This is a genomic window from Pontibacter vulgaris (assembly GCF_022758145.1).
GTDB classification, from domain to species: Bacteria; Bacteroidota; Bacteroidia; order Cytophagales; family Hymenobacteraceae; genus Pontibacter; species Pontibacter vulgaris.
Genome location: NZ_JAJVDH010000001.1, coordinates 57,672 through 173,014, shown reverse-complemented (window position 1 = coordinate 173,014; position 115,343 = coordinate 57,672). Strand labels below are relative to the sequence as shown.

At 45.3% G+C, this 115,343-nt stretch carries 90 protein-coding genes and 1 tRNA gene (2 of these 91 cut by a window edge); 48 read left to right on the top strand and 43 right to left on the bottom strand.

Annotation, left to right across the window (positions count from 1 at the left end; all coding sequences use genetic code 11):
• Together metH and metF are read left to right on the top strand one after the other, a co-directional pair.
• Window positions 1-952: the 3' portion of a methionine synthase gene (gene metH, locus LWP20_RS00705; RefSeq protein ID WP_242926187.1), read on the top strand. 2,762 nt of this gene lie to the left of the window's left edge; 952 of the gene's 3,714 nt are visible here — the last part of the coding sequence; the start codon falls outside the window, past its left edge; the stop codon is at window positions 950-952.
• A 231-nt stretch (window positions 953-1,183) separates the two neighbouring features.
• Window positions 1,184-2,140, top strand: a complete 957-nt coding sequence (gene metF / locus LWP20_RS00700; protein ID WP_242926186.1) for a methylenetetrahydrofolate reductase [NAD(P)H] — start codon at window positions 1,184-1,186, stop codon at window positions 2,138-2,140.
• 102 nt (window positions 2,141-2,242) lie between these two features.
• Here metF and LWP20_RS00695 read toward each other — a convergent pair whose 3' ends face one another.
• The 3 genes from LWP20_RS00695 to hemW all read right to left on the bottom strand — a co-directional run bounded on the left by LWP20_RS00695 (window position 2,243) and on the right by hemW (window position 4,720).
• Window positions 2,243-3,013, bottom strand: coding sequence for a cyclase family protein (locus LWP20_RS00695; protein WP_242926185.1), 771 nt, complete (start codon window positions 3,011-3,013; stop codon window positions 2,243-2,245).
• A 67-nt stretch (window positions 3,014-3,080) separates the two neighbouring features.
• Window positions 3,081-3,515, bottom strand: a complete 435-nt coding sequence (locus LWP20_RS00690) for a hypothetical protein (RefSeq protein WP_242926184.1) — start codon at window positions 3,513-3,515, stop codon at window positions 3,081-3,083.
• 77 nt (window positions 3,516-3,592) lie between these two features.
• Complete coding sequence (gene hemW, locus LWP20_RS00685; protein ID WP_242926183.1) at window positions 3,593-4,720, bottom strand: radical SAM family heme chaperone HemW; 1,128 nt, start codon at window positions 4,718-4,720, stop codon at window positions 3,593-3,595.
• A 158-nt stretch (window positions 4,721-4,878) separates the two neighbouring features.
• Between hemW and LWP20_RS00680 the strand changes: the two genes are divergently transcribed.
• The 11 genes from LWP20_RS00680 (at window position 4,879) to LWP20_RS00630 (ending at window position 30,254) form a co-directional block, all read left to right on the top strand.
• On the top strand, window positions 4,879-6,639 hold the full coding sequence (locus tag LWP20_RS00680) for a BamA/TamA family outer membrane protein (RefSeq protein WP_242926182.1): 1,761 nt from the start codon (window positions 4,879-4,881) through the stop codon (window positions 6,637-6,639).
• A 74-nt stretch (window positions 6,640-6,713) separates the two neighbouring features.
• A tRNA-Met gene (locus LWP20_RS00675) sits at window positions 6,714-6,786 on the top strand.
• A gap of 836 nt (window positions 6,787-7,622) precedes the next feature.
• On the top strand, window positions 7,623-8,315 hold the full coding sequence (locus LWP20_RS00670; protein ID WP_242926181.1) for a hypothetical protein: 693 nt from the start codon (window positions 7,623-7,625) through the stop codon (window positions 8,313-8,315).
• A 392-nt stretch (window positions 8,316-8,707) separates the two neighbouring features.
• Window positions 8,708-12,349 (top strand): endonuclease, encoded by a 3,642-nt coding sequence (locus tag LWP20_RS00665; protein ID WP_242926180.1) that lies wholly within the window; start codon window positions 8,708-8,710, stop codon window positions 12,347-12,349.
• A gap of 483 nt (window positions 12,350-12,832) precedes the next feature.
• Window positions 12,833-16,510 (top strand): DUF8696 domain-containing protein, encoded by a 3,678-nt coding sequence (locus LWP20_RS00660; protein ID WP_242926179.1) that lies wholly within the window; start codon window positions 12,833-12,835, stop codon window positions 16,508-16,510.
• A gap of 5 nt (window positions 16,511-16,515) precedes the next feature.
• Entirely contained in the window at window positions 16,516-17,475 is a 960-nt protein-coding gene (locus LWP20_RS00655) for a PorP/SprF family type IX secretion system membrane protein (RefSeq protein ID WP_242926178.1), read from the top strand.
• Window positions 17,476-18,423: 948 nt separating this feature from the next.
• Complete coding sequence (locus LWP20_RS00650; protein WP_242926177.1) at window positions 18,424-23,376, top strand: ice-binding family protein; 4,953 nt, start codon at window positions 18,424-18,426, stop codon at window positions 23,374-23,376.
• Window positions 23,377-23,400: 24 nt separating this feature from the next.
• Window positions 23,401-24,351: a PorP/SprF family type IX secretion system membrane protein gene (locus tag LWP20_RS00645; protein ID WP_242926176.1), complete on the top strand. Its 951-nt coding sequence runs from the start codon at window positions 23,401-23,403 to the stop codon at window positions 24,349-24,351.
• 13 nt (window positions 24,352-24,364) lie between these two features.
• Window positions 24,365-26,359, top strand: coding sequence for an OmpA family protein (locus tag LWP20_RS00640; RefSeq protein ID WP_242926175.1), 1,995 nt, complete (start codon window positions 24,365-24,367; stop codon window positions 26,357-26,359).
• A gap of 430 nt (window positions 26,360-26,789) precedes the next feature.
• On the top strand, window positions 26,790-29,228 hold the full coding sequence (locus LWP20_RS00635) for a PKD domain-containing protein (RefSeq protein WP_242926174.1): 2,439 nt from the start codon (window positions 26,790-26,792) through the stop codon (window positions 29,226-29,228).
• Window positions 29,229-29,234: 6 nt separating this feature from the next.
• A complete protein-coding gene (locus LWP20_RS00630) occupies window positions 29,235-30,254 on the top strand; it encodes a PorP/SprF family type IX secretion system membrane protein (protein WP_242926173.1) in 1,020 nt (339 codons plus the stop codon).
• Between the two features lie 6 nt (window positions 30,255-30,260).
• Here LWP20_RS00630 and LWP20_RS00625 read toward each other — a convergent pair whose 3' ends face one another.
• The 11 genes from LWP20_RS00625 to LWP20_RS00575 form a co-directional block, all read right to left on the bottom strand.
• On the bottom strand, window positions 30,261-32,072 hold the full coding sequence (locus LWP20_RS00625; RefSeq protein WP_242926172.1) for a hypothetical protein: 1,812 nt from the start codon (window positions 32,070-32,072) through the stop codon (window positions 30,261-30,263).
• 3 nt (window positions 32,073-32,075) lie between these two features.
• The gene (locus LWP20_RS00620; protein WP_242926171.1) at window positions 32,076-34,265 is read right to left on the bottom strand and encodes a DUF4175 family protein; all 2,190 of its coding nucleotides are present in this window, start codon (window positions 34,263-34,265) and stop codon (window positions 32,076-32,078) included.
• Window positions 34,265-35,782, bottom strand: a complete 1,518-nt coding sequence (locus tag LWP20_RS00615) for a BatA domain-containing protein (protein WP_242926170.1) — start codon at window positions 35,780-35,782, stop codon at window positions 34,265-34,267. Before LWP20_RS00615 ends, LWP20_RS00620 begins: the two co-directional genes overlap by 1 nt.
• A 160-nt stretch (window positions 35,783-35,942) precedes the next feature.
• The gene (locus tag LWP20_RS00610; protein WP_242926169.1) at window positions 35,943-36,836 is read right to left on the bottom strand and encodes a DUF58 domain-containing protein; all 894 of its coding nucleotides are present in this window, start codon (window positions 36,834-36,836) and stop codon (window positions 35,943-35,945) included.
• A 52-nt stretch (window positions 36,837-36,888) separates the two neighbouring features.
• On the bottom strand, window positions 36,889-37,287 hold the full coding sequence (locus LWP20_RS00605; RefSeq protein WP_242926168.1) for a DUF1801 domain-containing protein: 399 nt from the start codon (window positions 37,285-37,287) through the stop codon (window positions 36,889-36,891).
• 53 nt (window positions 37,288-37,340) lie between these two features.
• On the bottom strand, window positions 37,341-37,880 hold the full coding sequence (locus LWP20_RS00600) for a hypothetical protein (protein WP_242926167.1): 540 nt from the start codon (window positions 37,878-37,880) through the stop codon (window positions 37,341-37,343).
• A gap of 135 nt (window positions 37,881-38,015) precedes the next feature.
• On the bottom strand, window positions 38,016-39,011 hold the full coding sequence (locus LWP20_RS00595) for an AAA family ATPase (RefSeq protein ID WP_242926166.1): 996 nt from the start codon (window positions 39,009-39,011) through the stop codon (window positions 38,016-38,018).
• Window positions 39,012-39,249: 238 nt separating this feature from the next.
• On the bottom strand, window positions 39,250-39,867 hold the full coding sequence (locus LWP20_RS00590) for a DUF4159 domain-containing protein (RefSeq protein WP_242926165.1): 618 nt from the start codon (window positions 39,865-39,867) through the stop codon (window positions 39,250-39,252).
• A 124-nt stretch (window positions 39,868-39,991) separates the two neighbouring features.
• Entirely contained in the window at window positions 39,992-41,308 is a 1,317-nt protein-coding gene (locus tag LWP20_RS00585) for a TldD/PmbA family protein (protein ID WP_242926164.1), read from the bottom strand.
• 31 nt (window positions 41,309-41,339) lie between these two features.
• Window positions 41,340-42,986, bottom strand: a complete 1,647-nt coding sequence (locus LWP20_RS00580; RefSeq protein ID WP_242926163.1) for a TldD/PmbA family protein — start codon at window positions 42,984-42,986, stop codon at window positions 41,340-41,342.
• Window positions 42,987-43,208: 222 nt separating this feature from the next.
• On the bottom strand, window positions 43,209-43,865 hold the full coding sequence (locus tag LWP20_RS00575) for a septal ring lytic transglycosylase RlpA family protein (RefSeq protein ID WP_302467592.1): 657 nt from the start codon (window positions 43,863-43,865) through the stop codon (window positions 43,209-43,211).
• 363 nt (window positions 43,866-44,228) lie between these two features.
• Here LWP20_RS00575 and LWP20_RS00570 point away from each other — a divergent pair, with 363 nt between their 5' ends.
• Entirely contained in the window at window positions 44,229-45,143 is a 915-nt protein-coding gene (locus tag LWP20_RS00570) for a DUF72 domain-containing protein (RefSeq protein WP_242926162.1), read from the top strand.
• Window positions 45,144-45,842: 699 nt separating this feature from the next.
• Here LWP20_RS00570 and LWP20_RS00565 read toward each other — a convergent pair.
• The 3 genes from LWP20_RS00565 to dgt form a co-directional block, all read right to left on the bottom strand.
• The gene (locus tag LWP20_RS00565; protein ID WP_242926161.1) at window positions 45,843-47,927 is read right to left on the bottom strand and encodes an insulinase family protein; all 2,085 of its coding nucleotides are present in this window, start codon (window positions 47,925-47,927) and stop codon (window positions 45,843-45,845) included.
• 17 nt (window positions 47,928-47,944) lie between these two features.
• Window positions 47,945-49,282, bottom strand: coding sequence for a M16 family metallopeptidase (locus LWP20_RS00560; protein ID WP_242926160.1), 1,338 nt, complete (start codon window positions 49,280-49,282; stop codon window positions 47,945-47,947).
• A 353-nt stretch (window positions 49,283-49,635) separates the two neighbouring features.
• Window positions 49,636-51,003, bottom strand: coding sequence for a dGTP triphosphohydrolase (dgt, locus tag LWP20_RS00555; protein ID WP_242926159.1), 1,368 nt, complete (start codon window positions 51,001-51,003; stop codon window positions 49,636-49,638).
• Between the two features lie 736 nt (window positions 51,004-51,739).
• On the opposite strand from dgt, the gene LWP20_RS00550 reads away from it, so the two are divergent.
• Window positions 51,740-52,207, top strand: coding sequence for an Hsp20/alpha crystallin family protein (locus tag LWP20_RS00550; RefSeq protein ID WP_242926158.1), 468 nt, complete (start codon window positions 51,740-51,742; stop codon window positions 52,205-52,207).
• 74 nt (window positions 52,208-52,281) lie between these two features.
• Here the strand turns inward: LWP20_RS00550 and LWP20_RS00545 are convergent, their stop codons facing one another.
• The 6 genes from LWP20_RS00545 to LWP20_RS00520 form a co-directional block, all read right to left on the bottom strand.
• Complete coding sequence (locus LWP20_RS00545) at window positions 52,282-54,429, bottom strand: IPT/TIG domain-containing protein (protein ID WP_242926157.1); 2,148 nt, start codon at window positions 54,427-54,429, stop codon at window positions 52,282-52,284.
• A 214-nt stretch (window positions 54,430-54,643) separates the two neighbouring features.
• Window positions 54,644-56,761, bottom strand: coding sequence for a M56 family metallopeptidase (locus tag LWP20_RS00540; protein ID WP_242926156.1), 2,118 nt, complete (start codon window positions 56,759-56,761; stop codon window positions 54,644-54,646).
• Entirely contained in the window at window positions 56,758-57,147 is a 390-nt protein-coding gene (locus LWP20_RS00535) for a BlaI/MecI/CopY family transcriptional regulator (protein WP_242926155.1), read from the bottom strand. Before LWP20_RS00535 ends, LWP20_RS00540 begins: the two co-directional genes overlap by 4 nt.
• 184 nt (window positions 57,148-57,331) lie before the next feature.
• On the bottom strand, window positions 57,332-58,411 hold the full coding sequence (locus LWP20_RS00530) for a site-2 protease family protein (RefSeq protein WP_242926154.1): 1,080 nt from the start codon (window positions 58,409-58,411) through the stop codon (window positions 57,332-57,334).
• Between the two features lie 93 nt (window positions 58,412-58,504).
• A complete protein-coding gene (locus tag LWP20_RS00525; RefSeq protein ID WP_242926153.1) occupies window positions 58,505-59,470 on the bottom strand; it encodes a TIGR03885 family FMN-dependent LLM class oxidoreductase in 966 nt (321 codons plus the stop codon).
• 150 nt (window positions 59,471-59,620) lie between these two features.
• On the bottom strand, window positions 59,621-60,532 hold the full coding sequence (locus LWP20_RS00520) for an alpha/beta fold hydrolase (protein WP_242926152.1): 912 nt from the start codon (window positions 60,530-60,532) through the stop codon (window positions 59,621-59,623).
• A 168-nt stretch (window positions 60,533-60,700) separates the two neighbouring features.
• On the opposite strand from LWP20_RS00520, the gene arfB reads away from it, so the two are divergent.
• Window positions 60,701-61,114 carry an alternative ribosome rescue aminoacyl-tRNA hydrolase ArfB gene (arfB, locus tag LWP20_RS00515; RefSeq protein WP_242926151.1) on the top strand — a complete coding sequence of 138 codons (414 nt, stop codon included), beginning with the start codon at window positions 60,701-60,703 and terminating at the stop codon, window positions 61,112-61,114.
• Window positions 61,115-61,216: 102 nt separating this feature from the next.
• On the opposite strand, the gene LWP20_RS00510 is transcribed toward arfB, so the two are convergent.
• On the bottom strand, window positions 61,217-63,196 hold the full coding sequence (locus tag LWP20_RS00510) for a S9 family peptidase (protein ID WP_242926150.1): 1,980 nt from the start codon (window positions 63,194-63,196) through the stop codon (window positions 61,217-61,219).
• Window positions 63,197-63,375: 179 nt separating this feature from the next.
• Between LWP20_RS00510 and LWP20_RS00505 the strand changes: the two genes are divergently transcribed.
• The gene (locus LWP20_RS00505; protein ID WP_242926149.1) at window positions 63,376-63,963 is read left to right on the top strand and encodes a hypothetical protein; all 588 of its coding nucleotides are present in this window, start codon (window positions 63,376-63,378) and stop codon (window positions 63,961-63,963) included.
• 340 nt (window positions 63,964-64,303) lie between these two features.
• On the opposite strand, the gene LWP20_RS00500 is transcribed toward LWP20_RS00505, so the two are convergent.
• From LWP20_RS00500 to LWP20_RS00490, 3 genes are all read right to left on the bottom strand, one after another.
• The gene (locus tag LWP20_RS00500) at window positions 64,304-64,744 is read right to left on the bottom strand and encodes a hypothetical protein (protein ID WP_242926148.1); all 441 of its coding nucleotides are present in this window, start codon (window positions 64,742-64,744) and stop codon (window positions 64,304-64,306) included.
• 254 nt (window positions 64,745-64,998) lie between these two features.
• A complete protein-coding gene (locus LWP20_RS00495) occupies window positions 64,999-65,160 on the bottom strand; it encodes a hypothetical protein (protein ID WP_242926147.1) in 162 nt (53 codons plus the stop codon).
• A gap of 60 nt (window positions 65,161-65,220) precedes the next feature.
• Window positions 65,221-65,394: a hypothetical protein gene (locus LWP20_RS00490; protein WP_242926146.1), complete on the bottom strand. Its 174-nt coding sequence runs from the start codon at window positions 65,392-65,394 to the stop codon at window positions 65,221-65,223.
• A 518-nt stretch (window positions 65,395-65,912) separates the two neighbouring features.
• On the opposite strand from LWP20_RS00490, the gene LWP20_RS00485 reads away from it, so the two are divergent.
• Window positions 65,913-66,755, top strand: coding sequence for a cyanophycinase (locus tag LWP20_RS00485; RefSeq protein ID WP_242926145.1), 843 nt, complete (start codon window positions 65,913-65,915; stop codon window positions 66,753-66,755).
• A gap of 57 nt (window positions 66,756-66,812) precedes the next feature.
• Here LWP20_RS00485 and LWP20_RS00480 read toward each other — a convergent pair whose 3' ends face one another.
• The gene (locus tag LWP20_RS00480) at window positions 66,813-67,706 is read right to left on the bottom strand and encodes an NAD(P)/FAD-dependent oxidoreductase (protein ID WP_242926144.1); all 894 of its coding nucleotides are present in this window, start codon (window positions 67,704-67,706) and stop codon (window positions 66,813-66,815) included.
• Window positions 67,707-67,789: 83 nt separating this feature from the next.
• Here LWP20_RS00480 and LWP20_RS00475 point away from each other — a divergent pair, with 83 nt between their 5' ends.
• From LWP20_RS00475 to LWP20_RS00465, 3 genes are all read left to right on the top strand, one after another.
• On the top strand, window positions 67,790-67,954 hold the full coding sequence (locus LWP20_RS00475) for a hypothetical protein (RefSeq protein ID WP_242926143.1): 165 nt from the start codon (window positions 67,790-67,792) through the stop codon (window positions 67,952-67,954).
• Window positions 67,955-68,232: 278 nt separating this feature from the next.
• A complete protein-coding gene (locus tag LWP20_RS00470) occupies window positions 68,233-69,474 on the top strand; it encodes an OmpP1/FadL family transporter (protein ID WP_242926142.1) in 1,242 nt (413 codons plus the stop codon).
• 19 nt (window positions 69,475-69,493) lie between these two features.
• On the top strand, window positions 69,494-70,813 hold the full coding sequence (locus tag LWP20_RS00465) for an SGNH/GDSL hydrolase family protein (protein ID WP_242926141.1): 1,320 nt from the start codon (window positions 69,494-69,496) through the stop codon (window positions 70,811-70,813).
• A 166-nt stretch (window positions 70,814-70,979) separates the two neighbouring features.
• Here the strand turns inward: LWP20_RS00465 and polA are convergent, their stop codons facing one another.
• Window positions 70,980-73,820 (bottom strand): DNA polymerase I, encoded by a 2,841-nt coding sequence (polA, locus tag LWP20_RS00460; protein WP_242926140.1) that lies wholly within the window; start codon window positions 73,818-73,820, stop codon window positions 70,980-70,982.
• A gap of 319 nt (window positions 73,821-74,139) precedes the next feature.
• Between polA and LWP20_RS00455 the strand changes: the two genes are divergently transcribed.
• Both LWP20_RS00455 and LWP20_RS00450 read left to right on the top strand, forming a co-directional pair.
• The gene (locus LWP20_RS00455) at window positions 74,140-74,772 is read left to right on the top strand and encodes a hypothetical protein (RefSeq protein ID WP_242926139.1); all 633 of its coding nucleotides are present in this window, start codon (window positions 74,140-74,142) and stop codon (window positions 74,770-74,772) included.
• 185 nt (window positions 74,773-74,957) lie between these two features.
• Window positions 74,958-75,563, top strand: a complete 606-nt coding sequence (locus tag LWP20_RS00450) for a hypothetical protein (RefSeq protein WP_242926138.1) — start codon at window positions 74,958-74,960, stop codon at window positions 75,561-75,563.
• A gap of 111 nt (window positions 75,564-75,674) precedes the next feature.
• Here LWP20_RS00450 and LWP20_RS00445 read toward each other — a convergent pair whose 3' ends face one another.
• A complete protein-coding gene (locus LWP20_RS00445) occupies window positions 75,675-76,121 on the bottom strand; it encodes a hypothetical protein (protein WP_242926137.1) in 447 nt (148 codons plus the stop codon).
• Window positions 76,122-76,242: 121 nt separating this feature from the next.
• Between LWP20_RS00445 and LWP20_RS00440 the strand changes: the two genes are divergently transcribed.
• The gene (locus tag LWP20_RS00440) at window positions 76,243-76,923 is read left to right on the top strand and encodes an RNA polymerase sigma factor (protein ID WP_242926136.1); all 681 of its coding nucleotides are present in this window, start codon (window positions 76,243-76,245) and stop codon (window positions 76,921-76,923) included.
• 19 nt (window positions 76,924-76,942) lie between these two features.
• Here the strand turns inward: LWP20_RS00440 and LWP20_RS18215 are convergent, their stop codons facing one another.
• From LWP20_RS18215 to LWP20_RS00425, 3 genes are read right to left on the bottom strand one after another with little or no spacing between them, the layout of a single operon-like run.
• The gene (locus LWP20_RS18215) at window positions 76,943-77,731 is read right to left on the bottom strand and encodes a TPM domain-containing protein (protein WP_262914509.1); all 789 of its coding nucleotides are present in this window, start codon (window positions 77,729-77,731) and stop codon (window positions 76,943-76,945) included.
• Window positions 77,732-77,735: 4 nt separating this feature from the next.
• The gene (locus LWP20_RS00430) at window positions 77,736-78,173 is read right to left on the bottom strand and encodes a TPM domain-containing protein (RefSeq protein WP_242926135.1); all 438 of its coding nucleotides are present in this window, start codon (window positions 78,171-78,173) and stop codon (window positions 77,736-77,738) included.
• Between the two features lie 59 nt (window positions 78,174-78,232).
• Window positions 78,233-78,811: a LemA family protein gene (locus LWP20_RS00425; RefSeq protein WP_242926134.1), complete on the bottom strand. Its 579-nt coding sequence runs from the start codon at window positions 78,809-78,811 to the stop codon at window positions 78,233-78,235.
• Between the two features lie 377 nt (window positions 78,812-79,188).
• Between LWP20_RS00425 and LWP20_RS00420 the strand changes: the two genes are divergently transcribed.
• The 3 genes from LWP20_RS00420 to LWP20_RS00410 all read left to right on the top strand — a co-directional run bounded on the left by LWP20_RS00420 (window position 79,189) and on the right by LWP20_RS00410 (window position 82,882).
• Window positions 79,189-81,387, top strand: coding sequence for a prolyl oligopeptidase family serine peptidase (locus LWP20_RS00420; RefSeq protein ID WP_242926133.1), 2,199 nt, complete (start codon window positions 79,189-79,191; stop codon window positions 81,385-81,387).
• A 164-nt stretch (window positions 81,388-81,551) separates the two neighbouring features.
• Window positions 81,552-82,298 (top strand): acyl-[acyl-carrier-protein] thioesterase, encoded by a 747-nt coding sequence (locus tag LWP20_RS00415; RefSeq protein WP_242926132.1) that lies wholly within the window; start codon window positions 81,552-81,554, stop codon window positions 82,296-82,298.
• Window positions 82,299-82,411: 113 nt separating this feature from the next.
• Window positions 82,412-82,882, top strand: coding sequence for a GNAT family N-acetyltransferase (locus tag LWP20_RS00410; RefSeq protein ID WP_242926131.1), 471 nt, complete (start codon window positions 82,412-82,414; stop codon window positions 82,880-82,882).
• A 58-nt stretch (window positions 82,883-82,940) separates the two neighbouring features.
• On the opposite strand, the gene LWP20_RS00405 is transcribed toward LWP20_RS00410, so the two are convergent.
• Window positions 82,941-83,276 (bottom strand): DUF4286 family protein, encoded by a 336-nt coding sequence (locus LWP20_RS00405; protein ID WP_242926130.1) that lies wholly within the window; start codon window positions 83,274-83,276, stop codon window positions 82,941-82,943.
• Between the two features lie 153 nt (window positions 83,277-83,429).
• Between LWP20_RS00405 and LWP20_RS00400 the strand changes: the two genes are divergently transcribed.
• Window positions 83,430-83,930 carry a hypothetical protein gene (locus LWP20_RS00400; RefSeq protein WP_242926129.1) on the top strand — a complete coding sequence of 167 codons (501 nt, stop codon included), beginning with the start codon at window positions 83,430-83,432 and terminating at the stop codon, window positions 83,928-83,930.
• 80 nt (window positions 83,931-84,010) lie between these two features.
• Here the strand turns inward: LWP20_RS00400 and LWP20_RS00395 are convergent, their stop codons facing one another.
• Both LWP20_RS00395 and LWP20_RS00390 read right to left on the bottom strand, forming a co-directional pair.
• On the bottom strand, window positions 84,011-84,490 hold the full coding sequence (locus LWP20_RS00395; protein ID WP_242926128.1) for a hypothetical protein: 480 nt from the start codon (window positions 84,488-84,490) through the stop codon (window positions 84,011-84,013).
• 228 nt (window positions 84,491-84,718) lie between these two features.
• Window positions 84,719-85,960: an MFS transporter gene (locus LWP20_RS00390; RefSeq protein ID WP_242926127.1), complete on the bottom strand. Its 1,242-nt coding sequence runs from the start codon at window positions 85,958-85,960 to the stop codon at window positions 84,719-84,721.
• Between the two features lie 221 nt (window positions 85,961-86,181).
• Between LWP20_RS00390 and LWP20_RS00385 the strand changes: the two genes are divergently transcribed.
• Window positions 86,182-86,823, top strand: a complete 642-nt coding sequence (locus LWP20_RS00385; protein WP_242926126.1) for a YdeI/OmpD-associated family protein — start codon at window positions 86,182-86,184, stop codon at window positions 86,821-86,823.
• A 70-nt stretch (window positions 86,824-86,893) separates the two neighbouring features.
• On the opposite strand, the gene LWP20_RS00380 is transcribed toward LWP20_RS00385, so the two are convergent.
• From LWP20_RS00380 to LWP20_RS00370, 3 genes are all read right to left on the bottom strand, one after another.
• Entirely contained in the window at window positions 86,894-87,451 is a 558-nt protein-coding gene (locus LWP20_RS00380) for a hypothetical protein (RefSeq protein WP_242926125.1), read from the bottom strand.
• Window positions 87,452-87,505: 54 nt separating this feature from the next.
• The gene (locus tag LWP20_RS00375) at window positions 87,506-89,875 is read right to left on the bottom strand and encodes a TonB-dependent receptor (protein ID WP_242926124.1); all 2,370 of its coding nucleotides are present in this window, start codon (window positions 89,873-89,875) and stop codon (window positions 87,506-87,508) included.
• A 126-nt stretch (window positions 89,876-90,001) separates the two neighbouring features.
• Entirely contained in the window at window positions 90,002-90,325 is a 324-nt protein-coding gene (locus tag LWP20_RS00370) for a hypothetical protein (RefSeq protein WP_242926123.1), read from the bottom strand.
• A 254-nt stretch (window positions 90,326-90,579) separates the two neighbouring features.
• Here LWP20_RS00370 and htpG point away from each other — a divergent pair, with 254 nt between their 5' ends.
• Together htpG and LWP20_RS00360 are read left to right on the top strand one after the other, a co-directional pair.
• Entirely contained in the window at window positions 90,580-92,406 is a 1,827-nt protein-coding gene (gene htpG, locus LWP20_RS00365) for a molecular chaperone HtpG (protein WP_242926122.1), read from the top strand.
• 268 nt (window positions 92,407-92,674) lie between these two features.
• The gene (locus tag LWP20_RS00360) at window positions 92,675-93,589 is read left to right on the top strand and encodes a toxin-antitoxin system YwqK family antitoxin (RefSeq protein ID WP_242926121.1); all 915 of its coding nucleotides are present in this window, start codon (window positions 92,675-92,677) and stop codon (window positions 93,587-93,589) included.
• On the opposite strand, the gene LWP20_RS00355 is transcribed toward LWP20_RS00360, so the two are convergent.
• Window positions 93,586-93,948: a YraN family protein gene (locus LWP20_RS00355; protein ID WP_242926120.1), complete on the bottom strand. Its 363-nt coding sequence runs from the start codon at window positions 93,946-93,948 to the stop codon at window positions 93,586-93,588. The two genes, LWP20_RS00360 and LWP20_RS00355, sit on opposite strands and share 4 nt — an antisense overlap.
• A gap of 324 nt (window positions 93,949-94,272) precedes the next feature.
• On the opposite strand from LWP20_RS00355, the gene lipB reads away from it, so the two are divergent.
• From lipB to porN, 10 genes are all read left to right on the top strand, one after another.
• A complete protein-coding gene (gene lipB, locus LWP20_RS00350) occupies window positions 94,273-95,013 on the top strand; it encodes a lipoyl(octanoyl) transferase LipB (RefSeq protein ID WP_242926119.1) in 741 nt (246 codons plus the stop codon).
• Window positions 94,997-95,401, top strand: coding sequence for a hypothetical protein (locus LWP20_RS00345; RefSeq protein WP_242926118.1), 405 nt, complete (start codon window positions 94,997-94,999; stop codon window positions 95,399-95,401). Before lipB ends, LWP20_RS00345 begins: the two co-directional genes overlap by 17 nt.
• A 145-nt stretch (window positions 95,402-95,546) precedes the next feature.
• A complete protein-coding gene (locus LWP20_RS00340; RefSeq protein WP_242926117.1) occupies window positions 95,547-96,599 on the top strand; it encodes an MraY family glycosyltransferase in 1,053 nt (350 codons plus the stop codon).
• Entirely contained in the window at window positions 96,583-97,746 is a 1,164-nt protein-coding gene (locus LWP20_RS00335) for a DUF4271 domain-containing protein (RefSeq protein WP_242926116.1), read from the top strand. Before LWP20_RS00340 ends, LWP20_RS00335 begins: the two co-directional genes overlap by 17 nt.
• Window positions 97,747-97,811: 65 nt before the next feature.
• Window positions 97,812-98,615, top strand: a complete 804-nt coding sequence (locus LWP20_RS00330; RefSeq protein ID WP_242926115.1) for a uroporphyrinogen-III synthase — start codon at window positions 97,812-97,814, stop codon at window positions 98,613-98,615.
• Window positions 98,616-98,778: 163 nt separating this feature from the next.
• Complete coding sequence (locus tag LWP20_RS00325) at window positions 98,779-99,738, top strand: PorP/SprF family type IX secretion system membrane protein (protein WP_242926114.1); 960 nt, start codon at window positions 98,779-98,781, stop codon at window positions 99,736-99,738.
• 221 nt (window positions 99,739-99,959) lie between these two features.
• Window positions 99,960-100,979 carry a T9SS ring complex lipoprotein PorK/GldK gene (porK, locus tag LWP20_RS00320; RefSeq protein WP_242926113.1) on the top strand — a complete coding sequence of 340 codons (1,020 nt, stop codon included), beginning with the start codon at window positions 99,960-99,962 and terminating at the stop codon, window positions 100,977-100,979.
• A 61-nt stretch (window positions 100,980-101,040) separates the two neighbouring features.
• On the top strand, window positions 101,041-101,835 hold the full coding sequence (gene porL, locus LWP20_RS00315; RefSeq protein WP_242926112.1) for a type IX secretion system motor protein PorL/GldL: 795 nt from the start codon (window positions 101,041-101,043) through the stop codon (window positions 101,833-101,835).
• Window positions 101,836-101,881: 46 nt separating this feature from the next.
• Complete coding sequence (porM, locus tag LWP20_RS00310) at window positions 101,882-103,462, top strand: type IX secretion system motor protein PorM/GldM (RefSeq protein ID WP_242926111.1); 1,581 nt, start codon at window positions 101,882-101,884, stop codon at window positions 103,460-103,462.
• 21 nt (window positions 103,463-103,483) lie between these two features.
• Window positions 103,484-104,350 carry a type IX secretion system ring subunit PorN/GldN gene (porN, locus tag LWP20_RS00305; RefSeq protein ID WP_242926110.1) on the top strand — a complete coding sequence of 289 codons (867 nt, stop codon included), beginning with the start codon at window positions 103,484-103,486 and terminating at the stop codon, window positions 104,348-104,350.
• Between the two features lie 71 nt (window positions 104,351-104,421).
• Here porN and uvrC read toward each other — a convergent pair whose 3' ends face one another.
• Genes uvrC through porW form a run of 3 tightly spaced genes read right to left on the bottom strand, consistent with a single transcriptional unit; the run spans window position 104,422 to window position 111,408 of the window.
• Window positions 104,422-106,230 (bottom strand): excinuclease ABC subunit UvrC, encoded by a 1,809-nt coding sequence (gene uvrC / locus LWP20_RS00300; RefSeq protein WP_242926109.1) that lies wholly within the window; start codon window positions 106,228-106,230, stop codon window positions 104,422-104,424.
• 11 nt (window positions 106,231-106,241) lie between these two features.
• Window positions 106,242-108,554 carry a penicillin-binding protein 1A gene (locus LWP20_RS00295; RefSeq protein ID WP_242926108.1) on the bottom strand — a complete coding sequence of 771 codons (2,313 nt, stop codon included), beginning with the start codon at window positions 108,552-108,554 and terminating at the stop codon, window positions 106,242-106,244.
• Window position 108,555: 1 nt separating this feature from the next.
• Window positions 108,556-111,408 carry a type IX secretion system periplasmic lipoprotein PorW/SprE gene (gene porW, locus LWP20_RS00290; RefSeq protein ID WP_242926107.1) on the bottom strand — a complete coding sequence of 951 codons (2,853 nt, stop codon included), beginning with the start codon at window positions 111,406-111,408 and terminating at the stop codon, window positions 108,556-108,558.
• A gap of 328 nt (window positions 111,409-111,736) precedes the next feature.
• On the opposite strand from porW, the gene LWP20_RS00285 reads away from it, so the two are divergent.
• The 7 genes from LWP20_RS00285 to atpA all read left to right on the top strand — a co-directional run.
• Entirely contained in the window at window positions 111,737-111,976 is a 240-nt protein-coding gene (locus tag LWP20_RS00285) for an AtpZ/AtpI family protein (RefSeq protein WP_242926106.1), read from the top strand.
• A 4-nt stretch (window positions 111,977-111,980) separates the two neighbouring features.
• Entirely contained in the window at window positions 111,981-112,364 is a 384-nt protein-coding gene (locus tag LWP20_RS00280) for a hypothetical protein (protein WP_242926105.1), read from the top strand.
• A 44-nt stretch (window positions 112,365-112,408) separates the two neighbouring features.
• A complete protein-coding gene (gene atpB, locus LWP20_RS00275; RefSeq protein WP_242926104.1) occupies window positions 112,409-113,443 on the top strand; it encodes a F0F1 ATP synthase subunit A in 1,035 nt (344 codons plus the stop codon).
• Window positions 113,444-113,482: 39 nt separating this feature from the next.
• Complete coding sequence (gene atpE, locus LWP20_RS00270; RefSeq protein ID WP_242926103.1) at window positions 113,483-113,740, top strand: ATP synthase F0 subunit C; 258 nt, start codon at window positions 113,483-113,485, stop codon at window positions 113,738-113,740.
• A gap of 140 nt (window positions 113,741-113,880) precedes the next feature.
• Window positions 113,881-114,375, top strand: a complete 495-nt coding sequence (locus LWP20_RS00265) for a F0F1 ATP synthase subunit B (RefSeq protein WP_242926102.1) — start codon at window positions 113,881-113,883, stop codon at window positions 114,373-114,375.
• 56 nt (window positions 114,376-114,431) lie between these two features.
• On the top strand, window positions 114,432-114,989 hold the full coding sequence (gene atpH / locus LWP20_RS00260; RefSeq protein WP_242926101.1) for an ATP synthase F1 subunit delta: 558 nt from the start codon (window positions 114,432-114,434) through the stop codon (window positions 114,987-114,989).
• Window positions 114,990-114,991: 2 nt separating this feature from the next.
• Window positions 114,992-115,343, top strand: partial view of a F0F1 ATP synthase subunit alpha gene (atpA, locus tag LWP20_RS00255; protein ID WP_242926100.1) — the 5' portion only. Its footprint extends 1,229 nt past the window's final position; the window shows 352 of its 1,581 coding nt (coding positions 1-352); the start codon lies at window positions 114,992-114,994; its stop codon lies off the right edge, out of view.

The window sequence follows — 115,343 nt, the reverse complement described above, 5'->3', positions numbered from 1 at the left end:
TAAACCGGTTAAACCTAGCTTCCTGGGCAATAAAACATACACTAATTACCCGCTTTCGGAGATCGTGCCGTACATCGACTGGACGCCATTCTTCCACGCCTGGGAGCTTAAGCGCCAGTACCCGAAAATATTGACCGATCCGGAATTAGGCACAGAAGCAACCAAACTGTTTAACGATGCGCAGGCAATGCTGCAGGAAATCGTGGATAAGCAATTACTGGAAGCCCGCGCTGTAGTAGGTTTCTATCCTGCCAACGTGGAGGCAGATGATACCATCGAAGTATACGCCGATGATTCACGTGGAAATGTATTGACAGAGTTCCATACCTTGCGCCAGCAAGGCAAGAAGGGTGCAAACGTGCCTAACCTGGCTTTCTCCGATTTTGTAGCTCCGAAAGAAACAGGCGTGGCTGATTACATCGGCGGATTTGTGGTGTCAGCTGGTTTTGGCATTGAGAAGCTGCTGGAGAAGTATGAGGCCGAGCATGACGACTATAAATCCATCATGATAAAAGCCCTGGCAGACAGACTGGCGGAAGCTTTTGCCGAGCTGATGCATGCCAAAGTTCGCAAGGAACTATGGGGTTACGAGCCAGATGAGAACCTAACCAACGAAGACCTGATCAAGGAAAACTATAAAGGCATTAGACCGGCACCAGGTTACCCGGGCTGCCCTGACCATACCGAAAAGATCACGCTGTTTAATTTGCTGGATGCGGAGAGAACGTCTGGGGTTATACTTACTGAGAACCTGGCCATGTACCCAACCGCGGCTGTAAGCGGTTTATACTTCTCGCACCCGGAATCGAAATACTTTGGTTTAGGCAAGATAGGTGAAGACCAGGTGGCCGATATCGCGCAACGTAAAGGTATGGCTAAAGAGGAACTGGAACGCTGGTTATCGCCGAACCTGAACTATGAGCCGAAACCGGTAGCACAGCAGGCGGTGTAATCAAACCACCCCTAACCCCTCCTTGTCTAAGGAGGGGAGCCTGCTGTTGTTTTACTACACTTCAAGTTTTGAAGCTGAAGGCTACGAAATGCAATAGCGCAAACTATAAGCTACATAGGTTGAAGTAGTAGGTAAAACTCCCCTCCTTAGACAAGGAGGGGTTAGGGGTGGTTGGATCCGGCAGCGCAAACAACCATCTAACAATTAAACCATCTAACAATTTAACATAAATTGAAAGTAACAGACCACTTCAAAAATGCCAACGGGAAAACCCTGTTCACTTTTGAGATATTACCTCCGCTGAAAGGCGAGAATATGAAAATCCTGTTTAACCACATCGACCCGCTGATGGAGTTTAAGCCTCCGTTTATTGATGTGACCTATCACCGCGAGGAATATGTGTATAAACAGCGCGAAAATGGTCTTTTAGAGAAGATCACTACACGTAAGCGACCAGGCACAGTAGGTATTTGTGCGGCTATCCAGAACAACTATAAAGTGGACACAGTGCCGCACCTGATCTGCGGAGGCTTTAACAAAGAAGAAACCGAGAATGCCCTGATCGACCTTCACTTTCTAGGGATAGACAATGTACTGGTGCTGCGTGGCGATTGTGTAAAAAGCGAACAGCGATTTGTGCCAGAGCCGGGCGGACATCATTATGCGACCGAACTGATCGGGCAGGTGGTGGACATGAACTGCGGACGTTACCTGGATGAGGAGCAAGTTTACAACAGCGGAACAGATTTCTGTATTGGCGTGGCTGGCTACCCAGAGAAGCATTTTGAAGCACCTAATATGAAATCGGATCTGCGCTGGCTGAAGCGCAAAGTGGAGCTTGGGGCCGAGTACATTGTTACGCAGATGTTCTTCGATAACCAGAAGTATTTTGACTTTGTGAACCGCTGCCGTGAGGAAGGTATAAATGTGCCGATCATCCCGGGCCTGAAACCAATGACCACCAAAACACAGCTTAACTTACTGCCAAGCCTGTTCCATATCGAGATACCATGTGAGCTGGCTGATGCCATTGAAGCCTGCCCCGACAACAAGGCCGCCGCACAGGTTGGCGTGGAGTGGGCGATACAGCAATCAAAAGAACTGATGGAATTTGGCGTGCCGTGCCTGCACTACTACTCGATGGGCAAATCAGAATCTGTTAGAAAAGTAGCCGAAGCGCTATTTTAGAAACAACAACACTCCTTACAAACAACTAAACTACCTGAGGCTGGGGCTAACGCTCCAGCCTTTTTTCTGTAGGGAGGCATGCTGTTTTATAGTTATTGTAAACTATAGTTCTGGAAAAACAGGCGATAAAGTATAAAGTACAGGCTTGCTCGGGCTGGCATCGAGTTGCAAGCTGGCTATTTGCAGGTTCAGCAAGTATAAACCGTCCGTAATATGATCCGGCACATAAATTAGCTCGGTGATAGTTGCGCCGCAGCGGGTGTTTTTAGGATATTGCCAGAAGCCATGGTGGCATAGCAATTTTCCTTCGTCGAGTTCGCGGTCTACAGAGGGCAGGTCTAAAAGTAAATGCTGTATGCCTTTTTCGGCCAGGTGTTGCCCGATAGTATGCTCTAAGTAGGGCGGGTTGGTGCCGGAGTAGTGGCGGGTAAGTTTCTCATCCGAATTTGGTAAGGTGCGAAGTATAACGGCCTCACATTTTATACCTTCCAATTGCTCTCGCACATCTTCCAGCATTACCACTTCATCGCCGTTTTCCTGCTTTTGTGGTGTTATAGTTATGAGCTGGGCTACAAATAAAAAGCGCTTCAAGCAATTGTGAATGGTGGCGTTCTCATCGGCGGAGATGTGGCCGTAGCACTCGGTGTGGGTGCCGTTGCCGTGCGGCGTTACGTGCACGCGTTTATAGTTGGTACTGCCGCCTTCGGCCACGCTTCCTACAAAATCACCTACCCGTATCACATCAAACTGAACGGGCTCGGCCCAGAAACACTCCGGTTGCAGCTCTTTGTCGTGTAGCGGCATCGAAATGTCCAGTGGCTGCAACGGATTGAAAGTATAAACCTGGTCGTGGTAGGTGATGTTGGCTTCCATAGTTTCGGGCTTTTAGCAAGTATAAGCGAAAAATCGGAAACTATACTTTAAAGCGCTTAAAAGTATGTTATTCTTCAAGTAGCCAGCTGATAGCTTCATCTTCAGAGGCAAAGTCCCGGATAGTGTAAGAAATATCGCCGGCAGCATCTGCTCTTGCTACCACCGATGCCAGCGCCAGTTTCTTGAACAGGTTATCGGGCATAACGCGGGCCATCTTTCTGAGGGCAGTAGTAGAAAACAAACTATAGTAGGTGTTGGAGAGCCAGTCCTTGGTTTCGGGGCCAAGTATAGATGTCTGCTGCGAATTTACCAGTACCTTTTCTGCTTTTCTTTCTGCAATAACATGGTATGCCTGCATAGCTTCGGCCTGAAACTGCTCATCGGGTAAGGTGCGCAACCATTCTGTCCGGACCAGGCAAAGGCTGTCAGCAACTTCAATTTTTAGTCCATCCGATTCATAAACCGTTATCAGGGGCAATGTCTGCATGTATTCGGGAAGCATTTTGAGAACAGTTACCTTTACGGATACTTTCAACGAATGTATACTGCTAGAAGTAAGTTTGCCGGCTATTAAGGAAATTATTCAACAAACAGATCCAGCGTGATTTGGTCGGCGAGCAGTTTGCCTTTATCTGTCAGGTATAGCACATCGGCTTTTATACTTGCCAGTTCTTTTTGCTGCAGTTCCTGCAAGTATAGGTTATGGGTTGCCTGCACATCGTAGTTATACTTATCGCGCAATTGTGTAAGGTCGCAGCCCCAGATCGTGCGTAGCGTGGTAAGCAGGTAATCGTTAGCCTGGTCGGCTAGGGTAAGGTTTTCTATTTCAGCTGGGATGCTGTTTTGGCTTATGGCCTCGGTATACTTGCGGTTGTTGGCTACATTGTACTGCCTGCTGTTTCCGTTAAATGAATGCGCGCTCGGCCCTACGCCCAGGTAATGCACACCTCGCCAGTAATTACTGTTGTGTTTCGACTCGAAGCCCGGCTTACAGAAGTTTGAGATTTCGTATTGCACAAAGCCATGCTGCGCCATCTGCTCTAATAAAATCTCGAACTGTTGTGCCGTGAAATCATCTTCGGAAGGTATAAACTTGCCTTTTTTGCTCCAGCGGCCCAGCGCAGTATCAGGTTCTATCGTTAAGGCGTAGCACGATACATGCTGCACATTCAGTGAGAAAAGTGTTTTGAGGTCATTCAGCCAGATGCTGTGATCCGGCGCCGGAATGCCATAGATTAAATCGACAGTAATGTTATCAAACCCGGCAGCCTGCGCATCTTTCACGCATTGCAGACTTTCGGTAGCGTTGTGGGCGCGGTTCATCATGCGCAGGTGCGGCTCATGAAACGACTGCAATCCTATACTTAACCGGTTTATACCTGCAGCTTTCAATTCCTGTAGTTTCTCCGGCGAAAGATCGTCGGGGTTAGCCTCCAGTGTGATTTCTGCGTTATCAGCAACTATAAACAATGATCTTATAGTTTGCAGCAACAGCTCCAACTCAGGTTGGGTTAACAACGATGGTGTGCCGCCTCCGAAGTAAATGGTTTCAATCGTCTGGCCCTGCAGATACTCTTTCCGCAGTTCAAGCTCGCGGGCAATGGCATCTATAGTTGCCGACTTGTGACCCATACTTGTACTGAAATGGAAATCGCAGTAATGGCAAGCCTGTTTGCAGAAAGGGATATGAAGGTATATTCCGGCCAAGAGTTAATTGTTAAATTGTTGGATGGTTAAATTGTTGATGAACTATAAATCTGTAAAACATAACCCGTTACATTTGTAGGTATAGCAAGGTATAAAGGCCTAGTAGTCTAAAAGGTTAACAATTTAGCCGCTAAACAATTCAACAATCAATTACACAAATGTATAAAATAGCTGCCGTAGTATTGTGTTTGCTTTTGTGGCTGCCGCGTGTGCAGGCCCAATCGCAACCCGATGCTGTGCCACAGCCTAAACTTATACTTCGTGTACATACCACTCCTGAAGATGCCCCACGCCTGCGTGGTTATACTTACAAAACTACTCATCCCGATTCTGTAGAAGCTAGCAAAGAAGTAAAAGCTTTGGTGTACGAGATGCAGCAGGATGCTTATTTGCTCACTTCTGCCGATAGCCTGTACCTGCGCAACGATACGCTTCACGTGAAACTATACATTGGCCAGCGCTTTGAATTTGCCAGCCTGCGGAATGGGAACCTGAGCGAAGGCATCCTGATCGAGTCGGGTTTCAGGGAGAAGTTTTACCACAATGTACCTTTTAAGCCAGCCGAGTATGTAAAGCTGCAGCAGCGCATACTTGATTATGCCGAGCGCAACGGCTATCCCTTTGCCAGTGTATGGCTGGATAGTATAAGTATAAACGACAATAAAATTGAAGCTGCCCTGATGGTGGAAAAAGCTTTTGTTGTTACTTATGACTCGCTGGAAATTGAAGGAAAAACAAAGACGCAGCCTAAGTTCCTGATGCATTACCTGCAACTGCTGCCCGGCCAGATCTATAACCAGGACCAGATCAATGCGTCGCAACGCATGCTTACGCAACTGCCTTACATTAAATCAACAAGGCCGCCGCAGGTGCGTTTTGCCCGCGATAAAGCCAAAGTATACTATTTCCTGGAAGACCGTCAGGCTAACCAGATAGATGGGGTTGTAGGCTTTTTACCAGACCCAACACGCAAAGACAAACTGCTGATAACCGGCGAAGCCAACCTGAACATACGCAATATTCGTGGTACAGGTAAGCAACTGGGGCTGCAGTGGCGGCACGTAAACAAAGGTTCGGTTATACTTAACGGCGAGTACCTGCACCCTAATTTGCTGGGCACACCTTTCGAGCTGGGTACAAAGTTTAATTTGCTAAAACAGGATTCATCGTTTATTACCTTACAGCCACGCCTGCAGCTGGCATATTATACACTGAAGTATGGCAAATTCAGTGTGTTCACGGAGTGGCGCAACTCGCGTATACTTTCATCAGCCAATACACAAAGTCTGCAGAAATTAGACCTGGCTGATGCCAAAACAAATACCTATGGCTTTAATTACCTCTGGAATAATCTTGATGATTTTTACTTTCCGCGCCGTGGCCGTTTGGTAGAGTTGCAACTGGCGGCAGGTACAAAAAAACTGCTGCGTAACGCCGATCTCGAGAAAAGTTTTTATGACACCCTGGACCTGAAAACCACCCAGCTCAGCCTGGCGTTAAGGCTCGAAAATTTTCTGCGCTTAAGTACAAATAGCGCTTTGCTAACCCGCCTGCGTGGCGAGGCACTGCTCAACGACCAGGTTTTTCTGAACGACATGTACCGGATTGGCGGCCTTAATACCCTGCGCGGGTTTGACGAGTATTTCTTCTATGCATCGTCCTACGCTGTTGCCACGCTGGAGTACCGCCTGTTTACCGCCGCCGATTCTTATGTGTTGCTTTTCTATGACCAAGGCTATTACCGCAGCGATTTACAGGCTTCGCTGGCCCAGGATTACCCCTTAGGTGTTGGCGGCGGAATTAGTTTTAGTACAGGCGCAGGAATTTTTCAGTTGGTATATTCTCTGGGACGCTCTGAGCAACAGCCACTTTCGTTGAAATACTCCAAAATACACTTTGGTGTAACAAGTAAATTCTAACTTTTTTTGCCCTTTTCAGGTATAAAAGCTTGCAAAGTATAAATCAATATACTACTTTTGTCATACAATAACAGTGCGGGATGGAGCAGTTGGTAGCTCGTTGGGCTCATAACCCAAAGGTCACAGGTTCGAGTCCTGTTCCCGCTACCTAAAGAGAAGCCTGATTCAGAAATGAGTCAGGCTTCTTTGTTTTATAGTCATTTCAAATTCACTTCTCAGGCTTTTAACGGCACCTGCAAGCACGCTTTGTGTAACATAATTTTTTTTTCAGTTCTCCTTCCTGCTGCACCACCGCTAAATATTTTGCTTCTGTTCATTTTTATAGCGCTATAAACTTTAGGTTAAAGCCAGCTTATGTCAGTTTTATATGAACGTTTTTTCATGTGTGAACATGCTAGGTTGGCCATTATGCATTCATTTTGCTTCCTATAAATAGTTTTATGTTACCTAAACTACGTTTTCTCTATTTTTAAATTTGTAATCTGTAGTAAAAACATGTGGCTTGACTACTTGAATTCAAGCCCAAAAAAGGCAAATAAAAACGAGCTACTTAAAACGAATTATCAGGCTTAACCCATACATAGTGAAATTTGTATTAACAAAGAATGAATTGCAAATTTAAGGCTTGATGTATGTTAAGTCATAGATTACAAGTCTTCGTCATTTTGTAACTCTTTACATGTTGTACAATGCTTGAACTAGGGTTCTTTAAGCCATTTGAAAAGTCAACTTTTACAAATAATCAATGCTTCTTATGTGGGCTTGAATTAGATGTTGATACTAGAAGTGATGAGCATATATTTCCAAAATGGCTTCAAAGGAAGTACTCTTTGTGGAATCAGTCATTGCTAGTGCTTAATCAAACGCCAGTGCGTTACAGATACCTTACCGTTCCATGTTGCAAGGAGTGCAATGGGGTGCACTTGTCTAAAATGGAAATAAAATTTCAATTCCTCTTCGACCGCAGATTTGAGAACTTGACCATGGATGATGAGCAAGTGATTTTCCAGTGGACTAGTAAATTGCTTTATGGTACCATGTTTAAGGAATTGTCTTTGTTATATGATAGGAGCAACCCGCTGAAAGGAAATATTCTGCCTGTTGAATTCGTGGAAAGTTATGAAGCAATGCATTTGTTTCTGCAGTCAATAAGGATTCCAACAGAATTTGTAGACCCGAAGCCGTGGAGCATTTTTGTCTTTAATTATAAAGGACATGACTTTGATTACATGAATGATATTTCTGCCTTGGGTGTCAGTCTAAAATTTGGAGAAATAGGTGTGTCAATTGTGTTTCAAGACAATAATTGTGTCGAACTTTTTTTAAAGAAACTTAAGTATTTGCAAAGCTTTAGCCTCAACCATGTCCAGTTTCTGGAAGTTTCAGCCCGAATTTTTTATGGGAAGCACTTGGCTGAAAATACACCAAAGTATTTCCACATCTTCAACATGGAAGACAAGGTTTTGCGCGTAAACACTTTGAACAATTTGACCTTAAGAGAGTGGAATGATGAAGAATTTGCATTTTACCTTGAGCAAATAATTCGGAGGAATAAAATTGATATTGGGTTGCCTATCATGGACGAAAATAAATCATTCACCACCTACTTAGTTGACCAGGACGGTATTAAGTTCATTGACAAAATCAATAAGCTATTGTCAGAGCGTTCTGTCTAGTGATAGTCAAGCAACATTTCTAGAAAGGATATACTTCTGCTCTCTGTTAAGTATCAAAAAAGAACATATTTAAATAGAACAGACTTTAGGTTTATTCTGATGAGCGAAGTCGTATGACATGATCTAAACAGACGTTCAAGTTTCGTCCAAATTTACCTCACAGGCTTTTAGTTTTACCTGCTACCCCTGATGCTATACTTGCCAGTAGCACCAGAATACTAGACATAAAAACTTATTTAATGATCTGATTAATAGCTGGGTTTTTGGCTATTTCGATGAATATATGCAATAAATTTAATGAGTTGCGGTAACTTAATAGAAAGGTAACAGCAAAAGGTTTTTAGAAGAGATAGAGTCATTAACTTCGCCTATCTTTTCAACCCAACCTTTTCATGGCAAAAATTTTACATACCCTGTTCCTGCTGTTGCTTTTAACGCAATATGCCTGGGCACAATCTGTTCCGCCTTCTACCCTGTCAGGCGAATCTCTTAAAGTATGGCTCCGCGAAAACTGGTACAATGGTTACCATAAAACTTTAGGTTACGATGGCAGCCAGGGTGCGCGCGGGTACATGTATAGTTATGTCGATAACTATGACGGCAAAGTTACCTGTATTTATACAGGCTATCAGGAGCTAAAAGCTTTTAGCGCAACTGGCGGAAGTACAGCTATGACCAATATTAACTGCGAACATACTGTGCCGCAGTCATTTTTTGGTAAGTCTGACCCAATGGTTTCGGATATTCACCACCTCTTTCCAACACACTCAAAGCCAAACGGCACACGCAGCAACTATCCTTTTTCGGATATAAATGATGCCGTTACAACTACCTGGCACGTCGGCGACAGTAAAGGCTATTACACAACGGCAACTATTCCTACAGTTAACATAGATTCTTACAGCGAATCATACTCCAATACTTTTGAGCCGCGCGAAGATCATAAAGGAAATACTGCCAGAGCAATTTTCTATTTCTTTACGATGTACCCAACGCAGGCAGGAAGTATAACTAGTGTTGGTAATATAAACACCCTTTACCAGTGGCACCTGCAAGACCCTGTAGATGACCGCGAACGCGAGCGAAATAACCGCGTGCAGGCAGTGCAGGGTAACCGTAACCCTTATATAGATTATCCGGAACTGGTAGCAAAAGCGTGGGGGCTTGTGCCTGTTGTTTGTGAGCCAACTATACAGCTTAGCAACCTGGCTATTTCAGAAGTTACCACAACCACGTTTAAAGTTAGCTGGGCCAAAGGCAGCGGCGACAAGCGGTTGGTTGTTGTAAGAGAAAACGAAGCCGTTAATTTTACACCTACAGGAAGCTATACGGGTATTAACAGCAACTACAGCCTGGCCACAGACCAGGGGAGCGGGCACCGCATTGTTTATAGCAGCACTGGCGATAGCGTAGTTGTAAGAGGACTTTCTGCTAATAAAACCTATCATGTACAGGTTTTTGAGTTCTGCTCTTCCGGTAACAAGTATAATACCACAGCAGCCCCGTCCCTTGCAACTACCACATCAGATTATACTTGTTCTGGTATACCTTTGGCAATAACTGGGTTAAACAGTGCAAGTATAACTCAAACCGGTTTTACCCTGAACTGGGCCAATGGCTCCGGCGACGGCAGAATGGTAGTGCTTAAAAAAGATAACCCGGTTACATTTGTTCCGGCCAATGGCGAAGCTTTTACAGGCGCCAACGCAAACTATACTTTGGCAGCTGCACTTGCAGATGGAAGCAGGTTGGTTTACAACGGTAGCGGCAACAGTACGCAAATTATAGGTCTTATTGCCGGCTCTACCTATTACGCCCAGGTATTTGAGAGCTGCTCTAACGGTTATACTTACCAGATTACCAATGCACCGGTCCTGGAAATTAAAACGGCTGATGCGACACAGGTACCAACACCTGGCAACGGCAACCTGCTCGCGCTACAGGACTTTGATGGCACTGCATCTGATGGCTGGGTAGTAACCTCCGGATTTAGTAGTTCGGCTATAAATACTGGTTTGCCAAACGGGCAGCGCCTGCGCAGCGGCTCAAGTTTGCAAACTGCCAACGCAACCCGTGAGCTGATTTTCAGCGATGTGAATGTAGCTGGCAAACAGGATGTATACTTTGAGCTGTATAACTCATCTGTTTCGGTTACAACAGGCAATGGTTTTGATGCAGGAGATTACCTGGAAGTATATGTTGCGTTAGATGGTGCTAATTTTTCAGCAACTCCAGATATCAGGATTACTGCAAATGCCACTGATAATAACATTCGTTATGGCATGGATGGTACAGCAACTATAACAACCGCAGCAGGCACGCTGGTAGAGAAAATTTTTACAGAGAAATTATCTACTGGTAACATACTGTCTGCAGATAATGCACCATCTATACTTCGTGTAACCATACCAAATGGTACAACTACTGTAAAAGCAAAAGTTAGCATTAAAAATAACTCATCCAATGAAATCTGGAATGTGGAAGATGTGGCGCTGTTCGGAGTGAGCCCTGCAGTAGATTGCGATGCAGACCCACTGGAAGATTTCGCTGGAGCGGATAAAGTTGTCTGTAACGGGGCAAGTATAACTATTGGCGCACCAGCTGTAACAAGTTATACTTACCAATGGTCCACTGCTACCGGCTTATCAGGTGCTGCTCTTGCAAACCCGACTTTCACGGCTTCTACTCCTGGCACTTATACTTATACTGTAACGGCCACTAACGGAACCTGTACTTATTCAGACGATGTGGTTATAACGGTTAGTGCTGCTCCGCAGGCTCCTGTAGCAACTGCTGCTACTACCTGTGCAGGTGCAAGTGCTGTATTAGAGATAACAAACCCGGATGCATCATTAACTTATAACTGGTATGCATCAGAAACAGGCGAAACGTTGCTTGGAACCGGAGCTAATTTTACCACACCGCAGCTCACGGCCAATACAGCTTATTATGTAGGAGCCGCCACTGCTGCAGGTTGCCTGAGTGCTCTTACTAAAGTAACTGTAGATGTTAGCACCGCGCCAGATGCACCAACTATAAACGGGCCCTCAACTATTTGTGCTGGCGAAACAGTAATTTACTCCGCAACTATGCAGCCTGGTGTTATCGCTTATAATTGGAGCGTGCCTGCGAGCTGGGTAATTACATCTGGTGCCGGAACTCCGCAAATTGCAGTACAAGCTGGTAATGATGCCGGGGAAGTTAGCTTAGCTGTAGCAAACAATTGCGGTCCAAGTGCTGTAACTGTTCTGGCTGTTACAGTAACATTACCTGTTTCAAATAATACCATAAGTGCTGCGCAGGCAGTTTGTGCAGGCCAGGTGCCTGCAACTATAACGGGTACTATGCCAACAGGCGGAACAGGCTCTTATACATACTTATGGGAGACAAGCGCTGATGGTAACAGTTTTATACCTGCCGCCGGAGTGAACAATGCCAGAGACTATACTCCTGGGCAACTAAGCGCCACTACATTTATTCGCAGAAGTATAACTTCCGGTAATTGCGGCACTAGCATAAGCGAAGCGGTTAAAGTTACAGTAAACCCGGTTCCGGATAAGCCAGCTATTACGCAAACCACCAACCAGCTTACGGCAAGTATAGCCGGCGCCGCTTACGAATGGGCGAAAGACGGTATAACTATAACTGATGCGATATCACAAAGTATAACTATAACGGAATCTGGCAACTATACAGTGCGTGTCAGAAACGGGGAAGGTTGTTACTCTGCGTCTTCAGAGCCAATAGCGGCAGTGCTGCAACCAACCGGCATAGCCGATGCCATAGAAAAGTTAGGGCTTACTATTTATCCTAACCCAAGCCATGGCAAGGTGTTTATAGCTGCTAAACAACCCCTAATGCATGTAGAGGTGATCGTGGCAAATGCCGTAGGGCACATGGTGTATCGGCAGAAATTGCCTGTATTACAGGGTCAGCAGGAGCTTGATTTAACTCACCTGTCAACGGGTGTTTACCTGTTGCGCATTGTATCAGATAAGGGGCAGGCAAGCAGTAAGCTTTTTATAGTTGATTAAGTAAAGTATAAACCAGGCGTAATTTAGTATGCCATGCAAAGTTAAAAGCCCCTGTACTGCTAGCAGTATAGGGGCTTTTGTTTTGTAGCTGCTGATAACCATTCCGGATTCAAGATCTATACTTTAAAAGCAGCATTTAGCATGTGTAGTTCTCTTGCTTTAAGCGCTAAAAGTTTAAGTAAAATCGCCTATTGCTGTGCAAATCAGCTATTACATATTTATATCTTTCTTGTATTGCCTGCAACTGAAATCATACTTCACAAAGGCTTTTAGTTCTTTGCTATAGTTGCTGTAAGTAAAGGCTGCTATCTGAACTATCAGCTATAAATATAAAAACTTGAATAAATATGCTGCTGCAAGCCCTTAGCCTGAAACAGTTTAGGCCTTCTTTACGTGAAATATACTTGCGCTTGGCTTATTCATATTGCCTGAACTTATCTTCATAAAAGTACCATAGCGCAGTCACCCTTTAACCTTAGTCAGATGCGCTTACTTCTACCGAAGCTTTTCTACTCGGTGCTTTTTTTCCTGCTACTAGTTTCTGCTGGCCAGGCAATGGCACAGGCAAACTGCGCAGTAGGAATAAGTACACAAAGTAGTACGAACTTTTGCCAGGGCGGAAGTGCCTTGCTCGAAAGCACGAACAACTTTAATGCAACCAGCTGGCAATGGTTTCGGGATGGTGTTGCCATTTCAGACGGTACGGGTACTGCTGCTACTTATACTGCTACGCAATCCGGTATATATACCGTAGAGGCTAGCGGACCTAATTGCCAGCGCATTGTTTCGGCAGGGCGCATCGAGATAAACGTAACGCCAAAGCCAAACCTGCCTACTTTTGCCTTCGATCCGAACATCGCTGCCTGTGCAGGCACACCTATAAACTTCTTTATTACCAGTCCTGAAACTGATGTTAATTATACCTGGTTTTTTGGAGATGGTACCGTTGAGCAGGGTAACCCCAGATCCCATACGTATACTTCGGTGGGCACAGGTACTGTCACATTCAGGGTAAAGGTAATTGGCACACGCAATGGCTGCGACTCCGATACCGTTTCGCAAATTATATCAGTAAAGCAGGTGCCGGAAGTATCTTTCACTGAGAAAAATGATTTCCAGGTATGTATCCCTGATTCTGTGGAGCCCGGCGATACGGCCATTTTCGCAGAAATAACCAATACTACTCAAGCCCCTTTTAACACAAACATTGCTACCTATTTTGTTGACTGGGGCGATGGCAAAGGCGAAGTAACTTACCCGGGCCAGCCAAACCCATTTCCTCTTAAAAACCCAACTGCTTACGATACACTGGGTAATTACCCGATTCGGATAAGAGCGGTGAGTGCTAACGGCTGCGAAGCTATTTTTGAGCAAGTATTTAAATTCAGCCAGGAGCCTAAAGCCAACTTTTCACTGGATAAAAAGCGGGCCGAGCCAAATCAGAGTCCCGGGTGTATTCCTGTAATCGTTACGCCCACAGATAGTTCTTCAGGAGGCGACCTTAGTTACGAATGGTCGGTTCAACCCGATCAGGGGTATGAGTTAGAGTCAGGTTCACTTACGGGGCCTGATCCGGTTTTCAGGTTTACAGAATCGGGACTTTATACTATTCAGCTTATAGTTACAAACGGTTGTGCCAGCGATACCACTTCTCAGGGTATTGTAGTAGGCTACCCGCAGGTGCAGGTGCCTGCCGATGTTACAGAATGTGGCCCTACTACGGTAGATTATAGTGGCAGCGGAGGTACAGGAGGAGGCGGCCCCGGCGGAGGTACCGGCCTGTTTATAGATGAAAACCTGGGAACAATAAGCCGGGTAACCATTACAATTACAGGCCCTGTAAGCACAACGCAAACGTTCAGCACTTTTCCATACCAGTTCAACTATAATTTTACACAACCAGGTACCTATAAAGTATCAGTAGAGGCTGTAAACGAGTGTGGGAGTTCTAATTCCATTTATCAGGGACAGCCAGCACCGGCGCAAACAGTTATCATACTTCCGCTACCGGCAAAACCTACAATTCAAAATCCGGGCATAGTATGCGAAGGCGATACCGTGCGTTTGGCTCCAACAGGACCCGGCCCGGTATATGCCTGGTTCGATAGCCCTGAACCGGCCGCACTGCCTGTGGCCATTAGCCCGACTTTTACAACGCCGCCGCTTACCGGCAATGTTACTTATTATGTAGCAACCATAGATGTAAATAACTGCGGAAGCCCACGTACAGAAGTAGCTTTAACAGTACGCAGCCGTGTTACGAATAATAGTATAGAAGGAAATGAAATCGTAAGCCTGTGCAAAGGCGAAACACCTGCGGAATTAAAAGGAAGCCAGCCAGCCGGAGGCGATACCGGAACGCCTTATGCTTATACCTGGGAACGAAGCACTACCGGGCCAACATCTGATTTTACGGCAGCACCGGGTGTAAATAATACCATCAACTATAAACCGACAGAGCCTGTTACAACCACTACCTGGTTCAGGCGGCTTGTGTTTTCGGCAAGCTGCTCCGCAGATACAAGTAATGTTGTTGAGATTCAGGCAGTGGACCCAATACCAGCTAGCGCCAATACTATAAGCCCGGCGCAGGAGATTTGCGCCGGCGATACTCCGGAGCCGCTAATTGGTTCGCGGCCTACAGGTGGTGCAGGCGGCCCTTATACTTTCCTTTGGGAGGTAAGCACGCAAGGACCTGACCGTGGGTTTGTGCCGGCATCCGGCGCTAATAATGCTGAAAACTATACCATTGCAGGTGCACTTACACAACGGGAGAACTGGTTCAGACGCGCAGTTACATCCGGTGGCTGTACTTCATACTCAGAGCCTATAAAAATTACGGTGAACCCAGCGCTTGCTAATAACACGGTTGGCGATGCCCAAACAATTTGTACCGGAACTAGCCCGCAGCCACTTACAGGTTCTGCCCCTAGCGGCGGCACCGGCACTTATACTTATTTATGGCAAAGCAGTACAACAGGTGCCGCAGCAGGCTTTGGTCCGGCAGAGGGTACTAACAATGGGCAGAGCTATACTCCTGGCAACCTTACGCAAACTACCTGGTTCCGGCGTGTGGTAACCTCTGCAGCCTGTGCCGGCGATACCAGTGTTGCCGTACAGATCACCATTAATCAGGGTGTAACCAACAACAGTATCTCTGCAAATCAGACCATTTGCGAGGGCGAAACACCAGCTCCACTTACAGGCAGCACACCAACCGGAGGTACAGGCACTTATACTTACCTTTGGGAAAGCAGTATAAGCGGGCCAACTGCTGGTTTCTCGCCTGCGGCAGGTAATAACACAGGCCCCGGTTATACACCGGCAGCTATTACTCAAAAGACCTGGTATCGGCGCGTGGTAAGTTCGGCGGGCTGCTCCACTCCTTCCGAGGCAGTTGCAATTACAGTAAACCCTGCTCCGGCACCGCCTGTACTTACTGTGCGTAATGCTACAGCCTGTGCAGGCGGCTCAGCTACACTAACAATAGCAAACAGTAATGGCGGCACATACGAGTGGTTTACTGAAGCTTCAGGGGGTACCCCCATTTTCGTAGGAGCCACCTTCCAGACCCCGCCTTTAACGCAAACAACTACTTATTATGTGCAGGCTGTAAATACAAATGGCTGTGTTAGCACTACTCGTACAGCAGCAACAGTAACACTGGTAACACCAGAAGCCAGCGCCGGAGATGATGTTACCATTATTCAGGGTAAAACAGTGGAGTTGCGGGCTTCAGGAGGCACTACCTATAAATGGGAACCTACACAAGGGTTAAGCAGCGCCGATGTAGCTAACCCGGTAGCAAGCCCACAAGTTACTACAACCTATACTGTAACAGTAACCACTGCCGAAGGCTGTGTTGATATCGATGAAGTAACTGTAACAGTTATTCCGGCTATTGTGGCACCTAACGCTTTCACACCTAACCGCGATGGCGTGAACGAAGTATGGGAAATCGAAAATATAGAGAACTACCCGGATGTGCGGGTAGAGATATTTAACCGTTGGGGCAATCTTGTTTTCACCTCTAACGGTTACGGCACCCCGTGGGATGGTACCTACAATGGCTCAGACCTGCCAGTGGCTACTTATTACTACATCATTTACCTCAACAGCTCCGAGCGTCCTATCTCGGGTAACGTTACCATTATCAGATAATACCTATGAAGAAGCCGCTTTTATTATTGCTACTTTGGGTAAGCGTTGCCCTGCAGGCTTCGGCGCAGCAGCGCCCCCAATACAGCCAGTACATGGTCAATAACTTTCTCTTAAACCCTGCTATTACAGGCATAGAAGATTATGCTGATATAAGAATTAGCAACCGACGGCAGTGGGTTGGGCTGGAAGGCGCCCCGGTAACGTATTATGTTACCGCACATACTCCGCTCAACAAAGGCGCTGCCAGCACACGGTACCATAAAGCATTGGCACATCATGGCGTGGGTGTTATTTTCCATACAGATAAAACCGGTCCTTTGCGCCGTTCAGGCTTGTCTGGTACCTATGCTTATCACATGCCGCTTACCCGAAGTATAAATGCCTCGGCTGGCGTAGCCGCCGGGGTTATCCGTAATTCCCTTAATGCAAATGAGCTGCAGTTCACAAATCCGAACGATCCCCTGGTAGGAGGCGGTAATATAAACGAAAATATGATCGACCTGAGTCTGGGCTTCTGGTTATACTCGCGCGATTTTTCATTGGGTATAGCAGGGGCACAGTTGCTGGAGGATGCTGGTACTTTCCGGGCTGCCGAAGATGATAGAGCTGCTTTAAATCTGCAACGGCACTATTTTGTAACAGGTAGCTACCGTTTAAGCCCTACTCCTAAGCTAGATGTAATCCCATCTTTCATGTTAAAGCTGGCTGACCCGAGCCCGGCTGCTATAGATGCAAATGTGCGTGTACTATATGACGAGCGTTTTTGGGTAGGAGCCTCTTACCGGCATAAAGATGCCCTGGTAGGTATGGTTGGTGTATATGTTAATCCCTTGTTAGATATCTCTTACTCCTACGATGCTACAGTATCCAATATTAACAAAGTAAGCACAGGTACGCATGAAATAGTAGTTGGTTTTAAGTTGCTGAATAAGAGGCGCGTAATTTGCCCGCAATGGATCTGGTAGTGCTTTAAAATAACGATTACCTACATAAATATTACAGCTGATTAAATGAAAAGGAGTAAAAGATATGGTATATCTTTTACTCCTTTTCATTTAATGCATCCTGCGTACTCTAACATCCTATTACCTGTAAAGTTTGTTGACAAATAGGGTAGAAAAATCCTTTAGTCCTTCAGAGTCAGGACGCTACTTAATGCAAATTAAAATATCAAAATAAAGGCGCTATTTACTATCTCCTTGGCATTACAATTACAGAGGAGGGTCTTTAGTTAAGTACGGATCTCATCATCGTTTCAATCATCGCATCGCCTTCAGTGCAAACCTATAAATGCTCAGCAGTTACTGATTTAAACATATCTGGAATATTGCTGTAGCCTTAGATTTCTAAATACTTCTCTTTAGGTATAAAAATGTAGACACTTAATTTTCAGTCTTTTGGTTAACTGCTACCAACTTAAGGCTGCTTTATATGCAATTCTTTTTGAGATAATCACTTAAGCTGAACGATACAAATAAATTGCTGTAGTTTTGAGGATATTAATATGATTGTTTTTGATATATATGCTATTTAAAATAATTGTATAATTCAATTTTGCAGAGAATTGTCTTTAGGGATGTTCTTTATAAAATTTAAATATTTTCAAAACAGTATATTGCGTTTTTTCGATTTGTTTTTGCATTCATCCATAAATATTTTTTATTTTTTATATAAAATTTGTATTGCATTATAAATTATTAAAATTTAGATGTTTAAAAATTAAGCCCTGCAGTTTTTTTGCTTTATCAATGAAGGTATGTTGTTTTTCTTAGTGTCTGAATTGTATTAAAAAAATTGTAAATAAATAGTAATTCAAGTGTTAGCTTCTGATTGAGTACAAGACAAAAAGATAGCAAAGCTTGAGGTGTAGAACCTGAAAACAAATTAATATAGCGCATTTATACTAAAATTTAATGAGAAGCTTCTTTGAAAAAGTCATACTTTTTATAGTATGCTTTTGTGTATGCCCTCTTCTGGCATCTGCCCAGGGACCTATTTCTGTCGGCTCCTTTTATGAGTTCAGCATACTGGGTGCAACAAACGTAGTAAATACAGGTAGTACAGTTGTTAATGCCAGCCTGGGTGTAACAACAGGTACAATAACCGGTTTCCCTCCCGGCATCGTTGTTCGTGATACTCACGATAAAGATGCATTAGCCCTTCAGGCGAAACAAGATGCGCAAACTGCTTTTACAGAAGCAGCGGGCCGTACCAATACTAGTAGTTATACAAACTATAACCTGGGCGGCCGTACATTGTCGCCAGGGGTGTATGAGCTTAATGGTAGCAGCACCTTGCTTTCCGGAGAACTTGTCCTGGACGGAGAAAATAACCCGAATTCGGTTTTCATATTTAAAGTAAAGGGATTGCTGGATATTGCCAATAATGCATTGGTTACGTTGAAACGGGATGCAGCCAGCGCGCACGTTTACTGGATAATAGATGGCGACATGATAACGGGCAAAAGTGCTTCGTTAAAAGGTAACTTCTTAGCCCAACAGCATATCTCTTTAGGTGATGCCACCACTATTCAGGGCCGATTAGCCGCTTTGGGCGGTCAGGTTACTTTGATCAACAACCAGCTAAACATGCCGGCTGATCTCGAGATCACTCTGCAAAAGACTCCGGGAGTTAACGGTATCAACCGCTACGTTGTAGGCGAAACCATTACCTATACTATTAAGATAAAGAATAATGGGCCGGTTAATGAAGATAATGTTCAGGTAACCGACCTTCGTTTATCCGGGGTGGTAACAGGTTATAATTCAAGTATAGCAGGTACAACCTTAACCAAAAATGCAGATGATAGCTGGGTATGGAATGTAGGGCATATGGATTATAATACCGAAGCTACACTTACTATTACAGTGACCATAGATAAGCCCGGACCTGGTTTTATACGAGGGTTTGTAGGCGGAGCAAGTATAGATGAACTGCGCAATAACAACGCAGCAGATCTTAGCTTTTGTATAGTATTAGCAGATGCAGGTACTATTACAGGACCTACTAAATTGTGCGTGGGCAATACTGCAACTTATTCTATAGAACCTATTGAAGGAGTGAGCAAGTATACCTGGAATGTACCAATAGGTTGGACTTATACTTACAATGGTAACAGCATAACTGTAGTAGCCGGTGTTGGTGAAGGTGCTATTACAGTTACAGCAAATAATACCTGCGGCGAAAGCTTACCTAGCCGTTTGGCTGTTTCTACTTTCCCGGGGCCTCCTGCAAAACCAGGTGTTATATCCGGTAGCAAAGAGGTTTGCGTGGGCTCATCTGTAACTTACTCCATTGCTGATGTTGATTATGCGACATCTTATGAATGGATTTTACCGCAGGGCTGGACAAAGGTATCCGATTCGGGTACTTCTATTACTGTAATGCCAGGCGGTACTAACACCGTTAAAACCATTCAGGTCAAAGCCATCAACATGTGTGGTGCCAGCCAGGTAAGCACACTTGAAGTACAACCATTCCTGACAGTACCTGCGGCAACAGCGCCAATAACTGGTATAAATCCTGTCTGTTCATCCAGAGCCGCTGCTACATATAGTATTATATCACAGTCTGATGCTACCACTTATTTCTGGGAGGTACCATCTACCTGGGAGATTATAAGTGGCCAGGGTACCATAAGTATAACTGTGAAGCCTACTTCAGAAGCAGGTGCAGTTACTGTAAAAGCAGGTAACTCCTGCGGTTATGGTCCGGTTACATCTTTCAGTATCACGCCTGTAACGTCTGTGCCGCCAGCCCCAGGTGCTATTTTGGGATCGCCGGCAGCTTGTTTGGGCAGCAGCAATCAAAAATATTCTATTGAGCCTGTAAGTACAGCATCATCTTATATATGGTATGTACCTGCCGGCTGGACCATTACGGCGGGCCAGGGAACTAACGAGATCACAGTATCTTTATCAGCTACCGCCAGCCAGGGTAAAATTACAGTACAAGCCCAGAATGATTGCGGTGTTGGTGCCAGCAAAAGCCTCGATGTTTCTACCTTGCAAGCTGCACCTGCAACTCCGTTAGCAATAAAAGGTACGGCATATGGCTGCGCAAATAGCACCTTCACGTATGAAACAGATCCTGTAGCAACAGCGCAAAACTATACATGGGCTGTGCCTGATGACTGGCGCATACTAAGTGGTCAAGGTACTACTAAAGTACTGGTACTAATTGGCAGCAAGCCTGGTAACATAAGTGTTCGTGCATCTAATTCCTGCGGTGCAAGCGCCAATAAATCAATGATGGTGACCCCATTCATTAGCCCACCTATTCAGCCATATAGTATTGATGGTGCAGCAGATGTTTGTGTGGGCCAGCAAGGTGTAGTTTATACATTGAACCCGGTTGATAACACACTGGAGTATATCTGGGCAGTGCCAACTGGCTGGACCATTACTTCTGGACAGGGAACAACTACCATTACCGTTTCAGTAGGTACTTCAGAGGGATATATCACAGTAAGTGCTTCAAATGATTGTGGTGCCAGTACACCGGCATCCTTAAAAGTAACTCCTTCCAATACAGCGCCGCCTATGCCGACCAGCATAAGCGGAGAGCTCCGGGTATGTACAGGCCAGCAAGGGCTTACTTATTCTGTTGCCCCAGTGCCGGGTGCATCTGCTTACATATGGGAAGTGCCGGCAGGCTCAGGATGGAGAATTACTGCAGGGCAAGGTACCAGAACAATAACAGTATCAGCAGGAACTACAGCCATAACACTTAAAGTAATAGCTTTAAATGGTTGCGGTAAAGAAAGCCCTGCCCAAACAGCAGCTATTGTCTTCAAATTTGCCCCAATGAAACCAGCAATTATTGCAGGTGAAATAAAGCCATGCGTTGGTAAAGCTGTTACTTTCAACATAGCAGCAGTAATAGATGCTACAAGCTATACATGGGAGGTACCAACAGGTTGGGAAATAATAGGCGGTAAAAACGGAACCTCACTAACTGTTATACCAAATGCTACTGCAGGTAAAGTAAGAGTGATGGCATCAAACAACTGCGGTGTCAGCACCTTCCAGGAATTAGATGTAACACCTGCGACTGGAATCCCGGCAGCTCCGGCAGCCATTATTGGTAATCTGGATGCCTGCGTTGGCAGTATAGTTACTTATAAGGTAAATGCAGTAGCAGAAGCACGCTCTTACCAGTGGGAAGTGCCACAAGGCTGGACAATTGAAAGCGGCCAAGGAACAACAACAATTACGGCGAAAGTAGGAGCCGTAGGCGGTACTATTAAAGTAACTGCCGAAAACGCTTGTGGTATCGGATCATCAACTACCCAAGCCTTAACCACTTCTTCTTCTATACCTGCTAAACCGGGTATTATTACTGGCGCAATTGAATTCTGCGTAGGCACTACCCAGATATACTCTATCGAAGCAGTAAGCGGAGCAATTGCTTACCAGTGGAAATTTCCGGCAGACTATGAGATTGTATCGGGCCAGGGCACAACAACAGTTACAGTTAAAGCAGGTAAGACAGCAGGCCAGGTTACAGTAATAGCTTCCAACGGCTGTGGTATTAACACCAGCAATGCACTGACAGTAGTTCCTACAGATGGTGTGCCTCCTACCCCAGGCGCTATTACCAATAATAACGGGAAATTCTGCCAGAATACAGCCGGCCTGGTATTCAGTATTGCCAACGTAACTAGTGCTACATCCTATGTCTGGACTGTACCTCAAGGATGGGTAATTACAGACGGGCAAGGTACAACTCGAATAACAGTAACAGCCAGTACAACAAATGGCGAAGTAACAGTGGCCGCTTCCAACCTATGTGGTGTAGGAACAAGCACAACACTTGCTACCGGGCCACAGCAACCATTAGCAGCGCCAGGTAAAATTGAAGGTCCTGCTGCACCTTGTAACAGGAACTCGGAAGCAACATACTTTGTGCCGGCGATGGATGGTGTAGATAAGTATATCTGGACCTTACCAACCGGTTGGACAATCAAATCGGGAGATGGCACAAATAAGATTACAGTTATAGTAGTAGGAGAAGGCGGTGTGATTTCTGTAAAAGCAAACAACGTTTGTGGCGCAAGCCCGGAAAGTAGCAGAACAGTAACTACCGTTGGCAATGAGCCTGCTGCACCAATAAGTATAAACGGTACCACTAAACTTTGTGCTACTCATACTACTACTTATAATATTCAATCTTCTGCAACAGCTTCTTCTTATACATGGGTAATACCGCCAGGCTGGGAGATTGTAGAGGGCCAGGGAACAACTCAGCTCACAGTAAAAGTAGGTACTTCTTCTGGCGAGATAAGTGTAACAGCTGATAACGGCTGCGGCTCCAGTAGAGCCACCCTGTTAGTTGTAGCAACTGTTCCTGTTGCAACCATCAGCAGCATACGTGATCTCACTACTCCATGCAGAGGATTATCCTATGAGGTTAACCCTGCAGATAATGCCAGAATATATAACTGGACTGTACCGGAGGGTTGGGTTATTACATCAGGTCAGGGAACTACCACCATATCTGTAATTCCAGGACCTGGAAAAGGCCAGATAAAAGTATTCTCTAATAATGGAACATGCGATAGCGATGTAGCCTCTATCACACCAGACTTAGAGCTGCTAAAAAGTGTAGTGATTTTCCCGGATGTATTCTCGCCAAACAACGATGGTATCAACGATACATGGGAAGTGACCAACATTCTGAACTATACGGATAATGATATAACTATCCTGAACAGATGGGGCAGTGAAGTATACCGCAGCAAGTCTTACAAGAACGATTGGACTGGTGATAACTTAACAGAAGGTACTTATTACTATATCGCCCGTGTGAAGCTTTGCAATGGTACAGAAAAGGTGTTTAAGGGATTTGTGATGATAGTAAGGTAAGTATAACCTTTAAAGTATATCGAGATGAAAAAAATATGGGTGTTACTAGGGTTGCTATGGGCAAACGGCGTTTTGGCTCAGCAAGCCCCGCAATACACACAGTATATCTTTAATGAGATGATCATTAACCCTGCCTACACAGGTAGTAAGGAGGTGCTGAATATTAATGCAACCTACCGAAACCAGTGGACAGGTATAGAAGGTTCGCCTACGACGCAAACATTAAGTGTGGATGCTGCCTCCAGAAGCGCGAAGCTTGGATACGGCTTAAACATACTTAATGACAAACTAGGCGTGCAGCAGCAAATGGGAGCTTACGGCAACATAGCAGTGCGTTTACAGGTAGGTGCCAATTCTAAACTGGCAATGGGTTTTGCAGCAGGTGTGTCTCAGTATACCTTGGATGGCACCAGGCTGCACCCGGGTACCACTCAGCCGGATGTGGCAATACCACAAGGCCGGGAAACAGAATTGCTGCCTGATGCAAAAGCCGGTTTGTTCTTTAATACAGAGCTCTTTTATGCTGGTTTTTCAGTAGCTAACCTTATTCCCTTTAAAGGTGATGGTATGTATATAACTACACCACGACGTCATTACTTTTTATCGTCTGGTTATATTGTCAATATCAGCCCAAGCATAAAACTGAAGCCAAGCTTTTTGGTGAAGGAGGATTTTAAAGCTCCTACAAACGTGGATATGAATACTTTTATGCTATTTAAGGAGAGTATTTGGTTAGGAGCATCTTATCGCACTTCCGTGCCTCTGATGACCAAGCTGCCAAAAGAATACGGCCTGGAAAAGCGTAATGCCTGGGCTGTAATGACTCAGATATACATTATTCCAAAGTTTCGGGTTGGATACTCTTACGACATAAATCTGAACGGCATGCGAGAAAATGCAACCCATGAAGTATCACTTGGTTATTCCTTGTACAGAGATACTGATGCTCGTATGCTTACTCCACGCTACTTTTAATTTCCCGAAGGCAATGATTACGAAAAAGCTTTTATTTATTTTACTCCTAAGCACTTTTATACTTGGCTTGTCTTTTTCTTCTTTTGCACAGCAAGAGTTGAAGCAGGCAGATAAGCATTTCAAGCAGTTTGAGTATACACTGGCGCTGGAAGCCTACAAAAAAATACTGGAAGACACGCAGCCTGATGCGACTATTATACAGCGTATAGCAGACATATACCGCCTGATGAATAATAGCAAAGAAGCTGAGTTCTGGTATGCGCAGGCAACAGGCCTTAATGATGCAGATCCTTCAGCATTTTATTTTTATGCTGAGGCTGCCAAGCGGAATGGCAATTATGCCATGGCTAAGCAAATGTTTAACGAGTATGGCAAACGTGTACCAGACAAAATAGACCTTGCTAACCATATGGCTGCTTCCTGCGATTCAGCAATACTCTGGATAAAGCAGCCGCAGTCTTATGATATAAAAAAATCCTCTGCTATTAGTTCGGAGAGTGTTGATTTTAGCCCGACGCCAATGCCAGGCGGCGTGCTTTTTTCTTCTGACAAACCTGTTGTTAATGGCAGTAACAAAGAACAGTTACACCGTTTCCGCTGGACGGGTAATGGCTATGTGCAGTTATACTTTTCCTATATGGCTGCCGACAGTACGCTTGGAAATCCAGAACCACTTCCGCAATCGATCAATACCAGTTTCCATAATGGTGCTGCCTCTTTTCTGGAAAAAGAAAATACGCTATTCTTTACACGCACCAATCACGGTAAAAGAAGTGCCAAAACAGGTAACACGGATCCTACAAGCTGGGTTGGTTTAGGTTTAGGCAAAAACGTTACAATAAGGCTGGAAATTTTTATGGCCGAACTTAAAGGAGATAAATGGGTAAACATACGTCCGTTTAAGTATAACAAAGCATCTCAGTATTCTGTAGGCCACCCGGCTGTTACCCCAGATGGGCAACTCCTATACTTTGTTTCTGACATGGAAGGCGGTTTTGGCGAAACTGATATTTATTACTGCGAACGCCAGAAAGATGGTAGTTGGGGAAAACCTGTAAATGCTGGAAACACTATTAACACAAGTGGTCGCGAGAGCTTTCCTTCTATAGGTGCTGATGGCAATTTATACTTCTCGTCAGACAGACATACAGGCCTTGGAGGACTCGATATTTTCAAAGCAGAGGGAGATCGCAGTACATGGAAAAGCGTAGTAAATTTAAAATATCCGGTTAACTCGCCAAGCGATGATTTTGGTGCCATGGTTGATACGTCTGGAGTAAGGGGTATGCTATCATCTGGCCGTAACAGTGACAATGGCTCTGATAATATCTATACTTTTAAGAGGATTAGAGTACCCTGTTCACTTGTTGGTGTTACTATAGAGCGCATCACAGTAAAAGGTACTACTAAAAAGAAAATAGTGCCGGTAGAGCAGGTGTTTTTACAAATGTTTGAAGAAGAAAACGGCGTACTAAAAGAGATATTCTCAGACGCTCAGGGTAAGTTTAAATTCGAAGTAAAAGCTGGCCTGAATTATACCATCAGAGGTAGTAAGAAAGGTTACCTGACACAAACCGTAAATGTAGTACCACAGTGTATCTTTAATACAGATTCGGTAAAAGTGGAAATGGTCTTTAACCGCGATACGCCAAACAAGCCTATTGTGCTGGAGAATATTTTCTATGATCTTGATAAGCATGAAATACGGCCGGATGCGGCGCTTGAGCTAGACAAACTGGTACAAACGCTGAAAGATAACCCAACTATACGAATAGAGCTGAGTTCGCATACGGATAGCCGTAATACGCAACGCTATAACGATACGCTTTCAAGGTTGCGTGCACAAGCTGCCGTTGATTACCTTATTTCAAAAGGAATTGAACGGAACAGGTTAGTAGCCAAAGGTTATGGCGAGTCGCAGTTGCTAAACAAATGTGCCGATGGGGTAACTTGCTCAGAAGAACAGCATCAGTTAAACCGCCGTACCGAATTTAAGATCATTAAGTAAAGTATAACTAGGTTTTATTACGAAAGCCGTGGCGCCCTATAGTGCCACGGCTTTCGTATTTATAGCTAAACCATAACAACGCCAACTTGCCCAAGCCCAGTTAATATTTTTGTGTAGCTACTTTTGCACAATACTACAGGCAGTATTTTAAACATTGTTTAATTAATTAAATAGAACCTCTTTGTAACTCTGTTCGCCAAAGCAAAATGCTGGTTATAAGTAGGTATAGTTATTAAATGCTATAGCCATATCTGATTGTTTATAATTGTACTATTTTGCCTTTAAAAGAATGATTTTTTAAACAATTTTGATATAATTTATAGATTTACAATAAAAAATATAACTTAATTGTTAAACAAATTGCAAAATGCTGAGTAATAGAGAAATACTTCTATAGATTTTAGTATTCTTAATATTACACCGGCAAAGTATGAAGCACTTTTTACAGAACATCTATACAAGATGCCTTTTTCTGCTGCTAACTAGTCTGTTTATACTTGGTGGAGCAAAGGCAGGTGCAAAGGGCAGCCTTACTGACAAAAGTCTGAAATCATCGGTTGAGGATAAAATCTCATCAACAGGTAATGCTAGTAATATTGCTGTAGGAGGTATAAGCCCTATTGCTGAATTTCAATTTGTGCCCAATTGCGGCACCGATTCAACGGTTTTCACAGACGCATCTATGGCCACCGGTAGTGTAACATCCGGTAATGTAAACAAACTGGTGAGCTGGTATTGGGAGTTTGGCGATGGCAGCACCTCTGGTAAGCAGAATCCTAAGCATCTGTACGCTTCTCCGGGCACCTATACTGTAAAGCTGAAAGTTAAATCGGCTTTAGGCCTGAGCGATAAAATAACAAAACAGGTAAAGATCGGGATAGAGCCTGTGCCGGACTTCCAGGTGGCAGGCGGATGCAGCCGTTCAGTAATAACTTTTGCGGATAAATCTACAGTTGCTGAAGGCACCATAACAGGTTGTGAATGGGATTTTGGGGATGGCACACCACATGTAAAGGAAATGGGCCCAAGCCATACTTATGCCAAAGGCGGAACTTATGTAATAACGCTAAAAGTAAGTACGTCTGATGGTTGCACACGTTCCGTATCCAGATCGGTATTAGTCAATCATACGCCTAAACCACTTTTTAGCCTGCCTAATATTTGTTCAGAGGATGTAGCCTTTATAAAGAATCAAACAGGTATAGAAAACGAATCGGTTAAGTATAAATGGTATTTCGGAGATGGGGCTACAAGCACAGACAGCAACCCCAAACACAAGTATGCTACCTATGGCAACTATAAAGTAAAACTGGCAGTGGTTACAGCTAAGGGCTGTGCAGATAGCTTAGAAGTAAACTATACAGTAAACAGCTCAGACCCTAAAGCCAATTTTGAAGCTGTATATTTTTGCCAGAAAGATGGAGTAGAGTTTTCCGACAGGTCCAGCTTAACGTTTGGCAGAATCATAAAATGGGTCTGGGATTTTGGAGATGGTACTACGTCCAATCAGCAACACCCCACACATAAATATGCTAAACCCGGGAATTATAAGGTAAGGTTAAAGGCATATTCCGGCATTAGTTGCTACGATATTACCGAACAAACCATCACTATTATACCTAGCCCCGATGCCGGCTTTGCCACAGCAGACGTATGCTTCGGCGAAAAAACGATATTTACCAACAACTCCACATTTAGCAGCGGAAAAATAGTAAAACAGGTCTGGGACTTTGGTGATGGAAATGGGTCTTTAGCACATTCGCCTGCGCATACTTATGCGCAGGCAGGTACTTATAATGTAAAACTGACCGTTACCGCAGAGAATGGCTGCCAAGATAGCTTTAGCAAAAATGTGAATGTATTTGCAGTTCCGAAAGTAGCTTTCTCGCCTGTAGGGGTTTGCATTACTGGCCCGGCAACTTTTAAAAACGAGACTGTTTTAGCTAACGGAAGTATAAAAAGCTGGCACTGGACCTTTGGCGATGGAAGCAGCTCTGACGAGCAGAACCCGCAACACACTTACAGTAAAAAAGGGAAGTATAAAGTACGCCTGGTTGCAATAACAGCTAATGGTTGCACCAATACACTGGAGCAAATTGTAAACGTGGTAACACCGCCTGTAGCCAAGGCCGGCCCTGATCAGGTACCTTTGTGCGGGCCTGTTACAACAAAGCTGGCAGCCAATACACCAGAAATGCCAGCAACCGGCACTTGGACTATCGCTAGCGGAGCAGGGGGCAGTTTTTCGGATGCAACCGACCCGAAAGCAATTTTTTATGGGCAGGAAGGGCAGCTTTATACATTGCGCTGGACTGTTAAAAGTAGCCCATGTCTGGAAGCAGTAGATGAAGTAAAGGTAAAATTCAGTGCGATACCTGGAGTAAGTATAGGGCCAAATACAGAAATAGAAGTGCTGGAAGGCGGCAGTGTAACTATACCTGGCAGTGGCGATGGCCGTTTGCTCTGGTCTCCGGCTACCGGTTTAGATAACCCGGCAAGTGCAACCCCAACTGCTTCGCCCACAGAAACCACAGTTTATACTTTAACTGCTACAACCGAAGATGGCTGCACCAACTCAAAAACTGTGACTGTAAAAGTGCTCGATCATCTGAAAGTAACCACGGGCATTTCACCTAACGGCGATGGAATCAATGATTCTTGGGTACTGGAAGGGATAGAGTTTTACCCCGATATATCGGTTAGCATTTATAATAGGTGGGGCGAGATTGTGTATGCTTCCAAAGGATACCGAACTCCCTGGGATGCCACCCATAACGGCACCCCTGTTCCGGATGGCGCCTATTATTACATCATCGACACACACCGGGGCAGAAAGCCATTCAAAGGATCAATAACAGTGCTAAGGTAAAATGGGATGAAAAAGATTTTGATCGTGCTGCTGGCTGCCGTATGTAGCCTGGCACAAGCGCAGCAACTCCCGCATTTCAGCCAGTACATGCTGAATGGTTACCTCATAAATCCTGCCGTGGCTGGCTCAGAAAACTATGGCGAGGCAAAAGTAGGTTACCGCAACCAGTGGACCGGGCTGGAAGGAGCACCTAAATCGTATTACCTGACGCTGCAAATGCCCATAAGCAAAATAGACCGCAATACTACAGCCGCTACACTGCCCAGCCGCGACCGCAACAGCCGTAAATTCTTATACCGCAAATACATGCACGATGAGATCAGGATGGCAGAACCCCACCATGGTGTAGGACTTACTGCCATAGCAGATAAAGCAGGGGCATTGAGCCGCTCCGATATCGGCCTGACCTACGCTTATCACCTGCCCCTAAATACAACTATGAATATGTCGGTGGGTTTATCGGGAGGTGTTTCGGTATATAACATCGATCAGCGGTTGCTCTTGCTTTCAAACCCCAGCGACCCTGCTTTTACTGATGGCGGTTATAACCGTGTAAAGCCAAACATTACCGCAGGAGCTTTACTTTATTCAAAACGCTTTTATATTGGCGTTACTACGGCTCAGGTACTGCAAGATGAGCTAACACCCGGGCAAACCGACCTGGAGAAACAAAATCGTTCTTACATGCATAGCTACCTTACAGGGGGCTATAAGGTGGTATTGTCCAAAGACCTTTCGTTGCTGCCTTCTGTGTTGCTTAAATATGTGCGATCTTCTTCTGTTTCAGCAGATGCTAACCTGAAAGTGCTGTTTTCTGATAAAATCTGGGCTGGTTGCTCTTACAGGCATAACGATGCCGTTATACTATTAGGTGGTGTAAATGTAAACAACATGTTTCAACTGGGGTACGCCTACGATATGGCAAGCGGAAGAATCAGCAAATCGGGCTATGGCAGCCACGAAGTAGTGCTGGGCATTCTCTTGAATAATAAAGCCAGAATTTACAGCCCATCGGATTTCTGGTAAACCTATCTATAGCTTCTCTTCCAACCATAAAAACCCACTGCTCAATACAAAAAGTATAAAGAACCAGATAATGGGTACAGGCTCATTTGTGTAAGCAGTAGAGGCCATAGTAGTTGGTTTTATACTTTGCTGCTGCACAAACTGTTGTGTTGCCTGTTGCCTGGCAAGTATAGCTTGGTGTGGCCATGCTTTTACATCCTGCACAAAAAAATAAAAAGGTTTCACATCCTCCGATTCCACCACATGCCAGCCTGTTTGCTTAGGCCAAAAAATGCCGTTAAATACTTCCGGCTGATGAACGGTTTGCGCTAAAGCTATATTTACGCTGGTAGTATCATTTATACTTCGGATCGTAGCTTCGGGTGCTTCCTGCTGGGTTTCTAAAGTATAATCAGTCAGGGAAAGCATAACCGGCTTGTGTACCTGCGGCGCCTGTGGTTTGGCAAGCTGCCAGAATTTTTCCTGCTCTTCCTTTTTCGCCACTGCAGATAGCAGATGCGCCCAGTAAGTAGCATATGTGCTTTGCTTTCCTTCCAGTTGCCAGCTAAAAGTTTGAGGTATAACTGTTAGTGCTACAGTTCCCCAGCCAGCTTTCTTGCTTGCTGCCAGCAGGTAGTTCCCTTGTTCTCCTATCAATCCTGTTACGGTTTCAGTGCCGGTTAAAGTATAAGGCAGGGCTGGCACAGTGGTGGTTTGGTTTGCCCAGGTGGCGCGTGCATTGCGGGTTTCCTGTTGCGATAAACGCTTGCTTGGGAAACTGGTGAAGAAAGCTGTTGTTCGGTCTGAAGGCTGCTCTGAAGCGATTGTCAGTACACCCAATCCATTGTCGTTTACGGCACGTTGCAAAGCTGCTTTTTCGGAAGAATTAAACTCCTGCAAGGCCTGGGCTTCTGTTATCACGATATCAAACTGCTGCAACAACTTTGGTGTGATTCTGCCAAGATCGGTTTGCGGCATGTTGATCCACTCGTTTTGCGAAATACCTTTGCTGACCGTGCTGCGCAGGGCCACTTTATGCTGCAACTGGCCCAGATGGTTTTTCAGAAACTTAAACTCGAACAAAGGTGATGCTGAAAGCAGCAGTACCGCCAGCTTCTGCGGCGCCTGCACCTGCACAGGCACTTGCCCTACTGTATCTGACCGATCTTCGGATTTAGTGAACAAGGTATAAACAAAGCGCCCTTCCTGCCTGGGTATATAATTCAGACTAAAAGTATGATTGCCAGCTGCTTTGATTGTTACAGAGTCCTGGGCTTTGCCGGCTGCCTGTAAGTATAATTTCGTTTGTCGCCCTGATTTACTGTTAAATTTACCGGCTACCGTTACGGCCTCGCCAAGTTTAACAGAAGCCGGCCAGGTTACCGCATTAACGCCTGCCGGTAATGCTGACTGGTGCGCGATAAGGTTGAGCGAATCAAGCGCGTTGAGGTCCTGTTCATCCAACCCATAGCCTAAAACATGCACCGCCTGCACCTGCGGTTGGCGCTGCCGGAAAGTATACAGATCGGTTACAGGTTCTGCATTTTTTGCAGTTGTCTGGTAAGTATAAACCTGTGGCTTGGGTTGCAGCTTCTGCAGTAATGTATTTAGAGTATCGGAGTTATAGCCATCTGTTAGCAGTATAGCTGTAGCCGGGTTTATACTTTGTTGGTAAGTAGGCGGGAAAACTAACAGCATCAGGCTTATAACTGCCACCGCACTTGCTACTAACCGCCAGGCCAGTCGCTGCCGGTTAGGCCGTCGCCAGGCCAGCCACAAAAGCAGCAGTACCGCAACTATGGCAAGTATCCAGGGTAGGTATGGTACGTATGGTTGCACTGGTTATTTTTGTTTTTTTGATCCGGTTGTTTTTAGTTCCTGTAGGTATGCCCTGGCAAGTTTGCTTCTGGTAGTGCTCTGTTTCTGAGGTGTGAGGTCAGCGGGCGGCAGTAATTCATTCCAGGTTTGCTCTACGGTTTGCAGGCATTCTATACACAAAACTTTGCCGGAGTTTATGTCAGCTATCAGGGTGCGCAAATCCTGCAATGCGCGCAGGTAACGGCCTGGCCTCGTCAGTGCTGCCTGCGTCAGTTCACGGCCTGCACGTTCCAGCAATGCCGCATCCGCAGGTTTATACTTGCCGCCTTGCTTCTGGTGCTCCAGCCACTGCAATGCCTCGCGCGTATTTGGCAGCTTTGTTTCTGCTTTTATGCTTTGCTTTTCTGATGGTGCTTTTATTTTACTTAAATCTCCGGTCAGGCGCTTTTCAGGTTCTTTAAGCGGTGGCGCCTCGAAGCCGGTTTTAGCTGCATAAGCACGGGTACTTTGCTGCACCTCTTTTAGCATACGCAGGGCTTTGTACTCAAATGGCAGTGCTTCTTTTGGTTTATGTGTGCGCAGGCGCAACTCCGCTTCCCACATTTGCGCGAGTGCGCCTTTTAGCTTGGCTTTTACGGCAGGTTCAAAAATAGTGGCTTCGCCTTCCTGGTCGTGTTTGTGCATGTAAGGGTCCAGCAGCGCCTGTGCGTCGTTCGGGTTGGTAACCTGCGGATGATCATGACCATCTTCGGCATGGTGTTCCTCGCCTTCAGGAATTCCGCCACCGGGGCCAATACCGCTTTCAAATTCTTCGCCCAGGAATTTTCCGTAGCGCAGGCGCAGCAGTTTCTGGTCTACGCCCAGGTTATTGCTGCGCTCTTCAAAAACGGTACGGTTTATACTTTTTTGTTCTGCAATCAGTTTTTCGGTATCGATGATGATCTGGCGCTGACTCCTGAAATATTCTGGCACCGGGTTTACACCCATCGAAAGGTCGCTCATACTTTCTACCACAGCCGTATCCTCAATCTGCACAAAGTAGGTTTCGGAGCGGGTATAGCCACGGTGGTTGTCCCAGGCCTGCACATAAAAGTATAACTCATCGCCATAGGTCATACCCAGTTTTTTCAGGTCGATGGTTTTGCTGATGTTAAATTGGCGGGTTTGTTTGCCAAAGCCCAGGCTGATCTTTTCTTCCCGGAATTTCACGGCCTCGCCGGTTCCTTTGGCTACAGTGGCGATCATGTTAGCGTCGCGTAGGCCGTAGTCATCTGTTAGTTTTGCCTGAAGCGTAACGCGCTGCGCATCGCCAAAAAGTATTTCGGTATATTGTTCCGGTTTCGTAATCTGAAGCACAGGCGCTTCGTCAGGGATAATCTCTAAGGTATAATAAACCGACTTTTGCCCGTTCAGATTGAAGTGGTAAAGCGCTGGCTCCGTAAAGATTTTAGCTAAGGTATAGCTGCCATTTTTGCCATTCAGTTTAACCGGGTTGGTTTCGTTTAAAACCAATTGCAGTTGCTGAGCAGGCTTGTTTGTAGTGATGCGCCAGTTAACAGTAGCGCCCTGTTCTACGCGCAGATTCGGATTATCAGCCTGGTAAGCTTTTTTGCCGGTATAAGCCGGCGGCGTAATGGTTATTTCAATCTTCTGGATAACAACAGCAGTATCAGCTGCTTCTTTAGGTGCATCCGGGAAATTAATCTTAAGCTGTACTGGTGAAGCGGCGCCAGCCAGTGGTGCAGCCGGCAAGTATAAAATCCCGAGTGAGAGCAGCAAGGCTATACTTAGTGCCGCCAGACTATTGCTTTTTTTAAGATGAAACGTTTGCTGATGATCCGGGGAGATTGCCTGCAGCTGTGTGGTAATCTTCTGCCTTTGTAATTTTTCGAGCAAATTTAGATTGTCTTCCGGGCGAAGCAGGAGTTCTGTGCTATCTTCTAGTTGCGGGTAAACGCGATTAAGGTGGCGGGTAACCTGTAGCAAATCTGTTTTTAGAACGGAGCGCATTGCCCAGGCAAAGTATAAAACCGCACCTAAAATTAAGGTTGTAGCAAGTGTAGCCAGTATAGTTACTTCCGTTCCCCATTTGTAAAGTATAGCGCCGCCCAAAGCTGCTACAGCCAGCGCCTGCAAGGCATACAGCAGACCTTTCTGCCGAATGTAGTTCCGGCGGATGTGCTGAAGAATGTATAGGCTATCCTGTGCTGGCATTATAGGTTGGCTCGTTTACTGGTGGTTAGCAATCGTTCTGCTAAAAATAAGATAAAAGCGGCCAATACCAGCCAGGACATAAGGTTTTGCTGCTGCTCCTTCTGTTTTATACTTGCAAGTATGGGTTTTATACCTGGTTTCAGTTGCTTTTCAGAAATAGCGCGAACATCGTAAAAAGTAGCTTCAGGTTGAGGCAACAGCAAAGGCAAAAACAGTTCCGGCAATTGTGCACTTTGCCCCAGTTGGCTCCAGCCCGGGCTAAACCTGCTCCTGAAATGATACACATTGCCTTTGCCCATTGCCTGCACAACCAGTAATGGTTCGCCTCCGGATGTTTGCCAAAGCATAGTATAATTACCGGTAAGCGTATCTGTAGCAAGTTGCTTTACATTGATGTATCCTGCAGTTGCGGCAAAATGAGCTGTTGTAGTTGCTGGTTCTATACTTGGTTGCAGCCATACATTTGTTCCCTGCTTTTGTATTTGTTGTAGCCAGGTTTCAGGTAGTTTTCCGCTGCTGAGCCAGAAGAGCCAGTCTGTAGTTGCATCCGGTGCGGCGGCAGTTGCTATAGTTTGCGTTGCAACCGGAATGCCTGTATACTTGCTGATAGCCTGAATGGCAGCCTGCAGGTAGCGCACCTCCGGTTGCTGATCTTTATCATAAACTATACTTGCCCGCAACGGCGCTTTTCTTACGAACACCTTTTGCTCATTATCCTGCATTTGCGCCCACAAACTATCGCCCTGTTGCGTTAGATTGATTGCTTTACCATCAGCTAGTTTTATACTTTGGGCATTGCCTGAGAAAGCAGCGCGAATACGGTTATAGGTGGTGCCTTCTCTTGTACTGTGGCCAAGTATAAACTGAATACTATCTTGGCTGATGACGTTTGCAGTCTGCAGCCAGTTTGTGGAAGCCTCAAGTGCTATTGGTACCCAGTTAATATTCTCCTGCAAAGTTGTAGGGGTACCTCTGAAATGCCGCAGCTGATCAGAAGTAAAGAGCCAGGCACTATCTTGTTTGTGAGGGTGTAGCTGTGCCAGTGCCGGCAGCAGTGCCCAGTAATTGCCGTTCCTCACCAGCGAATCGGTTGGGCTTTGGCTGATTTTCTGCCATCTCCCCTGCATTATTTGTTTAAACCCCGGGGTATAGCTATGCAAGGTATAACCGCGCAGCAACAACGAATCTATAGTTGGTTTTATACCTTTGAGGGCTGAACTACACAACAACTCCGGGCTTACATAAATTGCCTTTTTACCGGGCTCCTTTTCAGGTGTTTTTTCTAAAACTGGTTTTGCCAGAGCTATAGCAAGCAGTATAAGTATAAAGCAGCGCAGCACCAGCAGCCAGAAATTGTTCAGCTTTATACTGCTCCAACGGTTACTCGCCGATGCCTCCAGCCAACGCAGACTACCCACCTTCACCGTCTTTCCCTGCCGTTTATTCCACAGGTGAATGGCGATAGGCACAAGTATAGCCGACGCTGCAAGTAGTAAATATGGTGCGAGTAAGGTCAAGTTTACAGATGCTGTTTATTAGTTATTAGTTTGTGGGGCGATTAACCCACCCCTGCCCCTCCCGAGAGGGGAATTTACTCGTCCAAAGTATTCCCCTCCTCGGAGGGGTTAGGGGTGGGTTCTTCATTTATCAGACAACAATCATCGATTAACAATTAAATCATCCGTACAGTAACCGTTTTTGAAGGAATGTCCTGAGGGCTTTATCCAGTGGCTCGTCGGTTACAAACCTGTCGTAGGCGATGTGGCGGTTGCGCATGTCTTTTTCTATATCCTGCAGCCATTCCTGTTGTTTGGCTAAGTATGCCTGCTTCTGTGAAGCGCTGCTTACCTGAAGTGTTTGCCCTGTTTCCAGATCCTCGAAGGTGAGGGTGCCGTTGTAGGCAAAGTCAAGTTCATTGCGGCTCATCAGGTGGGCCAGCAGCAACTCGTGGCCCTGTGCCCCCAGCTTGTACAGCAGGTCTTTTATCTCGTGCTCATGCTCATACAAATCCGACAGGAAAACAGTTAGCTCTTTCCGCCGCCTATCGGCAAACAGGTTGGCGGCTACTTCCATACCCGGAAACTTACCTTGCGGCTTTACTTCTGCCAACTGGTGCCAGAAACGCTGCAGGTGCATGTTGTCGGAGCGCGGCGTCAGGTTAATGAGTTGGTTCTCGTGCAGCACGTATAGGCCCACCGCATCGCCCTGCGTAGTTGCCAGGTAAGCCAGCGACGCCACCATAAACCGGGCGTAATCCATCTTGCTGATGCCGTTCACATCTTCGTGTGCCATCGAGGCGCTGCCATCAAGTATAAATCTTACTGTAATGTTGGTGTCTACTTCGGCCTCCCGGATGTAATAGCGGTCGGAGCGGGCAAACATCTTCCAGTCGAGTTGGCGCAGATCGTCGCCGGGTTGGTAACTGCGGTACTGGCTAAACTCCAGTCCTGCCCCACGCCGCAAACTTTGGTTCTGTCCCGCCAAAAAGCCCTCCACCACTGTTTTAGCCAGCAGCGGCAGGTCTTTTATGGTAGCCAATACCTTCGGATCGATGAATTTGTGGGTGCTCAAGGGTAGAATATGTAGCAGTAAGGTCTTAAATATAAAATATGTGGTTCAAGCGTTACACAACTACAGCCGTGGCCTCAAGCCAGTTATTTATGATTTTCTTGAATTCGGACGCTTTTAGCTCCAGCTCTTCGATAGTTATAAATGTTGAGACGGCCCTGTCATTCGTCACCCATTTTAAGATGCCTGTAGGATCGGCAATTAATCTTTCTGCGGGTTGCTTTTTAGACTTTGCTCCGGTATGAAATACAACCTGTATGTTTTTAGGCGGGAACAGCTTCATCGTTATCCTGTCTTCCCCATTGATAGCATAACTTGGGGCATTCCACTTAATATGCTCCTTTAAATTAGGATTAGACTTGATAATGGTACTCCGGACCTCTAATATGAGATCCTTTAGTGGATGCTCCAACTCCGATAAGAATTCGTTTACCCCCGTGCTCCTGTTTTCCATAGTCTGAAACATTACATTCTGATATATAACCACTATAAATATGGTCTTGAGCCTTAGACCAAGCTCTGCCGCAACTTCATATCCACCAACTCCGCTTCTATAGTAGCATCATCCAATATAATATCCACACCACCAACTAACTCCTCGCGCACTTTTAGCATATACTTTCGGGAGTCGGTGTAGAGCACGATGGCTGCGTCGTAGTAGATGGTTTCGTCGAATTCCTGGTGCCAGTCATGGTACACTTCTATCATCAGCACCTGTGACGACAGCACTTTTATCTCAGAGTACTGCCCCGACTGCAGCAGCTTTTCGCAGCGGAGCGGCATTTTGCTTTCTTCAATGGCAAACTCATAGTAGGTGGTAGACGAGCCAGACGTAAGTTTATAGTCGGCACTGATGTTGATGAAGGTCAGGTCGCCGCGGTTGGTTTTAAGGCCAAGCGCAAACTCCGGTGCCCAGTACAATACCCTATTGCCGGTTGCTTCTACTTTTACTCTATCGGTAAAGAAATAACAGATTCTCTCCCCCACGATCTTCTTCAGCAGCTGTGTGCCTGCGTCCGCCAGTTTTATAGTTGCTGTCTCTTCCATCTGTTTCTTTCTGTAATCATAGCGCGAGCGTCTTCGCTCGTGTTTATTATCGTGTGGCCTCTGGCCACTTTATGCAGAATGAACCGGGCCAGAGGCCCTTGCTATAGTTAGTCACGAGCGTGGACGCTCGCGCCACTATACCAACACCGCCTTCGGCAACTTTATACTTTGTAGTAACTCATCTACCACATTATCGGGTGTGATGCGCTCTGCTTCGGCGGCAAAATTTACCAGCACACGGTGGCGCAGTACCGGGTAGGCCATCGTTTTTATATCATCTATAGTTACAGCAAAACGGCCATGCAGCAGCGCTCTGGCCTTGGAGGTAAGTATAAGCGCCTGCCCGGCACGTGGGCCTGCTCCCCAGCGGCAGTAGTTCTTCACGAAATCTATAGTTGTGCTGTCGGGGCGGGTGGCGCGTACGACTTGATTTACAAAGCTTAGAAGGTCTTCGTTTATGCTTACCTCGCGTACCAGCTGGCGTAGCATCATTACTTCTTCGCCGCTAAGTATAGGCTGTACCTGTGCCTGGCGCGTGCCTGTTGTGTTGGAAAGTATGTTTAGTTCTTCCTGCTCAGTTGGGTATTTTATTTTAATGTAAAGCAGGAATCGGTCTAGCTGCGCCTCGGGTAGCGGGTACGTGCCGGCCTGCTCTATAGGGTTTTGAGTTGCCAGCAAAAAGAAGGGCTTCGGCAAAGTATACGTTTTACCGGCATAGGTTACTTCGTGCTCCTGCATGGCCTCTAGTAAAGCAGCCTGAGTTTTAGGTGGCGTACGGTTTATCTCATCGGCCAGCACAATGTTCGAGAAGATCGGCCCTTCGTTAAATTTAAAGAAGCGTTTGCCGGTAATATGATCTTCTTCCAGAACCTCGGTACCAAGTATGTCTGTCGGCATCAGGTCTGGGGTGAACTGTATCCTCCTGAAGCCTAAATCCATTGCATTGCTTAGCGTGCGAACCAGCAACGTTTTAGCAAGGCCTGGCACACCTTCCAGCAAACCGTGTCCGCCGGCCATCATGGTTATCAGTACCTCGTCGAGTACCTCTTCCTGGCCTACAATTACTTTCTGTATTTCCTGCTTTAGCTGTGGTAGTTTGCCTAACAGGTGGTTTATATCTTGTTCAGTCATTTTATATTTGACTTATACTTCGTTGTAGTGAAGTCTTTTATTATACTTTAACTGATTGGCTTCGAATTAGCTTCTCGCCTCGCCGGCTGGGCCTCACTTTTTTTCTTGACAAAAAAAGTAAGCAAAAAAGTCAAGACAATTTTGAACTCGCTGACCGCTCAAACAAAAAATCGTCATTTATGCACAAGGCTGAAGCCGATACTTTGTAGCATTAAGAGCTCTCATTTAAAATTATTCATTAACTGCTTAGCGCGTACATGATTATGTTGACGCCGAACTTAGTGTTGTCTTCTGCCAGCCAGCGTTTATTTCGGAAGTCGTAGTCCCACTCGCAGCCGTAGTCTTTGTTGCTGTATAGTACGCCAATTCTGCCGTTTATTTCAATCGCTTTCAGGTAGTCGTGCACCAGGTCGTCGCCCCAGCCGTTTAGCTCGAAACTTGTAGTTGGCGGTCCTTCATCAAATGTGAAAAAAGACTTATACAGCTTGTGGTTGTTCGGGATCTTCTTTAGCGCGCTCTGCCCGAAAATTTGCTTCATCTGCTCTTCAAAAGACCTTGCAAAAAGTCCGTCAATGTCGTGGTTGCAGTCGTCTACAAACACGAAGCCACCGTTACGCACATAGGTCTCAAAGTTCTTGCGCTCCTTTTGGTTAAACTGCACCAGCCTGTGGCCGCTCATGTAACAGAAGGGGTAGTTGAAGATCTCTGCATTTTCCAGCGCCACTACTTTCTCCTGTTCGGCTACCTTCACTGTAGTGTACTCAATTAATGAATGCAGCAGGTTGCTTGGCATACGCGGGTCGGTATCCCAGTTGCCGGAGCGGTACTGTAAGCGTACGAAGGTAAAAGGAGGCACTTTGGAATATTTAGTTTTAAACTAATTGTCATCTCGACAGCAGGAGAGATCTGAATTTAATATCTGAACCAGATCTCTCCTATCGTCGAGATGACAGGAAAATTAGAAGTATAAGCAACAGTTATTATACCGCGTCAGACAAGCTAGTGAAGGTAAAGTCACGGATCTTCATTGGCGGAATTAAGCTGCCGCTGATGCGCTGTGGTTTACCAAGAGCTTCCAGGTTGTTGAGCATGATAACCGGGCTTTCGTTGAAACGGAAGTTCTTTACCGGGTACATGATCTTACCGTTTTCGATGTAAAAAGTACCGTCGCGGGTAAGGCCGGTGTAAAGCAGTGTCTGAGGGTCTACAGCACGGATGTACCATAAGCGCGTAACCAATATACCACGTTTGGTGCTCTTGATCATATCTTCCAGCGACTGCGTGCCGCCTTCCATGATTACGTTGCCCGGAGCAGGTATCGATTTGCTGTTTGTTTTGCCAGCCCAGAAACGCGAGTTGTACAGGTTCTTCACCACACCTTTGTCTATCCAGGTAACTTTCTCCTGCGGACGGCCATCACCAGAAAACGGAGCAGATGGAACTTCGGCGTTTGTTGGGTCAGAATACACGGTAATGCGCTCATCTACCAGTTTTTCGCCTACTTTGGTTTTGCCACCGGCTTTGCTCAGGAAGCTGCGGCCTTCTTCTGCGTTGCGCTGGTCCATGTTAAAGAACATGTTCTGCAGCAGGTCTATTGAAGCGGCAGGCTCCAGGATAACGGTATACTTGCCGGGCTCCAGTGCTTTGGCATTACGCGAGTTTACAGCTTTGTCGGCAGCAATCTGCGAGGCTTTGCCTGTATCCAGTTTGCTGGCATCAGAGAAATCCTGTGTAACATAACCGGAGCCAGTACCATCTTCGGTACGCATGGTAACCGAGAAATCTATTACTGACGACGGATGATAAGCGAACAGGCCTTTAGAGTTCAGCTTTGCTACGAAGTTGGTATAGTGCTCCAGGAAGCCGGCAGCCGTTAAGCCTTTGGCAGCCGCAGCATTTATACTTTTAGCAGCCGCCTCGGCACGGTAAGCCGGGTCTATTTTGGCTGTTGAGTCGAAAAGCTCTTTTGTGGTAATGTACTTCTGAGGGCCAAGCATCTCTACATACTCCGGGCTTTCCGGGGCAATGCGTGCAATCTCTTCAGATCGACGTATCACTTTCTCAAGCGACTTATCATCGAACTCGTTTATAGTTGCCACACCAGAGCGCTTGCCAAAACGCGACTCCACCGACATCGACACGTTCTCTTCGGCGCCGCTCGTGGATACTTCATTTCGGGCATAGCGGATGTTGCCGCCAATGTTGCCGCTAAGTGTTACCTCACACTCATCAGCCTTCGAAAAACTCAAAGCCTTTTTCAGTATTGCCTGAGCTTCTTCTTTACTTAATATTGCCATTTTACTTAATGCTCAATTAAAGGTGAAAGACTTAGATTTTTCTGGCTGTGTTGATCACGTTTACGCCGTTGAAACGGGTGTGGGCAGAGCCGTGTGATACCGCACTTACCTGGCTTGGCTGGCCTTTTCCATCGAAGAACGAGCCGAATAAACGGTAATCACTTTCGTCGCACATGTCGGCGCAGGAGTTCCAGAATTCCTGGGTGTTGCTCTGGTAAGCTACGTCTTCTAACTGGCCTACAATTTTACCTCCTTTGATCTCGTAAAACACGGTGCCACCAAACTGGAAGTTATAACGCTGCTGGTCGATAGAATAAGAACCACGCCCTGCAATGTAAATGCCTTTGTCTACACCAGCGATCAGCTGATCAACGTTCTTTTTGGTTTTACCTGGCGCCAGCGATACGTTTGGCATGCGCTGGAACTGCACCGAGCTCCAGTTATCAGCGTAAGCGCAACCATGCGATTCTTTCTCGCCGATGATGTGTGCCTGGTCGCGGATGGCCTGGTAATTTACCAGCACACCGTTTTTGAGCAGGTCCCATTGCTTTGTTTTCACACCTTCATCATCCCAGCCTACCAGGCCAAGGGAGCCTTTCTGCGTTTTATCAGCAAAGATGTTTACCTTATCAGAGCCATACTTGAAGTTTTTGGCCTTCCATTTTTCTAAGGTGGCGAAAGATGTACCAGCGTAGTTGGCTTCGTAGCCCAGCACGCGGTCTAGCTCCAGTGGGTGGCCCACCGATTCGTGTATGGTTAAGCCCAGGTGGTTCGGGTCAAGTATAAGATCATACTTGCCGGCCGCTACTGATTTAGCAGTTAGTTTTGCGCGGGCCTGCTTGGCTGCCAGGGCGGCATCTTCCAGCATGTCGTACGCATAACGGTAGCCGGTTAAGCCAGTGCCTTCTGGGCCTTTTATTTTTTCAGATGCTTTCGGGATCATGTACTCATAGCCCATGCCCATTGGCGCGCTCAGCGCCTCACGCGTACGGAATTTACCAGAAGCTTTATCAACAGCAGTAACGGTAAAGTTTGGCCAGATGCGGTGGATATCCTGATCAATGTAAGAACCGTCTGTAGAAGCAAAATATTTTTGCTCGTTTACCTGGAACAAGGCCGAGTTTACGAAATTAGCGCCGTTCTCCATTGCTTTGGCATTGGCAGCCAGTAACAGATCAGCTTTCTCGCCAACCGGTACTTCAAAAGCGTTTTTCTCGATAGGTGTTTTCCAGCTTACTTCGCCGTAGCCTTTTACAGGAGCCAGTTGTACCGGTTCTTTCTGCAGTTTTGCATTGGCTTTGGCAATGGCTACAGCCTGCTCAGCCGCTTTTGCAATGCCTTTATCCGATACATCAGAAGTAGCGGCAAAGCCCCAGGTTCCGTTAGCTAGTACACGCACACCTACGCCATAAGACTCCGCGTTCACAATGTTCTGCACCTGTTTTTCGCGGGTAAAAACATACTGCTGCAGGTAACGGCCTATGCGCACATCGGCATAAGAAGCACCTTTAGATTTTGCGGAGTTCAGGGCTACATCGGCCAGGCGCTTTTTCAGAGCCGGGTCAACGGTCTCCAGCAAGCGCTCCGGCGAAATAATATCGCCGAACACAGGTATGCTTGGCATCATCAGTCCGCCAAAGCCCAGCGCCGTCAGTTCAAGAAAATTTCGTCGTTTCAAGGTATTAACAGGGTTAGTTTAGTTTGAAAAAGTTCGGTTTAGGTAACTAAGTATAGTCATTTCCTTTTTCTTTTCAAACTGCAGGCACCCGATAAACAGGCAAAACGACTTTATTTATAGATGAACATAAATATAGTTTCTGCAAACAGCAGGCTTATAAAAGCAGAAGCGCAAGGCTTTTGGACCTTGCGCTTCTGTATAGCACTATTGGGTAATCTCGTTTTAAGCTTCTTTTACTTCGCCGGCTAAACCTTCTTCTTCAAGCAATTCATTAAAGGCTTCAGCCTCTTGCTTGTTTTCGAAGTGCCCTACTTTAATACGGTGTATTTTTTTACCGTTTATACTTTCTTCAGTCAGTTTAACAGGTACACTTTTGTCAAACGACTTTAGCTGTTGCCTTAATTTAGAGGCATACTCATAATCTGTGTAAGAACCTTTCTGGATAGTATAGAAATCAGGTTCAGATTTGGTGTTGGAGGCAACCAGCTGCGTTTCAGAGTTACCAAGAACTTCTACTTTAACACGGCTCAGGCCAGCGCCCCGGAAACTGAGTTGGCGTGCTGCCGCTTCCGAAACATCAATAATGCGCTCTCCCTTAAAAGGGCCCCTGTCGTTAATGCGAACAATAACAGATTTGTTGTTGGTCAGGTTGGTTACCTTAACTTTGGTACCGAAAGGGAGGCCGTTGTGAGCCGCTGTCATTTCATTTTTGTTGTAGCGCTCGCCGCTACTGGTTTTCCTGCCGTGGTATTTAGTGCCGTACCAGGAGGCAGTTCCGGTTTGTGTTTTGTCAGTGTTCTGAGCTAAAACCGGTTGGCCGAAGCCGATAAACAGGATGAATAAAAACGATAAAAAGAAGCACTTTCTATTAATGTTCATATCAGTTAATAGTTGGTGAAGCAGCAAAGTTAAGAAAAAATATTTAAAATGAGCCCTTTTACGGCGATATTGGCTCATGGATTGGGAGGGATACGCCGTAAAGTATAAAATTGCTATAACGCATCTAATGCAAAAAATGGCTTTTTTAGCTAGTATAGCTATTTTTATATATAAAAGCCATATAGGGAAAATCTAATTAAAATTTTTCCGGAAAAGTATATAAACCAGCCAATTAAGTTATTTTGGAGCTGCTGCGTTAACTTCCAAAACCTACTTATGCTGTTATAAATAAGTGCCAGTAGCGCGTATCGTTTTTACTGATTAAAAAACTTCGCGTATACTTTTAACAAAGCCTGAAAAACTATGGACTTCGGAAAGCTTTCTGACATTAGCCGGGTTGATTTTACCCTCCCGCCCGACCATCCGGATACCCGCCCCCTGCTGGAGCGCCACAAACTAAACGCAGCTTTAAAGCCAAAAGTATATATAGGCCTGCCGGTATGGGTGAACAAGCCTTGGGTAGGTACCTATTATCCGGCAACCATGCGCGAGAAAGATTCTCTGCTTTGGTACAGCAAACAGTTCAATACCATAGAGCTGAACAGCACGCATTATCATATTCCAAGTCCTGATACCATTGATCGCTGGCGCCAAACTGTGCCACAGAATTTTACTTTTTGCCCCAAGTTTCCGCAACTCATCAGCCACGAAACCCAGTTAAGTAAAGCTCTTGACCTGACTGCAACTTTTTGTGAAACTATAGCCGGCCTGGAAGAAAACTTAGGAGATGCTTTTTTACAGTTGCCACCATACTTTGCCCCACGCCAGCTTCCCGATCTGGAGACGTTTGTAAAGTTTGTACCTGAAAGCGTACCACTGGCAGTAGAGCTTCGCCACCCCGATTGGTTTGTAGATAATGTGGCAAGTATGGAGCTTTTTGATGTGTTGGAGAAATATAGAGCCGGTACTGTGCTAACAGATGTGGCCGGCAGAAGAGATGTGCTGCACATGCGCCTGACTACCCCGACTGCCATGGTGCGTTTTGTAGGCAACGGCCTGCACCCTACAGACTATAGCCGCATTAATGCCTGGGTAGAACGCCTGAAGGAATGGTTTGATGCTGGTTTGCAGAAGTTATACTTCTTTGTGCATGAACCCGATAATGTAACTTCACCCGAACTGGCTACCTATTTAATAGAGCAACTGAATAAAGTATGCTGCCTGGATCTTCAGCCTCCCAAGAAGTTTGTGCAGCATGTGCAGGGTGAGTTGTTTTAATAGTAGATGGTGTTTTGAAAGTGACTTTGTCCAACCACTCCCAACCCCTCCTTGGCTAAGGCGGGGAGCTTAACAATGTTTTGCTAACTGTTTCTCAAACATTTATTGTGTTGCTTTGAACTAGCTTTTCGCCTCGCCGGCTGGGCCTCACTTTTCTCCTTGATGAGAAAGTCTAAAAGGGGGCCCTGCACCCCTGTAAGCAAAAGAATCAAGACAATTCGTTTATCGAGGGCCCCTACCCCCACTCGCTGAACGCTCAAACATCGAATCGTCTTTGGTGCACTTGGTAAAGCTATTGCTTTGTAGTTCAATTATAAGTATCCCCTATAATCCCCTAAAGAGGACGCTTGATTCCAGTTGCAAAGCCGCCAGCTAAACAGTATCCTTTCCAGTCCTTGGGTTGAGCGCCTTGTGAGATCCGGTGCCCGTTTAGGGCAGCCGCAGCGCAGCGGAGGCAGGAGGGAACACAGCGTGATGCCCGAGGACGAGCCCTCGCGGGCTTGGAGCGAGCCAAAGCAACTATAAAACTAGTAGGCAAGTAAAGCTCCCAGGATAACAGGTAACTATAAAAGGATGGCTCGGTTCAATTAAGTAAGAACTTCAAGTATGAAACTATAACATAAAATATACTTGTAAACAACAAAAAAGCGGCTGACCAATTAAGGCTAGCCGCTTTTACAAATTATAAATGAGTTATACTTACAACTTAAACAACTCGTCTTTCAGGCCTTTGTTAACTTCAATAGTCTGAACCTCAGCTTTAATTACTTGCGCACCAACGGTGGTTTCAACTATATAAGGAAACTTCACACCGTTTACCTCTTTATAGTTGCTGTAGTTTTTAGTTTGTGTAATTACACCTTGAGGGCCCTGCAGGTTATTGATCTCTTTTAAACGTAAACCACTTTCTTTATCGAAGTAGTGAGTCGCTTTCTGGCCGTTAGGTAATGTAACTTCTACAGTGTAAGCATCCTTGCCATCCACTTTTTCCATACCTGTCAGGTTGGTTTTGATGCCAAGCTTTTCGTATTGCAAAACCGGGAACAGGCTGGCTTCCAGTTTCTGGGTTGCCAGCTGGTCTTTCGGGATCTCCTGGTTAACACCCTGCATTGGGGCTTCCATTTTACCTCTGTCGCCGTTAATGATGACACGCTGCATCGGGCTGTTATTCATAAGCACCTGCATGGCTAATTTATCGTTGCCTTTTTGCTGCTGCTGGAACACAAGTGTCATGCCTTGCATAGTTGCATTGCTGGTGATGGTAACATCTTTCAACTTATCAATATTGGCCTTTCCTCCGACTGCTTTAATGTAGTTAGCCAGTACAGTTTCAGTAGTTACACCTGCTGGTATGGCAGCTGCTTTGCGCTCCGCTTTTTCGCCGGTTGGGGTGTAGTAAGTAATTGCTTTGTCGTCCTGGTCGAAGCGCTGCAGTTTATCGGCTACCTCGCTGGCATTGCCCACTGCAACTATATACATCTTATCCGGGTTCACATATTTCTGCGCTACACGCTGCACATCCTCTGCCTTTACAGCTTCTACTTTCTTCAGGTAGTTTGCATAGTAATCTTTCGGCAAACCATAACGGGCTGTATTAATGGCGTAGTAAGCTACAGTAGCCGGATTCTCCAGGCCACGGGCAAAGTTACCCGTCATATACGCTTTGGCATTGTTAAGCTCGGCATCGGTTACTTTCTCATTCCGAATGTTATTCAGTTCGGTCAGAAACTGTATGGTAGCACTGTCAGTAACGGCGTTGCGCACGTTGGCATAAGCGTTAAATCGACCCAGAATTTCATCGGTAGTTACAGAAGAGTAAGCTCCGTAAGTATAACCATGTTTCTCGCGCAGGTTTTTAAACAAACGTGCATCCATGCCACCACCAAGTATAATATTCATCAGTTGGGCCGGAACAGCATCTTCAGCACCTGGTTTCAGGTCGGCTGGGTTTGTAAAAGAAAGCACGCTTTGCACCGAGCTTGGGCGGTCTACCATTACTACCTGTGTTTGTGCAGGCTGCTTTGGCAGGTCATACTTCATCTCTTTTACTTCGCCTTTCTTCCAGCTGCCGAATGATTTCTTCAGCAGTTTCTTCATTTCTTTTGGCGTTACATCACCCACAACAGCCAGGTAGCCAATATTTGGTTTGTAGTAAGAATTGTAGTAGTTCTGAACATCCTGCAGTGTAATGCTTTCAACCGATTTTTCTGTCATAAGCTCGCCGTACGGGTGGTTTTTGCCATACAACAGCATACTGCGGGTTTTGCTGGCTATAGCTTCCGGGTTATCTTTCTGCTGTGCAAGGCTGGCCAGCATTTGCTTTTTTGCCTTGTCCAGTTCTTCCTGGCTGAATTTCGGGTTAAGCAAAGCGTCGGCAGTTAGATTTAGCAGCGTTGGCAGGTGTTTTTTAAGGGCAGATGCATCAAAGCCTGTTGCGCTGAACGATAGCGAAGCTCCGATAAAGTCTACCTGCTCATCCAGTTGGTCTTTAGTTCGGTTCTTGGTGCCGGTGCGCATTAACTGGCCTGCAGCCTGCACGTATCCGGCTTTATCTCCTTCCAGAATCGGGTCGCGGTCCAGTACCAGCGACATGTTTACCACCGGTAGTTTATGGTTTTCAACTACGTATACTTTCAGGCCATTTTTAAGTGTGAAGTGCTCATACTTGCCCAATTCTATTTTAGGAGCCGGCCCTGGCGGCGGTGGAGATTGTTTTGTTTGTGCCGGTGCCACGTAAGTTAGTGCCAGCAGCAATAAGGCGGTACTATATATTTTCTTCATCATTTCTGTAGAATGTCTTGTTATTGTTTAGGCTGGGCAGATTTTGGCAGGTAGTGCAGCACTACGCGGTTCTCTTTTGCCAGGTACTGGTTTGCTACACGCTTAATGTCGGCTTTCGTAACTTTCATATAGCGCTCCAGCTCGGTATTGATCAGGTTGGCATCGCCATAGTATACATGGTAGTTGGCAAGGCTCTCGGCGCGGCTGGCTACTGTGCGGTTGTCCTGGATAAACTGGCTTTCTACCTGGTTGCGCAGCTTCTGGAACTCGTTATCGCTCAGGTCTTCTGTTTTAACACGGTCAATCTCGGTGTTCATGGCTTTCTCCAGGTCGTTTACATCTACGCCCATATTGGCAATGGCTAAGGTCAGGAACAGGCCCGGGTCTTCGGTAGGGAAAGGTATAGATTGTGCGGCAACGGCTTTTTGCTGCTTATCTACCAGTGCTTTTGGCAATCGGGCACTTTCGCCGCCGGAAAGCAGTGTAGTCAGCATAGATAGCGCATAGTAATCTTCGGTGCCTTGCGCCGGTATGTGGTAAGCCTGGATAACGGCCGGTAACTGTATGTTGTCATAAACAGTTTTGCGGCGCTCCTCGGTCTGTTTTGGCTCTGTTACATTTGGTCTAGGTACTGCCTTGGTGCCCTTCGGGATGCTGGCGAAATACTGTTCTATCAGCTTTTTGGTCTCATCTATGTTAATGTCGCCGGCAATGGAAAGCGTGGCGTTGTTAGGCACATAGAAGGTTTTATAGAAATCACGGAACTCCTCAATCTTAGCACTGTTCAGGTCTTTAAAAGAACCAATCGGCATGTTTTTATAAGGGTGCTTCGTGTATGCTAAAGAAAACACGTTCTCGCCGATTGTGCCATAAGGCTGGTTGTCGATGCGTTCGCGCTTTTCTTCCTGTACTACTTTGCGCTGTGTTTCCACACCAACTTCGTCTATTTTGGCGTGGCGCATGCGTTCTGCCTCCATCCACAGGCCCAGGTTGAGTTGGTTTGATGGTAATAACTCGTAGTAATAAGTGCGGTCGAATGAAGTGTTGGCATTAAGTGCGCCACCAGCGTTCTGCACAATCGACATATACTTACCACGATCGATGTTTTCTGTGCCTTCAAACATTAGGTGCTCAAAAAAGTGTGCAAAACCTGTGCGGCCTTCCTGCTCGTTTTTAGAACCTACATGGTAAAGCACCGATACTGCCACATTGGGTGTAGACTTATCCTGGTGCAAAATCACGTGCAGCCCGTTGTCGAGGGTATATTCCGTGAATTCAATCTTGTTGCTTTTGGTCTGGGCAAACGCGGCAAGGCCGGAAGCACACCACAGCATGCAGATCATCAACTTGCGTTTCATGTAAAGTATAATTTAAAAGTTAAGCGGCCGCTGGTGCCACTATCAGATTTAGCTTGTTGTAAGAAGTATAAATTTAGCTCAAACAGGTGTGTTGTGCCAATTGTAGCGTCGTTAAGTATAACGCTAATATACTAACACAGGACAAACAAGGATGAGAGCAGGAATTTTGTAGATGAAATGCGTGCTGCTACTTCTAGTTGATTTGGTGATTTCTGAGCCAGTTCTAACTGAGGGAAGGCGGCTTTGGCCTGCAGAAATGCCTGTCATCCCGACTACAGGGAGAGTGATTTGAAGCAGATACTCCATGATCAGATTTCTCCTGGCATCGAAAAGGCAATTTGCAGGCGTTTAAATCAATACATCTTTGGAAGCTCTATACCTTTGATCTTGCGGTATAAACTTAAGGCGGCCTGGTCGGTGAGGCTGGCTACAAAATCTGTGATGTGGATGATGCGCTCGTAGTCTGTAGCAGTTTCCGGTAACGTAATGTAATGCGGCGGAACCAGGGCAGCCAGCTTGCGGTGGTGCTTCGATTCGGGTTTAAAAACAGCTTTCATGCAGGCATCCAGCAATCCGCCAAGCACTTCAAAACCGGCCGCTTCAATTTCCAGCACCGGTCGGTTCTGGTAAATCAATCTGATAGAAAGATCTTTAATCTCATCCAGTGTAGGTTTGCAGCCAAGCAGGTTAATTAGCGGCGTATCGAATGTACCGGCAAGTATGGCTTCTTCGTGCTGCAGAAATATCTGAGCAGTTTCGTCTATCAGTTTGCCGATAATGCGTGCGCGCAGGTATCCTATTTCCTCTTTCCAATCATAAAAAGTAAGGCTGGAAATGCGGTTCGGGTTATCGTTCAGGATCTGGCGGAGCAGGTCCAGCCCTTTTTCCTGTGGCACCAGGCCAAGTCGCAGGCCATCTTCAAAGTCAATGATGCGGTAACAGATATCGTCGGCGGCTTCGACCAGGAAAGCAAGTGGGTGGCGATGATAGAATACTTCGTCAGAGGCTCCTTTCTTTAACAAGCCCAGTTCATTGGCAATGTTCCGGAACCACAGGCGCTCGGTCTGAAAAAAGCCATACTTCTTTTCGCTCGTGTTTTTTGTCTTAGGAATGATTGGCAATGACTCCTTCGGGTATTTGGTAAAGGTAGCCAGTGTAGTATAAGTAAGGCTAAGGCCGCCGGGCAGGTTGCAATGCGCCGGGTAAGTATAAGTTAGTATCCGGAAGCCGGCTGCATTGCCCTCGAAACTATAAAGGTCGGTGCGCTGGGCTTGGGTTAAATTTATTAAAAATGGCTGCGCTTCTTCGCTCTGAAAGTATGCCGAGATGGCGTCTTCGCCGGAGTGCCCAAAAGGCGGGTTACCAATGTCGTGGGCCAGGCAGGCAGCGGCAACTACATCACCAAAATCAGCTTCCTGTATGTTTTTCTCAAGGGCCAGTTGCGGGTAGCGCTCCAGTATACTTTTGCCAACTATGCGGCCAAGCGAGCGGCCCACTACTGATGCCTCCAAGCTATGTGTAAGGCGTGTGTGCACAAAATCGCTTTCGGGCATAGGCATTACCTGGGTTTTGTTCTGCAACCTCCTGAAAGCCGATGAAAACACAATGCGGTCGTAGTCGCGCTGAAACTCGCCTCTTACAGATTCGTCAGTGTTATACTTCTTATCAGTAGTTTCAAAGCGTTTTTTTGATATCAGTTTGTCCCAGGTAGTGGTTTGCATAAAAGAAAAAGTAATCGAACAAGTATAAATTAAGCCATTAACATACTTACAACCAGGGTGCGCCTCCTGAAAATAAACAGCCTTAGCCTATACTTCAGATCCTGCTTTTGCTGGTATACTTGCGCAGGTGTTTTGCCTGCGTAAATGGTAAGCCATTTTCGTGCTTTTCAGATCAAATATAGGGTTATCTTAATAATAAAACTATGGTTTATGTATGCAGCGGTTGCGGACATATAAGCTAAATAATTTAAGTAATATTAAAATCTAGCTATGTTACGAGCAGCGCTTTTTTTAAGTATATTTTAATTTAAAAATAGGCGCAGAGAGGCTTTTTGACGTTTTTGGTGTGATAAAGTATAAAATTATGCGTGTTACTTTTGGCTGTAAAAATACCTTGAAAAGCAGGCATTTTGGAAGCTCTTTTGTAAACATATTATAAGCGCCTTTCCAAGCTATCAAACTTAATTAGTGCACAAACCTGGCAAGGTTGTTTGTAAGCCGGAATAAAAACCGGTTGGCAAAACTTCCTTTATAAGCCTGCAAAAGACAAGCAACGCGGCATAGAAGCCGTAAAGTGCTTGTCTTTTGTTATTTTAAGGCTATTAGAACTGATCAAAATCATTTTTAAAGCTATAACCCTCTGAATTTAATGGCGTAAAAAAAGTATAGAATTAATTGGTATAGTTCTATGATTGGAATTTAAAGTGCTTGTTAAACTAAAAAGAGGAGTTAAATCATGGCAAATGTGATGAGAAGAAATGGAGGTGCTACTTCGCCAGCCCATTCTATTTTTACAGATTTTTTTTCAGATGTAGACCGCTTTTTCGACAAAGACATGTTCTTGATGCCAATGCAATGGCGCAAGCAGATGGAGTCGAATGTTCCTGCCGTTAATATCCGTGAAAATGATAAGGAATACCTGATAGAGGTGGCTGCGCCAGGTATGAAGAAAGAAGATTTCGACATAGATATGGATGAGCGCACACTAACCATTAGCTGCCAGAAAGAAGAAGACAAAACCGAAGAAAAGGAAAATTTTAAGCGCCGGGAGTATAATTACAGCTCTTTCAGCCGCTCATTCAGCCTGCCGGAAACAGTGAAGCCAGAAGACATAAAAGCGCATTATGAAAATGGCGTTCTGAGCCTGAATGTACCAAAAACAAAAGAAACTGACCGCCCTAAAAAGCGAATTAAAATTGATTAGGACTGATAAAGTATAAAAACAGAAAGAGCAACCAAACCGGTTGCTCTTTCTGTTTTTATACTTTAGAATTAAGGCTATAGCTTCACTATTTTAAACTCGCCGCTGTTAATGCCTTCCTGCCATTTCATGATGTACATGCCCGCTGACAGATCGCTTACGTTTAGCTCAACGGGTACGTTCACATCGCTAAAAGTAACTTCGAAGCTTTTTACCAGCTTGCCGGTATAATCGTAAAGCTTAATTTCCATTTTAGTAGAAGCCTGCACAATATACTCCAGCTGTATACTTTCGGTAGCTGGTGAAATCGGGTTAGGGAATGCAACAAACTTCTTTATATCAGATGGATTTATTAACCGTACTCTCGGTGAGAATAATGGCTCTCCGGTAAGGTATACTACTCTCAGGCGGTAATAGCTTACACGGGGCAGTGGGTTATTATCTGTGTAAGTATAGCTTTGAGAACTTCCTGCATCAACTGTGGCTATATCCTCCCAATCTACTCCGTTTGCGCTGCGTTGCACCACATAAAAGTCTACGGCCTGCTGGTTATTGGTGGTCCATTTTACGTTTACAACGGCATTGTTTGTGCCACTGAAACTAGCCTCAAAGGTACGTACTTCTTCTGCCAGCTTACAGTCGCCCTGCAGCGGTACCATAGGGTCGCGCTCGCAAATATTTGGCTTTACGCTATTAGACATCACCAGCCTGGCACCTGTAATATCTGCTGTATTCAAATCCCGGATAAGCATAGCAGACTCAACAGCATAATGCATAATAGCTCTCGGAAGTATAACGTGGCCTAACTGGTGGGCATGGCCAAGCTCGTGCAGCATTACAGTTTCAAAATCGAACTGATTGCCGGTAGCGTCGCCGGGGCCATACTGCCAGGTAATGTTGTTATTTATTTCCATATCAAACTCGCTTACCCAGAACAAGGTGTCGTTATCGCAGCGGTAGCCTTCCCAGCGGCTGATGGTACGTGCCAGCACGCCCGCACCGGTTTCGGAGCCCGGGGCAAAACGGATTACGGATTGATTATCTTCGGATACTTTTTCGGTGGTTACAGGTGCGCCAATTTTCCAGTTCACGTTAGTAGCGCAGATCCAGTTATTCATAGCTCTTTTAAAACCTTCCTGGGCTGCTGCGCGGCTTTGCATGCTGGGAGCAAACCGGATGGTATAGCCTCCGGCCTTATCTATATCCAATAACAAGGGTTCAAAAGCGCGGGTAGTGTTGCCATCAAGTATAACATTGGAGTAAGCAAATTCTATGGTTACTTTCTGGGCGCTTGCTATAGAGGTGCCGTCGGCAGCTGTAACGCGCACTTCGCCGGAACCAGCCGCTCCGCCAGATGGGCTACGTGACGGTATGCGTACTTTTATCTGGGTGTTTGTCCAGGAAATGTAATCCTTATTAAGTGGCTGGATAAATGTTTTACCGCCATCATCGGCGTTGCGGAACTCAACAAAGCCAGTGCCGCGTGTGTTGCCAAAATTAGAACCGTTAATAGTAAGTACAGCTCCGGTACCCGAACTGGTAGTTAAAGGCGAAATACTGCTGATGATAGGTGCAAGTAAAGTGCCTTGTGTCTGGTTTTGAGTCTGAGTCTGGCGCAGGTCCAAAGCTTTACGCAGGCGCTCGTTTTGTTGCAGGGTGCGGTAGTTGCGGCCGGTTTTTTCAGTTACGGCTTTGTATACTTCCTGCACTGTCTTGTAATCTTCGAAAACACCTGTTGCCGATGCGCCACTTTCAAGGTTATACTTTACAAAGCCCTGCTGGCTGCCATAGGCGCGTGTGCTAAGGCCACGGTTGCCCGGCGATGTGCGGATCTCTTTCTCTGTGTTCAGGAAGAAGATACCCTGCTGGCCACGGTACAGCTCCAGTGCCGAGGAGAAGACATGCTTTTTCAGACCAATGTTACCGCCTTCGGTTATTAGTTCCAGTTGATGCTCCTGCACAGTGCCTTTAAATACCTTGTATATTTTTATGGTGTTGGAAGTATAAATATTGTTGTGGCCCGCATCCCAAAAAGATTGTTTGGCTATAACCTCACCTTCCACAATATAATCGGCTTCGCGCACGCGTTCAGAGAGTGGTAGCGGCACCATGTGAAGTCCCTGCGAGGCATAGGCAACAGAAGAGAACAATAGCGCTAAAAACACCAGGCAAGCTCCGGCTTTCCGGGTTAAAGCGCTAATAGACGGCATATAAAAATTGGTCATAGATGAAGTGAGGTTTTACAACAATACCAAATATAGCACGGATTATACAAAGGTACAGCAATGCCACTATACTTACGGAAAAGAACAACCACAGGGATATATAGTTTTGTACTTGTTGCAGGTTTAGCAAGGCCGTAAATAAACAAGTCGCCTGCCCGTTATAGTTTAAATAACAGGCAGGCGACATTGCCGGAGCTTGGATGGTGGAGTTATCTTAATCGTTAATCATAATCTGTTGATTCTGACTATCTTTTTTAATAGTAAAGTCAAGGGTTTTGCCTTCTTTGTTTTTCATCATGCCCCGGTACTTTTCATACAGTTGCTGCGATTGCTTTTTGCCATTTATAAACAGGCCTGTCTTATCAAGTTTAACATCAACCTCTTTGGCTTTTTCTTTTACCAGGCCATCTTTTATCATTTCCTTTTGCACGTTCTCAAGTAAGGTTATCTGCTCGTCATGCTTTTTCATGCCCTCTTCATGGCGCTTCATACCTTCTGCGTGTCGCTTCATGCTTTGCTCGTGCAGGCGCATGTTCTCCCGTTGTATGCGTATTTCCTCTTCGCGGCGGCGCATATCGGGTGCAGGTCTGCCAGAGTTGTCTCTTTGTATTCTGCGTTCAGTGCGTACTTCAAGGTTCATTTTTTTCAGCTCTTCTCCATACTTTTCCATTTCCTGCTCATAGCGCTTCATTTCTTTTTTGTATCGCTCCTGCTCTTTAGCACGCTCTTTCTGTGCTGCTTTGCTGTCTTCACCAAAAATATAGGGTGTTGGCGGCGCAGGAGGGGCCGGTGGCGGAGGAACCATTGGCATAGGTGGCATTGGTGGAACTGGCGGTACAGGAGGTATTGCTACATCGAAGTCCATGCTATCGAGGTGGGAGAAGTTGAAATTATAGTTATAATTCCTTCGGTTGCGTTGTACTTCGCTCAGGGCTCTACGGGTTGCGTCAAGTGTTTCTCTGCGCTCTTTAGCACTCATGCGGGGCGCACGGCGGGTTTGTTCCAGGCGTTGGTCAATCAGTTTCTGAAATTCAGGAATATCCTTTTTAGGAATGCGGCGGCCATTTACATACAGCTCAGAAATCTCACCTTTCTTGTTTTTGATGATGATCAGGTCGGATGTTTTGCCGGTTGTATCCTGTATGGTTAACGTAGATGCCAGTAAAGCCTCGGCTTCGGGAGAGGTAAACTCTGTGACAGCTATACTTGCCTTTTCCGGCGCTTTAAGTATGATTTCTTTCTGCAGATTATGTACAAGTGCAAGCTCTTCCGGTTGCTTCTCTTTCAGGCCGGCCCAGGCACCATAAGATAATAACATGCATCCAACCACTACTACCAACGCTGCTACAAAACCCTCCTGAAAAGATGGCCGCAGATCGGGGGCATTTACCAAGCGCTTAATACGGCCCAGCAGCGAACCTTTTTTGCCTGTAAGTGCCAGTGCGTACATAGGGCCAGCCGGCATGCGCAGTTCCTCTAGCTGGGCTAGTGCGCGCGCATAGGTAACAGTATCGCCGCAGGCTGTTACAGCCAGGTCATCGCAGCAATGCTCACGCTCGGCGCGGGCCATGTTGCTCATCCACCACACCGCCGGATGAAAGAAAAAGATCGTTTCGGCTAGTTGCTGCAACAGGTTAAGGAAGTAGTCGTGGCGTTTTATGTGGGCAAGCTCGTGGGCAAGTATAGCTTCCAGTTGTCGCTGGCTCAGGCCTGTAACCGCCCCTACAGGCAGCAGAATTACTGGTTTCAGGTAGCCAATGGCCACCGGCACCTGTACCAAGGCAGACTCGGCCAGTTTTACCGCACGGCTAACGCCCATACGTTGCTGCAGTGTTGCCAGTGTTTCCTGCCAGTGCATGCCCAGTGTCTGCGTTTTATAGTTGCGGAGCCGCTGCACATAAGCCATACTTCCTAAAAAGCGTAGCACCATAACCAGCAAGCCCATCAGCCACAGGCTAACCAGCAAAGGCAGGTGTTGTGCAAAGTATAACTTGCCTGATGCCAGGGCCTGTTCCCAGGCCGTGGCATCACCAGCCGGCGAAGCACTTATACTCTGCAGCTGTATCATACTTAGCTCCTGAGGCGATGAGGCATTAGCCGGGCCAGGCACGGAAGTATAATAATGTATGAAGGTAACTATAAACAAAACCAGCACAGTAGCCATGCCAAGCAGCGACACCATGTACCTTACTTTTGCCGAATGGCGGTTTAGCACAATCAGCAACAGGGCCACAATAATGGCTGCCAGGGCACCTTGCCACAGCGAGTGCAGCAGCGCCCATCCCAGGGCATGCGTCAACTCTTTGGTTAAAAAATTCAGGCTGAAGTTCATTTTTTACCTCCTTCCAGTTTATCTAATAAGTTTCTGATTTCATCTAGTTCTTCGGGTGAAGTCTGGTGGTTGCCCAATGCCTGCATTACCAGTTTCATGGCAGATCCCCGGAAAGTAGTATCCAGGAACCGGTCGAGGAGTTTGCGTTGGGTAGCCTCTTCGGTAAGCAATGGGCGGTATACATGCGAGCGGCTGCTTTTATCAGGTTCTACCATGCCTTTTTCAGCCATAATCTGCATGATCTTAAGCGTAGTGGTATAGCCTGCCTCTTTGGTTTTGCTAAGCTCTTCGTGCACAAACCTAACCGTTGAAGGACCGTTTTGCCACAGAACCTGCAGAATTTCCAGTTCGGATTCGGTGGGCTTTTGTGGGTGTTCTGTACTCATAGTTTAAAAGATGATTATAGGTAGAAAGAAGTTGCACTACTAAGATATACGAAGAGTTTCGTAAAAAGAAATTTTATCTACGATTTTTTTCGTATTTAAAATAAAATGTTGGTGTGCGAGGTGCTTGGTATGGTAAAAGCTTTATTTGTGGGGGTAAGTTTATACTAGAATACGGGGCTGCTTTTTAATGTATCAGCGCCGATTTTACAAGTATAAACTCATTGATATTATCGGAATTGATAACACCGGCTAATCTACCGTTCTCGAGTACGGGGTAAAATGCGCCGGGCGATTTCTGAATTTCAGTATATGCTTCAGAAAGTTTGTCCTTGGCATTAAAGCTCCTGAATTCATGCGACATAATTTCGGCTACAGGAACATGGATCTGTTCGTTTTTAACGGCTTGTATCAGTTGCATGCGTGAGAGGGTGCCAACTACCTGCCCACCGTCTTCTATAATAAAATCGTGCTCTGATGTAGATAACAGTTTGTCTAGGGCATTGCGCACTGTTTCAGTGGGGGCTAGTTTTACAAAGCTGGTCATCATGCCTTCACGCACGCTGTGGCCGCGCAAAAAATCCAGGTGCTGTACCATCATATTCTCTGTAAAAGCCCCGAAAAACACGAATATGCCTATCAGTATAAGAAAAGGATTAGAGAAGAAACCGATAAAAATAAAAAAGACAGCCAGCATCTGGCCCAGGTTTGCTGCTATCTGGGTGGCCCGCACACGGCCCAGTTTAAAGGCAAGCAAAGCCCGCAGCACCCGGCCGCCATCCATCGGAAAGGCAGGTATGGCATTGAAAATTACCAGCATCAGGTTTACGAAAAAGAGCATGTAGAAGAAATTGGCAGGCGTTATGCGTGCAAAAAACTCCTCATTGGGTAGGCTGGTAAGTGGCGGCAGCACCAACCATAGAATAAAAGCGATCACTACGTTTACAGCAGGGCCGGCTACAGCTATCAGCAGTTCCTGTTTCGGGCTTTCGGGCATACGCTCCAGGCTGGCAACGCCACCAATAGGAAGCAGTGTTATAGATTTAGTGTTGATGCCATATTTTTGAGCCGTTAATGCGTGCCCCAGCTCATGCAGCACCACACACAGGAAAATAGTAAGTATAAAACCCACAGAAAGCAACGTGGTAGCCATGTCGCTGCCGCGGCCCATCTCAGTAAAAACAATCCACCCGATCAGGAAAAGGAATGTCCAGTGCACCAGAATTTTGATGCCTGCAATCCGCCCCAGGTTTAATGCCCATTTCATACTTACAGAAGTAAAGCTTACTACATCTGAAACGAATAAAAAAGGCTATTGTTTATACTTACTGTGTTGTATAAGCTGTTTTGCACCAGTTGGTTATTGTTTTAATAATGCTGGTACTACCTTTTCGCCGAACACATTTATAAAGCGCTCCTGTTGCAGGTTTACGTTGTGCAGTATAAGCTGTGAAAATCCCAGCTCCAGATCCTGTTGCAGCCATTCCAGGTGTTGCTCAGGCTCATGAGAGATACGCACGTGCTTCCGCATAACTTCTTTCGGGATATCTTCGGTAGCAAGTTGTAGTTGTTTGGCAGTACGAAGCTCGGTAAGTACGCTGCTGGCAAAAATATTGGTGCGCCATTGTTCGTAAGCTCCATTCAGGGCGTCGTTGTCGGTGGTGGCGTAAGAAAGCTGCACTTTCAGGTACATGGGTTTGCCCTCGCCTCCACCTCTGCGAAAAGCTTCAACCATTTTCTTAAGTTCCTCAGGCGGGCGCGAAGTAGTGATCAGGCCATCGGCCCAACTGCCAACCCATTCAGCTGTTTCGGGGGTAACGGCAGCGCCGATAATCTGCGGTGGCGTTTCGGCACGGGTATATAATTTAGCATCTTCTACTACCACATGGCCATGGTGTGTTACAGTTTCGCCCTGCCACAGCGCACGCATTATATCTACACACTCTTTCAGGCGCTCGTTACGGATATGTTTTACCGGCCAGTGCTCTCCGGTAATATGTTCGTTTATGTATTGCCCGCTTCCTGCAGCAATCCAGAAGCGCTCCGGAAACATCTCAGCGAGGGTAGCAGCTGCTTGCGCAATAATAGCCGGATGATAACGCTGACCGGGAGCATTTACAATACCAAAAGTTAGTGAAGTGGCTTGCATGGCGGCCCCAAGCCACGACCAGGCAAAGCCGCTTTCGCCCTGGTCCGGGCTCCATGGGAAAAAATGGTCTGATGAAAGTGAGGCATTAAAACCTGCCTGTTCGGCCTGCTGCACATACTTTAATAGAGCGCTTGGTTTAAACTGCTCATGCGAGGCATGATATCCTATCTTCAGCATAATTTCTTCTGTTTATACTTTTATCATGAAAGCCGAAGTATAAAGTACGGGGCGCTGAAGCTCAGGGTGGCAGCCCTTTGGTAAAGGACAGAAATTAAAAAAGGCAGCTGCGTGGTGCAGCTGCCTTGTAGGTCATAGTTGGCTTGATAATTAATCTAACCGCGCGATAAAGCTTTTTACATACTTTCGGAATTCCTCTGGTTTTTCCTGGTAAGGGCAGTGGCCTGTATCCATGGTTTTATACTTAGCGTTCGGGAATTTAAATAGCTTGTAATGCTCCGGGCCAACAGCATAATCATACTTGCCGGCAAAGGCCAGTACAGGCACTTTTATAGACGCAGATTTCTTTGTAAAATCTTGCTCATACTCTGGTAAGCCCCATACTTTGCTTCCGAAATGCCAGTTAAGGGTGGTATCCATTACGGCGTTCATTTGAGCAAACATTTCTTTGTTAGGGTACATCATTTTATACATGAGGCCTTTCTCGTTCAGTTTGGTAACTACCTGCCCTAGTGTCTGGCCTACCGGTGCGCCAGGCTGTCGGAAATCAGACTCTGGCTGGCCCAATACGCGCGCGCCTTCTTTTACATAGCTCTCCAGCGACGATTGCATGTGCAGCGTAGTAGCAACAAGTACAAGTCCGTTTATACTTGCCGGGTGCTGGTAAGCATATTCGGTAGCTTCTATTCCTCCAAAAGAATGCGCCATAACAAACCATTTTTTATACTTCAGGTGGTTGCGCAGCTCTTCAAAATCCTTCACCATTCTGTTGAGTGAATAATCGGTGTTAGCATCGCCGCCAGATCTTCCGGAGCCGCGTTGGTCCAGGTAAATCATGGTCATGTCTTTCTCGGTAATGTCGCCGCCTAAAGCGTAGTAAATTTTGGGCCAGGAGCCCGGGCCGCCATGCACAAACAAACACGGCTTGCCTTCGCCGGCTATGCGCACATAAAGCTTTACACTGTCGGAAGTAGTAAAGTAAAATGATTTCTGAAGCGCTTGCGCAACCTGTGGCAGGCTGAACAATACCAGTAAAAGGCAGCAAAGAAGAAATTTTTTCATAGTAGGTTAAGTAAGCAATTAATAGTTTTGAACACCAAAGTTGCGAATAATTTTAATGATGACGCTAAAGAGCATGAAAAGACGCAACCTAAAGTATGAACTTAGCTTGCTGGTGCAATAATCCGTAAAGAAGCCCGGAGAAATTAAGATGCAGTTCGCTAAAAATTTATGATTGATTTAAAAGAACGAGGCTTAGAACAGGAGCTAACATTTCAGGCATCAAGGAGCGGTGGTGCCGGTGGCCAGAACGTAAACAAAGTTTCCAGTAAGGTGGAGCTACGGTTTCATGTGGAAAGCTCGGAATTGCTATCAGACGAAGAAAAAGCCCTGATTCAGGAAAAGCTGGCAAACCGCATTAACAGCGAAGGATATCTACAAGTGGTAAGCCAGACCGAGCGCGGCCAGTTACAGAACAAAGAGCAAAGTATAGCCCGGTTTTACGAATTGCTGCGCCAGGCACTAACCCGTCAGAAAAAACGCAAGGCTACCAAGCCCACACACTCATCGGTTAAACAACGCCTCGAAAGCAAGAAGCGGCAGGCGCAGAAAAAAGCCAGCAGAGGTTATAGGGGAGAAGCTTGAAGTAGTTGGTAAGTTTCAGGACCGTTATAAAAAGAAAACCCAACGTATAGTTTACAGCCAATGTGTGCATCAACTATAAACTATACGTCAGGTTTTTCAGGATTATTGCCCCGAAGTTCTGGTTTGTTCAGCGGGCGCTTTCTTCAGATATGTATCCAGGAAATCAAGTATGGCACTATAGCCTTTTATCTCGTTTTCCTTTTTCACAAAGCCGTGGCCTTCATCCGGGAACACCATATACTCTACCGGCACATTATTCTTTTTCACAGCTGCTACAATCTCATCCGATTCCACTTTAAGCACACGCGGGTCGTTGGCGCCCTGCAATACCATCAACGGTTTCTTTATCTGGTTAGCAAAGAACAGCGGGGATTTATTATATAGAGCAGCAGAGTCTGTTTTCGGGTTGCCCATTTCTTTGTAAAGCGCCTCTCTGAACGACTCCCACCACGGCGGTATACTTTGCAAGGTGCGCAACCAGTTAGCTACTCCAAAAATATCAACTCCCACAGCAAATTCGTCTGGCGCGAAAGCTAGACCTGCCAATACCATATAACCTCCGTAACTGCCACCAATAATGCCTATCTTATCTTCAGCAACAAAGCCGGTACTGTTAAGGTAATCTTTGGCCGCAATGCAGTCTTTCAGGTCGGCGTCGCCATGTTTCTGGTCATCGGCAGCAAAAAAGGTTTTACCATAACCCGAGCTGCCACGGTTGTTTACTGCCAGCAGCACATAGCCATGGTTTACCAAGTACTGCATCAGCGGTGAGTAGTTCAGGCGTGTCTGGCCGCCGGGGCCACCGTGTATCCAAAGTAACGCAGGTCGCTTTTCGCCTTCCGCAATGCCTTTAGGAGTATAAAGCAATGCCGGGATTTCCATGCCATCAAATGATTTATACCTGACCACCTTGCCTTCTACCAGATCGTCTTCCGATATCTTAGGGTTCATGGTATTGGTTAGCTTACGCGGTTGCTGCCCATCAAATGAATACACATACAGGTTGTTGGGAGATTTGGAACTGTTCACATAAAACGACATCAGCTTTTCGTCGTCAGAGATGCGCACTGCGGTAATGTCGCCGGAAGGCATGGCTGGTAAACTTATGGGCTGGCCAGTAGCTGTTTCGTAAATTTTTACTTCGGTGCGGGCATCGTTATTTATACCAGTTACCCTATACTTGCCGTTACGAGAGAAGTAAGAATACATAATGTCCCAGGGAGCTTTCTCAACTATAGCGGTTTTTCCGGTGGCAAGGTCGTAGCTTTTCAGGTAGGTATATTCCTGGCCTTCATCTGTCAGAAAGTATAGTTGCTTGTCGTCTGGGGTAAACGTTTCGGGGCGATACTGTATGTCGCCGGTATGCTTGCTCAGGTGCTTTAGTTGCTTTGTTTTAGTGTCGTACAAGTATAGGTCAGAGTTGTTGGTGGTTATACTTTTTGTAAAAGCCAGGTAACGCTTGTTTCGCGAAATGGCACCCAGGTCCAACGCTTTGTCGTTGCGGAACACGAGCTTTGGTGTAAAGCTGGCCACATCCATTTCGTAGAGGTCGAAGAATTTAGGATCGCGCTTGTTGGAAATATAAAAGAAGCTTTTCTTGTCGTGGCTCCATTCGGCAAATTCAGATTTGGCTTTAGCATCGGGTGTCAGGTCCCGCGAAGTTCCATCGGGGTTGTGTAAATAGATATGTGTAATTTCGTTGCCTCCTTTGTCGCTGGCATAAAGTATACGCTTGTTGTCGGGCAGGTACGAGATCACAAATACAGAATTGTCGGTAGAGGATGTTACCTGTTTTGGCTCGCCGCCTGTAACCGGAACCTCGAAAGCATTGTAAATGCCTGTCTGGTTACTGGAGTAAAGCACCTTACTATTGTCAGTTGCTATGGCATTACCCCTGATGGAAGTAGTCGCCATAAATTCTTCGATAGTATAGGTTTTGGTAGCCGGAGCAGTGGCTTGGGCCTGTGGAGCACTTTCGGTGGCGGGTGCAGCAGGCTGCGATGTAGTAGCTTGTTGCTGGCAACTGCTTATAAAAGCTGTAAACGCAATAAAGCCTACGGCAAACATACTTGTGTTTCTCATAATTGCTGGGTTAAAAACTGACACAGTTATATCGTACGGAATGAATTTAAATAAGGATAAATTTAACTATACAAATACAATAGTTTGCTAATGAGCTCTAAACCAGATGCATTTGCAAAAGGCTTTTTTCAGGTAAGATATTTGCAAAGGCAACTGGCAGGCTCATCTTAAAATTAAATATGAAGAAGATCATACTTATACTTTGTTTACTTACTGGTATTGCCACAATAAGCCAGGCACAGGTGTACCGTACTGCAGCCGGGGTTCGCCTCGATAGTGACCGCTTTGGCGTAACACTGCAACAGAAACTGCACGAACGTGGAACTATAGAAGGCATTTTTACAGTAGGATCGCGCGAGTACAGCGGTACTGCCCTGTACGAGTGGCACTTTCCGATACTGGGAAGGCGGTTTAATTATTACCTGGGCGCTGGTGGCCACGTGGGCAACCTGAAAGACTCTGGCGTTTTTACCGGGGCAGATGCTATACTTGGAGTAGAGTATAAAGTAAATGGTTTGCCTTTTTTGCTTTCTGCTGATGTTAAACCTGCCGTGCACATTAACCACGAAGACTGGGTAGACCTGAGCACAGGCATTTCTATCAGGTATGTTATTCTGAAGGAAAAGAAGAAAAAGAAAAGCCTGTGGCCATTTGGCAACCGCGATGATGAAGAAGATAGCAGACGCGACAGGAAGCGCAAGAACCAGGATGACGAAGAGAAGATCGATATCCTGAAGATCTTTAAAAGGCAGCAGGACAACAGGTAAAATGTAAGCGCATGCTCTGCTGCAGTGCTATACTTTAAACAGGCAAGTCATACTTTCTTGCAATTGATCTTTTATATAGCCTGTGTTACAGCATTGTTTTTTATACTTACAGCTGCAAAAAGAAAGCCCGGCTTATACCGGGCTTCTGTTGTAATGGAAAGGCGGGCTATACCTTAGTGTCTGTTTTCTTACTTTATTAGTTTAATCTGTTTCCTGTTAAGATTTGTTTCATACCGTACACCACGTAGGGGTATGTAGTGTTGTAAGTGCTGAAAAGAGTAATAAATCAGATACCTTGGTATATTTGTTGGTATCAGGGTTTATACTTGCCCGCCTTTCTTTATCTTAAATAATTAATGCCTTGTTCTGTTATCCTGATGTACATTCTGGATGCCCTGAACCGGATATCTACCAGTCCTGCTGCAGCCAGGTGTTCGCCAAGATCAAAAACCTGTTTTCTGCTTTCGTTACCAAGCTCAAGCAATTTCATCAGGTCATGGTACATTTCTGTTTTAGCAGCACACGCGCTTAAAATCTGCTGCGTCAGGTAACCGGGTGTTGCCTTCTTAGGGGCTCCGGGTGTAAGTATACTATTTTTTTCCTGCAAGTGCAGCGGTGTGCTATACTTCTTTTCTGGAGTAATAGTAGCCAGCTCTATTGCAAATAACCTTGATACCAGGTTCGGAATAAGATAAGAATTGTTGAATGACTGGGCAGTTGTAACCTGCTGTCTCCCTATCCAACGCCATATGCCTATCCCGGACAAATATTTGATTATCATTGCTTAAGCTGCCAATGTGCTATACTATGGGGTAAAATTAATAAGAGTAAAGTAATATAAAAAGGAATTTTGGAAGGCCGTTGTAACATCAGCTTTATGCCTGTGTAAATGCCGGTAGTGTTCGATAATGCAACATAAAGCAATTTTGTGAAGGCTTATTTTGCGAAATACCAGGTGGTTTGTAACATAAAGGTGGCTGAGTAATTTAGTAAACGGCTAATTTAAGTGGGCGAAAACTTTAGGAGCATCCCAGGCTATACAGCTGCAATAACCTGGGGATGCAAAGTTTGGTGGTTGTTCAGAGGCATAACTTCGGAACTGGTGCGCTTGGCAATAAGCTCGCGAGAGTCGAAGGTTTCTTTGCAGGCCAGGCCAAAGCCCAGCAACATGGCAAAAAGCAGGATTATAATTTTCATAGGTTTATTAAGAATAATGGCGTTTTATAGGTAGCGGTCGGCGTCAGGGTTTACCGGGTATTAAGCCCGTGGCATGCGGTGGGCAACTATCTCTACTTCTGGTAATAAGTTTGGATAGTTTTTGTAAGCGTTGATTTCGGTTCTTTGGCTGATTTCTTTTAAATCTGAGGCAGATCTTTTAATTGTGGCGCCAAAACCAAGAACCAGAGCGAAAAGAAGGATTATGAGTTTCATAGTAGTAAAATTTATGGTTTCTGTTTAATTTTCTATCTAATAGATGGCAGTCAGTTGCGAAAGGTTGCTTGCCATGTTATAAATTTTTTTATTTCTAATTGGCTTATTGCATTTTGTGTGCCAATCTATTTAACATGCTGACAATCAGGTATTTATATTAATAAGTCAGCGTTTTGCCGTAGTATAAAGTGTTCGGTGGCGAACACTTTATTGTTCACAAGCGAACATCTTTTAAAAGCTAGTATGAAAAGTTGAAGCTATTGGTGTTTATCGGAGCCACCAATATGGCTCTTTCTTTATTCAATAGTGTAGCATCAGCGGGGCTATTCTTCTAAAGCATCGTGTACTTTATTGGAATGTATAGTATAGGTTACAGCATCTGAAATAGGATGAACAAATGTTCTTTTTAGCCTGTTAAATAGTAGTTTTTTGGGCTTTATAGTTGCAGGCGGGTCTGTTTTAAACTTAAAGTAACAGGCAAAGTATAAAGTATAAATTTTAGTTAAGGATAGCTGAATATGAGTAAAATAAAAGGAAAGTTAATTGCGTTGGGTGGCGGCGATGACGATGGCCTGATCAAGCTGATTCGTTCCGAAATATGTAATATCCATTCGAACATAGAAGTAATTGCTACAGCTACAAAACTGCCTGAAGAGTCTGGCAATGCTTATAAAGAGGCTTTTGAGGAACTGGGGTGCAGCAGCGTACAGTTTATGCACATAGATGAAGATAACGAAGCTGATAAACCTGAATATCTGGAACGCATCAGTAAGGCCGATGTAATTTTTTTTACCGGCGGAGACCAGGTACGCCTTGCTCAGTTTCTGGGCCATACCGAGCTGCTTAAGATCATGCTTCGCCGCTATCACGAAGAAGACATTATTATTTCGGGTACAAGTGCCGGTGCAGCCGTTATGTCTGATTATATGATCTACGATGGTTACGGGCACTACTCGCTAATTAAAGGCGAAATGAAAACTACCAGCGGATTCGGTTTTATCAAAAATGTATACATCGATACGCACTTTGCCGAACGTGGGCGCTTTGGCCGTTTAGCGCATGCCGTGGCGCACAATCCGGATTATACCGGTGTAGGCTTAAGCGAAGAAACAGGCATAATTATCAAAGACGGCGACCAGATAGAGGTATTTGGGCCAGGTGTGGTAACAATTATAGACGGCAGCAATATCCGGTATTCTAACACCAGGCTGGTAAAGGAAAATGAGCCTATTGCGGTAGAAAACCTGGCAATGCACTTGTTGGTGGAAGATTACAGGTATTGCCTGAAAGAGCACCTCTTCCAGCCTATAAGTATGAACGTAGAAGATTCTAAAAGCGGGCAACTGTCGCAGGCCGGTTAAGCAGGTAAAGCAAAAACAAAAAGGGCAGAGCCAACTAAATGGTTCTGCCCTTTTTGTTTATTTTCTGTCTTCCAGCTGCAGCTCCATGTTTATGGCCACGGCTGCCCTGGCACCTTCGGCTGCCGCCACAATTACCAGTTGCATATCGCGGGCGGCATCGCCGGCTACATATAAGCCCGGTATGTTGGATTTTTGAAGGCGCCGGGTTTTTATTACACCTTTGTTGGTGAACTCGCAGCCTAACTGGTTGCCCAGGTCGGATTGCTGTTTGGTACCTGTTGCAAAAAACATAGCCTGTTGCTGGCGTACTGTTCCGTTTTTAAGTACAATGCGCTGCAGCTGTGTGCCTTCTCCCTCCAGTCTTGCTATTGCGTCTGTGCATACTTCCACACCATTACGGTGCAAAAGATCACGGTCTACCTGGCGTAGTTTGTCTGTGCCGTCGGTGAAGAGGGTTACGCTATCGCTCCAGGTTTTAAGGCCCAATGCCGTGCCAATGCCGTTGCGGTCTTTGCCATACACAGCTATATCCTTATCCCTCGATTCCCAGCCATCACAGTAAGGGCAGTGGTGCACACTTTTGCCGTAAAAGGGCTCGATACCTTCTAATTCGGGCAGGGTATCTTTCAGGCCGGTAGCAAGCAATAGCTTACGCGAGCGGTATACTTTTAAATCATCGGAGTTAACTATAAACTCGCCTTTAGAGTAAGTGGCACTTATTACAACCTTCTCTACTATTTTTACATTATACTTTTTAAGCTCTTCGCGGCCTTTCTTTAAAAAATCCTGCGGTTTCACGCCGTCGCTCGACAAGAAACCATTCATACTATCAGACCAACGGTTTCGGGGTTCGCCGCTGTCAAACACAAGCACTTTACGTCTCGATCTGCCAAGGATCATGGCGGCATTTAATCCTGCCGGCCCTCCGCCAACTATAATTACATCGTACATCTCTTAAATCTTTTCGAAAGTATCTTAACGGATAAGGGCAAAAGAAGTATAGTATAAGGTTTTGATTTATTTTATACTTCCCAATGCTAACTTATACTTCCGGCCATACTTTACTATCCATTGTGCTTGCCAATAATTCCTTCGTGAGCCTGGTACAGTCTAACAGAAAGTATAAAACAGCAGTGGTAAAAGAACCTTTTAAAGGGATGTTATACCCGTCTGATTCAGATTTCCATTATCCCCTCTAATTCATTGAGAGGGGATAAATAATGCATCTATACTTAGTTAAACAAGAAGTTTGGTTACCTAAACCATAGTAACTCAAAAGCTAGAAGCTATGTTGTGGATCCAGTGTAATTAACTGATGCTTATATGGTTGTGTTTTTTGCAAATGTGGTTTTGAGTATTTTTTCGACTGAATCTAAAAAATATTTGAAAAAAGGCGACTTGGTAGGTATTGCAAGTATGAATAATAACTATATTTGTTTAGACCTATTATCACCCTACAATTAAAAAATTGCGTTTTATGAAAAGCAAAATCTTAGCCTTATTAGGTGGTACACTACTTTCGGGCGTTGCAATGGCCGGAGGTTACCAAGTAAACCTGGCAGGCCAGCGACAGATAGGCATGGGCCATACAGGCACTGGCCTGGCATTAGATAACGCCAGCATCTTCTTTAACCCGGGTGCCATGAGCCACCTGCGCGAGAACGGTGTAACAATAGGCGGAAGTGCTATATTCTCTAAAATAGCTTACCGTGCACTTGAGCCAGGCAATACCGAAGCCAGAACCGATAACCCTGCAGGTACTCCTTTTCAGGTATATGGGGTTTATGGTATAACTGATAAGCTGAAAGCAGGTATTGGTGTATATACGCCTTTTGGTAGCACTGTAAAGTGGGGTAATGAGTGGAGTGGTCGTTTTGGGTTAGAGCAACTAAAACTTTCTGCAGTTTATATACAGCCTACACTTAGCTATAAAATAACTGAAAAATTAGGCGTTGGTGCCGGCCTAACTTATGTGCTGGGTAGTGTGAACCTGCAACGCAGCATTCCGGTGCAAGACCAGCAGGGTAACTATGGCCATGCAGAACTGGATGGCGATGCAACCGGCGTAGGCTACAATGTGGGTGTATACTTTGCACCAACCGAAAAAATATCTCTTGGCCTTAGCTACCGCTCGCAAGTAGATGTGAATGTAGAAGAAGGCGACGCCACTTTTACAGTACCAGCTTCACTTGATGCGCGTTTCCCGGATACTAAATTTGAGGCTACTTTGCCGTTGCCTGCCACCCTTACACTGGGTATAGGTATAAAACCAACCGATAAGTTAACGCTTGCAATTGATGTAAACCGTGTAGAATGGAGTGCTTATAAAAGCCTGCGTTTCGATTATGAAGAACCGGTTAGCCGCCCTGCACCAGAAGGTCTAGTTTCTGAGAATGCCCGTAACTACGAAGATAGCTACATTTACCGTATAGGTGCTGAGTATAAGGCTACTGATGCGCTGGCCTTACGTGCAGGTGCTTATTATGATAGCTCTCCGGTACAGGATGGTTACCTGACACCAGAAACACCGGATGCTGATGCGCGTGGCGTTTCGGTTGGTTTAGGTTATAACCTGTCTGAAAAATTAAGCCTTGACGCTTCGTTCCTGTACATCAACAAAAAAGAACGCACCGACCTTTCTGATAAATCCGGTGGTATTGGCGGTACTTATAAAGCGGTTGCTTACATACCTGGTATCGGCCTTAACTACAAGTTCTAATTCTTAATTTAAGCTGAACATGAAAAACTTTATCTATAAATCAGGTATGCTGGCTCTTTTTGCCGCTACCGTATTAACAAGCTGCGATCCGGAAATAGATGGTGCTTCTCCATCGAAAGGCGAGGCTGATTTTACAAAGTATGTAGCAGTTGGTAACTCGCTTACTGCCGGCTACAGCGATGGCGGTTTATACCGCGAAGGCCAATTAAACTCTTACCCATCTATACTTGCTGAGCAGTTTAAACTGGCAGGCGGTGGCGAATTTACCCAGCCGCTTTTCACTGAAGCTCAGAAAAACGGATCAGGATACTTGTCTTTAACAGGTTTTGATGCATCAGGTTTACCCATTTTAAAGCCTGTTACAACTGAGCTTGCCGTACGTGGCATGGGGGCTGATAATAAAACACTACTTTATACCGAATACCTGGAGCCGGTAAATAACCTAGGCGTACCTGGTATTAAGATGATAGATGTATCTACTGCTGGTTACGGTTATAATAACCCGATTGCCTTTAACCCTTATTATGAGCGCTTATTGCCAAATGATGTAACGCCATCAGGAGCTTTAAGACCATATGTAGCTACTGCTGCTGCTACGCAACCAACCTTCTTTACTATGTGGTTAGGTAACAACGACGTGCTTAGTTATGCTACTTCGGGTGGTATAGCAGCTATTTCGGACCTGGATAAGTTTAAGACAAACCTGGATGCCATGGTTAATGCGCTGGTAGGTGCAAACAATGCTAAAGGTGCTATCATTAACATCCCGGATGTAACTGGTGTGCCATTCTTTACTACCAAAGCTACTGCCACTTTAATTCAGATGGCTGCAGCTGCTAACACCAAGCTTTATATAGTAGGTAGCGATAACGTTACAAGAGTAGCCACTACTGCTGACTATGTGTTGCTGACTTCTACTGTAGGTACGCCGGAGCAAACTCCTGTAGGTACAATACCTCACGGTTTCAGCCCGTATAACCCGCTTAGAAATAACGAGGTGCTTGATAATACAGAGGTTGCTACTGCGCAGGCTGCTACAGCTAACTTTAACAATGCACTTGCAGCTGCTGCTCAGGCAAAAGGATTAGCGCTTGTAAACATGAATACTTTCTTCAACTCTGTAAAGATGAAGGATAACAAGCCACAGCTAACCATTAACAACATTGCTTATTCTCCTGCATTTATCTCTGGTAACTTATTCTCACTGGATGGTGTGCATTTAACACCACGAGGCAATGCAATTGTGGCAAATGAGATCATTCGTAACATCAACGCTACGTACAAAGCCAACATCCCGACTGTGGATGAGACGAAGTACCGTGCAGTACTGTTCCCGTAAGCTGTTACAGTAAAGTATAAACCATAATAAAGGCGCCTCTCTTTCGGGAGGCGCCTTTTCTTTTTCTCAGGAAGTATAGTTAGTGTATACCTTATACTTGCTTTTACCGATGAAATATTGGCAAGCTATACTTCAGTAGCCTTGCCTATACTTATAGGTTTATACTTTAATGAGCCTCCAGCCAGTTCTGGCCAACACCTAAGCCAACCTCCATAGGCACGCTCAGCGGCAGGGCATTGGTCATCAGCTCCACAATTTTTGGGGTTACAATTTCTACCTCCTCTTTCGGAGCGTCAAATAAAAGTTCATCATGTACCTGTAGTATCATGCGGGTCTGTAGTTTTTCCTGCTGCAGGTACTCGCGTATGTTTATCATGGCAATCTTGATGATATCAGCTGCAGTGCCTTGTATAGGTGCGTTAATGGCGTTACGCTCAGCAAAGCCACGCATGTTCTGATTGCGTGAGTTTATATCGCGGAGGTAACGGCGACGGCCCAGCAGTGTTTCTACATACTCCTGCTCGCGTGCCTTGTTTATAGCCTCATCCATATACTCTTTCACTGCCGGGAACTCGGTAAAGTATGCTTCAATAATATCAGCTGCTTCGCGGCGCGGTATGCTCAGGCGCTCGGCCAGGCCAAAAGCCGAAATACCGTAAATAATGCCGAAGTTGATGGTCTTGGCTTTGCGGCGCATGTCGGCATCTACCTGCTCTAAAGGCACATGGAACACCTTGCTGGCCGTGGATGCGTGAATATCAAGTCCGTTCCGGAAGGCCTCCTTCATGGTAGGGTCGCCGCTGAAATCAGCCATAATGCGCAACTCTATCTGAGAATAGTCGGCAGAGATGAGCAGGTGCTTGCTGTCGCGGGCAACAAAGGCTTTACGGATTTCCCGGCCACGCTCGGTGCGTATTGGGATGTTCTGCAGGTTAGGGTTGGTAGAGCTTAAGCGGCCAGTGGCAGTTACAGCCTGGTTAAAGGAAGTATGCACACGGCCATCCAGCGCGCAAACCAGTTGCGGCAGGGCATCTACGTAAGTTGATTTTAACTTGGTAAGCTGGCGATGGTCAAGTATAAGCCTTACCACTTCGTGCTCGCCAGCCAGTTTAGAAAGAATTTCTTCACCGGTAGCGTGCTGACCAGTTTTGGTTTTCTTTACCTTACTCTTGCCCTGCAGCTCCATTCTGTCAAACAATACCTCGCCTAATTGCTTTGGTGAGCCAATATTAAACTCTTCGCCGGCCAGGTCAAAAATACGCTCTTCAATGTTTCGTATCTCGCCTTCCAGCTGAATCGAGAAATCAGCCAGCGCATTGGAATCTATGGTAATGCCTTCTTTTTCTACATCAGCCAGCACCTGCACCAGCGGATTCTCTACTTCGTTAAAAAGCTTCATGAGGCCCTGCTCCTGCAGCAATGGCTCGAAGTATAACTTTAAGCGAAGCGTAATATCGGCATCCTCGCAGGCATAGTCTTTAATCTGCTCCGGTTTCAGGTCGGCCATGGTAAGCTGGTTTTTACCTTTCGGGCCAATAAGAGCCGTTATCGGAACCGGGCTATAGTTGAGGTAGGTCTCAGCCAGTACATCCATGTTATGGCGCATTTCGGGCTCAAGCAGGTAATGGGCCAGCATGGTATCGAAGATTGGGCCTTGTACGGCTACATTATAGTTCTTCAGCACCAGGATATCATACTTTATATTCTGGCCTATTTTAGCGATGTTCTGGTTTTCCAGCACTGGCTTAAACTCGGCAACTATACTTTCTGCCGTAGCCTGGTCGTCGTGCGGAACGGGTACATAATACGCCTCGCCGGGCAGGTAGCTGAACGACATGCCCACAAGTTTAGCAGTAATGGCATCGATGCTTGTAGTTTCGGTATCGAAAGAGATCTCATCCTGCAGCAACAGGTACTTTATAAGGCTCTGGCGCAGTTCCGGTGTATCGATAAGGTGATAATCGTGCAGGGTGTTATCTATAGTTCGCATGGGCTGCAAAGCCGATTGCGGAATATCGGCTTCGATAACTGCAGCCGGTGCGGCTGCCATATCAAAGAGCGAGGTCTGGCCCTGGCCGGATGTTGTTGTTTTACGGGCTGCAGGTTTGGCCGGGGCGGCCGCAATAGGCTGGCCCAATACACGTTGCGCCAGCTGCCTGAATTCCAGTTCTGCAAACAGCTCGCTCAGTTGCTCTTCATTCGGGCTATCCAGGCGCAGGGCATCTTCGTTAAAGGGTAGTGGTACATCACAGTGTATAGTAGCCAGCTCTTTCGACATCAGGCCCTGGTCGGCAAAGTTCTGTACGTTCTCCTTTTGCTTGCCTTTCAGCTCGTCTACGTGTGCGATCAGGTTTTCTACAGAGCCATACTTTTGGATCAGCGATTTAGCCGTTTTCTCACCTATGCCCGGTATGCCCGGAATATTATCCACGGCATCGCCCTGCAGGCCAAGTATATCAATGACCTGTTCTACACGCTCAATTTCCCATTTCTCCAGTACTTTCTGCACATCCCATACTTCTACGGCGTTGCCTAAAAAGGCAGGCTTATACAGGAAAACATGGTCTGTAACCAGCTGGCAATAATCTTTGTCGGGCGTCATCATGTACACATCAAAACCGGCCTTTTCGGCGCGGCAGGCAAGTGTGCCAATAATGTCGTCGGCTTCGTAACCGTCCAGTATAAGTACCGGTATGTTAAAGGCTTCTACAATTTTTTTGCAGTAAGGTATGGCTACAGAAATATCTTCAGGTTGCGCCTGCCGGTTGGCTTTATATTCGGCAAAGTTATCGTGGCGGAAGGTCTTGGCAGCTGAGTCGAAGGCTACACCAATGTGCGTTGGCTTTTCTTTCTGAAGTACCTCTACCAGTGTGTTGGTAAAGCCCAGGGCAGCGCCTGTATTTATACCTTTAGAGTTAATGCGCGGGTTTTTGCTGAAGGCAAAGTGTGCCCGGTAAATAAGTGCCAGTGCATCCAGCAGGAATAATTTCTTTCGTGGTTCGCTCATGCGTTAAAGTTAGTCAATTATCCAGAACTATAGCCTAAGTTACAGCACCTGTAAGAGCAGGCCGTGCTAAACATTATATGTGAATTAGAAGACGATGGTTGTTGCAGGTATTGTGTCTGATCATTACTAAGTATACCTGATCTGTTAGTTGCATAGTCTATACCTGGTGCGGGAAATGAAGTATGATTGGCTGAAGATATTAAATATGGAATCTTAAATAATTGATTTATAGGAAATTAATATGAATATATCGTGGTGAATTGCTATCTGCGTATGATTAGCTTATTTCTTTCGTTTAGCAATCTAATAACTGATAAGTATGAAGAAGGTAACAGTATTTGCAGCGGCATTCGCGATTTTAGGAACAGTAGCACTGGATGCTAACGCACAAACTACCCAGCAGAAGCAGCAAACACAGAAACAGAAACAAACACAAACCACGCAAAAGACGCAGGACGATGGGCGCGTGAAAATAACCCAGGCGGAACTGCCTCCAACAATTCTGAATACACTTAAAGCAGATGCATTTAAGGCCTGGACGATAGATGAAATTTACAAAGTGCCGGCTACTGCACAAGCCAGTGCAACTGGCGCCGCAGCCGCTACAACCGGAACCACAAGCGGAGCAACTACAGGTACGACTACTACCGGCACTACAACCGGGGCTACCACCATGGGTACAACCACCGGCGCAACTACAGTAGGCTCAACTGCCGGTACTACCACATCCGGTACAACAACAGGTACCACTTCCGGAACTACAACCACTGGAACTACAAGCGGAACCACAGTAGGTGCAACTACTACGGCTGCTACGGCAACAACTACAGGCACACAACCGGCAATAGCAGGTTATACTTATGAGATCACATTTAAAAATGCCGAAGGAAAAGGTGCGATTGCCCGCTTTAATGAAGATGGCACTATGATCAGAGCAAAAGATCAGCAATAATAAATTACACATAGGAAAGGGTGCCCGCTTTTATTGCCGGCACCCTTTTTTGTTTAGGCCCGATCATACTTAAGTTAAAGCAAGGACTTTTTAAAAAGCATATTACACATCTAAAAATATAAATATTCGTTTACATCTATTGTTGAGGCCCAAGCCATCAAACGGTAAAAACTTCGGGAACGAATATGAAAACAAGTATAAAACAGGTAGTAATGTTTTGCCTGCTAATTTTAAGTTTACCTGTTGCAGGCCAGGATATCATCATTAAAAAAAATGGAGATGAAGTGGTAGGCAAACTACTGGCCGTAAGCAATGACTCTGTGTGTTACAGGATGTTTGCAGACAGTAATGGGCCAAAATTATACTTGCCTAAATCCGAAATTGCACATCTGAAAATGGCATCTTCAGCGGAAGTTCAGCAACTTGCTCCTGCCACAACAGCTTATGTTGATGAGGCCAAAGACCTGAATGCTATTGCCGGGCTGCGCCTGAAAGGTAAACAAGATGCTATGTTGTATTATAAAGGGAGAGGTGCTTTCTGGAGTTCTTTAGGCGCTACGCTGGTATACCCACCAGCTGGTTTGCTAACAAGTGCTGTAGTTGCGACAGTGCCACCAGGTATACAAAATGATGCAAACCCCAATGCCCACCTCCTTAAAGACGAAACCTACCGCAAAGCCTACATGCAGCAAGCCCGTAAAAAGAAAATGGGCCTGGCCGCTGCTGGCCTGGGGACTGGAGCCGCCGTGCTTAGTGCTGTGTATATGGCAGTTGTAATGAGCGTTTTATAAATTTTATACTTTATTGATTAAGCTGCGTGCGGCTCTTCTTCTTACCAACAAAGCTGTTTTTTACTGAAGAGCACACATGCATCAGCTTCAAATTTATACTTTGCGCAGCACCTATTTTACCAGCGCATGCTCGCCAAAAGAGCCCGATAAATTATCTGCAACAGTTTTTCGGTTATCAAGCTCTGAAAGTTTAGCAAAAGCATAAGCGCCAATCGCCATTACTAAATCCCGTACGGCCACGTCTAGATACTTGCCGCTGGCAATCAGCGTCAGGGCAATGCCAATCAACCAGATCATTACTACATAAGCGCCAATTCTTGGCTTAACCAGCACAAGCATACCGGCTATTATCTCAATTACACCAACTATAAGCATAAAAGTATGCGGGCTGAAAGGAAGCGCATTAGCTAGCGCTGGATGCAGATACTGTTCCCAATCGGTGAGGATGTTGGTAAACTTATCCAGGCCTGCTACGATAGGCACCAGGCCGTAAGTATACTTTAAAAGTGCCTGCACCTGGTGCAGGACGGTGTTGGTAGTGGCTGTTGCTGTGTTCATGGTTTAGATCCTCCTATTCGTTAATTTATTCGTTTTATACATTAGATGAAGAAGTAGCGAAACAGTTACAGAAAAATGTAACTTCCTGGGTTATGGTGCATCTAATGTATAAAGCCAAAATATGAGAGATGTGAGCAGCCTGTTAGTGAAAGAACATAGCATACCTGATGCCGAGGTGGTAGAAAGGGTGTTGGCCGGAGAAAAAGAGCTTTATGAGCTGCTGATGCGGCGCCATAACCAGAAACTGTATCGGGTAATCAGAAGCTACCTGAAAGACGAGGCCGAGATAGAGGATGCCATGCAGAATGCCTACCTGAAAGCATACGAAAAGTTATACCAGTTTAAAGCTGAGGCACAGTTTTCTACCTGGCTGGTACGGATAGGTATAAACGAAGCGTTGGGCAGGTTAAGAGAAAAAGGAAAATACACATCTATACTTAGCCCGGAGCTTGGCCACCTTGCGCTGGATGTGCTGCAATTACCAGATGCTATAAGTATGAATCCTGAAAATAAAGCAATTCAGAAAGAAGTGAAGCTGTTGCTGGAAAAGGCAATAGATAACCTGCCCGCCAAGTATAAAACAATTTACATGCTGCGCGAAATTGAAGAAATGAGCAACACAGAGGTAGCCGCTTGCCTTAACCTATCAGAAAGTAATGTAAAAGTGCGCCACCACCGCGCTAAGGCATTGCTCAAAGAAAGCCTTTATGCGCTATCTGTTAACAAAGATGTATTTGCGTTTGGTTACAGGCGTTGCGATGCTCTGGTGGCAAAAGTTATGGCTGTATTACCTGAACGGTAAGTATAATTTACAACTATACTTACCAGTTGCTGCTGGCGCCACCTCCGCCAAACGAGCCACCGCCAAAACCTCCGAAGCCACCGCCTCCTCCGCCGCCAAAGCCACCACCGCCACCTCCGAAAATACCGCCACCGGTACGGAAGGTGCCAAATGCGCCCGGCCCCAGAAACGGACCACCAAGTGTTCGCATGCCACGGCCACCGCGTCCGCCGCCCTTACCCATTCTGGAAAGGATAACAGCAACAAGTATAATAATGATAATGATCATGAGAAGCGATGGGCCTTCCTCTTCGCCTCCCTGGGCTGTTGGGTCTGCCTGGTACTCGCCGCTGGCTACACTAATAATAAAGCTGGTTGCTTCATTGAGGCCTTTATAATATTCGCCCTCTTTAAAGTTTGGTTTGATAGTGTACTCGGTAATGCGTTTGGCAATGGCATCAGGTATAATATGCTCCATACCGTAGCCGGTTTGCAACGATACCTGCCGCTCGTTTTTAGCAACAAGTATGATAACGCCGTTGTCGTTTTTCTTACCGCCCACACCCCACAGCTCGCCAAGTTCAGATGCATACTGGTTCACATCGTAGTCGCCTATAGACGTGATGGTAACTATGGCTATCTGGGTAGAAGTGGTATCGTTGTAGTTTACTAATTTTTGCTCCAGAGCAGCTTCCTCTTCCGGGCTCAGCATATCGGCCAGATCGTTAACAAGACGAGGCGGCGTAGGGCGCGGCGGGAAATCGCTCTTTTGGGCAAACGTAAGTATACTTACAAAGAAAAAGTATAAGAAAAAGATCGGTTGTTTCATGGTCTTATATCCCGAACGAAATGTCGTCGCTCAGTTCGTTACGGTCTGTATGAGCATTGTATGGGAAGTGCGCCTTTAGCTGCTCGCCTGCCATCAGAATACCTTTAGAAAGGCCGGTGGCGTAATGCTTATGCTTAAAATGCTGAATTACCTCGGCCGTAATATCTTCCCAGAAATGGTCGGGTACAATAGCGTTGATGCCGGCATCGCCAAGCACAGCAAACTGGTGGTCTTTAATGGCGATATAAAATAACACACCGTTGCGCTCTTTAGTAAGATGCATGTGTAGTTGGGCAAAAACTTCGGTTGCACGGTCCAGTACATCGCCTTCGCAATTGTTTTCTATGTGCACCCGGATTTCGCCTGACGTATTTTTTTCTGCTTCTGCTATCGCATCCAGAATCAGCTTTTCGTCTTCAGCAGTTATCGTGTCTTTGGGCATAGGTATAATGTTGGTGGCCGGTAGCTACCAGCATACAGCAGGTAGCTACCGGCAAATGTTTAAAACTGCACGTTTGGAGCTTGTTGTGCACCTGCTTCGGCCTGGAAATGGCCTTTGCGCTCAAACCCGAAAATGCCAGCCATAATGTTGTTGGGGAACGATCGAACTGTTGTATTATAGTCCTGGACGCTTTCGTTGAATTTGCGGCGCTCTACAGCAATGCGGTTTTCTGTTCCCTCCAGTTGGGCCTGCAGCTCAAGAAAGTTCTGGTTAGCCTTCAATTCGGGGTAGGCCTCTGCCGTTGCCAGCAGTCTGGACAAAGCGCCACTTAACTGGCCCTGTGCCTCCTGGAAGCGCTGGATATTTTCAGGTGTAAGCTGGTCGGCGTTAAGCTGTATGCTGGTAGCTTTAGAACGGGCTTCTATTACCTGCGTCAGGGTTTCTTTTTCGAAGTTGGCAGCCCCTTTTACAGTATTTACAAGATTAGGGATCAGATCGGCGCGGCGCTGATACGCATTCTGCACATTAGCCCAGGATGCTTCTACCGTTTCGTCTTTCTGTACCATGGTATTATAGCCGCACGATGACTGGGAGGCTAAGATTACAAATCCGATCAGGTAAAAAAATAGTTTTTTCATGAGTTTAAAGTATGGTTGTTATACGTTTTGCAGCACAGATCTCGGCGATATGAGTACGAAATTAACACGCCTTCGTTATGCTGCTGCTGGCAAATATGAAGAAATTAACAGATTAATATGTATAAATATAAAATTGATTAGCATAATAATGCCTTGTATGAGTGCCCAGCTGTCAATATTATTCTGAATGTACTTTTGAAAGCAAATGGAGTACAAACTGGTTAAAGCACCGATGGCAAGTATAAAATGCCTGTATCCTGGCCCTTGGTGCTGCGCTGATTATATTAATTAGTATAGTTTTCTGAAATGGCTGTTTTCAGGATAATTACCTATCTTAGCTTTTCACGTATCACAACCTTAACTACACGGAAATTAATATGAAAAAATCTACTGTGTTACTACTTGCCGGCGGCCTTACGGCTATGTCGGCATGCAAATCTTCCCAAACTGAAACAACAAGTGTGAATACCGAAACCACTACTGAAGCCGCAGTTGCAACGGCTGAACCCGCATTAACTTACCCAAATACCAAAAAAGTAGACCACATTGAAAACTACCACGGCAAGCAGATTCCTGACCCGTATCGCTGGCTTGAAACGCATAACGATGAAGTAGACCAGTGGATAAAAGCGCAGAACGAAGTAACGCAGGAATACCTGGGTGACATCGACTTCAGAGATAACATTAAAGCACGCCTGACCGAGATCTGGAACTACCCGAAATATGGCGCTCCGTTTAAAGAAGGCGGAAAATATTATTTCTATAAGAATGATGGCTTGCAGAACCAGAGCGTGCTTTACGTGCAGGAAACCCTGGAGTCTGAGCCAAAAGTATTCTTCGACCCTAACAAATTGTCTTCTGACGGAACAGTGGCACTATCAGCCTTTGCTTTCTCTAAAGATGGCAAACATGTAGCTGTTGGTACATCAAGCGGCGGCTCTGACTGGAACACGTACCAGGTAATGGATGTGGCTACCGGCAAAATGCTGAACGATAAACTAGAGTGGGTTAAGTTCTCTGGTCCGAGCTGGTACAAAGATGGCTTCTTCTATAGCCGCTACGATGCCCCAACCGAAGGCAACAAGCTGGCTAATAAGAACGAATTCCACAAAGTATACTACCACAAAATTGGTACACCGCAGAGCCAGGACAAGCTGGTTTACGAAGATAAAGCACATGCCCTGCGCAACTTCTACGGCCAGACTACAGACGATGAGCGCTTCCTGATTTTGAACGCATCGGAAGGTGCCAGCGGAGCCAATGCGTTATACTACAAAGATCTTGCTGACCCGAAATCAACTATAAAACCGATTGTAGATAACTTCGAGAGCGAGTACAATGTGATCGATAACTTCGGTGACAAGCTGCTGGTGATGACGAACAAGAACGCGCCGCGTTACCGCCTGGTGATGATCGATCCGAAGAAGCCACAGGAAGCCAACTGGAAAGTTATAGTTCCGGAATCGGCTAACGTAATGCAGAGTGTGTCTACAGTGGGTGGCCGCATTATTGCCAGCTACATGAAAGACGCTACCAGCCAGGTTATAGTTTACGACCAGAATGGCAAGCAACTGAACAATGTAGAATTGCCAACACTGGGTACAGTTAGCGGCTTCGGTGGCGACCAGAAAGACAAGGAGACTTTCTTCACGTTCACGTCGTTTACTTACCCGCCAACCATTTACCGTTACGATGTTGCCAACAACAAAGTAAGCCTGTTCCGCAAAACTGAAGTAAACGTAGATACCGAAGCTTTCGAAACGAAGCAGGTGTTTTATACTTCGAAGGACGGTACCAAAGTGCCGATGTTTATTGTGCACAAAAAAGGCCTGAAGCTGGACGGCACCAACCCGACTTACCTGTACGCTTACGGCGGCTTTAACATCTCTATGACGCCAAGCTTCAGCATTGCCAACATGCTATGGCTGGAGAACGGTGGTGTGTATGCCATGCCAAACCTGCGCGGTGGCGGCGAATACGGCGAAGACTGGCACAAAGCCGGCATGACGCCAAACAAACAAAACGTGTTCGATGACTTTATCGGTGCTGCCGAGTACCTGATCAACCAGAAATATACTTCATCTGAAAGACTGGCTGTAGCTGGTGGCTCAAACGGTGGTTTGCTGGTTGGTGCCTTTATGACACAGCGCCCTGAGCTGGCTAAAGTTGCCCTGCCTGCAGTAGGTGTAATGGACATGCTACGCTTCCATAAGTTTACAATTGGTTGGGCGTGGGTACCAGAGTATGGCTCGTCAGATGATGCCGCTCAGTTCGAGAACCTGTATAAATTCTCACCGCTGCACAACATTAAAGAAGGCGTAAAATACCCTGCTACCTTGGTTAAAACCGCTGACCACGACGACCGCGTTGTACCTGCTCACTCGTTCAAGTTCATCTCTGAACTACAGGCCAAAGGTGCTCCGGGCAATCCATATTTAATCAGAGTGGATGTACGTGCTGGCCACGGTGCCGGTAAGCCAACCTCGCTAGTTATCCAGGAGTATGCTGATACCTATGCGTTCATTTACAAGAACATGGGCGTAAACCCTTACGAAGGCGAAGCTCAAAACAGATAACACAAATATAGATCTGCCATTTATACTTCAGCCGCGCTGCCTGCCTCAGGTAGCGCGGCTTTTTTGTGCTCTCATCTATTATGCCTTCGCTCGCGGGACGCGACCGAAGGCATAAACTATAAATCTTCCGTACCTTAGCAACTATAAACCCAAACCCTACAGCTATGAAATCGTACCCCGGCAAAAGCCAGTTTATAGTTCGCTCCAGCGAGATTGATTACCACGGCAAAGCCACCATACCGGCGCTGGTAAGTTACATGCAGGAAGCGGCCTGGGAGAACACCCGCGACTTAGGTATTTCGATGTACGATTTGCTGGAACGTGGGCTTACGTGGGTGTTGCTGCGCATGCGCGTGGAGATGTTCCGGTATCCAAAACACGGCGAAAGTATAGTTGTGGAAACCTGGGCATCGGGGCGTGAGCGCGTTTTCCTGCACCGCGATTTCAGGATTTATACTTCCGATAACGAACTTCTGGGGCAGGCAACAAGTGTGTGGCTGGTAATGGATGTGGTGAAACGCCAGATGGTATCGGTGCCTGATTTTATAATGGATGTGGAAGTGGTGCCGGGTCAGGAGCCATTGCCTTTTGCAAAAGGTAAATTGGCGCAACTGCAGGAAGTGCAGTATACGCAGCAAATGCCCGTCCGCTGGCATGACATAGACCTGAACCGCCACGTAACCAACACCCGCTTCCTGCAATGGATTCTGGATACGTTGCCAACTAATATCCTGGAAAAACAACTCCGTGAAGTGGATATCATCTATAAAGCGGAAAGTATACTTGGCGATACAGTTATATCAAAAGTTGGTAAAGGTGAAACAGAAACTATACTTTTGCACAAACTTACCAGTCAGGAAACAGGCAAAGAATTGGTGCAGGCCAGGACAGTTTGGGAAGTTTTGAGTTAGAGAGTTTAGGAAGTTAGAAGGTGAGCAAGTTTTAAAATCCTGCTAATCCATTATAATCCTGAAAATCCTGATTCAGACAAACAACAATCAGCAATAAACAATATACAATACAAGTGATACAAGTTAGAAAAGGAACTATAGATGACCTGCCGCAGGTGCGTGACCTGGTAATGGAACTGGCCATTTTTGAGCGTGCCCCCAACGAGGTAACCAACACCCTGGAAGACATGCAGCGCGATGGCTTTGGCGAGCACCCGATATTCGAGTTTTTTGTGGCAGAATCAGAAGAAGGTATAGTTGGCTTGTCGTTATACTATACGGCTTACTCAACCTGGAAGGGAAAGACGATTTACTTAGAAGACCTGGTAGTAACAGAGCGCCTGCGTCGTAGCGGAATAGGTAAAAAACTGTTTGATGCAGTAGCCGAAGAAGCAAAACGAGTAGGTGCCAAGCGTTTCAGATGGCAGGTACTGGAGTGGAACGAGCCGGCCATTGAATTCTATAAAAAGATAGGCGCTGAGCTGGATGGCGAGTGGATAAACTGCACCATGACGGAACAACAGATTCAGGAGTATAAAGGTTAAGCTTATACTTTTAAAGTATAAAAGGCAGTTGCATTTTTTGTTGCAACTGCCTTTTTTATTATTCTGCGTTTCCGGTTCGCTCTACATCTGTTGCCACTATTTCAAGCACCGATCGGAAGGCAAGTGCTTTTTCTCCATAGCGATTAGCTGTTTTTTCCTGTAAAGCCGGAGCGTGATCGCGCTGGTACTCTTCCAGGTCATCTATATTGCGGCAGAAATACTGCACGGCATACGTTGTACCTCCGTTTTCCACTTCGGTCATTAAGCGGCAAATCTGGTTGCTCAGGAAAAAGCCGGTGCCCATTACTTCAGGAATGTGTACTTCCTTCATCCACTGCAGCCATTCGTCGGCCACTGTGTTTTCTACACTTACAGTTACATTGTATAAAATCATATTCAAAATTACGAATTAGGTACTACTTAGTATTTACTTGCTGGGTAAATTATGCAATGTGCTTTGCATAACGGGGCTTATACTTACATTTATTGGCGTTCTGGTACTTAAACTGCCGCCTGCCGTATAACTATTTCATAACAATTAATTGCCATGAAAAAATTCTTTATCATAAGTATCCTGAGTGCCGGGATGGGCTTAGGGCTACAACAGCAAACTGCCATTGCAGCAGATGTTCCATTGGTGGCCACATCCGGCGCTGTTGTGGGCACACATCCAACTGAGGAAAAGTATGATAAGATCATGACGGTTTATGCCAACAACCTGAAAGCAGCCTTTGCTCAGAAAGATGATGCCAAAACCATTGCCATGATAAATAAAACAACCGATGCGTTTATCGCCGATATGGCAAAACTGAAGCCTGAGCTGGAGAGCTGGGTTAAAGGTATGTCGGAGCAGGATAAAGAAGACCTGAAGGTTCGTTCAGAAAAAAAGCCTTACATAAAATCAATGATGGAAATTATGTTTGATATGAACATAGCCAAACGCATAGAGGCCAACCCGGAACTGCAAAAAGCCATGGAAGACTCTAATAAGCGTATGGAAGCATTGGGTTTTGAAGGGGAAGGTAGTACAGAAGACAGCGGAATGTAATTGGAGAAAATATAAAGTATAAAAAGAGCCGCCTGCATAACTGGTATGCAGGCGGCTCTTTTAAGTTTAAACGGTTAGTGTTACTGGCAACGCCATTTACCTGCCATGCCTTCGGTTTGTTCAGTATCGGCCCATGGCTGAAAAGCCATTACCACCGGTTTGGAGCCTGAGGTAGGCATAAGCTGCAATTGGCCTTCGCCTAACTGCACATAGATATTGCCATCTGCATCGCTTACGGCATTTAGTGTGCCTGCACTGTTCTGTAAAGTATACGTTTTATTGGTGCTTAAGCCGGTGGCAGTAAGATCTTTTACCTGGTATACTTTCTGGTCTGGAGAGTCTCCTGTATTGCTTTCTGCCTGTACGACAGTTTCTACTTTACCGCCTATCCATAGGTTCTCGCCCAGGCAGTCGGTTGTTTCGGCAATCAGGTCAAAATACGCTTCTTCGGTTTGGGTTTGGGTCTGCGACGCCATTACCGTAACAGCTGTTTGCTCTTTTGTTTCGTCTGTAGCACTGGCTTGCGGCTCAACATCCATACGCGCTGAGCATGCTGCCAAAAATAACATTAAAAGAAGAGCGGGTAAGCGTAAATTAATTTTTTGAGTAAAGTTTATTTTCATAAGCCTGTATAATTTTAAAGTTGCATATACTGCTTTATACTGGCTGTTAGAATATTAAGTTGATGTTTAAGTTTGTGATTATATGAATATTTATATACTTTGTTTTTAATCTTATATGGGTGCTATTTAGGACGATAGATATAAATTTTCCTATATATTAAAATGCTAGATTGGCTCCATGTAATCGAGGTCTTTGGCATAGGTTTCTTCCAGCGTAAGAATAGAAGCGACAGCAAGTATAAGGCATACAATACCTAATAGTATAGCCCCTGGCACTAAACCTACAGAGTCTTTTAAAGCACTGAAAGCAAGCGTAAGTAGCACCACTGCACCACGCACAAAATTAGGAACAGTAGTAGTAACTGTAGCCCTGATGTTCGTTCCAAACTGCTCGGCAGCAATAGTAACAAACACCGCCCAGTAACCACCGGCAAAGCCAAGTGCCACACACAATGTATAAAAAGTGCTTAAACTAAAACCTCGGCCCAGCAGATAAGCAGCAATAGCTAAGGCTGCGAGCAATAAAAATGCAAGTACAATATAGCGGCGGCTCCTGAAACGCTGGCTTAGGTAACCACTGGCAAAATCACCGAAGGTAAGCCCCAGGTAACAGAACGAAATTGCTTTTGCAGCCGATACAGGTGCTGTTATACCCAGGGCTTTGCCAAACTCGGGTGAGAAAGTTATCAGTATGCCCACCACAAACCATATCGGAATTCCGATCAGGATGCATTTGATGTATTTTTTGAACCGGGCTGCATTGGTAAATAAACTCAGGAAATTTCCACGTGTAACGCCGGTGCCTTTCAGGTTATTAAACATTCCCGATTCAAAAACACCAATCCTTAAGAAAAGCAGCAACAAACCCAGGCCACCCCCAATAAAATAAGCCGTGCGCCAGCCAGCATATTCGCCTACAAAACCTGCCAGTATAGCCCCTGAAATGCCTATAGTTGCCACTACCATGGTGCCGTAACCGCGCTTCTCTTTTGGTAATACTTCAGATACCAGCGTAATGCCAGCGCCTAATTCGCCGGCCAGGCCTACGCCTGCTATAAAACGGAGGGCCGCATACATCGGAATTGTAGTTACAAACCCATTCAGGATGTTGGCCACAGAGTATAAAAAGATAGAACCGAACAAAACCGACAGCCTTCCGCGTTTATCGCCCAGCATACCCCAGGCCACACCACCTACCAGCATCCCGGCCATCTGCATGTTAAGAAGCAGCACGCCCTGCTCTAATAGATCGGCCTGGCTGGCAACACCCAACGCTTGCAAACTGGGTATGCGCACGATGCTAAACAACACCAGGTCGTAGATATCCACGAAGTAGCCGAGGGCGGCCACTATAACGGAGGCATTAAACAGATAATGTTTCTGAGGCGAGGTTGTGATTTTCGGCATATATAGTTCTGTATCTATACTTTAAATTTATCTTTTTGCGCTGATAACACAAGTGCCTGTGCTATATTGAATAAAAAATATTCCGGGATTATACTTTAGAAGAGTGCCTGCTGCCTGGTTTAAACTGTGTAGCCAACGCAATTGAAGTATAGCTGCCGTTTGACCTTTCTGCTAATTATGATACTTTAGGGGTTGTACTCGCACTTTATATTTTAAAACCTATGCCGGAAATCGGAAAGAAACTGCAGTTAAAGCCAGATTATACTTTACTTTTAATTAATGCACCCCAGGAGGTTGCGCAGCAATTCTTGGATGAGGGCTATACTTTTACTGCTGCCAGTGTGGCGCCTGCAACGGGTGCGTTTGATGCTGTGCTGCTTTTCGTAAAAACTAAAACTGAATTGGATGGGCTGGCGCCTCAGGTAGTGGCTGTGCTTAAACCGGAGGGCATGTTGTGGGTCGCTTATCCTAAAAAATCATCCGGCATAAAATCAGATCTTACCCGCAACGAAGGCTGGAAAACGATAACTGAGCTGGATTACCAGGCCGTGCGGCAGGTAGCTATTGATGATACCTGGTCTGCGTTGAGGTTTAAGCATGCCTCGGAGCGTAAAGCGCCTTCTATGTTCGGAGTTGATAAACCAGGTATAGACAGAGTAGCGCGTACCGTAACCGTGCCCGATGATCTGAAAGAGGCCCTGGACTCTATGGGGTTTCTGGAGGTGTTTGAGAAACTATCGTTTACGCAGCGCAAAGAAGCCGTATTGGGTGTAACAGAAGCCAAACGCCCGGAAACCAGAGCGAACCGGATAGGTAAAATTGTAGAGCAGATGCTGGGGTTGGCCCAGAAGTATAAACTATAACAACACGCTAAGTATAAAACAAGAAGAGCGGCCTTTGCAGGTCGCTCTTCTTGTTTTATAAGTATAAATATTATAGCTGCACAGAAATCGGGAAGGTAACTTCTATGTCTGTTTCGCCTGTAGCCTGGTTACCGTTTTTAATGCCAGGCTGGTGCTTCAGAACTACTTGCAAAGTGCCTGGCGTTGTGCCGGTTGTTGTAGTTTGTGCCGTAAACTCAAGGCCAATTGTCCGGCCGTTAGTATCTTTATCAGTTTTAGTGATGGTAACGTTGGCGCCTGTTACATTAAAGAAAAGCTCGTGGTCTACGCCTTCGTTTTTAATCTCTGTTGTCAGGTCTGCAGCCGGAGTTTTGCTCTCATCCAGCAGTTTTACAGTGCCGGTATAGGTGATATTTGGCTTCAGTACGATAGAAGTTATAGTTGGGGCTTGTCCGCCAGCACCGTCAGTATCTTTCCAGGTTGCCGTTACATTGTTTCCTTTAGTTGGAACCATGCTTAACTCTACAGTCGTGATCTGCTCGTTCTCTTCAATCGGATTCGGGTTATCATCATCGCCGCAGGCTGAAGTGGCAATCGCGAAAGAGCCCATCAGGAAAAGGGCAAGGTACTGTCTGAATATTTTTTTCATAATGCTAATTTAGATAAAGCAACTTTACAAATATAGTGTTTTAGCTTTAAAAGCTTAAGCCTTAATGATGTTAAGTGGGATTTTTAACCTAAACATAATAATGCGTCCCATTTCATCAGCAAAATACCGGAACCGGTTTAGGTAATCGCGGTAGGCTGTGTTAAGCAGGTTATTACCGGTTATACCTATTTCTACAGGCTGTTTGCCAAAGTATACCGTGGTGCCTGCCTCAGCGTTCAGCAGGAAATAAGCAGCTGGCGCCGGTGCAAAATCCTGGTCAGATTTTTCCGGGGTGCGTGTCTGCTTTGCTACGTACAACCCGCCTAAGCCAATATAAGTATCGGCCAGGTTATGGTTGCCAAGCTTATCAAACTCATAGGTAAGTTTATTGTCAAACCTATCGGAAGGTATACTTACCAGGTGATCATCAGTATCAAGGTTACGCGCCCGGACTATAGATGATTTAGATACCCAGGTTAGTTGTGACAAGAGCTTAAAATCAAACGTAAGGTCTACGCCCCGGAACGAAGCATCTGCCTGTTTATAAGCATACGCCGGAAAAGCTCCTTTTAAAGTTAACACAGGGTTTGGTAACGGCGCCGCGTAAATATAGTTACTGATGTAATTGTTGTAAATACTCAGCGTGCCGTTAAAGCGTTGGTTACCATAGTATTCTGCCGATAGCTCAAAATTATAAGCCTGCTCCGGATCAAGGTTTGGATTACCAACTTCGTAAGCCACAGAACTATGGTGCACACCTTCGCTGAAAAGTTCGTTCGCTCCCGGTGCTCGCCATGCGGAGGTAGCACTTAGCCCGAATGTAAGGTGGTAACCCACATCGTATAAAGCGCCCAGCGTACCTGATAAATTGTTAAAAGTGTATTCCGGCTGGATAAGCGTTTCGTTATTCTTCAGCTTTTTTACCTGCAAATAGGTGTAATCGTAGCGCAAACCGGCTTCCAACTGTAATTTGTTTCTCTGCCAATGTTCGGCTGCAAAAGCGCCTGCTGTTATACTTGTGTAAAAAGGCAAAAAATCGTCGTACTCATACGTGTTATGTTTGTATACAGTGCTGGCCCCAACCGATCCGGAGAAATTGCCGATAGGCTTGTGTTCCCAAACAGCCTCGGTGGTATGTGTGGTCAGGTTTAGCTGTAGAGCAGGGTTAGTGTCGCCGCCGTGTACATCAAATTCTTTGCGTGTGTTCTGCTGTAAACCGTAAATAAACTCCAGCTTACCTATCTCGCCGGTGTTGGCAAAAGCTTTGGCCTTAAACAGGTTATGGGTAACGTCCTGGTATGGCCTGCCTATAGTATAGGTAAAATCTGCCGTATCTGCATTTTCCGGTCTGCCGCGTGCAATGGCGTTATTAAGATCTGTCAGATTGCCGATATGCGATTCTCTAAGTATGCCTAACTCTGTATGAAACTGGCTGAAAAATAGCTCAGCGCCATAGTTCTGTTTAGTATAGCCCAGTGCAGCCGAAAAGTTACGCTCTTCAAAGCCGGTGTTGTTCAGGTAATAATCAGGGGCTTTGGCGTTACCTGCTTTTTTGAAAGTACCCTGCAGGCGCCAGCTCAGAGGCGGTAGTTTGGCTGAGTTTCCGTCTATCATAGCAGAAATACCCTCCTGCCGGTTGTTGGTGCTGCCCAGCAAATTCAGCTCAGCTCCTATTCCTATCGAATCACGTAATGGCCTTGGGTCTACAATAACAACTCCGCCAACGGCATCGGCTCCGTAGCGTACCCCGGCTGCGCCTTTTACAATGTGCATTTCTGTTGTTACAAACGGGTCAATCTCCGGGGCGTGTTCCGAGCCCCATTGCTGGCCTTCCTGCCGTACACCGTTGTTCAGAAGCAGAATACGGCTGCTGTGCAAACCATGTATAACAGGCTTCGAAATGGTAGGCCCTGTTTGCAAAGTTGTTACGCCGGCTATAGTTTTAAGCGATTCGCTGAAAGATAAGCCACGGGTTTTGTCCAGATCGCGGCCATTTATAGTTTCTGAAGATTGTGCCTGGGTTTTTACATGGCTTCCGATAATCTCTACCGCTTTCAGTTGTTTGGCATCTGTGTGCAGTTGCAGGTCGCGCACCGAGGAATTAGTGATCCGGAAAGTATAGCTTTCCTGTTCGTACCCGATGTAAGTTACTTTCAATGTATAGGTGCCCTGGCACAGGTGGTGGAAATGGTAATTGCCATACTCATCGGATGCGGTGGCCCTGTCAAGCTCCTTTATGTAAATAGTTGCCCCTATTAAAGGCTCGCGGGTGTCGTGGTCTATTGTTTTGCCCGATAAGGTAAGGCCGCAATCCTGTTCGGTTCCGTTGTCAGAATTACTGGGCTGCTCTTGTGCTGTTGCCGGCAACGTATAAGCCAGCACTATTAAAAGCGATAAAAGCCTTCCGATATATTTCTTTATCAACACGTGCTAAATTAAAAAGTGAGGCTAATACCCAATTAGTGTCTATAAAACAGCACGTAAATAGGGTATAGCTTTATCCTGAAAATAAATTAAGGCCAGCTGGTAAGTATAGCTGCCAGTCAGATATCAGGCTACAGGAGGCGCGCGCAACTGTGCATAAAGTGGCGGGGTGCCTTGCCAGTTAAGTATAAGAAAGGAAGTATAAGTAGTAAAATGTAATGCCTCTGCAAAAGCTACAGAAGTATGAACAGGCTGATAAGGTGCGCCAAACAAATCCTCTACAGGGCAGTGTTTGTGCTTCATTCCCAGCTGGGCCTGCTTGGTATCAGTATGGTCCGGGTGTGCAGTATGGGTATGTGGGTGCAGTTCGAGCCAAAGCGCATCCGGTACCATCACTCTACAGAAGAGCAGGAGCAGAAGCAGGGCGATATATGGCGTAAACCGGCGCAATGTTATAATGGAACGTAAACAAATATAGCATTAATTCACCAATGTTGCATTTACGCTTAAATTTTTAAGATGGCTGTTAAACAGTAATATTCTGTGCCAAAATGCAAGTCAGAATACGGCTAAAGCTTAGGTGTTGGGTTGGTTTTGTGACAGGATGGCAGAAAATCTATACTTGCCAGGCAATGGAACAAGATTTGAAAAGCAGTAGCTGAAGCAAATTCCACCTGATAAAAACTTACTTATAAGATAAAAACATGGAAGAAAGAGGTAACATTTCGATTCACACCGAAAACATTTTCCCGATCATCAAGAAGTTTCTTTACTCTGATCACGAGATTTTCCTGCGTGAGCTGGTGAGTAATGCCGTGGATGCCACCCAAAAGCTGAAAAGCTTGTCGTCTATGGGTGAGTTTAAAGGCGACCTGGGTGAGTTGAAAGTGGTTGTGTCTGTGGATAAAGATGCCCGCACCATTACCATTGCCGATAATGGTATTGGTATGACAGCCGAAGAGATCAAGAAATACATTAACCAGATCGCATTTTCGGGTGCTACCGAGTTTGTGGAGCGCTACAAAGATTCTGCAGGCGATAAGAGCCAGATAATCGGTCAGTTTGGTTTAGGGTTCTACTCTGCCTTTATGGTGGCCGACCGTGTAGAGATTGTTACCAAATCTTATCAGGAGGGCACCGAAGCTGCGCACTGGACCTGCGACGGCAGCACCGAGTTTGCCATTGCCCCGGCCCACAAAGAAACAAGGGGTTCTAATGTCATACTTAACGTAGCCCAGGATTCTGAAGAGTTCCTGGAGCCGGCCCGCATCCGTACTATACTTACCAAATACTGCAAGTTCCTGCCGGTTCCGGTAGAGTTCGAGGGCGAGATCATCAACAACCCGAACCCGATCTGGACAAAACAGCCATCTGAGCTTACTGACGAAGACTATAAGAACTTCTACAAAGAGCTTTACCCGTTCTCGGAAGCGCCGCTGTTCTGGATCCACCTGAATGTAGATTATCCGTTCAACCTGACAGGTATTTTATACTTCCCTAAGATCAAGAACGAGTTTGAGATGCAGCGCAACAAGATTCAGTTGTACTCACGCCAGGTGTTTATTACCGATGAGGTGAAAGATGTGGTGCCTGAGTTCCTGATGCTGCTGCACGGTATCATCGATTCGCCGGACATTCCGCTGAACGTGAGCCGTTCGTTCCTGCAGGCAGATTCAGCCGTTAAGAAAATCAATACTTATATTACCAAAAAAGTAGCTGATAAACTGGCCGAGATCTTCCGTAAAGACCGCGAAACGTTCGAGAAAAACTGGGACGACATCAACGTGTTTGTGAAGTATGGCATGCTGAGCGATGATAAGTTTTATGAGAAAGCCAAAGACTTTGTATTGCTGCAGAACACCGAAGGCAAGTTCTATACTTTAGAAGAGTATAAAGCCCAGACACAGGCCAACCAGACAAACAAGAGCGAGCAATTGGTACTGCTATACACAACAGATGCCGATAAGCAACACGCTTACGTAGAGGCTGCCGTTAACCGGGGCTACGATGTGCTGAAACTGGATTCGCTTATTGACAGCCACTTTATTGGTTTGCTGGAGCAGAAGCTGGAGGAAACTACCCTGAAGCGCGTTGACTCAGAAACAATAGATAAATTGGTTGAGAAAGACGAGAACAAGGAAAGTGTACTGAATGACGGCGAAAAAGAAGACCTGAAGAAAGTATACGAGCAGGCCATAAACAACCAGCACATGACTGTTGAGGTAGCGCCACTTGCTCCGGACGATGCACCTGTAGTAATTACACTGCCAGAGTTTATGCGCCGCATGAAAGACATGAGCCGCACCGGTGGTGGAGGTATGATGTTTATGGGCGACATGCCGGATACTTATAATGTAACCATCAATGCAAACCATACTTTAAACCAGCGCATTCTGAAAGCAAAAGACGACAACAAAGAGCGTATTGCCCGCCAGGCATTCGACCTTGCGTTACTTTCTCAGAACATGCTGAGTGGTTCTGCTTTAACAGCTTTCGTAAAGCGCAGCGTTGACCTGATCGACAAAGAATAATTTATATTACACCTAAAATAGAAGGCAGTGCCCGCAGGGCGCTGCCTTTCTTGTTTATACTTCTGGCGTTGCACGTGAAACTTAGCAGGCCATGCTGCAGTTATAGAGTTCGGCCCGCTTTGCAGCTATATGATTTATGCGCATTTTTACGTTGCTTTATAAATCGCTAAAAGCTAAATGGCTATCTTGTTAACTAGGCAAGTATAGCAAAGTATAATTTAAAAGTGTTGCTTGCTGCGGGCGCAATTCAGGCATTCAGAACTAAAATATGAGGCACACTCCTTATCTGGTTTTTATAAGTATCATCTGCATTTTTATACTTGCGTTGGGCGGTTGTGGCTCTGCCAAGTATAACAGCGACTATAACCTGAGCCGGGCGCAGCAGAAAAAAGGCGTAAAAACCGATCAGGCACTGGCCGCTTCCGATACAACGCTTCCTTCTGTAGAAAATAAATTCCCGGCAGGCGATAGTATAACCGAGAAACGAAAGAAGAGCAAGCCTAGCAAACGCTACTTTATGGGCTACAGGGTAAAGCGTGGTTTTGTGCGCTCGGGCAGCCGTGGCGATAACGAAACGTTAGAAACCTTCAGTTTTCTGCCCGTTTTTGAAGAGCCAAACGCTTATGCACCCCGCAAATATTATTTCGATACCAAGAATAGGAAAATAGCCAACGCTTTCGGCGAGATAGACCAGAATAGGTATAAAGTGCTGCACGGGCCATATAAGAAAAAGATTGGCGATGAAGTGGTAGAAGAAGGGTATTATTATGTAGGTACTAAACACCTGCGCTGGGAGCGCTACAACAAAAACGGTATTCTGCTTGATAAGTCTCATTTTGATAAAGGCTTTCTGCGCGATGCCGTGGTTAAGTACTATAACAACGACCGTAGCAAGATAAAAGAAGTTATACCTTATACTTATGGCCAGGTGCAGGGCACGTATTACCGGTTCTATGAAAACGGGCAGGTAGAATGGACTGGGCAGTACGAAAAAGGCCGCAAGGTAGGTGTCTGGATTAAGAACTATGATTTCAGGAACCGCCGCCATTACGAGTACCAGTACCCGAAATCGGCTTACGACGAACCTTTTGAGCCATACTTGCTGAAACAATATGACCGCCATGGCACCCTGGTCTACGAGAAAGATAAGCTGGATAAACGGGCTTCTGCGGATCAGCGTTAGTAAAAAGCATCTTCTATGTGGTGCAGCTCCGGCGGGTTTGAGAGCGTTATGGAAATTATATCAAAGCGAATGTCCTGCTCCCAGCCTTTCTGAAGTATAAATTCTTCGGCGGCAGCCAGTATAAGTTCCTGCTTTTTCATAGTAACCGCTTCCTCCGGAAAGCCGAATTTATCGCTGGTTCTGGTTTTAACTTCTACAAATACCAGCAACCCTGGCTTTTCAGCAATGATGTCAATCTCGGCCCGTTTATACCTATAGTTTCGGCTAAGTATAGTATAACCCTTTTCCTGAAGGTAAGCCGCTGCCATACTTTCGCCGTTTAAGCCTGTTATAATATGATTTCCGGATTGAAATGCCATTTAAAATATAAATTTTACAGCTAAATAAGCTTAATCAGGAATTTTGAAATAACTTTATACTGTGAAAACCCGGAAGAAGCATTTTTGAATACCTGCTATCAGAACGGACAAGTTCGCTTCTGTTACTTTTCTGCTAAACAAACAACGGAATTGTGGGTTGGTAGTTTTCAGAGGCAGATTTAAGCAATTAGTAAGGTTATTAAAGCGTTCTTCTTTTGATTATCTGCATATAGGGCTGCGCATACTTTGCTCTAAACCATGCAAATGAATCGACCACAATTGAAACAGTAAATACCTGAAAGGCTAACTTTCAAAAGCAAAAGCGTGTTACAAAACAAAGAAATAAAGTTAGAGCGGCTGGGCCTGATCGATTATAAAGAGGCGTGGGACTACCAGGATAAAATCTTTACAAGTATACTCGATATTAAGGCGCAGAACCGTAAAGCGGAGGCAGAAGCAGGCGAGCAAAACCAAACTCCCAATTACCTGTTGCTTTGCTCCCACCCGCATGTGTATACATTGGGTAAGAGCGGGCACGAGTCTAACCTGCTTATTAACGAAGAAGGCCTTAAAGCCAAAGGGGCAACGTTCTACAAGATTAATCGTGGGGGCGATATCACCTACCATGGCCCGGGCCAGATCGTAGGTTACCCTATACTAGACCTGGATAACTTTTTTACGGATATCCATAAGTACCTGCGGCTTTTAGAAGAGGCCATTATACTTACGCTGCAGGATTATGGTATAAAGGCAGGGCGTATAGCTGGCTTAACAGGTGTATGGCTCGACCACGAAGAACAGCGTAACCCGCGTAAGATATGTGCCATGGGCGTAAAATGCAGCCGCTGGGTAACCATGCACGGTTTCGCGTTTAACATCAACACCGACCTCGATTACTTTAATAATATAGTACCTTGCGGCATTACAGATAAGCAGGTAACATCGCTGGCAAAAGAGTTGGGGCGCGAGGTGCCGCTTGCCGAGGTAGAAGAAATACTAATTAACCATTTGGCTCAGCTGTTCGGGGCCACTATTACCACAGCAACCCATGAAGAAAGACATTGATTTTGGTACGGTAGAAGGCGTTTCAGTTGCAGTAGCTACCTCCATTAATGAACTCGAAGAACAAACCTGGAATGTTTACCTTTTAAATAACAACCCTTTCCCGCTCGATAATGTGCTCATCACCTCAAAAGGTTACGGCATTTCAGGCGAAAACGAAGTACAGACATCTGTGCTACGCCACATGTTTGAACGCGTAGAGGCGAAGAGCTTTGTGCAGATTGAGCCAATTGATCCGGCCATTTTTCACATAAACAACGAGTACTGGGTAAGCTACTATATCGATAGGCAGATATATGATAAAAAGTATGTTTTCGTGCCTGATTCTATTACAGAAGATAACCTGATAGAGATAAGTATGCTGCAGATGCAGGGCGTGCTGCACTCTTAGCAAATTTATACTTTGGAAGAAGCTGATGCGCTGTATAGTAAGTGTTGTGATTTTTTTCGGATAAGTCTGCTTATACCGCCTGCTAACGTAAATATACTTTATAAATAACAAATTTTGTATTTCTTTGCTGATGCACTGAAAGCCTATGGAACAGAATATACTATCCCTTATACTATCATTTAGCTGGGCTTTTCTGATAGCGGTATTTGCTGTTCCGTCTATAATCCGGGTGGCTCACCTGAAAAATATTCTGGACCAGCCCAACCTGCGCACTGTTCACGAATCGCTTACGCCAAGGCTCGGAGGTTTAGCCATGTTTGCAGGCTTTATGTCGGCGCTAACTATTTTTTCAGACCTCTATAATGGCGTGCAGCAATTGCTGGCCGGCTGTATCATACTTTTTTTTATTGGCCTTAAAGATGACATGGTTCCCATTTCGGCACTTAAGAAATTTGCAGTGCAGTTACTGGCAACAGGCATTGTTATGTTTATGGCCGACATCCGCATTACCAGTTTTCAGGGCATTTTCGGGATCGGCGAATTGCAGATAGGTATAAGCTATGCTTTCACTTTCTTTGTAATTATAGGCATTACCAACTCCATTAACCTGATTGACGGGCTTGATGGGCTGGCCGGAACAATTGTCGTGATTATCAGCGCAACCTTTGGGGTATACTTTGTGCTGTATGGCGGTGAGGCTTACGGTAATTACGCGGCTGTAGCTTTTTGCCTGATTGGCGGCTTGCTGGGGTTTTTAAGGTATAACTTTCATAAAGCAACCATATTTATGGGTGATACCGGCTCGCTGTTGTGCGGGTTTATAGTATCGGTTCTGGCCATTCAGTTTATTGAGATGCGTATGGTGCCGGCAGCCCCTTCTGTTGCACTAGGTATACTTTTTATCCCGTTGTTCGATACTATCCGGGTTTCTGTTATTCGTATTTTAAAAGGTAACTCCCCTTTTATCCCGGATAAAAACCACATACACCACAGATTGCTGGGTATGGGTTTTAACCAGATCAGTACTGTGTTAATACTTGCCATATTAAATTTGGCGGTTATTCTTTTTGTTGTAAACTTTGGGGAGTGGGGTAACCTTAGTTTGTTGCTGGTTTTGCTTGCCTTCTCGGTGGTTCTCAGCATATTTCTGGGGGTATACAGGCCACGTGGAACTGTGAAGAATGTCTCTAAAGTATAAAACTCTGCTTATTGGCTTATACCTGGCACTGGCGTTTATTGCTATGCCATTGCGTGCACAGGTGTTACCCCTTGAGCAGAAAAACACTATCGGCGCTGACTGGCTGGTGCAGGAGTCCGGCGAAAAGCAGTTGGTGCCTTACACAGCAGGCTTGCACACAAATTTTAATGCCATACACCAGTGGGTAAGTATAAACCCTGCGCAGCCTTTTGTGATCGGGTTTACAGCCAAAAAAGGAGAATGTTTGTTCCTGAACAATCAGCTTATTTTTATAGCCGATTCTGCTTCTAACTATACTATAAACCTGGCAAAGTATACAAAGCAGGTACAACCAGTAAACAGGAAGTTTTTGCTTACAGTATGGCATCCGGCGCAACAGCCCGACATTTCCACTTTTCAAAACAAAACGCTTGAACCGGATAAACAGCAGCAAGCTGCAAAATCTACTTATTCTGTAAAACTGCGGGAATACGTAAATCAGAATGCCTTTATCCTGTTTATGTTGCTTGTGGGGCTTATTTATGGCAGCCTTAAGACTAGCTATCCAGCTGATTTTAACAGCGTTTTCAGGTTAAGTTCTTTTATCCGGACGAATACCCTGGAAGAAGGCTTTCTGGCTAAACCAATAAGTACCTGGTCTAGTGTGCTGTTTGTGCTGGCGTTTTCCATATCGTTTGCGCTGCTAATTGCCGCTATACATACCAACATCCAACATATCCGGCTTTTCAACCGCCTGTTTCCTGTTTCAGAAGCAGATATTACAACCAAAATAATTTTCTATACGGTTGCTATATTTTTATTTATCCTGATAAAGTACTTTTTCCTGCGTGTGATGGCCTTTATATTTGGTCTGGAGCAGGTAGTGCAGTTGCAGTACAGGGAGTTTCTTAGAACCATACTTTTTCTGAGTATTTTCCTGCCGCTGGTTATGCTGCTTTACCTGGCACTGAATATGGAAATGCCCGAAACTGTTTTGCTCATCTCTAATCTGGCAGTTTCTTTTATGCTGGCTTTCACTATGCTTAGGGTTTTTGTGACTGTAAATAAAAAAGCACCTGTACTAAATCTGCATTTATTTTCATACCTTTGCGCCACAGAAGTAATTCCGCTGGTAATTATACTTAAGTTGATCGTGTTTAACTTCTAAAAGCACAATTTAGTATGGTAGTGGCGGGTTAAGCGGGTAAAAAAATATAAACTACCTCTAGTAATATGGCTGAAAGCACAGTAGAGCCTTGGGCAAATCCAGAAAGACATAAAATTCCGATCAAGAGTATTCTTGTAACGCAACCACAGCCTACCACTGATAATTCTCCTTATTTATCTATTGCTGAAAAGTATGATATAAAGGTAGATTTCAGGGCTTTTATAGAAGTGGAGCCTGTTCCTTACAAGGAGTTCCGTAAAGACAAGGTTGATATTTTAGCGCATACTGCCGTTATTTTTACGAGCCGTAATGCTGTAGACCATTTCTTCAGAATCTGCCAGGAGAGTAAGATAGAGATGCCAGCAGACATGAAGTATTTCTGCATATCTGATCAAACGGCATATTACCTGCAAAAGTATATTGTGTTGCGCAAGCGTAAGCTTTTTGTTGGCGAGAAAACAGCGAAAGATCTTTTCGAAGTAATTAAAAAGCACAAGAACGAGAAGTTCCTTTACCCTTGCTCAAACATCCGTAAAGATGATATACCTGGTTTCCTGGCTGCAAGTAAGATAAACTTTACAGAGGCAATTATCTATAAAACGGTAGCAGCCGATTTATCTGACTTGGATGATGTAACCTATGATTGCATTGCCTTTTTCAGCCCGTCAGGTATAACTTCGTTGTTTGCAAACTTTCCTAATTTTAAACAGAATAATACCCGTATTGCAGCATTTGGCCCTACAACGGCAAAAGCAGTGCGTGATGCCGGACTAGAGCTGGATATTGAGGCGCCAATGCCAAATGCGCCGTCCATGACGGGTGCTATAGAGGTATATATACAGAACCAAAAGCAGACTTTGAAAAAATAATTTACGCAGTGTAACTTATTTTTAGCTTTTCCATACTATCTAAAACGCAAAACGAGTTTAGGATTCCTATACTTGCTTTGCGTTTTATCGTTTAATGTATAAATTTGGTTAGTTTTCTTGTCTTTGCTCCATCTAATCGTATCTTGCCAACATACAGCTGCCTATGAGAAAGTTTCTACCTGTACTTTTGCTGGTGCTGTTTTGCCAGTCCGCTTCATGGGCTCAGCAGCAGCCTCAGTATACTCATTATGGATTTAACGGCTTAAACATAAGCCCGGCATATGCAGGTATAACCAACAGGCCAGAAGTGTTATCCATATATAGGTACCAGTGGCTTGGCTATGATGCGACATTTGATGATGGCGGCTCTCCGCAAACGTTGTTGCTCACTGCTCATACACCGGTGCGGCTGTTACATGGCGGAATCGGGATAGGTTTGGTGCGTGATAAAATTGCCAACACTACCTTTATGAATGCGGCGCTCTCCTATTCTTTTCATATAAAAATAGGCGAAGGTAAACTGGGCTTAGGTATCCAGGGTAATGTGAACAATATTAAGAAGGGTAATTACAGGGCGATAGATGATAATGATCCGAGTGTGCCTTATAACAGCTCAGACACCAAATATGATCTGGGTGCCGGTATGTGGTACGAATCGGAAACATTTTATGCAGGCGGTGGAGTAACAAATTTGCTACGCTCAAAGTATGAGTTTGCAGATTCTGCAAAAACGGGATCGGGACAGGTGTTAGGAGAAAACCATATATATGTAACAGCGGGCTATAATCTGCCTTTAGTACAAGATTTGGTGCTCACCCCAACGGCGCTTATTAAGCATGATACCGAAACTTTTTCCTTTGATGCAGGAGCTAGAGTAACATTTAACGAAAAATATTGGGGCGGTGTGAATTATCGGCATAAAGAAGCTGTTAGTGCTCTTGCTGGTGTCGCGCTTCTACAGGATAATGCACTTAGGCTGGGATATGCCTTTGATTTTACTACGTTTAATAAAGAGGCTAAAGCGCCAACTTCGCATGAAGTTATGGTGTCCTATAGATTACCGGAGCCAGTTGTAAGGTTCCGCCCGCCGGTGAGAACACCACGATACAATTTTGCTAGATAAGCTCAATCTGATAACAAAATAGGTTTAAAGTATAGCTCTTGAAAAAATGCAGCAAAAAATAGCTGTGTGCATAATAATATAGAAGAGAGTACTTCGTTGAAAAATAATATAATAGGTGTGGCGCGTAAATCTTTTGAATTACTTTTTATTCTTATATATTTGCTACATCTGTAAAATTGTGCAAAAAACATTACTAAAAATTTTATCTATTAAGAGTCATCATGAACAAACTATTTAAGCTGTCTTCATTCGCATTAGCGGTGGTGCTGCTTGCAAGCTGTGGGATGAGAAGAGGGCCTCAAGGTGATCTTGTTGGTACGGAAGATCGTCCGGATTACAACGCGCAAGAGATACCATATGGCATGGTGGCCTGTCCTGGAGGGACATTTCATATGGGCCAGGCAGACCAGGATATAGCAGCAACCATGGCTAACCTGAACAAGCAGGTAACAATTGGTGGCTTTTACATGGATGAAACTGAGATCACTAACAACGAATACCGCCAGTTCATTGATGTTATTAAAACAGACTCTCTGGATGTATTAGGTGAGCAGTTTGTAATGGAACAGCTTTATCCGGATACAACTGTTTGGGTAAAAGACTTTACCTACCACATGGGTGACCCCCTTATGGAGTATTATTTCACGCATCCGGCATTCGACGACTATCCTGTAGTTGGCGTGGACTGGTTTGCTGCTAAATATTTTAGCGACTGGAGAACGAAGTTAAAAAATACTGCCAATGCTGAAGACGGAAGAGCACCTATGCCAAAATTCCGTTTGCCTTCTGAAGCAGAGTGGGAATATGCCGCCAGAGGTGGCCGCGATATGGCTACTTACCCTTGGGGAGGACCATACCTGCGCAACGCCAAAGGTTGCTTGCTAGCCAACTTTAAGCCTGGCCGTGGTGATTACTACAGCGATGGCTTTACTTATACAGCCCCTGTTGCACAATACTTCCCGAATGATTTTGGCCTTTATGATATGGCCGGAAACGTGTCGGAGTGGTGCGAAGATGCTTATGCTGATGCTACTGTTCCGATTACATGGGACCTGAACCCGGTTTATTACGATGATAATGAGCCACGCAAAGTAGTAAGAGGCGGTTCATGGAAAGACATCGCTTATTTCCTAGAAACAGGAACACGTAACTTTGAATACCAGGATTCTGCGAGATCTTATATCGGTTTCCGTAATGCCATGATCTATATCGGAAGATCTTCAGGAAGAGAATTCAGATAAGCTAACATTAAAAGAACACTACCAAAAAACTCTATCGTTCACAACTTAATTAAATTTTAAAATGAGCAAAGCTAAAGGCAATGTTTTATTCGACAAGGTAATGCCAAAAATATATGGTATTGGTGCAGCTGTCGTAATTATTGGAGCCTTGTTTAAAATTCAGCACTGGCCAGGAGCTAACGAAATGCTGATTTTGGGTCTTGGTACAGAGGCCGTTATCTTCTTCCTTAGTGCGTTCCAGCCACAACCACATGATCCGGACTGGGCAAAAGTATACCCACAACTAGCTGATGACTATCAGGGTGAAGGTATTGTGCCTACTACTGTTTCAAGTGGTCCGTCACTTACAGGTAAATTAGATGATATGATGCGTAATGCTAATATCACGCCAGATACTATTAACTCACTGGGCTTAGGCCTTAACAGACTTAGCGAAACTACTGCACAGATGGCTGACTTAAGCCAGGCAACTGCTGCTACACAAGAGTATACCGTTAGAGTAAGAACTGCTGCTGATTCACTTGACAAGATCAATGCAGCTTACGCAACTACAGCTGAAGCGCTATCTCACATGGCTGGTTCTACTGCAGATGCTAAAGAATATCATAGCCAGGTACAAAACATGACCCGTAATCTGGGTGCATTAAACGCTGTATATGAGATGGAGCTTCAGGATGCAAACAACCACCTGAAAGCAATGAACAAGTTCTATGGCAACCTGAGCATGGCCATGGAAAATCTTACTGATGCCAGCAAAGATACAGAACAGTTTAAGCAGGAAGTAGCCAAATTGACGCAGAACCTACACTCACTAAACAATGTGTATGGTAACATGCTAACAGCAATGAGAGGTTAATCTTTTCTGAAACAAGTTCTAATCAACAAGAAAAATATAGTGTAAAATGGCTGGAGGAAAAGAGACACCACGGCAGAAGATGATCGGTATGATGTACTTGGTACTTACCGCACTTCTTGCCCTAAACGTGAGCTCGGCTATCCTGTTAAAGTTTCAGTTTCTGGACGAAAGTTTGCAGACAGTGAATACTAAGACAAAATCGGATAATGCCGGCGTAGTATCTAATATTAGAGCCGCTGTAAGTGAAGGCGGTAACAGATCAAGCGACCAGCGTGTGCTGAAAGATGCGGATGAAATCCGTACTCGTACAAAACAACTGGTTGAGTATATTCAGGAGCTTCGCCAAACGCTGATTACCAAATCAGGAGGTATGCAGGACGGACACTATGTGCAGCCGGAAGGTAACGACATAGTAGCTATTACAATGCTGGGCGGCAAAAAGAATGGTGCTGCTTACGAGCTTAAAGATAAGCTGGATGAGTACACAAAATTCCTGCGCCAGCATAGCAAAAATGTTCCTGAAAGTATAGCACTAAGCGGAAAAGAGGATCCGGTTGCAGCTAAAGACCCAGCTCAAAGACGTAAGGATTTTGCTGAGCTTAACTTTGAAGAAACTCCTATGGTAGCAGCTTTGGCTGTGCTTTCTCAGAAAGAGTCTGAAGTGCTGAAGTATGAAGCAGATGCATTGCAGCAGATGGCTGCTAAAGTGGGTGCTGATATTATCAAGTTTGAGAAGATATTTGCAATGGCCCGCGCTGAGTCTAAGACTGTAGCAGCAGGTACAAAGTATAAAGCTGACATGTTTATAGCAGCTTCTTCGGATGCGATAACACCAAAAATGTCGTTCCAGGGAAGACCGGTAAAAGTGGTAGATGGCAAAGGTGTTGTAGAATTTACAGCGGCTGCCTCTAATTACGATGCTGATGGTAACTCTAAGCAGCAGTGGAAAGGTAATATCACAATCAACCAGAATGGTAAAGACACAACATTCCAGGTTGTTGAGGAATATATAGTAGCCAAGCCGGTAATTCAGGTGCAATCTGCTTCGGTACAGGCATTATACTTCCAGTGTGCTAACGAACTGAACATTCAGGTTCCTGCTTTAGGTGCAGTTTATGATCCTAGCTTCTCAGCTTCAGGTGGCTCAGCTATAAAAGGAGCAAAGAAAGGCCAAGTAACCATTATTCCAACTGCAACGGAAGTTAAAGTTAACGTAAGCAGCGGTGGTAATGCTATCGGTTCCGAAACATTTAAAGTACGCCCTATCCCAAAACCACAACTGGTTGCATTGGTTAACGGCCGTCCGATAGATGTTAAGCGAGGTGTACCGGCTGCGTCGTTCAGAGCAGTTGAAATTCAGGCTCAGGCTGACGAAGGCTTTAAGCAATTTTTACCACAGGAAGCTCGTTATAGAGTAACAAAGTGGAAAGCATACCTGGTTAGAAATAACCAGCCAATAGACCAGGCTGATATCAATGGTCCTTCTGCTAACCTGACGCAATTTGCTGCTAAAGCCAGCAGAGGAGACAGAGTAGTTATCGAGGTACTGGATGTGAAGCGACTGAACTATAAAGGCAATGCAGTGGATGTAAATGTTAAGGATAGCTATAACATCCCTCTAAACTAAACATAGAAGCTTACAAGAAGTATGAAAGTATTTAAAGTAATAGGTGTGGCTGCAGGCGTGATGCTTTCTATGGGAGCAATGGCGCAGCAGGTTTCTAACACGCAGACAAGCAATCCATCAGCAAGGCCTATTCCGGAACACGATATTCTATTCAAGAAGACTGTGTGGCGTAAAATAGACCTGCGTGAGAAGCAGAACAAGCCAATGTTCTCTGAAAACAGAGAGATTACGAAAGTAATTATCAATGCTGTGAAGAGTGGTGAGCTTGTTGCTTATAAAAACGACTCGCTGAACACACCTCTTACTCGCGAAGAGTTCATGACGAACATGACGCCGAAAGAGCAGGAAGCAGGTTTGAGCGAAGAAGAAATTGCAGCTGGTTTTGGTAAGCAGGATAAAGCTAAAGAAGATGATGAGTGGGGTGCTGCCTTAGGCGATAGCAAAGCTACTCAGGCTACTGGCCCTGTTAGCAATGAATTCTTCCCGAAACAGTTATACTTGCTAGAGCTAAAGGAAAATGCAGTGTTTGATAAAAAACGCTCACGCATGTACCATGATATCCAGTCAATCAGTATAAAAGTGCCATCTACGCTTAACCCACTAGGTTTTGAGCAGAATGTAGGAACTTTTAAAATGAGCGACCTGGTAAAAGTTTTCAAAAGCAATCCTGAAACTGCGATCTGGTATAATGCCCAGAATGATGCTCAGCATAAAAACCTGTCAGATGCTTTTGACTTATGGTTATTCAGCTCTTATATCACAAAAATATCAAACCCTGGCGACAGAGGTCTGGCAGATATTTATGGTGGTGGTAAGAAAGGATTACTGGCAGCACAGGAAGCAGCTGAAGCCCTTATTGAATACGAGTATAGCCTTTGGAGCTACTAATTGTACAGCTTAGAAATAGAAAAGGAGACTTAATTAAGTCTCCTTTTTTTGTGCCTTATACTTTAGATAAATTAAGCTGGTGTGTTAAAATAGTTGTAAAGTATAGCGGCTTTTGCCTTGCCTACTTCCTGCGTTAATTCATCAAGCGACAATTCTTTTAGTTTTTTTACTGATTTATACTTCAGAAGCAAGGCTTCAGCAGTATTGGGGCCAATGCCTTTAACGTCAGTAAGCTCCGTTTTAAGAGTGCCGGCATCGCGCTTGCTGCGGTGGAAAGTAATTGCAAATCGGTGAGCCTCATTACGTATGCGTTGAATAAGTTTAAGTGACTCAGACTTTTTATCGATATAAAGTGGCAGCTTATCTCCGGGGTAAAATATTTCTTCCAGGCGTTTGGCTATACCTACAATAGCAACTCTCCCCCAGATGTTTAAATCTTTCAGAGCCTGAACCGCAAAACTCAGCTGCCCTTTGCCCCCATCTATAACTATAAGTTGTGGCAGTGGCTGGTTCTCATCCAATAACCGCTTATAACGCCTATGCACAATCTCGTACATCGATTCGAAATCGTTGGGGCCAACAACTGTTTTAATATTAAAGTGGCGGTAATCCTTTTTACTTGGCCTGCCATTTTTAAAGCACACCATAGAAGCCACCGGATTATCACCCTGGAAGTTTGAGTTGTCAAAACACTCGATGTGGCGTGGCAACTCTGTCAGGCGCAGGTCTTTTTTCATAGTTTCCAGCACCCGCACTTCACGCTGCTCGCCTAAGTCTTTGTTCTTTTCCTGGCGGCCTTCACGCTCTTTGCGCAAATACAAAGCATTCTTCAACGATAGGTTGAGCAGTTTTTTCTTTTCGCCTATCTGTGGCTGTGTAATTGTAATGTTATCGAGAGGCAGCATTACTTCGATATTAGTGATCACCTCACGCGATGTACTTTCAAACTCGTGGCGCAGCTGCACAATTACAGAAGCAAGTATATCTTCATCAGTCTCGTCAAGTTTCTTATGTATCTCCAGCGACTGTGTAAGTATAATTGAGCCGTTCATAACTTTAAGGTAGTTAATGAAGGCGCATTTCTCATTCGAGGAAATCGAAAAGACATCGATATTGGTAAGGGTATTGCTAACCACTGTAGACTTGGCCTGGAAATCATCCAGCATATCCAGCTTTTGCTTGAATTGGTGAGCTACCTCAAACTGGTATTCTTCGGCAGCGGCAGCCATGCGTTCTTTAAAGTAATTCTTGGCTATAGAAAGATTACCTGAAAGTATACTTTTGATTTGAGAGATGTTCTCGTTGTAGCTGGTTTCGTCTATCAGGTTTTCGCAGGGGCCTTTGCAATTACCAATATGATACTCTAAACATACCTTGAATTTGCCTGCAGCTATGTTTTCAGGAGAAAGATTATAGGTACAGGTACGTAATGGGTAAAGTGTACGAATAAGATCCAGCACCACATACATGGCCGTGCCCGTAGGGTAAGGACCAAAGTACCGTGAGCCATCGTTAATCTTATTACGTGTGCTGATGACCCGCGGAAAGCGCTCATTTATAATGCAGATATAAGGATAGGTTTTGCCATCCTTCAGCAAGATGTTATACTTTGGCTGGTATTGTTTTATCAGGTTGTTCTCCAGCAGGAAAGCATCAGCCTCTGTATCAACAATGGTAAACTCTATGTCCCGGATCTGGGACACAAGCTTGAGCGTTTTTTTATTGTGTTGGGTAGAACGGTTAAAGTATGAACTTACGCGTTTGCGAATATCAACCGCCTTGCCAACATAAATAATGTGGTTATCGTCGAAAAATTTATAAATGCCGGGCTTATGAGGGAGATGAGAGATCCTCTCCTTCAGCTTCTCGTTTGCAGCCATGGTTAACAGTGTTAGATCTCAGCATCCAAGTCAATTTCAGTCGGTATCTGCAGGAATTCTTCCTGGCGGGAAGAGTCTACTGGTACACCACTGTTATTATACTTGGCGCAGTCTAATTCTACAGATAAAGGCGTAGAAGGTTTAGGGAAAGGCTCCTTTGATCTATCTAATGTTTTATCTGCATATACTTTTTGCATAAAGCTGCCATAAATTGGCATTGCCAGTTTGTTACCCTGGCCTAACGCAATGCTACGGAAGTGTATAGAACGATCTTCGCCACCAACCCAGGTGCCGCAAACCAGATCAGGCGTAATGCCCATAAACCAGGCATCCGAATAGTTCTGAGTTGTACCGGTTTTACCACCTATCTCGTTCTTAAGGCCATTTCGGTGGCGCAAACCATAGTATGCAGTACCACCGGGCTCGGCGGCAGCTTTCAGCATATGCACCATCATATAGGCCGTTTCTTCGCTCAGGGCTTCTTTGGTAGCTGGGGCAAATTCTTTTAATACGTTACCATGCTTATCTTCTATGCGGGTAATGTAAGTAGGCTCTACCCAGGTACCACCGTTAACGAAAGTGCCATAAGCACCAACCATATCATACAAAGTAACATCACTCGTACCAAGAGCCAAAGATGGCGTAGGATCCAGTTGCGTGGTAATGCCCATGCGTTTGGCAGTTTGTACTAACGTTTCAGCGCCCAGCTTATTTACCAGGAATGCAGAAATGGAGTTAACTGATTCGGCTAACGCTTTACGCAACGTATACTTGCTACCAGAAAATTTATTATCAGAGTTATTCGGGCACCACATGGTACCATCCGGTAGCGGCACACAGTTTTTAGTATCTACCACCTCGTAGCAAGGGTAGTAACCGTTTTCGATTGCTGCCGTGTACAGGAATGGCTTAAACGTAGAACCAGGCTGGCGGGCACCCTGTTTCACGTGGTCATACTTAAAGTGTTTATAGTTGATGCCACCCACCCACGCTTTTATGTGCCCGGTTTTAGGCTCCATGGCCATAAAGCCAGCCTGCAGGAAGTGCTTGTAGTATTTAAGCGAGTCCATAGGGCTCATGGTTACCTGACGTTCGCCATCCCAGCCAAAAATGGTCATCGGGATTTTCTTGTTCAAGTAATAATTAATGGAGTCTTCATTACCATCGAAGCGCTCATTTAATTTCTGGTAACGCGATGTACGCTTAATTGCCTGCTCCGGAAAATTCTTAATCTCTTTGTAGTTGCGGTCTATCCAGGGGTTGCGGCCTTTCCAGTGCTCGAAGAACAGTTTCTGACGATCCTTCATATGCGCTTCTACTGCCTGCTCAGCATACTGCTGCATGCGGGAATCGATAGTAGTATAGATCTTTAAACCATCAGAGTATAAATCATAGCCATTTTCGCGGGCCCATTTCAGAAGGAATTTGGCTGCTTCTGTACGGAAGTATGGCGCCATACCAATGTTCTGGTTCTCTACATTGTAGTCCAGCTTAATATCTTTTTCTTTAAGGGCGTTAAATTCCTCTTCAGGCAGATAATCATACTTTACCATTTGGGCCAGCACGGTGTTACGGCGGCGCTTAGAGTTTTCAGGATTGAATCTTGGGCTATAGTAGGTAGGCGCTTTCAGCAAACCAACCAGTACTGCCGATTCCTGTAGCTGTAAATCCTGGGGTTTTTTGTTAAAAAATGTTTTAGCGGCCACTTTAATACCGAAGGCATTGCTGCCGAAATCTACCGTGTTCAGGTACATGGTCATGATCTCTTTCTTGGTATAGTTGCGCTCCAGCTTAATGGCCATTATCCATTCTTTCGTTTTCAGGATAAGCATGCGCACGCCAGGTATGTCGTTCAGCAAGCCTCCGTTCAATTCCTCGCCACGAGTGTTAAAAAGGTTTTTAGCCACCTGCTGCGTAAGCGTACTGCCACCACCTTTAGACTGACCCGTTAATACAGAAAAAACAACGCGCGCAGATGCTTCTGCATCTATACCTGAGTGTTCTTCAAAACGGATATCTTCGGTAGCAAGCAGGGCATTAATCAAATTTTCCGGAAGGTCTTCGTAATCTACAGGCGAGCGGTTTTCGCGGAAGTATTTTCCAAGTAGCTTGCCATCGGCAGAGTATAGCTCAGAAGCAAGCTCACTTTTAGGATTCTCGAGTGTACGCAGGTTTGGCAGTTCCCCGAACAGGTTCAGGAAATTGGCGCTAACGGCATAAACGTAAAGTATAAACGTTACTAAACCACCTATAAAAAGGATCCAGATGGTAGAAACAATTTTAGGGAAAACGTTCTTTGTTGTTTGACGAGTGGTCGTGGTCATCTTAATAATTCGTTCTGAGGAAAGTCAGATAAGCTTCTAAATCTTTCTTCTGCAAAAATTTAGAGTAGTTGGCAGAAGATATTACAAAGGTAGTGAATTCTACGCCTCGGATTCTACCAACAGGAGCCTGCGGTGCTTTTTGTTTTATGTTAAAAGATCTTGCTGTTTTATAATCGCTGAAAGAGCGCATCACCAGCATCGTTTTATCGCTGGTAAAAGCTGCCGAATCAATTTTTATACTTTCATTTTTGTAAAAGGAGCTGTTATACTTCTCATACTTAGCAGTTATGTCTTTAAATGCTGGCGCTGCTGTCGGGTAAATCAGGACAAAGTAATAAGCTGTATCTGGCGCCGAAGTATAAGCCATCACATCAATCGGAGCCGTTTTATTTGCTGTTGCTGTATCGGTTGCAGTAGAGTCTGAAGCAACTGGTTGCTTTGGTAATGCTGCAGTTGATGTGTCCGGCTGACCTTGTTTTACTGATTGCTTATTCTGGGCTTGCGCCTCCTTTTTTTCTTCCTGCCTGGGTGTAACTATACTTTCCTCCTTTTGCGTTTCCGGAGCAATTACTATGCTAGCTTTTTCTTCAGGGGTTATGGTTAAAACTGATTTTGCAGTCTCATCAGGACGTTTAACCTGAGGAGCCTCTTGCCGCAACAGGTTTTTTTGCTCTAAATCAGTATAAGTAGCAAGCAACTGATCGGCTTTGACTTGCAACGGGCTTTTAGGATATCCTGATTTAAAACGCTGCAAGTGCTCGCGCAGTGCCTGTGGTTTTTCAGTACGTGCCGTTATCATCACACCCAGGAAAGCTGCTTTATCACTGATGTCGTTTAACGGGTACTGGCTGTCTAACTGCGCCAGGAAATTGCTCGCCTCTTTATACTTCTGTTGCTCATAATAAGTGTAAGCAGAGTCGTAGAGGATGCGGGCTTTCACGTTTTCAGCTGCATTCTTGCTCAAGAACGAAGGATCGTCAACCAACTGGGCATACGTACTGCCTGGAAACTGCTGCTTTAACTTTGCATAATATATGTTTTTGCGTTCGTCGCCGGCTCTGTCGTAAAGCAAGTATAAACTATAATATGTTTCGGCGGCATGCTCGGTATTTGGAAAGCGCTTAAGCAACTGTTCAAAAGTTTCGGTTGCACGTGCTGGCGCCTTTAGTTTCTGACTGTAAATATTGCCCAGGGTAAACATAGCCTCTTCCACCTGTTTCTCGGCTTGCTGTATGGCAGCTGTGGTTTGCGGAATATTCTGCAGGTAAGTTTGTACTTGGTTTGCTGTGCGCTCTTCCGCACTTATAACTGGCTGATCTGGGGTTATAGCGGTTTCCTGCGCAATCTGGACCTGGTTTGTGGTTTCGCCACGGCTGCGCAGGCGCCAGTTATCCTGCAACGGTCTGTCGCCCCAACGGCGCACAAATTCTGAGCGTGCTGTTGCCATGGCCGCAGGGTTATCAAAATACCAGATACCGGTGCTGCTGGTGCTGGCTATAGCAATGTTATTCTGGTTGCTGTTTACTGTAACGTTTTGTCTCTGCTGGGTAAGTTGCTGGTTTTGCTGTAGCTGTTCTTTTTGTACTCTTTGCTCTTCCTCCTGCTTCACTATAGTTTGTACTGCCTGCATTCTTTCAGGCTCGCTTAAGCGGGCCAAACGCAGCAGGCTGTCTTGTAATACGATGGTATTGTATTGCGTAGCGAAATCAGTCAGTACTTTGCTCCTCTCTACTACAGCTGCATAATCCGGGGCATTTTGCGGGTAAACCTGGGCCGCACTATCGTAATAAGCCTGCGCCAGGTTATACTTGTTCAGGTGCTCAAAGTATATTTTACCTGCCAGCAAGTATGAGTAAGCTTTCTGGTTTTGCAAGGAGCCCGTTGTTTTAAGCGATGCCTGCAGGTGCTCCAGTGCTTTGTCGTAATGTTGCTGACGCAGTTCGAACTGGGCCATTTCGTACAGGATTTTATCGCGGTATTCGGTGTTTTTGCTGTCTTTTAATAGTTTTTGATAGAAACCCGCAATGCGGTTGCGGTCCTGGGTGTCGGTTAGTTCAGAAACCTGGCCAATGTATAACCTGCTGAAAAAACCCAGATCGTAGGGCGGGTTGCGGCGCAGCACTTTGTTATATTGTGCATAAGCCTCTTTAGGTTGGTTGGTTAACTGATAGAGCCTTGCTAACGAAAACCGGGTTCTGGCCAGCGCATCTTTCTCTTCAAAGTTTGGCAAAGACAGGCGCAGGTTCTCGATCATGGAAGCAGTGTCGCTTTGCAAATAGGCATACTGGGCGCGTGCCAGGTATAACTCGCGGGCATTTTCCTTGTTCAGGCGTTCTTTCTTCAGGTACTCTGACACTGCCAGGGCATTATCCAACTCCTCTGTAACCAGGAAAGTGCGCATCAGCCAAACCAGGGCCTCATGCCGGGCATCAGGATCTTTACTGGAGGAATTTACATACCTGAAAGTTTTGGCTGCATCTCCGAAGTTCAGTTGGTAGTAGCGTACTTTTCCTATCAGCACATAGCTGTCATCTATCCATTTGCTGTTTTTGTGCCATTGTATCGGGAAGGAGGCTTTCTTTACCACATCCTCCAGATCAGTGGCGTTGGCTTTGGCAGTGGCAGAATCCAGGGGCGGGAAAATGGGCAAAACCTGGTTGTAATCATATACAACTTTACTTTGTATGCCCGCCTCAATTGCTTTCAACTTCTCCCTAGCCAGAAAATAACCGTTGTAATGGGCGGTAGTATTATGATATGCTTTGCTCAGCGGGTTTTTGCGCTCAACAGAGCAGCCAGCCAGCAAAAGCAGAGAGGCACATATAAAGTATAAGTATAGCGATTGTTTGTTCAAAGTGTAAGTTGTGCAGGGTGTACGGTGGCTGTGTAGTTTTATATACTATAATATAATATATGGTAAACGAAAAAAGCAACCATTGAAGTATAGCTTTAAACTCTTTAGAAAGCACTTCAGATGCAAGGTGTTACTACAAAAATACAAAATAAGCCCATATTGTAACACTAGCTTAGCAAATGTATAGTTGCCAGCTATTGAACTATAAACAGCTGTGTTTGGTTGCAGGCGCAACCATCGACTACAGGAATAGATAAAAAGCCGGTATTTTAGCTAAGGTTGCAGATAACGTCGTAAAAAGAAGTAATTTTGCAAACCGCTGACTTACATGGAAAAAACGCCCGAACTGGAAAACCACAAACCTAACCGACAGGAATCGGTAAAGCCTTACCTGAAGTACTCCGGGCTGGCCTTTCAGATGATCGGGGCTATGGTTTTAGCAGCTTTTGCCGGCATGAAGCTGGATGAGCATTTCGGAACACAAAATCCGTGGTTTACCATTGTGTTGCTGCTGGTGGCGGTAGTGGCATCTATGGTGTTGGTAATTGCATCTTTAAACAAAAAATAGATTTGTGAATTTTTTCAGAAACCTTCTCATTTTCTCGGGCATAACAGGCTTGCTGATCGGCATGCTAACCTATTTTACAGGTAATACATTAGTTCATACACACATCTGGTATATTCTCGGCTTCTTTATTCTGATTACGGCGGGTACCTTCTATATCACACGCCTGGGCATAAGCTATGACAACGATAACTTCCAGTTATACTACTTCGGCTCCATGGGTTTCAGGATGATGTTAAGTATAGGTGTAGTATTTATTTATGTCTATCTCTTCTCAGAGAACGAGTTACAGTTTGTTCTCAACTTCTTCGTGTTATATTTTCTCTTTACCGGGTTTGAAATTTACAGCTTATTGGCTAACTTGCGCCCGCATTTGAAAAAGCAGGACTAAGAATATTGGTGTGCTTTATAAAGTTTGCTTATAAATCTCTCTTAATGAAGAAGTTATTCGTTTTATTGTTTTCTTTTCTGACGATTTCAACGTGTGTAAACGCGTCGTCTGAAGGCGGGGAGTTTAAGCCCGGTGATATGATCATGCATCACATTGCTGATGATTATACTTGGCATTTTGCAGATGGCATGGTGTTGTATCTGCCTGTAATTCTGGTTGATAACGGCCAGGTGAATGTATTTTCTTCCAGTAACTTCTATAACGAGCATCATGAGCTTGTGCCTTACAAAGGGTACGTTTTAGAGCATGGTCATATTTATAGAGCAAATGCTGAAGGCGAGCCAAGCGAAGATCATGCAGGCCTGCTGGATTTTTCTATCACTAAAAACGTTGCATCTCTTTTTCTTAGTGTGGCGCTGTTATTAATTGTATTCTTTACAATTGCAGGCCGCTATAAAAACAACAAGGGTAAAGCACCAAGAGGTATTCAGTCGTTCTTTGAGCCTATTATCGTGTTTGTGCGCGATGAAATTGCGAAGGCAAACATCGGCCCGAAGTATGAGCGCTATATGCCATACCTGCTTACTATCTTCTTCTTTATCTGGTTTAACAACCTGCTTGGCCTTATGCCGGGTGGTGCAAACTTAACCGGAAACATTGCTGTAACGTTTGTGCTTGCTGTTATGACGCTGCTTATTACAGTATTTAGCGGTAACAAAAGCTACTGGGGTCACATTTTTGCAACTCCGGGTGTGCCTAAGTGGTTGGCTCCGATTATGATTCCGGTAGAATTGATCGGTATCTTTACCAAGCCATTTTCATTGATGGTGCGACTTTTTGCAAACATCACGGCTGGTCACATTATCATCCTGTCGCTGTTCAGCTTGATCTTTATTTTCAAGAGCGTAGCAGTTGGTCCGCTAAGCGTAGCCTTCGCTACTTTCATGAACTTCCTGGAGTTGTTCGTGGCTTTACTGCAGGCTTATATCTTTACACTTTTGTCAGCCATGTATATTGGTGGTGCCGTTGAAGAGCACGACCATGTAGATGACATGGGACATGGCGACGGTGGTCATTAATCTGAATTTTTATTTTTTTAACTATATATAACTACAATTATGTTAGCAATTCTGCTTCAAGCTCTATCTGAAGGCGCAGGTTTCGCGATTATGGGTGCCGGTATCGGTGCTGGTCTAGTGGCTCTTGGCGCTGGTTTGGGTATTGGTAGAATCGGTGGCTCTGCCATGGAATCTATCGCTCGTCAGCCTGAGGCTGGTGGTAAAATCCAGACTGCCATGATTATCGCTTCTGCTCTTATCGAAGGTGTTGCACTTTTCGGTGTGGTAGTTTGCTTGCTAATCTCTTTCAAAGGCTAATTAAAGCTTTTGCTGATCTCACGTCCGGACGCATGGTCCGGACGATGAGATTAAAAACGTAATTGAAAGTATAGTTATAGTAGCCGCTTGCTTAGGGGCAACGCGATATAAACAGAACCTAAATTCAATTTTCATAAACAATGGAATTAGTAACCCCAAATTTCGGTCTACTTTTCTGGCAGTTAGTAACGTTTCTTGTCGTTCTTTTCCTGCTTACCAAATTTGCCTGGAAGCCAATCATGCAAGCTCTTCGCGATCGTGAAGACTCAATTGAAATGGCTTTAAGCGCTGCTGAAAAAGCAAAGCTTGAAATGCAGGGGCTGAAAGCTGAAAACGAAAAGCTGTTAGCTGAAGCACGCATGGAGCGCGATAAGATCCTGAAAGAAGCAAGTGATGCCGGTAACAGCATTATTGAAACTGCTAAAAACAAGGCAAACGAAGAAGGTAACCGCATGATTGCGCAGGCACGTGAGGCTATCGAGAATGAAAAGCGTGCTGCTATCACGGAAGTGAAGAACATGGCTGCAGCGCTTTCAGTTGATATTGCTGAGCGTATTCTTAGAAAAGAGCTGAGCGATCCGTCTGCACAGCAGGCTTTGGCGCAGGATTACATCCGCGAAGTAACGCTGAACTAAAAGTATAAAAAGGTGGTGTCGGTTTAAGCTGGCACTGTTTGATATAAAGAACCAATATGTCAGATATTAGAGTTGCTTCCAGATACGCGAAGTCGCTGATCGAGCTGGCTGAAGAAAAGGGAATACTGGAGCAGGTGCAGAACGATATGAAATTGTTCTCTGCCACTGTTCAGGGAAACCGTGATTTTCAGTTGTTGCTGCGCAATCCAATAGTGAAGTCAGATAAAAAGCAAGCTATCATTAACGGCATCTTCAAAGGCAAGGTGCAGGAGATGACACTGGCTTTCTTCAATATTGTTGCCCGTAAAAACCGCGAATCAGTTTTAGAGTTTATCGCAGAAGAATTCCAGAAGCAGTACAACGAGATTAAGAACATCCAGCGTGCAAGCGTAACAACTGCAACTCCTCTTTCTGCTGAACTACGCAACGAACTGGGCCAGCGCTTAGCTACCCAGACAGGCAAGTTCATCGAACTCGAAGAAATAATTGATCCTACTCTTATTGGAGGCTTTGTACTTCGTGTAGGTGATAAGCAAATTGACAGCTCTGTGAAGTATAACCTGCGCAAGCTGAAAAATAATTTTAAAGACAACCCCTATATCAATAAACTATAATCATGGCAGAAGTAAGACCTGACGAAGTATCAGCCATATTAAGAGAACAGCTATCAAACTTCCGTACTGAGGCAGAACTGGAAGAAGTAGGTACTGTACTGCAAGTGGGTGACGGTGTCGCTCGTATCTATGGCCTTTCAAAAGCCCAATCTGGCGAGCTTATCGAATTCGAGAACGGACTTCAGGCACTCGTTCTGAACCTGGAAGAAGATAACGTAGGTGCCGTAATGCTTGGCGACTACAGCGAGATCAAAGAAGGTGCGACAGTAAGAAGAACTAATCGTATTGCCTCTGTAAAAGTAGGTGATGGCATTATAGGTCGTGTTGTTAACACCCTTGGTCAGCCAATAGATG

Excerpts from the sequence above, each read along its gene's own strand:
- LWP20_RS00695 (WP_242926185.1), bottom strand. The coding sequence starts at position 3,013 with ATGGAAGCCAACATCACCTACCACGACCAGGTTTATACTTTCAATCCG.
- LWP20_RS00690 (WP_242926184.1), bottom strand. The coding sequence starts at position 3,515 with ATGCTTCCCGAATACATGCAGACATTGCCCCTGATAACGGTTTATGAA.
- LWP20_RS00680 (WP_242926182.1), top strand. The coding sequence starts at position 4,879 with ATGTATAAAATAGCTGCCGTAGTATTGTGTTTGCTTTTGTGGCTGCCG.
- LWP20_RS00670 (WP_242926181.1), top strand. The coding sequence starts at position 7,623 with ATGGATGATGAGCAAGTGATTTTCCAGTGGACTAGTAAATTGCTTTAT.
- LWP20_RS00665 (WP_242926180.1), top strand. The coding sequence starts at position 8,708 with ATGGCAAAAATTTTACATACCCTGTTCCTGCTGTTGCTTTTAACGCAA.
- LWP20_RS00660 (WP_242926179.1), top strand. The coding sequence starts at position 12,833 with ATGCGCTTACTTCTACCGAAGCTTTTCTACTCGGTGCTTTTTTTCCTG.
- LWP20_RS00655 (WP_242926178.1), top strand. The coding sequence starts at position 16,516 with ATGAAGAAGCCGCTTTTATTATTGCTACTTTGGGTAAGCGTTGCCCTG.
- LWP20_RS00650 (WP_242926177.1), top strand. The coding sequence starts at position 18,424 with ATGAGAAGCTTCTTTGAAAAAGTCATACTTTTTATAGTATGCTTTTGT.
- LWP20_RS00645 (WP_242926176.1), top strand. The coding sequence starts at position 23,401 with ATGAAAAAAATATGGGTGTTACTAGGGTTGCTATGGGCAAACGGCGTT.
- LWP20_RS00640 (WP_242926175.1), top strand. The coding sequence starts at position 24,365 with ATGATTACGAAAAAGCTTTTATTTATTTTACTCCTAAGCACTTTTATA.
- LWP20_RS00635 (WP_242926174.1), top strand. The coding sequence starts at position 26,790 with ATGAAGCACTTTTTACAGAACATCTATACAAGATGCCTTTTTCTGCTG.
- LWP20_RS00630 (WP_242926173.1), top strand. The coding sequence starts at position 29,235 with ATGAAAAAGATTTTGATCGTGCTGCTGGCTGCCGTATGTAGCCTGGCA.
- LWP20_RS00620 (WP_242926171.1), bottom strand. The coding sequence starts at position 34,265 with ATGCCAGCACAGGATAGCCTATACATTCTTCAGCACATCCGCCGGAAC.
- LWP20_RS00605 (WP_242926168.1), bottom strand. The coding sequence starts at position 37,287 with ATGGAAAACAGGAGCACGGGGGTAAACGAATTCTTATCGGAGTTGGAG.
- LWP20_RS00600 (WP_242926167.1), bottom strand. The coding sequence starts at position 37,880 with ATGGAAGAGACAGCAACTATAAAACTGGCGGACGCAGGCACACAGCTG.
- LWP20_RS00595 (WP_242926166.1), bottom strand. The coding sequence starts at position 39,011 with ATGACTGAACAAGATATAAACCACCTGTTAGGCAAACTACCACAGCTA.
- LWP20_RS00585 (WP_242926164.1), bottom strand. The coding sequence starts at position 41,308 with ATGGCAATATTAAGTAAAGAAGAAGCTCAGGCAATACTGAAAAAGGCT.
- LWP20_RS00575 (WP_302467592.1), bottom strand. The coding sequence starts at position 43,865 with ATGAACATTAATAGAAAGTGCTTCTTTTTATCGTTTTTATTCATCCTG.
- LWP20_RS00570 (WP_242926162.1), top strand. The coding sequence starts at position 44,229 with ATGGACTTCGGAAAGCTTTCTGACATTAGCCGGGTTGATTTTACCCTC.
- LWP20_RS00565 (WP_242926161.1), bottom strand. The coding sequence starts at position 47,927 with ATGATGAAGAAAATATATAGTACCGCCTTATTGCTGCTGGCACTAACT.
- LWP20_RS00560 (WP_242926160.1), bottom strand. The coding sequence starts at position 49,282 with ATGAAACGCAAGTTGATGATCTGCATGCTGTGGTGTGCTTCCGGCCTT.
- dgt (WP_242926159.1), bottom strand. The coding sequence starts at position 51,003 with ATGCAAACCACTACCTGGGACAAACTGATATCAAAAAAACGCTTTGAA.
- LWP20_RS00550 (WP_242926158.1), top strand. The coding sequence starts at position 51,740 with ATGGCAAATGTGATGAGAAGAAATGGAGGTGCTACTTCGCCAGCCCAT.
- LWP20_RS00545 (WP_242926157.1), bottom strand. The coding sequence starts at position 54,429 with ATGACCAATTTTTATATGCCGTCTATTAGCGCTTTAACCCGGAAAGCC.
- LWP20_RS00540 (WP_242926156.1), bottom strand. The coding sequence starts at position 56,761 with ATGAACTTCAGCCTGAATTTTTTAACCAAAGAGTTGACGCATGCCCTG.
- LWP20_RS00535 (WP_242926155.1), bottom strand. The coding sequence starts at position 57,147 with ATGAGTACAGAACACCCACAAAAGCCCACCGAATCCGAACTGGAAATT.
- LWP20_RS00530 (WP_242926154.1), bottom strand. The coding sequence starts at position 58,411 with ATGAAATGGGCATTAAACCTGGGGCGGATTGCAGGCATCAAAATTCTG.
- LWP20_RS00525 (WP_242926153.1), bottom strand. The coding sequence starts at position 59,470 with ATGCTGAAGATAGGATATCATGCCTCGCATGAGCAGTTTAAACCAAGC.
- LWP20_RS00520 (WP_242926152.1), bottom strand. The coding sequence starts at position 60,532 with ATGAAAAAATTTCTTCTTTGCTGCCTTTTACTGGTATTGTTCAGCCTG.
- arfB (WP_242926151.1), top strand. The coding sequence starts at position 60,701 with ATGATTGATTTAAAAGAACGAGGCTTAGAACAGGAGCTAACATTTCAG.
- LWP20_RS00510 (WP_242926150.1), bottom strand. The coding sequence starts at position 63,196 with ATGAGAAACACAAGTATGTTTGCCGTAGGCTTTATTGCGTTTACAGCT.
- LWP20_RS00505 (WP_242926149.1), top strand. The coding sequence starts at position 63,376 with ATGAAGAAGATCATACTTATACTTTGTTTACTTACTGGTATTGCCACA.
- LWP20_RS00500 (WP_242926148.1), bottom strand. The coding sequence starts at position 64,744 with ATGATAATCAAATATTTGTCCGGGATAGGCATATGGCGTTGGATAGGG.
- LWP20_RS00495 (WP_242926147.1), bottom strand. The coding sequence starts at position 65,160 with ATGAAAATTATAATCCTGCTTTTTGCCATGTTGCTGGGCTTTGGCCTG.
- LWP20_RS00490 (WP_242926146.1), bottom strand. The coding sequence starts at position 65,394 with ATGAAACTCATAATCCTTCTTTTCGCTCTGGTTCTTGGTTTTGGCGCC.
- LWP20_RS00485 (WP_242926145.1), top strand. The coding sequence starts at position 65,913 with ATGAGTAAAATAAAAGGAAAGTTAATTGCGTTGGGTGGCGGCGATGAC.
- LWP20_RS00480 (WP_242926144.1), bottom strand. The coding sequence starts at position 67,706 with ATGTACGATGTAATTATAGTTGGCGGAGGGCCGGCAGGATTAAATGCC.
- LWP20_RS00475 (WP_242926143.1), top strand. The coding sequence starts at position 67,790 with ATGCTAACTTATACTTCCGGCCATACTTTACTATCCATTGTGCTTGCC.
- LWP20_RS00470 (WP_242926142.1), top strand. The coding sequence starts at position 68,233 with ATGAAAAGCAAAATCTTAGCCTTATTAGGTGGTACACTACTTTCGGGC.
- LWP20_RS00465 (WP_242926141.1), top strand. The coding sequence starts at position 69,494 with ATGAAAAACTTTATCTATAAATCAGGTATGCTGGCTCTTTTTGCCGCT.
- polA (WP_242926140.1), bottom strand. The coding sequence starts at position 73,820 with ATGAGCGAACCACGAAAGAAATTATTCCTGCTGGATGCACTGGCACTT.
- LWP20_RS00455 (WP_242926139.1), top strand. The coding sequence starts at position 74,140 with ATGAAGAAGGTAACAGTATTTGCAGCGGCATTCGCGATTTTAGGAACA.
- LWP20_RS00450 (WP_242926138.1), top strand. The coding sequence starts at position 74,958 with ATGAAAACAAGTATAAAACAGGTAGTAATGTTTTGCCTGCTAATTTTA.
- LWP20_RS00445 (WP_242926137.1), bottom strand. The coding sequence starts at position 76,121 with ATGAACACAGCAACAGCCACTACCAACACCGTCCTGCACCAGGTGCAG.
- LWP20_RS00440 (WP_242926136.1), top strand. The coding sequence starts at position 76,243 with ATGAGAGATGTGAGCAGCCTGTTAGTGAAAGAACATAGCATACCTGAT.
- LWP20_RS18215 (WP_262914509.1), bottom strand. The coding sequence starts at position 77,731 with ATGAAACAACCGATCTTTTTCTTATACTTTTTCTTTGTAAGTATACTT.
- LWP20_RS00430 (WP_242926135.1), bottom strand. The coding sequence starts at position 78,173 with ATGCCCAAAGACACGATAACTGCTGAAGACGAAAAGCTGATTCTGGAT.
- LWP20_RS00425 (WP_242926134.1), bottom strand. The coding sequence starts at position 78,811 with ATGAAAAAACTATTTTTTTACCTGATCGGATTTGTAATCTTAGCCTCC.
- LWP20_RS00420 (WP_242926133.1), top strand. The coding sequence starts at position 79,189 with ATGAAAAAATCTACTGTGTTACTACTTGCCGGCGGCCTTACGGCTATG.
- LWP20_RS00415 (WP_242926132.1), top strand. The coding sequence starts at position 81,552 with ATGAAATCGTACCCCGGCAAAAGCCAGTTTATAGTTCGCTCCAGCGAG.
- LWP20_RS00405 (WP_242926130.1), bottom strand. The coding sequence starts at position 83,276 with ATGATTTTATACAATGTAACTGTAAGTGTAGAAAACACAGTGGCCGAC.
- LWP20_RS00400 (WP_242926129.1), top strand. The coding sequence starts at position 83,430 with ATGAAAAAATTCTTTATCATAAGTATCCTGAGTGCCGGGATGGGCTTA.
- LWP20_RS00390 (WP_242926127.1), bottom strand. The coding sequence starts at position 85,960 with ATGCCGAAAATCACAACCTCGCCTCAGAAACATTATCTGTTTAATGCC.
- LWP20_RS00385 (WP_242926126.1), top strand. The coding sequence starts at position 86,182 with ATGCCGGAAATCGGAAAGAAACTGCAGTTAAAGCCAGATTATACTTTA.
- LWP20_RS00380 (WP_242926125.1), bottom strand. The coding sequence starts at position 87,451 with ATGAAAAAAATATTCAGACAGTACCTTGCCCTTTTCCTGATGGGCTCT.
- htpG (WP_242926122.1), top strand. The coding sequence starts at position 90,580 with ATGGAAGAAAGAGGTAACATTTCGATTCACACCGAAAACATTTTCCCG.
- LWP20_RS00360 (WP_242926121.1), top strand. The coding sequence starts at position 92,675 with ATGAGGCACACTCCTTATCTGGTTTTTATAAGTATCATCTGCATTTTT.
- LWP20_RS00355 (WP_242926120.1), bottom strand. The coding sequence starts at position 93,948 with ATGGCATTTCAATCCGGAAATCATATTATAACAGGCTTAAACGGCGAA.
- LWP20_RS00345 (WP_242926118.1), top strand. The coding sequence starts at position 94,997 with ATGAAGAAAGACATTGATTTTGGTACGGTAGAAGGCGTTTCAGTTGCA.
- LWP20_RS00340 (WP_242926117.1), top strand. The coding sequence starts at position 95,547 with ATGGAACAGAATATACTATCCCTTATACTATCATTTAGCTGGGCTTTT.
- LWP20_RS00335 (WP_242926116.1), top strand. The coding sequence starts at position 96,583 with ATGTCTCTAAAGTATAAAACTCTGCTTATTGGCTTATACCTGGCACTG.
- LWP20_RS00330 (WP_242926115.1), top strand. The coding sequence starts at position 97,812 with ATGGCTGAAAGCACAGTAGAGCCTTGGGCAAATCCAGAAAGACATAAA.
- LWP20_RS00325 (WP_242926114.1), top strand. The coding sequence starts at position 98,779 with ATGAGAAAGTTTCTACCTGTACTTTTGCTGGTGCTGTTTTGCCAGTCC.
- porK (WP_242926113.1), top strand. The coding sequence starts at position 99,960 with ATGAACAAACTATTTAAGCTGTCTTCATTCGCATTAGCGGTGGTGCTG.
- porL (WP_242926112.1), top strand. The coding sequence starts at position 101,041 with ATGAGCAAAGCTAAAGGCAATGTTTTATTCGACAAGGTAATGCCAAAA.
- porM (WP_242926111.1), top strand. The coding sequence starts at position 101,882 with ATGGCTGGAGGAAAAGAGACACCACGGCAGAAGATGATCGGTATGATG.
- porN (WP_242926110.1), top strand. The coding sequence starts at position 103,484 with ATGAAAGTATTTAAAGTAATAGGTGTGGCTGCAGGCGTGATGCTTTCT.
- uvrC (WP_242926109.1), bottom strand. The coding sequence starts at position 106,230 with ATGGCTGCAAACGAGAAGCTGAAGGAGAGGATCTCTCATCTCCCTCAT.
- LWP20_RS00295 (WP_242926108.1), bottom strand. The coding sequence starts at position 108,554 with ATGACCACGACCACTCGTCAAACAACAAAGAACGTTTTCCCTAAAATT.
- LWP20_RS00285 (WP_242926106.1), top strand. The coding sequence starts at position 111,737 with ATGGAAAAAACGCCCGAACTGGAAAACCACAAACCTAACCGACAGGAA.
- atpB (WP_242926104.1), top strand. The coding sequence starts at position 112,409 with ATGAAGAAGTTATTCGTTTTATTGTTTTCTTTTCTGACGATTTCAACG.
- atpE (WP_242926103.1), top strand. The coding sequence starts at position 113,483 with ATGTTAGCAATTCTGCTTCAAGCTCTATCTGAAGGCGCAGGTTTCGCG.
- LWP20_RS00265 (WP_242926102.1), top strand. The coding sequence starts at position 113,881 with ATGGAATTAGTAACCCCAAATTTCGGTCTACTTTTCTGGCAGTTAGTA.
- atpH (WP_242926101.1), top strand. The coding sequence starts at position 114,432 with ATGTCAGATATTAGAGTTGCTTCCAGATACGCGAAGTCGCTGATCGAG.